At 68.1% G+C, this 84,442-nt stretch carries 61 protein-coding genes, 1 other RNA gene and 1 pseudogene (1 of these 63 running past the window's edge); 47 read left to right on the forward strand and 16 right to left on the reverse strand.

Going from position 1 to position 84,442, the window contains the following annotated elements; translation table 11 throughout:
• Nucleotides 1-1,071: the 5' portion of a CdaR family transcriptional regulator gene (locus tag D2E22_RS06290; RefSeq protein ID WP_164518438.1), read on the reverse strand. The gene continues 69 nt to the left of window position 1, outside the view; 1,071 of the gene's 1,140 nt are visible here — the first part of the coding sequence; its start codon is at nucleotides 1,069-1,071; its stop codon lies beyond the left edge, outside the window.
• A gap of 244 nt (nucleotides 1,072-1,315) precedes the next feature.
• Between D2E22_RS06290 and D2E22_RS06295 the strand changes: the two genes are divergently transcribed.
• Together D2E22_RS06295 and D2E22_RS06300 are read left to right on the forward strand one after the other, a co-directional pair.
• Nucleotides 1,316-2,614 carry a GntP family permease gene (locus D2E22_RS06295; protein ID WP_126032242.1) on the forward strand — a complete coding sequence of 433 codons (1,299 nt, stop codon included), beginning with the start codon at nucleotides 1,316-1,318 and terminating at the stop codon, nucleotides 2,612-2,614.
• 47 nt (nucleotides 2,615-2,661) lie between these two features.
• Entirely contained in the window at nucleotides 2,662-3,828 is a 1,167-nt protein-coding gene (locus D2E22_RS06300) for a glycerate kinase (RefSeq protein ID WP_126032243.1), read from the forward strand.
• A gap of 93 nt (nucleotides 3,829-3,921) precedes the next feature.
• Here the strand turns inward: D2E22_RS06300 and D2E22_RS06305 are convergent, their stop codons facing one another.
• Together D2E22_RS06305 and D2E22_RS06310 are read right to left on the reverse strand one after the other, a co-directional pair.
• Complete coding sequence (locus D2E22_RS06305) at nucleotides 3,922-6,756, reverse strand: ABC transporter permease (RefSeq protein ID WP_126032244.1); 2,835 nt, start codon at nucleotides 6,754-6,756, stop codon at nucleotides 3,922-3,924.
• Nucleotides 6,757-6,763: 7 nt separating this feature from the next.
• Complete coding sequence (locus D2E22_RS06310) at nucleotides 6,764-7,576, reverse strand: ABC transporter ATP-binding protein (protein WP_241218251.1); 813 nt, start codon at nucleotides 7,574-7,576, stop codon at nucleotides 6,764-6,766.
• Between the two features lie 586 nt (nucleotides 7,577-8,162).
• On the opposite strand from D2E22_RS06310, the gene D2E22_RS06315 reads away from it, so the two are divergent.
• The 5 genes from D2E22_RS06315 to D2E22_RS06335 all read left to right on the forward strand — a co-directional run bounded on the left by D2E22_RS06315 (nucleotide 8,163) and on the right by D2E22_RS06335 (nucleotide 15,517).
• Entirely contained in the window at nucleotides 8,163-9,083 is a 921-nt protein-coding gene (locus D2E22_RS06315; protein ID WP_126032245.1) for a tyrosine recombinase XerC, read from the forward strand.
• Between the two features lie 363 nt (nucleotides 9,084-9,446).
• A complete protein-coding gene (locus tag D2E22_RS06320; protein WP_126032246.1) occupies nucleotides 9,447-11,072 on the forward strand; it encodes a peptide ABC transporter substrate-binding protein in 1,626 nt (541 codons plus the stop codon).
• Between the two features lie 516 nt (nucleotides 11,073-11,588).
• Entirely contained in the window at nucleotides 11,589-12,515 is a 927-nt protein-coding gene (locus D2E22_RS06325) for an ABC transporter permease (RefSeq protein WP_026645127.1), read from the forward strand.
• A gap of 11 nt (nucleotides 12,516-12,526) precedes the next feature.
• Complete coding sequence (locus D2E22_RS06330; RefSeq protein ID WP_126032247.1) at nucleotides 12,527-13,480, forward strand: ABC transporter permease; 954 nt, start codon at nucleotides 12,527-12,529, stop codon at nucleotides 13,478-13,480.
• Nucleotides 13,481-13,501: 21 nt separating this feature from the next.
• Nucleotides 13,502-15,517: a dipeptide ABC transporter ATP-binding protein gene (locus tag D2E22_RS06335; protein WP_126032248.1), complete on the forward strand. Its 2,016-nt coding sequence runs from the start codon at nucleotides 13,502-13,504 to the stop codon at nucleotides 15,515-15,517.
• 97 nt (nucleotides 15,518-15,614) lie between these two features.
• On the opposite strand, the gene D2E22_RS06340 is transcribed toward D2E22_RS06335, so the two are convergent.
• The gene (locus D2E22_RS06340; RefSeq protein WP_241218252.1) at nucleotides 15,615-16,274 is read right to left on the reverse strand and encodes a hypothetical protein; all 660 of its coding nucleotides are present in this window, start codon (nucleotides 16,272-16,274) and stop codon (nucleotides 15,615-15,617) included.
• Nucleotides 16,275-16,443: 169 nt separating this feature from the next.
• Between D2E22_RS06340 and D2E22_RS06345 the strand changes: the two genes are divergently transcribed.
• The 8 genes from D2E22_RS06345 to acnA all read left to right on the forward strand — a co-directional run bounded on the left by D2E22_RS06345 (nucleotide 16,444) and on the right by acnA (nucleotide 27,758).
• Nucleotides 16,444-17,304, forward strand: a complete 861-nt coding sequence (locus tag D2E22_RS06345) for an exodeoxyribonuclease III (RefSeq protein WP_126032249.1) — start codon at nucleotides 16,444-16,446, stop codon at nucleotides 17,302-17,304.
• Between the two features lie 183 nt (nucleotides 17,305-17,487).
• Nucleotides 17,488-18,474: a DUF3710 domain-containing protein gene (locus tag D2E22_RS06350; RefSeq protein ID WP_126032250.1), complete on the forward strand. Its 987-nt coding sequence runs from the start codon at nucleotides 17,488-17,490 to the stop codon at nucleotides 18,472-18,474.
• Between the two features lie 4 nt (nucleotides 18,475-18,478).
• Nucleotides 18,479-19,255 carry a DUF3159 domain-containing protein gene (locus D2E22_RS06355; protein ID WP_126032251.1) on the forward strand — a complete coding sequence of 259 codons (777 nt, stop codon included), beginning with the start codon at nucleotides 18,479-18,481 and terminating at the stop codon, nucleotides 19,253-19,255.
• Between the two features lie 14 nt (nucleotides 19,256-19,269).
• Nucleotides 19,270-19,845 (forward strand): type 1 periplasmic-binding domain-containing protein, encoded by a 576-nt coding sequence (locus D2E22_RS10525; protein WP_164518439.1) that lies wholly within the window; start codon nucleotides 19,270-19,272, stop codon nucleotides 19,843-19,845.
• Between the two features lie 83 nt (nucleotides 19,846-19,928).
• Entirely contained in the window at nucleotides 19,929-21,239 is a 1,311-nt protein-coding gene (locus tag D2E22_RS06365) for a class I SAM-dependent RNA methyltransferase (protein ID WP_126032252.1), read from the forward strand.
• Nucleotides 21,240-21,249: 10 nt separating this feature from the next.
• Nucleotides 21,250-22,044 carry an aminoglycoside 3'-phosphotransferase gene (locus D2E22_RS06370; protein WP_126032253.1) on the forward strand — a complete coding sequence of 265 codons (795 nt, stop codon included), beginning with the start codon at nucleotides 21,250-21,252 and terminating at the stop codon, nucleotides 22,042-22,044.
• A gap of 366 nt (nucleotides 22,045-22,410) precedes the next feature.
• Entirely contained in the window at nucleotides 22,411-24,936 is a 2,526-nt protein-coding gene (locus D2E22_RS06375) for an HAD-IC family P-type ATPase (RefSeq protein WP_126032254.1), read from the forward strand.
• A gap of 119 nt (nucleotides 24,937-25,055) precedes the next feature.
• A complete protein-coding gene (gene acnA / locus D2E22_RS06380) occupies nucleotides 25,056-27,758 on the forward strand; it encodes an aconitate hydratase AcnA (RefSeq protein ID WP_126032255.1) in 2,703 nt (900 codons plus the stop codon).
• A 129-nt stretch (nucleotides 27,759-27,887) separates the two neighbouring features.
• On the opposite strand, the gene D2E22_RS06385 is transcribed toward acnA, so the two are convergent.
• The gene (locus tag D2E22_RS06385) at nucleotides 27,888-28,151 is read right to left on the reverse strand and encodes a DUF6019 family protein (RefSeq protein ID WP_126032256.1); all 264 of its coding nucleotides are present in this window, start codon (nucleotides 28,149-28,151) and stop codon (nucleotides 27,888-27,890) included.
• Between the two features lie 138 nt (nucleotides 28,152-28,289).
• On the opposite strand from D2E22_RS06385, the gene D2E22_RS06390 reads away from it, so the two are divergent.
• The 3 genes from D2E22_RS06390 to D2E22_RS06400 all read left to right on the forward strand — a co-directional run bounded on the left by D2E22_RS06390 (nucleotide 28,290) and on the right by D2E22_RS06400 (nucleotide 31,706).
• Nucleotides 28,290-28,943 carry a sugar O-acetyltransferase gene (locus tag D2E22_RS06390; RefSeq protein WP_241218256.1) on the forward strand — a complete coding sequence of 218 codons (654 nt, stop codon included), beginning with the start codon at nucleotides 28,290-28,292 and terminating at the stop codon, nucleotides 28,941-28,943.
• A gap of 62 nt (nucleotides 28,944-29,005) precedes the next feature.
• Nucleotides 29,006-29,641, forward strand: a complete 636-nt coding sequence (locus D2E22_RS06395) for an isochorismatase family protein (RefSeq protein ID WP_420897244.1) — start codon at nucleotides 29,006-29,008, stop codon at nucleotides 29,639-29,641.
• A complete protein-coding gene (locus tag D2E22_RS06400; RefSeq protein WP_126032257.1) occupies nucleotides 29,631-31,706 on the forward strand; it encodes a GmrSD restriction endonuclease domain-containing protein in 2,076 nt (691 codons plus the stop codon). The genes D2E22_RS06395 and D2E22_RS06400 overlap by 11 nt, the downstream gene beginning before the upstream one ends.
• 142 nt (nucleotides 31,707-31,848) lie before the next feature.
• On the opposite strand, the gene D2E22_RS06405 is transcribed toward D2E22_RS06400, so the two are convergent.
• The 3 genes from D2E22_RS06405 to D2E22_RS06415 are packed head-to-tail and all read right to left on the reverse strand — an operon-like array spanning nucleotide 31,849 to nucleotide 35,476.
• Nucleotides 31,849-33,150, reverse strand: coding sequence for an ABC transporter permease (locus tag D2E22_RS06405; RefSeq protein ID WP_241218258.1), 1,302 nt, complete (start codon nucleotides 33,148-33,150; stop codon nucleotides 31,849-31,851).
• Nucleotides 33,137-34,414 carry an ABC transporter permease gene (locus tag D2E22_RS06410; protein ID WP_126032258.1) on the reverse strand — a complete coding sequence of 426 codons (1,278 nt, stop codon included), beginning with the start codon at nucleotides 34,412-34,414 and terminating at the stop codon, nucleotides 33,137-33,139. The genes D2E22_RS06405 and D2E22_RS06410 overlap by 14 nt, the downstream gene beginning before the upstream one ends.
• Before the next feature lie 36 nt (nucleotides 34,415-34,450).
• Nucleotides 34,451-35,476 carry an ABC transporter ATP-binding protein gene (locus D2E22_RS06415; RefSeq protein ID WP_126032259.1) on the reverse strand — a complete coding sequence of 342 codons (1,026 nt, stop codon included), beginning with the start codon at nucleotides 35,474-35,476 and terminating at the stop codon, nucleotides 34,451-34,453.
• Between the two features lie 182 nt (nucleotides 35,477-35,658).
• On the opposite strand from D2E22_RS06415, the gene D2E22_RS06420 reads away from it, so the two are divergent.
• The 4 genes from D2E22_RS06420 to D2E22_RS06435 all read left to right on the forward strand — a co-directional run bounded on the left by D2E22_RS06420 (nucleotide 35,659) and on the right by D2E22_RS06435 (nucleotide 38,954).
• Nucleotides 35,659-36,894 carry a sensor histidine kinase gene (locus D2E22_RS06420; protein WP_126032260.1) on the forward strand — a complete coding sequence of 412 codons (1,236 nt, stop codon included), beginning with the start codon at nucleotides 35,659-35,661 and terminating at the stop codon, nucleotides 36,892-36,894.
• A gap of 5 nt (nucleotides 36,895-36,899) precedes the next feature.
• A complete protein-coding gene (locus tag D2E22_RS06425) occupies nucleotides 36,900-37,541 on the forward strand; it encodes a response regulator transcription factor (RefSeq protein ID WP_126032310.1) in 642 nt (213 codons plus the stop codon).
• 103 nt (nucleotides 37,542-37,644) lie between these two features.
• Nucleotides 37,645-38,283 carry a BUD32 family EKC/KEOPS complex subunit gene (locus D2E22_RS06430; RefSeq protein WP_206431383.1) on the forward strand — a complete coding sequence of 213 codons (639 nt, stop codon included), beginning with the start codon at nucleotides 37,645-37,647 and terminating at the stop codon, nucleotides 38,281-38,283.
• On the forward strand, nucleotides 38,280-38,954 hold the full coding sequence (locus tag D2E22_RS06435) for a DUF4037 domain-containing protein (RefSeq protein ID WP_126032261.1): 675 nt from the start codon (nucleotides 38,280-38,282) through the stop codon (nucleotides 38,952-38,954). Before D2E22_RS06430 ends, D2E22_RS06435 begins: the two co-directional genes overlap by 4 nt.
• On the opposite strand, the gene D2E22_RS06440 is transcribed toward D2E22_RS06435, so the two are convergent.
• Nucleotides 38,927-39,952: an NAD(P)H-dependent amine dehydrogenase family protein gene (locus D2E22_RS06440; RefSeq protein ID WP_126032262.1), complete on the reverse strand. Its 1,026-nt coding sequence runs from the start codon at nucleotides 39,950-39,952 to the stop codon at nucleotides 38,927-38,929. The genes D2E22_RS06435 and D2E22_RS06440 overlap by 28 nt on opposite strands.
• 275 nt (nucleotides 39,953-40,227) lie before the next feature.
• On the opposite strand from D2E22_RS06440, the gene D2E22_RS06445 reads away from it, so the two are divergent.
• Nucleotides 40,228-41,061, forward strand: coding sequence for a Bax inhibitor-1/YccA family protein (locus D2E22_RS06445; RefSeq protein WP_126032263.1), 834 nt, complete (start codon nucleotides 40,228-40,230; stop codon nucleotides 41,059-41,061).
• A gap of 100 nt (nucleotides 41,062-41,161) precedes the next feature.
• On the opposite strand, the gene D2E22_RS06450 is transcribed toward D2E22_RS06445, so the two are convergent.
• Entirely contained in the window at nucleotides 41,162-41,938 is a 777-nt protein-coding gene (locus D2E22_RS06450) for a GTP pyrophosphokinase (protein WP_126032264.1), read from the reverse strand.
• 140 nt (nucleotides 41,939-42,078) lie between these two features.
• On the opposite strand from D2E22_RS06450, the gene miaB reads away from it, so the two are divergent.
• The 9 genes and pseudogenes from miaB (at nucleotide 42,079) to D2E22_RS06495 (ending at nucleotide 52,305) form a co-directional block, all read left to right on the forward strand.
• On the forward strand, nucleotides 42,079-43,524 hold the full coding sequence (gene miaB / locus D2E22_RS06455; protein WP_126032265.1) for a tRNA (N6-isopentenyl adenosine(37)-C2)-methylthiotransferase MiaB: 1,446 nt from the start codon (nucleotides 42,079-42,081) through the stop codon (nucleotides 43,522-43,524).
• Between the two features lie 97 nt (nucleotides 43,525-43,621).
• Nucleotides 43,622-44,653, forward strand: coding sequence for a tRNA (adenosine(37)-N6)-dimethylallyltransferase MiaA (gene miaA, locus D2E22_RS06460; RefSeq protein ID WP_126032311.1), 1,032 nt, complete (start codon nucleotides 43,622-43,624; stop codon nucleotides 44,651-44,653).
• Nucleotides 44,654-44,720: 67 nt separating this feature from the next.
• Nucleotides 44,721-47,561, forward strand: coding sequence for a DNA translocase FtsK (locus tag D2E22_RS06465; RefSeq protein ID WP_126032266.1), 2,841 nt, complete (start codon nucleotides 44,721-44,723; stop codon nucleotides 47,559-47,561).
• Nucleotides 47,562-47,605: 44 nt separating this feature from the next.
• Nucleotides 47,606-48,244: pseudogene (pgsA, locus tag D2E22_RS06470) on the forward strand (CDP-diacylglycerol--glycerol-3-phosphate 3-phosphatidyltransferase); the annotation flags it as partial.
• A 207-nt stretch (nucleotides 48,245-48,451) separates the two neighbouring features.
• Nucleotides 48,452-49,042 (forward strand): CinA family protein, encoded by a 591-nt coding sequence (locus tag D2E22_RS06475; protein WP_241218263.1) that lies wholly within the window; start codon nucleotides 48,452-48,454, stop codon nucleotides 49,040-49,042.
• Nucleotides 49,043-49,105: 63 nt separating this feature from the next.
• Entirely contained in the window at nucleotides 49,106-49,621 is a 516-nt protein-coding gene (locus D2E22_RS06480) for a helix-turn-helix domain-containing protein (protein WP_126032313.1), read from the forward strand.
• Between the two features lie 154 nt (nucleotides 49,622-49,775).
• Complete coding sequence (locus D2E22_RS06485; protein WP_126032268.1) at nucleotides 49,776-50,015, forward strand: DUF3046 domain-containing protein; 240 nt, start codon at nucleotides 49,776-49,778, stop codon at nucleotides 50,013-50,015.
• A gap of 281 nt (nucleotides 50,016-50,296) precedes the next feature.
• Complete coding sequence (gene recA / locus D2E22_RS06490; protein WP_126032314.1) at nucleotides 50,297-51,412, forward strand: recombinase RecA; 1,116 nt, start codon at nucleotides 50,297-50,299, stop codon at nucleotides 51,410-51,412.
• On the forward strand, nucleotides 51,412-52,305 hold the full coding sequence (locus D2E22_RS06495; protein ID WP_241218264.1) for a regulatory protein RecX: 894 nt from the start codon (nucleotides 51,412-51,414) through the stop codon (nucleotides 52,303-52,305). Before recA ends, D2E22_RS06495 begins: the two co-directional genes overlap by 1 nt.
• A 12-nt stretch (nucleotides 52,306-52,317) precedes the next feature.
• Here D2E22_RS06495 and rnpB read toward each other — a convergent pair.
• Nucleotides 52,318-52,702: RNase P RNA component class A (gene rnpB, locus D2E22_RS06500), an RNA gene on the reverse strand.
• 19 nt (nucleotides 52,703-52,721) lie between these two features.
• On the opposite strand from rnpB, the gene D2E22_RS10530 reads away from it, so the two are divergent.
• The 4 genes from D2E22_RS10530 (at nucleotide 52,722) to trpD (ending at nucleotide 58,100) form a co-directional block, all read left to right on the forward strand.
• Entirely contained in the window at nucleotides 52,722-52,859 is a 138-nt protein-coding gene (locus D2E22_RS10530) for a hypothetical protein (protein WP_164518440.1), read from the forward strand.
• A gap of 34 nt (nucleotides 52,860-52,893) precedes the next feature.
• The gene (gene hpf / locus D2E22_RS06505; protein WP_126032269.1) at nucleotides 52,894-53,580 is read left to right on the forward strand and encodes a ribosome hibernation-promoting factor, HPF/YfiA family; all 687 of its coding nucleotides are present in this window, start codon (nucleotides 52,894-52,896) and stop codon (nucleotides 53,578-53,580) included.
• Between the two features lie 252 nt (nucleotides 53,581-53,832).
• Nucleotides 53,833-56,757 carry a preprotein translocase subunit SecA gene (gene secA / locus D2E22_RS06510; RefSeq protein WP_126032270.1) on the forward strand — a complete coding sequence of 975 codons (2,925 nt, stop codon included), beginning with the start codon at nucleotides 53,833-53,835 and terminating at the stop codon, nucleotides 56,755-56,757.
• Between the two features lie 293 nt (nucleotides 56,758-57,050).
• Complete coding sequence (trpD, locus tag D2E22_RS06515; RefSeq protein ID WP_126032271.1) at nucleotides 57,051-58,100, forward strand: anthranilate phosphoribosyltransferase; 1,050 nt, start codon at nucleotides 57,051-57,053, stop codon at nucleotides 58,098-58,100.
• A 30-nt stretch (nucleotides 58,101-58,130) separates the two neighbouring features.
• Here trpD and D2E22_RS06520 read toward each other — a convergent pair whose 3' ends face one another.
• Nucleotides 58,131-58,661 (reverse strand): hypothetical protein, encoded by a 531-nt coding sequence (locus D2E22_RS06520; protein WP_126032272.1) that lies wholly within the window; start codon nucleotides 58,659-58,661, stop codon nucleotides 58,131-58,133.
• Between the two features lie 48 nt (nucleotides 58,662-58,709).
• Here D2E22_RS06520 and D2E22_RS06525 point away from each other — a divergent pair, with 48 nt between their 5' ends.
• A complete protein-coding gene (locus D2E22_RS06525; protein WP_126032273.1) occupies nucleotides 58,710-59,426 on the forward strand; it encodes a lysophospholipid acyltransferase family protein in 717 nt (238 codons plus the stop codon).
• Nucleotides 59,427-59,540: 114 nt separating this feature from the next.
• Here D2E22_RS06525 and D2E22_RS06530 read toward each other — a convergent pair whose 3' ends face one another.
• Nucleotides 59,541-61,622, reverse strand: coding sequence for a Stk1 family PASTA domain-containing Ser/Thr kinase (locus D2E22_RS06530; protein ID WP_126032274.1), 2,082 nt, complete (start codon nucleotides 61,620-61,622; stop codon nucleotides 59,541-59,543).
• Nucleotides 61,623-61,707: 85 nt separating this feature from the next.
• A complete protein-coding gene (locus D2E22_RS06535; RefSeq protein WP_126032316.1) occupies nucleotides 61,708-62,796 on the reverse strand; it encodes a polyprenyl synthetase family protein in 1,089 nt (362 codons plus the stop codon).
• A 260-nt stretch (nucleotides 62,797-63,056) separates the two neighbouring features.
• Here D2E22_RS06535 and D2E22_RS06540 point away from each other — a divergent pair, with 260 nt between their 5' ends.
• From D2E22_RS06540 to D2E22_RS06550, 3 genes are all read left to right on the forward strand, one after another.
• A complete protein-coding gene (locus tag D2E22_RS06540; protein WP_126032275.1) occupies nucleotides 63,057-63,815 on the forward strand; it encodes a hypothetical protein in 759 nt (252 codons plus the stop codon).
• Nucleotides 63,816-63,966: 151 nt separating this feature from the next.
• Nucleotides 63,967-65,421: an RNA polymerase sigma factor gene (locus D2E22_RS06545; protein WP_126032276.1), complete on the forward strand. Its 1,455-nt coding sequence runs from the start codon at nucleotides 63,967-63,969 to the stop codon at nucleotides 65,419-65,421.
• Between the two features lie 157 nt (nucleotides 65,422-65,578).
• Complete coding sequence (locus D2E22_RS06550) at nucleotides 65,579-67,912, forward strand: DNA gyrase/topoisomerase IV subunit B (RefSeq protein ID WP_126032277.1); 2,334 nt, start codon at nucleotides 65,579-65,581, stop codon at nucleotides 67,910-67,912.
• Nucleotides 67,913-67,945: 33 nt separating this feature from the next.
• On the opposite strand, the gene D2E22_RS06555 is transcribed toward D2E22_RS06550, so the two are convergent.
• Entirely contained in the window at nucleotides 67,946-69,088 is a 1,143-nt protein-coding gene (locus tag D2E22_RS06555; protein WP_126032278.1) for a glycosyltransferase family 4 protein, read from the reverse strand.
• 145 nt (nucleotides 69,089-69,233) lie between these two features.
• Here D2E22_RS06555 and D2E22_RS06560 point away from each other — a divergent pair, with 145 nt between their 5' ends.
• From D2E22_RS06560 to D2E22_RS06570, 3 genes are all read left to right on the forward strand, one after another.
• Nucleotides 69,234-70,466: an MFS transporter gene (locus D2E22_RS06560; RefSeq protein ID WP_126032279.1), complete on the forward strand. Its 1,233-nt coding sequence runs from the start codon at nucleotides 69,234-69,236 to the stop codon at nucleotides 70,464-70,466.
• A 54-nt stretch (nucleotides 70,467-70,520) separates the two neighbouring features.
• Nucleotides 70,521-75,239, forward strand: a complete 4,719-nt coding sequence (locus tag D2E22_RS06565) for a DEAD/DEAH box helicase (protein WP_126032280.1) — start codon at nucleotides 70,521-70,523, stop codon at nucleotides 75,237-75,239.
• A gap of 211 nt (nucleotides 75,240-75,450) precedes the next feature.
• The gene (locus D2E22_RS06570) at nucleotides 75,451-76,410 is read left to right on the forward strand and encodes a GRP family sugar transporter (protein WP_126032281.1); all 960 of its coding nucleotides are present in this window, start codon (nucleotides 75,451-75,453) and stop codon (nucleotides 76,408-76,410) included.
• A 112-nt stretch (nucleotides 76,411-76,522) separates the two neighbouring features.
• Here the strand turns inward: D2E22_RS06570 and D2E22_RS06575 are convergent, their stop codons facing one another.
• Nucleotides 76,523-79,192, reverse strand: coding sequence for a DNA gyrase/topoisomerase IV subunit A (locus tag D2E22_RS06575; RefSeq protein ID WP_126032282.1), 2,670 nt, complete (start codon nucleotides 79,190-79,192; stop codon nucleotides 76,523-76,525).
• A gap of 172 nt (nucleotides 79,193-79,364) precedes the next feature.
• Between D2E22_RS06575 and D2E22_RS06585 the strand changes: the two genes are divergently transcribed.
• From D2E22_RS06585 to D2E22_RS06595, 4 genes are all read left to right on the forward strand, one after another.
• Nucleotides 79,365-81,332 carry an ATP-binding cassette domain-containing protein gene (locus tag D2E22_RS06585; protein WP_164518441.1) on the forward strand — a complete coding sequence of 656 codons (1,968 nt, stop codon included), beginning with the start codon at nucleotides 79,365-79,367 and terminating at the stop codon, nucleotides 81,330-81,332.
• A gap of 63 nt (nucleotides 81,333-81,395) precedes the next feature.
• The gene (locus tag D2E22_RS06590; protein WP_126032285.1) at nucleotides 81,396-82,541 is read left to right on the forward strand and encodes an ABC transporter permease; all 1,146 of its coding nucleotides are present in this window, start codon (nucleotides 81,396-81,398) and stop codon (nucleotides 82,539-82,541) included.
• A 46-nt stretch (nucleotides 82,542-82,587) separates the two neighbouring features.
• Nucleotides 82,588-82,770, forward strand: coding sequence for a hypothetical protein (locus tag D2E22_RS10535; RefSeq protein WP_164518442.1), 183 nt, complete (start codon nucleotides 82,588-82,590; stop codon nucleotides 82,768-82,770).
• Between the two features lie 201 nt (nucleotides 82,771-82,971).
• Nucleotides 82,972-84,240: an alkaline phosphatase family protein gene (locus tag D2E22_RS06595; protein ID WP_126032286.1), complete on the forward strand. Its 1,269-nt coding sequence runs from the start codon at nucleotides 82,972-82,974 to the stop codon at nucleotides 84,238-84,240.
• Nucleotides 84,241-84,442: the final 202 nt, after the last annotated feature.

An 84,442-nucleotide genomic window follows, 5' to 3' on the forward strand; every position in this document is an offset into this window, starting at 1 on the left:
CACGCGGAACGCCATGTCGAGCACCGCGTAATCATGCAATGTACGTGGATTGTAGCCGGTGTCCTTCGCGATGGCGTTGAGGTGGTTCTGCATCGTGTTCTTATGGATGAACAGCGACTGGGCGGCATGGGTGATGCTGCCGTTGAACCGCGTATATGCCTCGAAGGTGCCGCGGTGCCGCTCGATAGCGGCCTCGTCGAGGCCGCAGAACACACGCTCGACGAACTGCACCATGCGGTCGGGCCGCATCGACGGCAGCAGCAGGCCGTAGTCGAGCCGGTCGGCGTGGACGATGCGTTCGCCGCCGGCGAACCGTTGCCAATCGAGCGCGAGCCGCGCATGGCGGTAGCAGTGGGGCAGACGGGGAAGGTCGTCGGTGGGCTCGCCGACGCCGAAGACGATATGCGCGCCGTCGTCGGCGAAGCGTTCGGCAAGCGCGCGCAGCGTGTCCTCGACGTTGTGCGACGGGCCGAGCATCAGACAGCATTCGTCGGCGTCCGCCGTGTAGATGGCGTCGTCGATCCGTTGCAGATGCCGCTGCGGCAACAGCACCACGTCACCGTCCTCATGCACAAGTCTGCCGATCGCGACGCAATGGCGTGCGCGCATGTCCCATTCCAACGCCGCGCTGAGGTAACGGATGAGCTCGGTGTCCTGATGCGCGCCGATCAGCTGGTTGATCAGGTTGGTCTCGAGGATGCGCCGGTTGTAGCGCGCCGTCTGCTCGATGTTCTCATGCAGCAGGATCTCGGTCATCTTGACGATCACATCGCCGAACGATTCGACGCTTTCCCGCTCGCCGGTCACGCCGATGACGGCGGCGACGCTGCCGTCGATCAGCACCGGCGAATTGACGCCGTTCCTCGCGCCCCGGTAGGGGTGGTCGTCGTCCACGACGACGCTGCGCCGGGACGCCGCCGCGATGGCGGCCGCCTCATGGTAGTGCCCGATACGCGACGCGTCGGTGCTCGCGATGACGGTCCCATGGGTGTCGAACAGGTTGATCTCGTGCCGCAGCACTCCCTTGATGTTGGCCACGATCGTCGCGGCGATGGTCTCGTCGATCTCCATGGTTTCCGATGGTAAATGGTAATTGGTACGCATACCAATTCGCGGAGCGGATCCTCCGGGGTTTCCTGTAATGCGGAACAGCACCGGCACGATGCGTCATGCCAATAATGGGAACTGTTCGTAAAACCGGACGCGGCCGCGGCGGTCAGCGATGACGCTGCCGCAACGCGCACGGTCGGCTATTCCATGGAATATCGTCCATCGACGTCGATGAGACGATGTCCCTCGGTAGAAAGGTGTGCTCATGGACGGGACATTGCACTGGTGGGCCGCGCTCATAGGTCTGGCGCTCGCGATCGTGCTGATTCTGCGTAAGCTCAACGCGACGTATGCGTTGCTGCTCGGCGCGCTTGTCGGCTGCCTGCTCGGTGGCGCCTCCTTCGCGGACACGGTGAACATCGTCGTCTCGGGCTCCCAGAGCGTGATGGGAACGGTGCTGCGCGTGCTCGCGGCGGGCGTGCTCGCCGGCGTCATGATGGAATCGGGCGCGGCCGAACGCATCTCCCGCGCCATCGTCGGCACGATGGGGGACAAGCTGGCGATCTTCGCACTCGCGTTCGCCACGATGATCATCTGCGCGATCGGCGTGTTCATCCCGGTGGCCGTGCTGATCGTCGCGCCGATCGCGATCGAGGTGGGCTCGAAGCTGCACATCTCGAAGCTCGCCCTGCTGGTCGCGCTGTCGGGCGGCGGCAAGGCCGGCAACATCATCTCGCCGAATCCGAACGCGATCGCCGCGGCGTCGGGATTCCACGTCGAACTCGCCGATGTGATGGTGGGCAGCTTCGTGCCCGCGCTGTGCGGCCTGGCGATGGCGGTGCTGCTCGCGTCAATCATGCAGCACAGGAGCACGCCGGTGTCCCTGAGAGACCTGGACGCCCAAGAGAAGGCCGAGCTCGCCGAATCCGACCTGCCGAGCCTGCACAGCGCGCTGGTGGCGCCGGTGACGGCCGTCGTGCTGCTGATGCTCGGCCCCATCGGCTCGATGACGCATGTCGCATGGCTCGAACATCTGCAGATCGATGCGCTGTACATCCTGCCCTTCGCCGCGATCGTCGGGCTGCTCGCGATGCGCAAGGGCCCCCATGTGCTCGAGTACACGAAGTCCGGCATCGGGCGCATGGTCAACGTCGTGATGATCCTGATCGGCGCCGGCACGATCGGCGGCCTGATCTCCGCCTCCGACCTGCCGCAGCGGATCGTCGACCTGATCAACATGATGGGCGTGCCCGGATCGCTGCTGGCGCCGATCTCCGGCATCCTGATGGCCGCGGCCACGGCGTCCACCTCGACCGGCGTCATCCTCGCCGCCGGTTCGTTCGGAGACACGATCCTGAGCTTCGGCACGGCGCCGGCCGCGGCGGCGATCACGATGCAGGCGGGCGCGACCGTCATCGACGCGCTGCCGCAGGGCAACTACTTCCACGTCACCGCGAAGTCGATGAACATGACCATCGGCGAGCGCATGAAGGTCGTCCCCTTCGAAGCGGCCGTCGGCCTGACGATGACGGTCGCGGCCACGCTGCTCACGATCGTCTGGTGAACGAATCGCATGATCCGATAGACGCGACTTAATAGAGAGGACCCATCATGAAAATCATCATCGCTCCCGATTCCTTCAAAGGATGCATGAGCGCCCGGCAGGCGTGCGAGGCGATCGAACGCGGCGTACGCGGCGTGCTGCCCGACGCCGAATGCCTGCTCGTGCCGATGGCCGATGGCGGCGAGGGCACCGTGCGGTCGCTCGTGGACGCCACCGGCGGCACGATGCTCGAGGCGACGGTGACCGGGCCGCTGGGCGCACCGGTACGCGCGCAGTACGGCATGCTCGGCGACTGCCGCACGGCGATCATCGAGATGGCGGCCGCCAGCGGCATCGGCTATGTGGACGAGACGACCCGCGACCCGCGCGTCACGACCACCTACGGCGTGGGCGAGCTCATCCGCGACGCGCTCGACCGTGGCGTCACGACGTTCATCATCGGCCTTGGCGGCTCGGCCACGAACGACGGGGGTGCGGGCATGGCGCAGGCGCTCGGCGCGCATCTGCTTGACGCCGGCGGCGAGGAGCTGCCCTTCGGCGGCGCGGCGCTCGCCGGCCTTGACTCGATCGACGTCTCCGATCTGGATCCACGGATCGCGACGGCCGACATCCGTCTGGCCTCCGACGTGACGAATCCGTTGACCGGCCCGCAGGGCGCGTCGGCGGTCTTCGGACCCCAGAAGGGCGCCGACGCCGCGACGGTGGCCGAACTCGACGCGGCGTTGCGCCATTACGCGTCCATCGCGGCGCGCGATCTTGGGCGTGACGTGCGCAGCGTGCCCGGGGCCGGGGCCGCCGGAGGCCTTGGCGCTGGCTTCCTGGCGTTCACCGGCGCGCAGATGCAATCGGGCGTCTCCCTCGTGGTGGAGGCGACCGGTCTCAAGGAACTGGCGGTCGGCGCGGATTGGTGCTTCACCGGCGAAGGCGGCATCGACGGCCAGACGCGGTACGGCAAGACGCCGATCGGCGTGGTCCATGCCGTCAAAGAGGCCGCGCCGCACTGCACGGTCGTGGCGCTCGCCGGGAATGTGGGAGACGGCATCGGAGAGCTGTACGGCGAGGGCATCGACGCCGTGTTCGGCATCGTTCCCGGCGCGCAGAGCCTGGAGCAGGCGCTCGCCTCCGGGGAGGCGAACCTCGAGCGCTGCGCCTCGAACGTGGCCCGCCTGATCGCCTGCGCGACTGGTGCGGATCGGCGGATCGGACGCCGCTAGGAGACGCAATCACCAGGGGACGCAATGGGGAGGGCGCGTCCATCATCATGATGGACGCGCCCTCCCCATTGCGTTGCTGCGGGCCGGTCGTCGCTATTCGCTGGCGACGGCGTCAAGCACCGGCTGCTTGAGCGCACGGCGCGCCGGCGAGATGCTGGCGACAAGGCCGACGAGGATCGCGGCGACGAGGAACAGCACGAGCTGGTCCCACGGGATCGTCAACGTCGTCATGCCCTGCGACTCGTAGGCTATGCGGATCACGACGCCGGCCGCCACGCCGACGACGATGCCGGCGAGCGTGCCGAACACCGAGAGGATGACCGCCTCGATCGCGAGCATGCCGCGCACCTGGCCGTTCGACGTGCCGATCGCGCGCAGCAGGCCGATCTCCTTCGTGCGTTCGGACACGTTGAGCGCGAGGGTGTTGACGATGCCGAAGACCGCGATGATGATCGACAGTGCGAGCAGTGCGTAGATGATCGCGAGCATCGAGTTGATCATCGAGCTCATCGACGACTTGAATTCGTCGCGATTAAGGACCGAGACCGTGTAGAACGGCTTCACGGTCTTCTTCAGTTCCTCGCCGAGCTTCGCGACGTCCGCGCCGGGCTTCGCCTGCACGTACATCTGCGTGACCATCATCATGTCCTTGCCGGTGATCTTCTCGGCCGTCGGCAATGATATGAAGATGCTGTTCGAGTACAGGGAATCGTCAATGATCGCGCCGATCCTGACCTGCTCCTTCCTCGTTTCGGTCTTCGTCTTGACGAACTGCTTCGGATCGACGCCCTGCGCCTGCTTGACGACGTCCTCGGCCTCCTTCGCCTTGGCTTGGGCGCCGGAGACGTCACCGGAGGCGGCCAGTCGCTGCGCTTCGGCCTGCAGCGCCGTCGCCTGCTCCTCGATCTGCTTCTGGTACGCCTCGGAGGCCTGCTTCGTGGCCTCTTCGTCGACGATTGTGTTCTCCGATTCGAGGTCGATCATATCGCCGACCTTCCAGTGTTCGTCATCGGCGACGGTACGGCCGATCGCGGCGTCGCCGTCATCGATCGCCTTGGCCGCGTCGCCTTCCTGGCTTTCGATCGGGGCGAGCTTCGTGAGCAGATCGGTTTTGATCGCGGCCGTCATGACGTCCTTGCCGGCATTCGTCGCCTCCACGGTCGGCAGCATGTATACGGCCGATGAAGCGCCGACGCCGTCGGTGTCCTCGATCGCGTCGACGGCCTTCGTGGAGATCGGCTGCGTCATGCTCGCCGTCATCGCCACATAGTCGGCGTTCACGTTGTTGTCGACGAGGTTGTTCACCGATGTCTTCATCGAGGAGGCGACGACGCCGAGGCAGCTGACGATCGCGACGCCGATGAACAGCGCGGCCGCCGTGTTCGCGGTGCGTCGCTTCGCACGGCCGATGTTGCGCGTCGCGAGCTTGCCGGTGACCGGGAACGTCTTCGACGGGAGCCAGCCGAGGACCTTCGCGGCGGGCGCGACGAAGGCCGGTGCGCAGACGATCGCGCCGATGACGACGAATCCGGCGCCGAGGCCGAGCGTCCAGCCGGAGCCCATGTCCTTGAGCCACTGCCAATCCACGCGCTTCGCGGCGTCGAGGTAGCACAGCGTCCACCACGCGGCGCCGACGGCGACCATGACGATGCCGATCCATCCGCGGGTCCTGACCGGCTTCTCGGGATTGACCGTCTCGTTCATCGCCTGGATCGGGGGAGCGGTCGCGGCCGTCTTGGCCGGCAGCGTCGCGCCGATGATCGTCACGACGACGCCGACGATGACGCCGACGACCACATCGGTCGCCGACGGCGCTGGCGAGCCGGACAGCGGCATGCCGCCGCTCGTCATGCCCTTCGCGATCGCCTCGAGCAGGCCCCAGCCGAGCAGAACGCCGATGCCGGAGCCGACGATGCCGAGGATGACGGCCTGGACGAGCACGCTCGCGAACACCTGCAGCGGCGAGGCGCCGACCGAGCGCAGCAACGCGTAGCCGCGCATCGATTCGCGCACGATCATCGTGAACGTGTTCGCGATGATGAACGCGCCGACGAACAACGCGATCGCCGCGAAGATGAGGATCAGCGGCTGGATGAAGCCGAGCTGGTCCTGGATGCTCTTCGTCGCGTCGTCGCGCACCGAGTCGCCGGTCACGGCGTGCGCGTCGGCGCTCTCCGGCAGCTCCTTGTTGATGCGGTCGGCGAGTCGCTGCTGCGCCTGCTCGTCGAGCGGCGTCGTCTTGTCACCGTAGACGCCGATGAACTGGACGCTCGACGTGTCCTCGCCTTCCTGCTGCAGCGTATGCTCGACGAAGCTCGGACGCGCGAGGATAAGGATCGCGCCGAGCTCGGAGGATGCGGTCGTGAAGACGCCTGAGACCGTCATCTCATGCACCTCGCCGTCGATGACGAGCTTCGCCGTGTCGCCGGTCTTGAGTCCAGCCTTGTCCGCGGTGTCCTTAAGCAGCGCGATCTCGTCGTCCGTCTGCGGGTATTCGCCGGAGACGAAATGCGCCGAGCGCCACGGATCGTCCGTGTCGAAGCCGATGACGAGCGTCGGCGCGCCGATCGTCGTCATCGCGTCGCCGTTGTGGTCGAGCAGTACGGCGTTGCCCAGCTGACGCGTCGCATCGGCGCTGACGACGCCGTCGACCTTCTCGATGTCGGCGATGACGTCGGTGCTGATCTCGTTGTAGCTGCTGTTGTAGGAGCCGAGGCTGTCCTCTCCGTCTTTCTTCTGTTCGGTCGCGCCGCGCACGTAGACGTCGGCGTCCGAGTTCGAGCCCATCATCTGCGCGACCTGGTCGTTGAGCATCTCGCGGAAGCAGAACGATCCGACGACGAACGCGACGCCGAGCGCGATCGCGATGATCGACATGATGAAACGGCGGAAATGCGCCTTGGTATCCCTTAATCCGATACGCAACATCGTCGGCTCAGCCCTCCTTGACGCCGGCGGCCTCGACGTCGACCGGGCCGTTGTCCGGGTCGTCGTGCTCGGCGAAGACGGCGAGGATGTCGTCGTAGCTCGGGTGGTCCATATCCTGTGTGATCGAGCCGTCGGAGAGCACGAGCACGCGGTCGGCGAAGCTCGCGGCGCGCGGGTCGTGCGTCACCATGACGATCGACTGGCCGTAGTCGCGCACGCATTGGCGCAGGAACTCGAGCACCTCGCGGCTCGAACGCGAATCGAGGTTGCCGGTCGGCTCGTCGGCGAAGATGACGCTCGGGCGCTCCATCATCGCGCGGGCGCAGGCGACGCGCTGCTGCTGGCCGCCCGACAGCTGGCTGGGACGGTGATCGAGGCGGTTCTCAAGGCCGACGACGTTCACGACCTTCCTGAACCATGCGCGGTCGATCGGACGGTGCGCGATCTGCAGCGGCAGCAGGATGTTCTCCTCGGCCGTCAGCGTCGGCACGAGGTTGAACGACTGGAAGATGAAGCCGATCTCCTTGCGCCGCAGCTGCGTGAGCTGCTTCTGGTTCATCGACGAGACCTCGAGGTCCTCGACGAGGACCCGGCCGCTCGTCGGCACGTCGAGGCCCGCCATGCAGTGCATGAGCGTCGATTTGCCCGAACCGGACGGCCCCATGATCGCCGTGAGCTCGCCGCGCCGGAAATCGACGCTGACATGGTCGAGCGCCGTCACCTGACTGTCTGTGTCGCCGTAGGTCTTGAACAGATCGACCGCCTTCGCGACGATCGGGTCGGTTTTCGGCATGGTGCCGCCTGTTGATTTCCTGCTCATATGTACCTTTCACGTAGGTGTGTCGAGGATGCGCGCATGGATGCGCCGTTCGCGCGGGGCCATGCGCCCGATGTCGTTACCCTGTACCCAATTATCCGCTGCCGCGCATGCGCGGGGCCGTGACCGCCGTCACGATATGCGACGCCGGTCGGCATCGCATATGACATCGGTCACGGTCCGGCCGGACGCATCGCGCCGGGACGCGGATCTCCACGACCGAAGCGTAGCGTGTCATGCGGCATCGGGCGGCGATATGTCCATTTCCATGGGCCGTTCGTCCGCCGGCGCGGCCACGCCGCGGCCGCTTGGCCCCACTATCGTCCACATCGCGCCCGCTGTCCGCCAGCTTGTGGTTGCGTCCCGCGCCGGCGCCGGCAACCATTGGTTGCATCGGCGTCGTTCCAACGATCGCATGGGGTCGGCGTCTTCCCGAGGTGACGTCCGTCCGTCTCGCGATGCGAGACCCACGTCGATCGCGGGGGCGCCGCGCAACCGTTGCGCGGGGCCGCGGCGATAGGGGGCCGGCGGTACAGTGGTCGCACGCCGTATCGGGCACGTGCCCGCGGCGCGACGGACGAAGGAGCGGATGATGGCGGATGCGCGGTGCATGGTCGAGGAATACGTCGGATACCTGCGCGGCGCCAAGGGGCTGAGCGAACACACGATCGCCGCCTACCGCTGCGACCTGCTCGCCTGCATCGGCGTCCTCGAATCCTTCGGCAGGACGGATCTTGGCGACGTGACGCTCGACGACCTGCGCATGTGGATGGCGCACGACTCGAAGCGGATCGCGAAGAGCAGCCTCGCACGTCGGACGATCGCCGTGCGCGGCTTCTTCGCATGGGCCCGACGGCACGGGCGCACCGCGCACGACCCTGCGGCCTCGCTGAGCACGCCGAAACTGCCCGGGACGCTTCCCGCCGTGCTCAACGAGGCGCAGGCCGAGACGCTGATGGACACGGCCGACGCACAGCCGGCCGACGACGAGAATCCGCATCGCAGGGCGCTCGCGCTGCGCGACTGCGCGATGCTCGAGCTGCTGTACGCGACCGGCATCCGCGTCGCCGAACTCGTCGCGATGGATCTGAACAGCGTGCGCTACGGCAACCGCACGATCACCGTCATCGGCAAGGGGAACAAGCAGCGCGTCGTGCCGTTCGGACTGCCGGCGCAGCGCGCGCTCGAACGGTGGACGGGGCAGGGCAGGCCGCGGCTGGCGACGGCCCGCTCCGGCGATGCGTTGTTCCTGGGCGCGCGCGGCGGCCGCATCGACCAACGGGTCGTGCGCGACGTCGTGCACCGCGAGGCGGCCCGTGCGGGCGTGCCCGACATCTCGCCGCATGCACTGCGTCACAGCGCCGCGACGCACATGCTCGACGGTGGCGCCGACCTGCGCGAGGTGCAGGAGATGCTCGGGCATTCGTCGCTGCAGACGACGCAGCGCTACACGCACGTCTCGATCGAGCAGCTCAAGGCGCGCTACGCGCAGGCCTTCCCGCGCGCGTGAGCCGCACTTGTTTCACGCAGTGAGAACACGCGGCGGAAAACGTCGGGACGGCGGCGGCCTGTCGTCTGCAAACGCTCGCATCGTCATGGCGGCGACGGCGGGCGGGCGCCATGTGCCGCCGTGCGCGCTGCGGTGAAGCCGTTTCGCGGCGTGGCCGACGGACCGTTGGCGCCGCGGCGCATGGCGGCGTGGCCGTGAATAGGGACGCCGTCGATGACAGCGTTATCGTCTTCGGCGGTTGCATGGCTGTGGCACAATGAGAAGTTAATCGGCGATGGGGTCGGAACTCGAACGGTTTCGGCCCCGTTGTTTTCGGCGGGGGACGACCCCGTCGTCCGACCCCAAGGAAAAAGGAGTGATCCCATGAAGAAGAAGGCAATCGCCGTCGTCGCAGGTGCCTGCGCGCTCGGCATGCTGCTCGGTGGCTGCGGCGGATCGGGTGACGCATCCAACGCCGACGGCAACGTCATCACCGCGTTCAACTCGGAACCGCAGAACGCGCTGATCCCGGGCGACACGAACGAGACCGGCGGCGGCAAGGTCGGCCAGCTGCTCTTCGCGAACCTTGTGCGCTACGACTCGAAGGGCGACACGCAGATGGAGGTGGCCGAGTCGATCGAACCGAACGACGACGCGACCCAGTACACCGTCAAGCTCAAGGACGGCTGGAAGTTCACCGACGGCACGCCGGTGACGGCCGAGTCCTTCACGAAATCGTGGAGCTACACGGCCAACGCGAAGAACGCGCAGAAGTGCTCGTCGTTCTTCAGCATGATCAAGGGCTATGACGACCTGCAGAAGGACGGCCTCAAGGGCGACGAGCAGCTTTCCGGCCTCAAGGTCGTCGACGACAAGACCTTCACCGTGGACCTGACGCAGCCGGATTCGGTCTTCCCGATCAAGGTCGGCTATCTGGCCTTCGCGCCGCTGCCGGAGTCCTTCTACAAGGACCCGAAGGCCTTCGGCGAGAAGCCGGTCGGCAACGGCATGTACAAGCTCGACAAGTGGGACCACAACTCGCAGATCGTGCTGACGAAGAACGCCGACTACAAGGGCGAGGAGAAGCCGAAGAACGACGGCGTCACCTTCAAGATCTACACGTCCCCCGATTCCGCCTACGCCGATGTGCAGGCCGGCAACCTCGACGTGATGGACACCGTCCCGGCCTCCGACACGAAGACCTTCGAGCAGGATTCGTCCGTCGAGGCCTACAACAAGGCCGGTTCGGTCATCCAGACCTTCACGATTCCGGCGGACATGAAGCATTGGGAGACCAACACGGAGGAAGGCCAGCTGCGCCGTCAGGCGCTGTCGATGGCGATCGACCGCGAGCAGATCGTCAGCAAGGTGCTCAACGGCGTCGGCACGCCGGCGACCGATTTCACGGCGCCGGTCATCCCGGGCTATTCGAAGGACCTCAAGAACGCCAAGTACCTCAAGGCCGATCCCGCCGAGGCCAAGAAGCTGTGGGCCCAGGCCGAGGCCATCTCCAAGTGGGACGGCACGCTCACCTTCTCGTTCAACGCCGACGGCGGCGCGCAGCCGATCTTTGACGCGATCGTCAATCAGGTGAAGAACAACCTCGGCATCGACGCCGCGACGAACCCGATGCCGACCTTCCAGGAGTTCCGCAACGCGGTCTCCGAGCGCAAGATCGAGGGTGCGTTCCGCACCGGCTGGCAGCCCGACTACCCGTCTGCCGAGAACTACCTGTACCAGCTCTACGATTCGGCCGCGGCCGACGGCCACGGCTCGAATGACGGCGACTACAAGAACGCCGAGGTCGACGAGCTGCTGAGCAAGGCGGCTTCCGCGACGAGCAGCGACGAGCAGATCGACCTCTACCATCAGGTCGAGGAGATCCTGCTCGAGCAGCTTCCGGCCATCCCGCTGTACTACTCGAACGCGAACGGCGTGGCCGCCAAGGGCGTCAAGGGCTTCGAGATGGACTGGCAGAACCAGCCGATCTACGAGAACATGACGAAGTGAACCGGCGCATGACGCCGTCCGGGGCATGACCGGGCGACGGCACGGGAAGGGGCTCCGGAACCATCGAGGTTCCGGAGCCCCTTCCTCTATGCGTGCCCGTCGCCGCGGCGGCGGCGGGTTCCAGTGCTCCGCTCAGTCCCGTCGCGTCTCCGCGGCGGTCTCGGGCTCGTCGTCGAAGAGCTCGATGCGGACGGTCACGGTCTGTTGCTCATGCATCACGTCCCCTTTTCCGGTCATTTTCGGTGTAAATGCATAATTTAACCATATGGTGGCGACGTCGCGCCTGTCGCTCGCACCCGCAGCCTGCGGCGGCCTGCGGCGGCCCGGACGGCTCCCGGCCCACGCACCGGCGCGCCGTTCACCCAGAACGTGAACGAACGGTGCAGGCTTCGGGTGATCGCAGGGGGACCGGGCCGCGGAAGTCAAGTCATGCGGTAGACTTGCTGGATACCGCGACCGCGTGCGGCATGCTGCGTCATGCCCTGATGCGGTCTGTACGACAACAAGGAGCAACCAATGGGCAAATATCTTCTGCGCCGTATCCTGCAGATGATCCCCGTGGTTCTCGGTACGACACTGTTGGTGTATGCGCTCGTCTTCGCACTTCCGGGTGACCCGGTCAAGGCGATGTTCGGAGACAAGCCCGTCAATGAAGCCGTCGCTGCCCAGATCCGCGCCGAATACAATCTGGACAAACCGTTCTTTGTGCAGTATTTCCTGTTCCTGAAGAACGCGTTGAGCCTCAACTTCGGTGAGACCTTCGCCGGTCAGCCCGTCATCGCGGAGATCGGACGCGCGTTCCCGGTCACGATCAAGCTCGCGCTCATGGCGTTCTGCTTCGAGGCGATCTTCGGATGTGTGTTCGGCGTCATCTCCGGCCTCAAGAAGGGCAAGTGGTACGACTCGGTCATCCTGATCGTCTCGCTGCTGCTGATTTCGGTGCCGACCTTCGTCACCGGCTTCCTCGGCCAGTACTTCCTCGGCGTCAAATGGCGCATCCTGCCGGTGACCGCCGGTTCGAACCCCGGCTTCCTCGATCTGCTGATGCCGGCGATGGTGCTCGGCTCGGTCTCGATGGCCTACATCATCCGCCTTGCGCGTTCCGAGGTCTCGTCGAACATCGCGCTGGACTACGTGCGCACCGCCCGCGCGAAGGGCATGAGCAACACCTCGGTCACCTTCCGCCACATCCTGCGCAACTCGATGATCCCGGTCGTCACCTATCTGGGCCAGGACCTCGGCGCGCTGATGGGCGGCGCGATGATCACCGAACAGATCTTCAACATCCACGGCATCGGCTTCCTCACCTACCAGAGCATCCTCAAGGGTGAGGCGAACATGGTCGTCTCGGTCGTCACGCTGCTCACGCTCGTGTTCGTCATCTGCAACCTGTTGGTCGACATGCTGTACGCGGCGCTTGATCCGCGCATCCGTTACGCGTGAGGGAGGGCACAATGACAGACATCACGAAACCGTTGCCGGGACAGGAGCGCTACGTCGCCCCGCTTGACGAGACGCCGCTGCAGACCGTGGACACCGTCGACGAATCGGCGCCCGCGACGAGCATGTGGGCCGACGCGTGGCGCATGCTGCGCAAGAACCCGCTGTTCATCATCTCGGGCATCCTCATCGTCTTCATCGTCTTCGTCGCGCTCTTCCCGGGCGTCTTCACGAAGAACGACCCGAACTACTGCAACCTCGACAATTCGCTGGAGCCGGCCGGCGCCGGCCATCCGTTCGGATACGACCTGCAGGGCTGCGACGTCTACTCGCGAGTCATCTACGGCACGCGCACGTCGCTGAGCGTCGGCATCCTGACGACGATCATCGTCGTGGCCGTCGGCACGCTCGTCGGCGCGATCGCCGGCTTCTTCGGCGGCTGGGTCGATGCGGTCCTCAGCCGCATCGTCGACATCTTCATGGCGATCCCGATGCTGCTGGGCGCGATCGTCGTGCTGCAGATGTTCCGCACGGTCACGTCGATCTGGAAGGTCGTCCTCGTGCTCGCGCTCTTCGGCTGGGTCTCCACCGCCCGCATCGCGCGCGGCGCCGTGCTCTCGTCGAAGAACCTCGAGTTCAACACGGCGTCGACCGCGCTCGGCTCGACGCCGACGCGCAACCTGTTCCGCCACATCCTGCCGAACTCGGTCTCGCCGATCATCGTCATCGCGACGACGTCGCTCGGTTCGTACATCGTCTCCGAGGCGACGCTGAGCTTCCTCGGCATCGGCCTGCCGACGACGACCGTCAGCTGGGGCGGCGACATCTCGAAGGCGCAGTCGATCCTGCGCACCGACCCGATGGTGTTGTTCTACCCGTCCGTCGCGCTCGCGATCACCGTGCTGGCGTTCATCATGATGGGCGACGCCGTCAAGGACGCGCTCGACCCCAAGAGCCGCACGGCCTGAGATTTTCCGTAGGAGTAAGCAATGACAGAAGACACGAAGATCGAGGAGAAACTCGAGGATCTGCAACGTCAGGAGGGTCCGCTCCTCGAAGTCAAGGACCTGCAGGTCGACTTCACGACCGACGAGGGACGCGCCGTGCACGCGGTGCGCGACTCGTCGTTCAGCGTCTACCCGGGGCAGTGGGTCGCGATCGTCGGCGAATCCGGCTCCGGCAAGTCGACGTCGGCGATGGCGTGCCTCGGCCTGCTGTCGGGCACCGGCAAGGTCGTCGGCGGTTCGATCAGGCTCAACGGCACCGAGATCTCGCACTACACGCAGAAGCAGTTCGCCGCCGTGCGCGGTTCGAAGATGGGCCTCGTGCCGCAGGACCCGATGAGCAACCTCAACCCGGTGTGGCGCATCGGCACGCAGGTCAAGGAGGCGCTCGTCGCGAACAACATGGACGTCTCGCACGAGAAGCGCTCCGATCTGGCGAAGGCGCTCGCCGAGGCGGACATCGAGATCAAGAGCGAAGGCGACGAGACCTTCCTCGGCTCGAAGGAGCTGCCCGAGCTGATCGAGGCGGCCGAGCAGGCCCTCGTCAGGATCGGCGTGACCGGCGACGCCCTCGAGAGGAAGATGGCGTACTTGCGCTCCGAATGGGTCCCGGGCTCCGAGACGCGCTGGCGCGTCGCCGACGACCTGATTAAGGCGGGCGTCAAGGACGACGACGCATGGTACATCGCGAAGAAGTACGTCACCGGCTCCTCGATGGAGGACCGCATCGCCGGCCTGCTCGACGAGGCCGGCCTGCCGGACGCGGCCGTGCGCGCGCGCCAGTACCCGCACGAGTTCTCCGGCGGCATGCGCCAGCGCGCGCTCATCGCGATCGGTCTGGCGTGCCGCCCCGAGCTGCTCATCGCCGACGAACCGACCTCGGCGCTCGACGTGACCGTGCAGAAGAGGATCCTCGACCATCTGCAGGGGCTCACCGACTCGCTCGGCACGGCGGTGCTGTTCATCACGCACGACCTCGGCCTCGCCGCCGAACGCGCGCAGCACATCGTCGTCATGTACAAGGGGCGCGTCGTCGAATCCGGCCCGTCGCTCGAGGTGCTCCAGCACCCGCAGCATCCATACACGAAGCGCCTCGTCGCCGCCGCGCCGTCGCTCGCCTCGCAGCGCATCGTCTCCGTCGAGGAGCGCGGCGCGGATGCGAGCGCGCTGATGGAGCACAGGGTCAACGAGGATTCGCTCGAGCACGCCGACACGATCATCGACGTCGAGCATCTGACGAAGGAGTTCAAGCTCCCGCGCCGCAAGGAGATGTTCAAGGCCGTCGACGACGTCAGCTTCAAGGTCAAGCGCGGCACGACGCTCGCGATCGTCGGCGAATCCGGTTCCGGCAAGTCGACGGTGGCGAACATGGTGCTCAAGCTGCTCGAGCCGACGAGCGGCACCGTCACCTACAACGGGCAGGACATCGCCCAGTTCAAGGGCAAGTCGCTGCTCGACTTCCGCAGGCACGTGCAGCCGGTGTTCCAGAACCCCTACGGCTCGCTCGATCCGATGTATTCGATCTTCCGTTCGATCGAGGAGCCGCTGCGCATCCACGGCATCGGCGACAAGAAGAGCCGCGCGGCGCGTGTGCGCGAGCTGCTCGACATGGTCGAGCTGCCCGAATCGGTCATGCAGCGCTATCCGAACGAGCTGTCCGGCGGCCAGCGCCAGCGCATCGCGATCGCGCGCGCGATGGCGCTCAACCCGGACGTCATCGTCTGCGACGAGGCCGTATCCGCGCTCGACGTGCTCGTGCAGGACCAGGTGCTCCATCTGCTCAACGACCTGCAGGCGAAGAACGGGCTGAGCTACCTGTTCATCACGCACGACCTGGCCGTCGTGAGACAGATCGCCGACGACGTCGTCGTCATGCAGCACGGCAGGCTCGTCGAGCACGGCACGACCGACGAGGTCTTCCTGCACCCCCGGCAGCAGTACACGAAGGACCTGCTCGACGCGATCCCGGGAGGCAAGCTCGAGCTCGGCCTCGACCTGTGACCGCCTTCGCGGCCGTAGACGCGACAGCGGCGCGGCTCCCATGGTCGGGAGCCGCGCCGCTGTCGCATATGCAAGGCCGCATTGCAGCGTATGCCGGTCATTCCTCGACCGGATTGCGCTCCTCCTCGTCCCCGTCATCGGCGACGACGGAGCCGTCCTCCTTCGCGAAGGTGTAGGCGGCCATGTGGTGCGCCTTGCCGATCCTGTGGATCGAATCCAGCAGATCGAAGGCCTGGGCGAAGATGATCAGCGAGAAGATCTCGTGCGTGACCTCCTTCGTGAGCAGATCGCCGCCGGGAAGATGGCCGAGCAGCACGAACGCGAAGAACATCGTCGGGTAGATGAGCTGGCGCTGGTAGCTGTAGAAGAACGTGCGGTTGCTCAGATGGTAGATGCAGATCGGCACGAGGTTGATCGCCGAGAAGATGAGCTGGATGAGGACGAGCACGCCGACGCCCTGGTTGAAGTTGTCGTAGAAGACCTTCCCGAAGATCGACAGGAAGATGATGACGTAGACGTTCGCGCCGATGAGATACCACAGCTGCAGACGTCTGGAGTTCGTGAAGAAGCCGGCGATGAATACGATGAACACTGAGACCTCGATGAAGACGTCGCTGTAGAACTCGCTGTCGTCGCGCAACGAGACGACGGCGCAGACGAGCGCGACGGCGACGAGCGCCATGCACGCGAGGAACATCCTGGGGACATGCGGGCGCGGGGCGCCGGTGGGCAGGGAACGCTGTGGTGTGGACATCATTGCTCGATTCGTTGACGGGACCTGTTCATCCGATGACGGTTCCCACGGTAGTGCGCCTTCGATGACGCCGCAGAAGTACGCCGAGGCCGAACGCGGTCGGCGCCGGCGCGCTCCCGCGCGTTGCGAAGCCGGCGGCGTTCGGACATGCGCACGGGTAGTCTCGTGACCTATGACGATGACGATCACGACTTCAAACCTCAACGGCATCCGCGCCGCGAAACGCAAAGGCATGGACCAATGGCTCCTCGGACACACGCCGGACGTGTGGTGCATGCAGGAGACCCGCGCCCCGCAGGAGATCCTCGACGAGATCTTCCGGCAGATCGGCGACGACTACGTGCAGGCGGGGAAGGTGCAGGACCCGGCCGACGTCCATGTAATCGACGACGTGTGCAGGATCAAGGGCCGCGCCGGCGTCGGGCTCGTCAGCGTGCTGCCGGTCGAGGACGCGCGCATCGGGCTGCCCGGGCTCGACGAGGACGTGGACACCGGACGCTGGGTGGAGACCGACGTCAGGACCGAACAGGGGTACACGCTGACCGTCGCCTGCGTGTACGTGCATGCGGGCGGCGACGGCGACGACATCAAGGAGGTGCAGAAGTACCGCTTCCTCGACGCGATGACGGCCCGCATGGAGCAGATGCGCCGGGAGGCGGCGTCCGGCGGCAGGCAGGCCGTCATCTGCGGCGACTTCAACATCGCGCACAAGCCGATCGACCTGAAGAACGCGAAGGCGAACCTGAAGACGCACGGCTTCCTGCCCGCCGAACGCGCCTACATCGACAAATGGCTCGACGAGATGGAATACGTCGACGTCATGCGCGACCTCGCCGGCGACATCCAAGGGCCGTACACGTGGTGGAGCCAGCGCGGACGCGCCTTCGACAACGACGCCGGATGGCGCATCGACTACCAGTTCGCGACGCCCGAGCTCGCGCAGACGGCGCGCGGCTTCATCGTCGACCGCGCCGAGGGATGGGACAAGCGGTGGTCGGACCATGCGCCGCTGAGCATCACCTACGACGTGTGAGCGGACCCGACGGACCCCCTCGGGACATGCTGTGGAAAGGTGGTGACGGAACACGGCCGGCCGCGGACGCGGGCCGTGCGCTCGTGCTAGGCTAGTGGCGGTAAATCATGGGCATGGGCGCGCTCTGGGCGACGACGTCGACGGCATGGGCGCGCGCATCAGCAGACAGGAGACGAGGCACTGATGGGACTGTTCGGATTCGGCAGGAAGAAGAAGGAGAAGGAGACGACGGCGAAGGAGCGCGAGGAACGCCTCGCGCAGGCCGTCGCCTCGCAGACCGAGGACGTCGCGCGGGAGGATGCCGAAGACATCGACGTCACAGACGCCGGGCGGCCCGGGCATGGCCGGGACGTCTCGAAGGAGGAGCGCGCCGCCGAGGCGAAGGCCGTGCGCGACGACGAATCCGAGGGGCTGCCGGAAGCCGCCGACGCCGAAGGCGGCGAGGATCTGGCCGTGCCGACCGAGGCGGTCATGGACTACGCCGGCCGCGGAGAACAGTTCGGCCCGTGGGACATCAGCGAGGACAACGGCCCCGACTATGACGAATACCTGTCGCTCGGCTCCTTCTACATACCGTTCGTGCAGGGCATCCAGCTGCGTCTCAAGGCGAGCAAGGCGGACAACACGCTGCTCGGCGCCACGGTGACGATTGGCCGCTCGAGCCTCGAGCTCGAGGCCTTCGCGGCGCCCAAGACGATGGGCCTGTGGGACGACGTGCGCGACGACCTCGTCGCGGCGAACCCGGCCGCCACGGTGGAGCCCGGCATCTTCGGCGCCGAGGTGCGCCTGCCGATCCAGCTGCCGAACGGCAAGAAGCACATCACGCGCATCGTCGGCGTCGACGGCCCGCGCTGGATGCTGCGCGGCATCTTCTCCGGACCGGCCGCCGACGATTCCGACAGTCCGGAGGCGAAGGTGCTCGACCGCTTCTTCTCGTACATCGTCGTCGACCGCGGCGAGGAGCCGCTCGCGCCGCGCGACCTCATCCCGATGGCGCAGCCGCTGACGCCGGGCGAACGCCGCGCGATGGCGCAGGCCGCGACGGCCGAGGACGGCGACGAAGCCCCTGCGACGATCGACGGCAAGCCGACCGGTCCGATGAACTCCGACCACGAGGTCGAGCAGAAGACGACGCTGTCGCGCGGGCCGATGTTCTCCGAACTGCGCTGACGGCATGGACCGCACACGCACACGCACCGGACTCGGCGCGCTCGCAGCCGGCGGCGACGACTTCTCGGTCATCCAGGCGATAGGCGGCCCGCGGGGCGTCGTCGAATCGATGCTGCCCGGCGTCGTCTTCGTCGTCATGTTCATCGTCACGAGCGACCTGAGGCTCACCGTCATCGTCTCCGCGGCGCTCGCGGTCGCGCAGGTCGTCGTGCGGCTGTGCCAGCGGCAGTCGGTCATGGGCGCGCTCTCGGGGCTGGCGGCCGTCGCGATCTGCCTGGTATGGGCGTGGAAGAGCGGCGAGGCGCGCAACTACTACATGTACGGCTTCATCACGAACGCCGTATACATCGTCGTGCTGCTCGTCTCGCTGCTCGTCAAGGTCCCCGGGCTCGGCTTCATGATCGAGTTCATCCGCTCGCTGCCGACCGAACGCTTCCGCGCATGGCTCGACGGCTGGCGCTCCGACCGTGCGCTGATGCGCGCCTACGCCACGATCACCTGGCTGTGGATCGGCGTGTTCGCGCTGCGCCTGGCCGTGCAGGTGCCGCTGTACCTGACGAACCACGTCGGATGGCTCGGCACGGCGCGGCTGCTGATGGGCATCCCGTTCTGGGCGCTCGCGATCTGGGTGTCCTACCTGATCGTGGCCGATCCGATGCACCGCCACAGGCAGCTCGAGCTCAGGCGCACCGAGGAGGAGAGCGAGCAGGAGGCCGAGGAGGCCAACGAATGCGAAGCCGCCGATGAGGACGCGCGCCCGCGCGCCGACGGACGATCATGAGACGGGAGCCTGGCATGGGCAATGGCATCATCTTCAAGGTGGCTGTGGGCGTGTGCTGCGCGCTCGCCGTCTGCGCGCTGGCCTCATGCGCGCCGAAGGGCGCCGCGGTCGGCGACACCGGCGCGTCGCGCCCGGACGACCCGGCGCATGTCGATTCGCCGGGCGAGACGCGGACCGTCGCGGTCGTCGGCTCCGCGAACGGCGCGGACGGACTCGTCGAGGAGGCCCTGGACGCCGACGGCTACAAGGTCGTCCTCACGCCGGTGGACGCCGCCGACGATGCGGGGGACGCGCGGATCCAGGCGGTGCGCGACGCCGTCGGGCGCAACGTGAGCCTGATCGTCATCGCGGGGACGGACATGTCGCGGCAGCCGGACCGGTGGCGCGACGCGCTGCGGCTCGCACGCGACGCAGGCATCCCCGTCGTGCTGCTCGACCCCGTCTCGCAGCCGGACGACGACGAGCTGTTCGCCGCCTCGTTCAGGGTCAACGACCGCATGATGGACGCGGTCCCGGTCGGCGAGGCGGTGCGCCGGGTCATCGAGGACGAGCCGCACGGACGCGACGTCATCGTCACGACGCTGCATTGATTGCATCGGCATCCCCAAAAAACCCATACACAACAGCAACGCATGCCGCGCACGAGACGGCACGGGACAGGACAGGAGAGCGCATGGAAGCCACGGTGGACATCGAACGGTACGCGGACCAGGGCAGGTGCGTCGCGCACATCGACGGGCGCGTCGTCTTCGTGCGCTTCGCGCTGCCCGGCGAACGCGTGAGGATCGTGCTCGACGAACCGGCGGACCGCAAGGACCGCTTCTGGACGGGCGAGGTCGTCGAGGTGCTCGAGGCGAGCCCGGACCGCGTCGAGCCGGCGTGGCCGTTTGCCGGACCGCTCGCGATGGGAGGCGGCGTCGGCGGCGCCGACCTCATCCACGTCTCGCTCGAAGGCCAGGAACGTTGGAAGGCGGCCGCCGTCCGCGACGTCATGGCCCGGCTCGGGCACGTCGAACTCGACGACGTGCCCGTCTACGCGATGCCCGGCGACGAGGAGGCGCGGGGCCTTCATTGGCGCACGCGCATCGAGATGATCACCGACGACGAGGGCCGGCCGTCGATGCACCGCCGCGGCAGCCATCTGCGCGTGCCGATCGAGACGATGCCGCTCGCGACGCGCGCCGTGCTCGAGGCGGCCGCGATGAACGACATCTGGGACGGCGCGCTGCCGGCGAACGCGCAGCTGCGCGTCGCGGTGCCCGAGCCGCGCGCCGAAGCCGCCGAAACCGCGACGCCCGGGGCGCTGCGCCGGGCGATAGGGGACAACTACGCGGTCATCGTCGACGGCAAGGTGCGCCACGGCAGCCGCAACCTCACCGAGCGGATCTCCGTCGACGGCCGCGAATTCACGTACACGGTCGACGCCGCCGGCTTCTGGCAGATGCACCGCGAGGCGCCGCAGGCGCTGCCGCAGTATGTCGTCGACCAGGTCCGCGAGGCGCTCGCCGGCCGCGCGCCGCGCAACGGCCGCAACCTCGTCATCTGGGATCTGTACTCCGGCTCGGGGCTGTTCACGCTGCCGCTCGCGACGTTGGTCGACGACCACGCGAAGCTCGTCAGCATCGAAGGCTCGAAGACGGCCGTCGCCAACGGCCGCCGCAACCTCAAGGCCGCCGGCGTCCACACCGTGCAGGCGTTGTGCGGGGACGTGCTTAGGACGCTCGAAAAGGACGTCGACCCGCAGCGCGCGCATCCGGACGTCGTCGTCCTCGACCCGCCGCGCGCCGGCGCGAAGGCGAAGGTGTGCGCGAAGATCGCCGACTCCGGCGCGCCGGTCGTCGTCTACATCGCCTGCGACCCGGCGTCGCTCGCGCGCGACACGGCGACGCTGACGCGGCTCGGATACGCGCTGCGCTCGATCGCCGCCTTCGACATCTATCCGATGACGCACCATGTGGAGACGGTCGCCGTCTTCACGAGATGAACGATCCGCGATGAAGCATACGCCGCTCGACGACCCCTCCGCGCTGCTCGACGCCTGTCCCGCCACGATGCGGGCCCTGATCGAAGGGGCGCCGATCCACGACAGCTCGAGTTCGCCGCAGGCCCGCGTGTACTACGCCGACGCCGCAGGAGGCCTGTACCTCAAGCGCGCGGCCGCAGGCGCGCTCGCGCGTGAGGCGACGATGACGGGGTATTTCCATGGCCTCGGCATCGGCGCGCGGCTGCTCGGCTACGTCGGCGCCGAGGAGGACTGGATGCTGACGGCGGCGCTCGGAGGCGACGACTGCACGGCGGCGCGGTACCTCGAAGGGCCTGAACGCCTTGCCGAGACGATCGGCACGCTGCTGCGCCGGCTGCACGAGACGGATGCGTCCGATTGCCCGATGCGCGACTGCATGGACCGCTGCCGGGCCGACGTCGAGGCGAACGTCGAGGAGAGGCTGCGCCATCCTCCCCAGGAATCGCAGATGTTCGGCCACGCCTCGGTCGAAGAGGCGTACCGCGTCGCATCCGAAGGCCTTGGCGGGCTGACCGGGCGGGTGCTGCTGCACGGCGATTACTGCCTGCCGAACATCATGCTGGAAGACTGGCGGCTGAGCGGCTACATCGACGTGGGCGGGGCGGGCGTCGGCGACCGGCACGTCGACGTGTTCTGGGGTGCGTGGACGCTCATGTTCAACCTGCATACGGACCGGTACCGGGACCGTTTCCTCGACGCCTACGGCCGTGACGTCATCGACGAAGAGGCGCTCGCGGTGGTCGGCGCCGCCGCCGTGTTCGGCTGAATGCCGTCGCCGACGTCGCGACGAGGCCATGGTCTTCGACCCCAAGAAGGGGGCAGCGAGTGCTATCTGCCTGCGGAGCAGCCGCGGATCGTCGACGTCCCGCCGATGGACTGCATCGCCGTGGCGGGGTCCGCAGATCCGAGCGAACCGGACGGCCCCTGCAGGCAGGCGCTCGCGATGCCGTACACCGAATCAGGATGAGCAAGAAGGGCGGATCGGACGGATCGACGGCCATCTCGGCTTCCGTCTACCGCCCCAGGAGGGCTTCCGGCGGCAGGGCGACGGAGGGACGGTCGACTTTGCGGTCCCTGTTCCCCGATGGCGCGGGGATGGCCGCCATGCATACGGTCGGGTAGACTGGCGCGCATGAGCGAAACGACGAACATGGCAACGCACCGCGACGTCCCGGGGGTGCCGGACGCGGACGAACGGGGGTTGACGCAGGCCCAGGTCGCCGAGCGCGTCGAACGCGGGCAGACGAACGCCGTCAAGTCGTCGACGTCGCGTTCGCTGGCGGACATCGTGCGCGCGAACGTGTTCACGCTGTTCAACGGCATCATCCTGACGGCTATGGTCATGGTGCTCGTCGCCGGCTCATGGAAGGACGCCGTCTTCGGCTTCGTCATCATCATCAACACCGGCATCGGCATCGTCACCGAGCTGCGCGCCAAGCGCACGCTCGACCGGCTGTCGATCCTCGTGGCCTCCGACTACCTCGTGCGCCGCGACGGCAGGGACGTCGACGTCCCCCACAACGGCATCGTCCTGGGCGATCTCCTGTGGCTGCGTTCGGGCGAGCAGGTGCCTGCGGACGCGACGATCGTCGAGACATGGGGGCTCGAGCTCGACGAATCGATGATCACCGGCGAATCGCGCACCGTGCGCAAGCAGGACGGCGACACCGTCTATTCGGGATCGACGGCCGTCTCCGGCATGGCCCTGGTGCACGTGACCGCCGTCGGCGCGCACAGCTACGCGGCGACGCTGACCGCGCAGGCGAAGGTGTACAAGAAGAACGTCTCCGACCTCAACAAGGGCATCAACACGATCCTCAAGTTCATGACCCTCCTCGTCGTGCCGCTGTGCGTGCTGCTCATCGTCACGCAGATGAACACGGTGGGCGGCTGGTCGGCGGCGCTCGCGAGCGGCGCATGGCGCCAGGCCGTCGTCTCGTCGGTCGCCGGCGTCGTCGGCATGGTTCCCGAGGGGCTCGTGCTGCTCACATCGCTCAACTTCGCGCTCGCGGCGATCAGGCTCGCACGCAAGGACACGCTCGTCCAGGACCTCGATTCGGTCGAGACGCTCGCACGCGTCGACTGCCTCAACCTCGACAAGACCGGCACGATCACCGACGGCGGCATCGTCTACGACGACTTCATCGCGCTGCCCGCCTGCACCGACAAGCGCCAGGCGATGCAGGCGCTCTACGACCTGGCCAACGAGCAGAGCCCGAACGGCACCGGCCGCGCCGTGCTCGCCGGCCTGGGCGCGCAGGGCCTCACCGGCACCGCGGACCTGGAGCGCGTGCCGTTCTCGAGCGCGCGCAAATGGAGCGCCGTCGCGTTCCACGACGCCCCCGAGGCCGGCCCCGGCGGCGTATGGTACATGGGCGCCCCCGAAGTGCTGCTCTCCGCGCTTTCGACACCGTATCCGGACGTCCTCGAACAGGTCGACGGCTATGCGAACGACGGCATGCGTGTGCTGCTCGTCGCCCACGCGGTCGGCCCCGTCCCGGCCGATTTCGAGACCGACCCGAAGCTCGAGGCGGACGCGAGGCCGGTCGCGATCGTGCTGTGCTCCGAGCACATCCGTGCCGACGCCGAGCCGACGCTCGCCTGGTTCCGCGAGCAGGGCGTGCGCTGCCGCATCATCTCCGGCGACAACCCGGTGACCGTCGGCGCGATCGCCGGCAAGGTCAGGCTCACCGGCGACCGCAAGCCGGTCGCGATGGACGCGCGCAAGCTGCCGCAGGACGTCGACGAGCTCGCGCGCGTCCTCGAAGGCGTCGACGTGCTCGGCCGCGTGCTGCCCGAACAGAAGAAGGCGATCGTGCAGGCGCTGCACACGCAGCGGCACGTCGTCGCGATGACCGGCGACGGCGTCAACGACGCGCTCGCGATCAAGGAGGCCGACCTCGGCATCGCGATGGGCAACGCGGCGCCTGCGACGAAGGCCGTCGCCGAGGTCGTGCTCGTCGACTCGAAGTTCTCGCATCTGCCCGACGTCGTCGCGCGCGGACGCCAGGTCATGGCGAACATGGAGCGCGTCGCGAGCCTGTTCCTGACGAAGACCGTCTATTCGGCGCTCATCTCCTTCGGCGTCGTGCTCAGCATGATCCCGTTCCCGTACCTGCCGCGGCACATCAGCTACATCGGCGCGCTGACGATCGGAGCGCCGGCGTTCCTGCTCGCGCTCGCGCCGAACACACGCCGCTACATCCCCGGCTTCCTGCGCCGCGTCTTCGCGTTCTCGCTGCCATGCGGCATCGCGACGGCGCTCGCCGTGCTGCTGTCCGCGTGGTTCATCCCGAGGATGATGGGCTGGGACGTGGCGTCCTGCGCGGCCGAGCTGACCTCATGGCGTTCGATGTGCGCGACGGTGCTGTTCGTCATGGGCGTCTACGTGCTCGCGCGCGTCGCGACGCCGCTCAACTCGTGGCGCGGCTGGCTCGTCGCGGCCTTCGCGGCGGCGGGCGTCGTCGGCATGTGCATCCCCTTCATCGCGCGCTTCTTCGCGTTCCAGCTTCCCGGAGGCAAGGCCCTGCTCGCGCTCGGCGTGCAGATCGTCATCGCGACGCTGCTCTTCGCGCTGAGCGTATGGCTGTTCCCGAAGTTCCTGCCGAAGGCGACGCGCACGGTCATCTCACAATACAAGCGCGTCTCCGGGCGTTGAAACATCGCCGCGGTATCCTCGTGCACGACGGCCGCGCTCGCGCACGACGCTGCGCGCGGCGAAGACAACGCAATCATGTGGGACAATCACAAGTTCGACACTGAAGTTCGGAGGAACCTATGTCCATGCGCGACGATCAGCTGGACGTCCTCAACGTCGGGGGAGAGTCGTACGACTACTACCGCATCGGCGATCTTGAGGGCATCGACCACCTTCCCTATTCGCTCAAGGTGCTCGTGGAGAACCTCGTGCGCAATATCGACGGCGCCAACATCACCGACGCGCAGGTGCGCGAGCTGCTCGCGTGGGACCCGGCCGCGGATCCGAGCCATGAGATCCAGTTCACGCCGTCCCGCGTCGTCATGCAGGACTTCACCGGTGTGCCGTGCGTCGTCGACCTCGCCACGATGCGCGACGCCGTCAAGGCGCTCGGCGGCGACCCGGAGGTGATCAACCCGCAGGTGCAGTCCGACATGATCATCGACCATTCGGTGCAGATCGACGCCTACGGCGTGGACGACGCCGTGCAGATCAACATGGACATCGAATACGAGCGCAACGGCGAACGCTACCAGTTCCTGCGCTGGGGCCAGCAGGCCTTCGAGAACTTCCGTGTGGTGCCGCCGGGAACCGGCATCATTCATCAGGTCAACATCGAATACCTCGCCCAGGTCGTCATGACGAAGGCGATGCAGGCCGGCAGGCCCCTCGCGTATCTCGACTCGTGCGTCGGCACCGACTCGCACACGACGACCGTCAACGGCCTCGGCGTGCTCGGCTGGGGCGTCGGCGGCATCGAGGCCGAGGCGGCGATGCTCGGCCAGCCGATCTCGATGCTCGTGCCGCGCGTCGTCGGCTTCAAGCTCAAGGGCTCGATCCCGGAGGGCGTCACCGCGACCGACGTGGTGCTCACGATCACCGACATGCTGCGCAAGCACGGCGTCGTCGGCAAGTTCGTCGAGTTCTACGGCGAGGGCATCGCGTCCGTCCCGCTCGCCAACCGCGCGACAATCGGCAACATGAGCCCGGAGTTCGGCTCGACCTGCGGCATCTTCCCGATCGACGAGGTCACGCTCGACTATCTGCGCCTGACCGGCCGCTCCGACGAGCAGGTCGCGCTCGTCAAGGCGTACGCGAAGGCGAACAAGCTGTGGCACGACGTCAACGACCCGCAGTATGTGGAACCGCAGTACTCCGAATACCTCGAGCTGGACCTGTCGACCGTCGTCCCGTCGATCGCCGGTCCGAAGCGCCCGCAGGACCGCATCGAGCTCAACCGAGCGAAGACGACCTTCGAAGAGACGCTGCCCGGCTATGTGACCGAGAAGACGAACGGCAACCCCGTGCACGTCTCGACCGATTTCCGCGGCGATTTCGACATCCAGAACGGTGACGTGGCGATCGCCTCGATCACCTCGTGCACCAACACGTCGAACCCGTCCGTCATGATCGCCGCCGGCCTCATCGCGCGCAACGCCGTCGCCAAGGGCCTGAGCCCCAAGCCGTGGGTGAAGACCTCGCTCGCGCCCGGTTCGCAGGTCGTCGCCGACTATCTCAAGCAGGCGGGCCTGCAGGACGACCTCGACCGTCTGGGCTACCAGCTCGTCGGCTTCGGATGCGCGACCTGCATCGGCAACTCCGGCCCGCTGCTGCCGGAGATCTCCGAGGCGATCAACGAGAACGACCTGACGGTGACGGCCGTGCTGTCCGGCAACCGCAACTTCGAGGGCCGCATCAGCCCGGACGTCAAGATGAACTACCTCGCCTCGCCGCCGCTCGTCATCGCCTACGCGCTCGCCGGCACGATGGACTTCGACTTCGAGACGGAGCCGCTCGGCACCGACCCGCAGGGCCGTGAGGTCTTCCTCAAGGACATCTGGCCGACGAACGAGGAGGTCGAGCGGGTCGTCGCCGGCAACGTCAGCCGCGAGATGTTCCTCAACGACTACGCCTCCGTCTTCGAGGGCGACGCGCGCTGGAAGGGCCTCGAGGTCCCGGAGGGCGAGCTGTTCGCCTGGGACCCGGATTCGACCTATGTGCGCAAGCAGACCTTCTTCGACGGCATGAGCGCGACTCCGGCCCCGGTCGAGGACATCCGCGACGCGCGCGTCCTCGCGTTCCTCGGCGACTCGGTCACGACCGACCACATCTCGCCGGCCGGCGCGTTCAAGGCGACGAGCCCGGCGGGCGAGTACCTGACCGCGCACGGCGTCGAGCCGAAGAACTTCAACTCCTACGGTTCGCGCCGCGGCAACCATGAGGTCATGGTGCGCGGCACCTTCGGCAACATCCGCCTGCGCAACATGCTGCTCGCCTCGGTGGGCGAGGAGGTCAAGCCGGGCGGCTACACCTACGACTTCCTCGCGATGAAGCCGACGACGATCTACGAGGCCTCGCGCGACTACATCGCGGCCGGCGTCCCGCTCGTCGTCATCGGCGGCAAGGAGTACGGCACCGGCTCGTCGCGCGACTGGGCGGCGAAGGGCACGGCGATGCTCGGCGTCAAGGCCGTCATCGTCGAAAGCTTCGAGCGCATCCACCGTTCGAACCTGATCGGCATGGGCGTGCTGCCGCTGCAGTTCCCGGAGGGCGAATCGGCGCAGTCGCTCGGGCTCGACGGCACCGAGACCTACTCGATCGACGGCATCCGGGCGCTCAACGACGGCGTGACGCCGAAGAGCGTGCACGTCGAGGCGACGCACAAGGACGGCACGAAGACCGAGTTTGAGGCGGTCGTACGCATCGACACGCCCGGCGAGGCCGACTACTACCGCAACGGCGGCATCCTGCAGTATGTGCTGCGCAATCTGATGGCCGAATAGACCGTCCACGCCGCTTGCCGCGCATGATGAGGGGGCGTCCACGGAAGATCTTCCGTGGACGCCCCCTCATCATGCGTCCGCCAAGGCGCAGCGGGCCGGGCCGCGTTCAGGGCCGCCCGGCCCATCGTCTTACTTGTCCGACTTGCCGGCGGCCTTCGCCGCCTGCTTCCTGTGCTCGTCGGCGACGATCGCGCGCACGCGCTCCTCCTGAAGCGCCTCGCGCTCCTGCTGCAGCCTGTCGTCCTTGGTGACGGGCGTGCGCACCTTGCCCATCTGCTGATAGGCGTCGATGATCCCGGCGCGCACGGCGGCGCGGATCACGTAGTACAGCGCCCAGATGCTCAAAGCGGCCATGATGATCATGAACAGAATCGTGTAGATGCTACCGGCCATGGTCGATGCTCCTTTCGATGTCCTCTTTCCTCGGGTGATGCCATCGTTGGCAAACACTGGCGTCATTATAGGCACCATCCGCGCGGCCGGCCGTTCTCTCGCCGCCGAGCACAAGGGCATCCGCTAGTATCCTGTGCTATGACGAACAACGACGCCATGGACGAAGCGCCCGACACGCGCGAATACGACCGCATGCTCTCCGGCGAGCTCTACATCGCCGACGACCCGTACCTGCACGCGCTCGGCGCCAGGCGGCGCCGCCTGCAGCAGCTGATCAACACCTCCGACTGGGACGCCTTCGCCGAGCGAGACCGGCTATTCCATGAACTGCTCGGCGCGTTCGGCGAAGGCTCGTACATCGAGCCGCCGTTCCGCTGCGACTACGGGTGCAACATCGCCATCGGCCGCGACTTCTACGCGAACACCGACTGCATCATCCTCGACGTCGCTCCGGTCACGATCGGCGACAACGTGTTCTTCGGCCCGCGCGTCGCCCTGTACACGCCGTACCATCCGATCGACGCGGCCACGCGCGACGAGCAGCTCGAGGGCGGCCTGCCGATCCGTATAGGCTCCGATGTCTGGTTCGGCGGCGGCGTGACCGTCTGCCCGGGTGTGACGATCGGCGACGACGTCGTCGTCGGCGCCGGATCCGTCGTCACGAAGGACGTCCCCGCGCATTCCGTGGCCGTCGGCAACCCGGCGCATGCCGTGCGCACGATCGGCGAGGAGGACCGCATCCGCTGGCGTGCACGTGCCGACGAATACCGCGCGTGGAAGGGCATGCGCTAGCGCGGTCCATGCACGGCGCGCGGCGGGGCGCATGCGAAGGCATGTGCATTAGAATGGCGAACGTGTGCACGAAGAGGACAGCATTGATCATCGTCGACGTTCAGCCGACGTTCACCGAGGGCGGCGAACTCGCCGTCGAGGGCGGCGACGCCGTCGCCCGGACCATCCATGACTTCGTCGGGCGCTACGGGGACCGCTACGCGCTCATCGCCACGACGCAGGACTGGCATATCGACCCGGGCGACCACTGGTCGGACGAGCCGGACTATGTGGACACATGGCCGCGGCACGGCGTCGCCGGATCGGCGAACGCGCGGCTGCACCCGGCGATCGGCTCGCTCGACGTGCCGCACCACATCAGGAAGGGCCAGTACGCGGCCGCCTACTCCGGCTTCGACGGCATCGAGGACAACGGCGAACGCGTCCCGACACGCGAAGAGGTCGAGGCGGCGCTCGCCGAAGGGCGCACGCTCGACGGCCTGCTGCGCGCACATGGCGTCGAGCGTGTCGACATCGTCGGCATCGCGCTGTCGCACTGCGTGCGCGACACGGCACTCGACGCGGCCTTGCGCGGTTACGAGACGCGTGTCTACGAGGACCTGACCGTGCCCGTGAGCGCCGAACTCGGCGCGCGGGCCGTCGAGGCGATGCGCGCCGCCGGCGTCACGATCATCGAGGGGGAACGATATGTCGATTAGCGCGAGCGAGAAACCGTTGTCGAGGGTGTTCACCTCCGACTACCGTTTCGCGATTCCCGCGTTCCAGCGCGCGTACAGCTGGCACGACGCGCAGATGAGGCAGCTCATCGAGGACGTGGCCGACGCGTGCGCCGTCGACGACGGCCCGTATTTCCTCGGTTCGCTGATCCTCGTGCGCGACGAGCGCGGCATGCACCAGGTCATCGACGGCCAGCAGCGCCTCGTGTCGCTGTCAATCGTCTTCTCGGTGCTGCTCACGCTGGAGGACGACCCGCAGCTGGCCGAGAGCCTGCGGGGCCTGCTCACCGAGACCGGCGACAAGCTGCGCGGCATCGTCGCCGAGCCGAGGCTGAGCCTGCGCGAGCAGGACGAGGGCTTCTTCCGCGAATACGTGCAGCGCGGCGACCTCGAGGCGCTTTTCGACCTGCGCGAGGCCGACATCGCGACGCAGGCGCAGCGCAACATTCAGACGAACGCGAAATGCGCGTACGACATGCTCGCCCCGCTCAGGGACGACGAACGCCGCCGCTTCGCCTCCTACCTCGTCAACGACGTCATGTTCGTCATCGTGACGACCGACGACATCTCCGGCGCCTACCGCATCTTCGACGTCATGAACATGCGCGGCATGCCGCTGACGCCGTCCGACGTCTTCAAGGCGAAGGTCGTCTCCGGCATCTCGAGCGCCGCGCGCGACGTCTACGCGCGCTACTGGGACGACATCATGGAGCCGATGGGCGACGACAACGCGCGCATCGAGCGATTCTTCGCCGACCTCGACCTCATCTTCACGCGCACGCCGATGTGCCAGTCGCTGCTCGCCGACTTCAGCGACCATGTGATCGCGAAATACATCGGCGACGGGCAGTGCATCGAATTCATCGACGATGTGTTGCGGCCGTACGCTATCTGCGACGAGATCCTGCACAAGCCGGGCGAGAGCCTGCTGCCGACGAAGGTGCGCGACCTGCTCGCCGGCCTCGCCGACTATCCGTACGACGACTGGAAACCGGTGGCGCTGTGGGCGCTCGTGCATTCGCTCAAGCATCTCGACGACCCCGATACCGTCGTCTTCGAAAGCTCCGGCAGGGTCGGGCCGCACGTCTCGATGCACGACGGCGAACGGCTCGTGCAGATCCTCACGCTGCTCGACCGCGTCACCGGCATCGACTGCCTCAACGGCAAATCCGAGCTCGAACGGCGCACCCGTTCGGCGACGATCGTGCGCGACCTGAGGAAGGGGACGCCGCTGCAGCGCGTCGCCGGCTTCCACGTCAGCGGGGACGAGCAGCGGCTCGCGATGCTGCATCTGCGCGGCGAGCTGTCAATCGATGCCGGCATGAGGCGGCTGCTGCTCATCCGCGCGAACGAACAGCTCGCCGGCGAACGCATCACGCGGCCGCGCAGCCTCAACGCCGTGCCGATCATCCCCGAGCACGTCCCGGCGAGGTCGCCGTTCGCGTCGTGGCCGGCCGGCACCTGCGACTACTGGGCGGAGCGCATCGGCAACTTCGTGCTCACGCAGACGATGCCGCGTTCGCTCGAGGACGTCGACGATTTCGCGACGCGGCGCAACTTCATCCTGCGTTCCGCCAGCTCGCAGCGTTTCCCGCTCACGCGCGCGCTGCTCGACCTCGAGACGCTCACGCCGCAGTTCCTCGAGCTGCGCCAGAGGCAGATCATCGACCTCATCGCGCAGGCGTGGCACATCAGCTACGAGGACGTCGTCGTCGCCGAACAGGAGGAGCGGCGCCGTGAACGCACCGGCGTCGGCACGCATCGTCCGAAGCGTACGTCGAAGCGCGTGACGGTCGCCGAGGTCGTGCGCGCCGGTCTGCTCAGGCCCGGCGACCGCTTCGTGTGGGTGCGTCCGCGCAAGCACGAGACATGGGTCATCACCGTCGTCGAGGACGGTTTCCGTGGCGAGGACGGCACCGAATACGCGACGCCGACGGCCGCGGCGCGCGCTGTCGGCGGCGCGAGCGTGAGCCTCAACGTCTGGAAGCGCGAGTCGGACGGCCGTGCGTTGAGCGACATCTGGAAGGCGTACCGCGCCGCGATGTGATCCGCTGGTCCGCTGATCCGCGAATGTCGCGGGTGCGGTTCGCGCGCGGGGGTATCGCGAAGCGGCCCCGCCGCGATCGGAACAGGTGCGGATTGCATCCATTCCGATCGCGGCGGGGCCTCCTCATGCCCGGTGCGGGCCGTCAGACCTCGGCGAGCTGCGTGGCACCCGGCGCGGACAGATCGGGGCGGTTGCGGCGCAGTTTCGAGAAGGCCAAGCCGAGGCAGATGAACGCGACGCCGAAGAGCAGGACGAGGCCGCTGCAGGAGAGCCACGCGCCGGCGTCGATGCGGCCGTCGACGCCGTTGACCGCGTCGACCGATTGGCAGAACCACCAGCCCGGCAGCAGCTTGCCGATCGCGATCATCGCCTTCGGCATCATGTCGATCGGGAAGGCCATGCCGGACGTGAACATGACGAGCAGGCCGAACACGTTCGCGACCGCGTTGACGGCGACGGCGTTGGCCGACAGCATGCTGATCATGAATCCGGCGGCCACCGCGACAAGCGCGTAGATCGCGAGCGAGAGGCCGCAGTACATGATCGTCGCCGGCGGGATGCCGTCGACCGGCAGTCCGGCGAGCATGGGCAGCGCGAGCGACGCGGCCCAGTACAGCAGGCTGACGACGACGCCGAAGAGCGCGCAGCCGGCGAACTGCTGGATGACCATCGCGCCGGTGCGCTGCGGCGACGCGTACAGGCGGCGGCGCACGTTCGACTCGGCGAAGGAGTTCATCGTCAGCGCCGTGCACACGAGCATCGCGGCGAGCAGCGGGTAGACGCCCATCCTGACGGTCGTCACATAGGCGACGCGCGCCGACTCCTGCCTGTCGGTCGCCGCCTGCGGGTCGTCGGCGACGTGGATCGCCGGGTAGGCATCCGGGTCGTCGGCGAGCGCGTCGACGACGTTCGTCGCGGCCTCGCCGAGCGTCGCCGGCGTCGTCGACGCGCCGGTCGCGCTCTGACGGGCGAGCGCCTCGAGGCGCGTCAGACGCAGGAAGTCGTCGACCTCGAGCTTGGCGAGCGAGCCGTAGGCGCCGGTGAAGCTGACGACGACGTCGAGCCGCGGCTCGTCGCCGCCGTCGGCGAGCGCGTCGGCGAAACGCTGCGTGTAGCCGTCGGGGATGATGACGATCAGATCGGCGTAGTTGGACGCGGCCGCCGTCTGCAGCTGCTCGCCGGTCGTGCCGACGTCGACGAGGTCGCAGTCCTTGGTGAGGAAGCCGCGCAGCGCCTCGTCGAGCGCCTCGCCGTGCGCGTCGCGGTTGACGACGGCGACTTCGGGGCGCGTCGCCTCGAAGGTGACCGAGTTGTCCGTCTTGGACAGGTCGGTGACCATCGACCAGCTCAGGCCGAACATCATCAGGCACAGCCATACGACGTAGATGAGGATCATCAGACGTTGCGCCAGCAGGATCTTCAACGTGGTTTTAAAGGTGTGCATAGCGCTGCCTCCTGAGGAACACGGTCGCGAGGGCGAGGGCGAGGACCGCCATCGTCAGCAGGATGCCGACGGTGCGGAAGAACGGGGCGTAGGAGTCGTAGTAGAGGATGTCGTAGAACAGGTTCGTCACCTGCTGCGTGGGGTTGACGGCGGCCACGAACGGTGCATGGCGCTGGATCCAGTCGCTCAGCGCCATCGCGCCCGAGCCGTACAGGCCGCTGAGCAGTGAGAGCGCGCAGGAGAACGCCGTCGTCAGGCCGACCTTCGCGCCGGCGCTCAGCTTCGGCAGCGAGCCGAGCAATGTGCCGAGCGCGTTCGCCGTGAACGAGGCGACGACGATCGCGAGCAGCGTGGCGCCCCAGCGTCCGCCGAAGGAGATGCGGCAGACGAAGCGGATGTAGAGCAGCGCGACGAGCAGCGAGCAGAAGGTGCACAGCCAGCTGGCGAGGAATCCGCCCATCAGCTGCCTGAAGCGCGTGAGCGGCGCGAGCGAGCGGCGCGTGCCGAGCGCGGAGAGGTTGGCCTGCGTCGAGCACACCGTCGTCACGGCGAAGGTCATCGCCATCAGCGCCGTCATCGCGAGCAGCGCGTAGTAGTAGCGGGCGCTTTCGTCGGGCCTGAAGTTCGTCAGGCGCACCTGACGTGTGAACTCGGGTGTGTCCCCGGCGGCCGTCTGGAAGACGGGGTCGGCGAGCGCGGTCGGGTCGGTGCGCATGATCTGCCCGACCGTCAGCGTCTGCCGGTTGAACAGGCCGAAGGCGCCGTTGAGGATGCTCAGCGACACCGTCAGGCCGGTCGATCCCATCGCGTCGTTCGCGTTCGATACGGTCGCGCGGCTGATCGTCATGTGCGGCAGGCCCGCGTCGTCGGCGGCGATGAAGCCGCGCACGTCGTCGTCGGCGTTGATCAGCGCCGTCGCCGCGGCCGCGTCGTCGACGGCGGTCAGCTCGAGCAGGTCGCGCAGGTCGACGCCGCCGGATGACGCCGTGTCGGCCGCGGGCGCTTCCGCGTCGGCGGCGCATGCGGTTGCGCGAAGCGGCGTGCGCTGCATCGCGTCGAGCAGCCGCCGCGCCCCGTCCGCCCTGCAGTAGGCGTCGTCGGTCACGACGGCGAAGCGCATCGTCGTGACCTCATAGGTGGCCGCCAGGTTGCCGAACATGCCGAGGAACATCGTCGACAGCAGGATCGGGAAGCAGAACAGCCAGAACAAGGAGGACTTCTCGCGCAGGTTGATGCGCAAGGTCGTCAGGAATGTGCTCCACATCGTCGCTCTCCCTTCGTTGGATTGGTCGGCGCGGCCTCAGTCGCGCAGGTCGGTGCCGGTGAGCGCGAGGAACACGTCGTTGAGCGTCGGCGTGCGCGAGCTGACATGGCCCGCCGGCACGTCGAGGCGGTGCAGCTCCTGGAGCACGTCGATCAGGTTGTGCGCGCCGGGCACGCACGAGACGGTGAGCACGTCGTCCTCGTAGGCCGCGTCGCGCACGGCGCCGAGCGCGCGCAGCGCATCGAGCGTGCGTTCGCGCATCGCGTCGTCGCCGGCGAGCGTCGGCGCCTCGACGCTGATGCGCTCGCCGACGTCGATCATGCGCTTGAGCTCGTCGGCGGTGCCGAGCGCGATCTGGCGTCCGTGGTCGATGATCTGGATGCGGTCGCAGATCTGCTCGACCTCCTCCATGTAGTGGCTCGTGTACACGATCGTCGAGCCTTCGGCGTTGAGCTTCTCGATGCCTTCGAGGATCGAGTTGCGGCTCTGCGGGTCGACGGCGACGGTCGGCTCGTCGAAGAAGACGAGCTCGGGCTTGTGCACGACGCCGCACGCGATGTTGAGGCGGCGCAGCAGGCCGCCCGAGAGCTTGCGCGGACGGAACCTGCGGTAGTCGTCGAGGCCGACGAACGCGATCGCCTCATCGACGAGGCCCCGGCGGCGCGCGCGGTCGGCGACGTACAGCGAGCAGAAATAGGAGACGTTCTCCTCGACCGTCAGCTCGTTGAACACGGCGATGTCCTGCGGGACGATGCCGATGCGGCGCTTGAGCTCGTAGCTCGTCGGCCCCATCGGCTCGCCGAAGATGCGGATCTCGCCCGAATCGTAGGTGAGCAGGCCGAGGATGCAGTTGATCGCCGTCGTCTTGCCGGAGCCGTTCGGGCCGAGCAGCCCGTATATCTCGCCTCGACGCACCTGCAGGTCGAGGTAGTCGAGGGCGAGCTTGTCGCCGTAGTGCTTGACGAGCTCCTTGACGGCGATGGCGGGGGAGGGGTGCGCGACGCGCTGCGCGGGTCGTGGTGCCGTGCGCGTCCTGGAATCGGCATGGGTCGTATCGTTCATGCTCACCATGATGCGCGCGCCGGCGTCGGCGACATGGTGCCCCGAATACCGGCATTTCGTGAACGGATGGTGACTTTTGTCACGGCGCGCGTGACGGCGGCCATGCTGTACTCGATAATGGAATCCGCGGCGCCCGCGCCCGGGCGCCGCGCAAGGACGTACACGGAAAAAGGAGGACGCGGATGGCGGACATGGTCGTGCACGCGCTCCTCGTCGCCGTGTGCGTGCCGCTCGCCGTCATCGCGCACGGCGACGTCACCGCCGTCCTGATCGTCGGGGTCCTCGTCGTCGTCTCGCTCGCCGCGCTCACCGTGCTCGTCGGCGAACGCCGATGGGCCGCGATGGCCGCCCTGTACTGCGCCGCGGCGATCGCGCTGCCCGCATGGTCGGCGCTGCTGCCGGTCGTCGGCTGCGATGTCGCCGGACGGGTCGCGGCGGCCCCATGGCCGCGCGGCCGCCGCGCGCGCTTCTCGCTCGCCGGCATGCCGTGCGCCGCCGCCGCGGCGGCCGCCGTCTGCGCGTTCATGCGCTCCACGGCCGGCTGGCCGCAGGCCCCGGCGACGCTCGTCGCGCTGCTGCTCGTGCCGCTGACGGCGGCGACGAGCGCCGCCGGGTGGATGCGCGCCGACGGCAGGCGTGTGCAGCGGCGGTACCGCGCGCTCGCGGACATGCGCCGCGAGCGGCTGCGCCTGACGCATGCGCGCATCAACGACGTCGAGGCCTCGCGCGCCTCCGACATGCGACGCGCCCGGCTCAACGAACGCACGCGGATCGCGCGCGAGATCCACGACAACGTCGGCCATACGCTCACGCGTGCGATCATGATGGCGCAGGCCGACCAGGTCGTCGCGACGACGCTCGGCGACGCCGGGCACGCCGCGCAGTTCGCCAGGATCGGCGCGACGCTCGACGAGGCGATGACGATGATCCGCAGGTCGGTGCACGACCTCAAGGACGAAGGCACCGACTTCCAGGGGATGATGGAGGACGCCGCCGCCGTTTCGGAAGGCTCGGCGCTGCGGGTGCGGCTCGTCGACGGCATCCGGCAGGCGCCGTCGGCCCTCGCGCACTGCTTCGCCGCGATCATCCGCGAGGCGCTGACGAACACGGTGCGCCATGGCACGGCTCGCGAGGCGACGGTGCGGCTCATCGACCTGCCAGGGCTGTGGCAGCTCGTCGTGCAGGACGACGGCGGCAAGCCCGAACGCCCGGCGTCGCCCGGCGGCGGCATCGGGCTTGCCGATATCGAGGAACGCGCGCGTATGCTCGGCGGCACCGCAACCTGCGGACCGTACGCGCAAGGCTGGCGCGTCTTCGTCTCCGTGCCCAAGACGGGCGGCGGTGTGGAGGAACCGGCGTCGCCGACGCCGGCGGCTGCGGGGACGGCGGCACGCGCGACGGAAAGGGCGGAGGAATGACGACGATCTCGGCGGCCATCGTGGACGACGACCCGATCGTGTGCTCGTCGATCGGCACGATCCTGACGGCGACCGGCACCGCGACGGTGCTGTGGACGGCGCACGACGGCGCGTCCGCGGTGCGCGAATACGGGGCGCACCCGCCGGACGTGCTGCTCATCGACGTGCAGATGCCGGGCATGGACGGACTCGACGCGGCCGAACGGATCCTGCAAGGCCATCCGGGCGCGCGGATCCTGATACTGACGACCTTCGCCGACCCCGACTACATCCGGCGCGCCGTGCAGCTGCACACGAAGGGGTATCTGATCAAGCAGGACGTCGCGTCGGTCATCCCGGCCGTGCAGGCCGTCATGGCGGGTCAGGTCGTGCTCGGAGCCGAGGTGCTCGGGCAGATCGCGGCCGGCGGCGACGGTCGTGATGCGCGCCAGGAGACGCGGATCGTCGAGGACGAACGCTTCACACGGCTCACCGGGCGCGAGCGCGACGTGGCCGCGCTCGTCGCCGAAGGCTACGACAACCGGCAGATCGCCGCCGAGCTCCACCTGAGCGAAGGCACGGTGCGCAACCGCATCAGCGACATCCTCGCGAAGGCGAACATCGCGAACCGCACGAAGCTCGCCGTCGAATGGCTCAGCTGCCACTGACGGACGACGCTCGGCACTGCAGTCATTGCAAATGTTGTCATACTGATACGCAATATGAGTACGCGGGTTTTGTTTTCAAATCTGCATAGGTTATCATCATCTCATGGAGACAAAGGAGACAACGGTGGAGCAGGCCGGGGCGACGATGGACGTCAACGGCGCCCCCTACGAGGTCGCGCGCCTGCTCGGCAAGGGCAAAGGCGGCTATTCGTATCTCGTGCGGGATGCGGACGGCGTGCTGCGCGTGCTCAAGCAGATCCACCACGAGCCCTGCGCCTACTACCAGTTCGGGGACAAGCTCGCCTCGGAGCTCGCCGACTACCGGACGCTCACGCGGATCGGCGTCGCCATGCCGCGGATGCTAGACGTGGACGAGGGCGCCGAACGCATCCTCAAGGAGTACGTCGACGGCCCCACCGTCTACGAGCTCGTCCTCGCGGGCGACGTGCGCCCCGCCCATGTCGAGCGGATGCGCGCGATATGCCGCGGGCTGTACGCGGCGGACGTGAACATCGACTACTTCCCGACGAACTTCGTCGTGCAGGGGGACGAGCTGCTCTACGTCGACTACGAATGCAACGCCTACATGCAGGAGTGGGACTTCGAGCATTGGGGGATTCGCTACTGGGACCGCACGCCGGAGCTGCTCGCCTACGCCGCCGAACACGGCGACGAGGTGCGCGGGCGCGGCGCGCAGGACGCCGACGAAGGGCCGGCCGCGAACAAGGAGGAGACATCATGACACCGTTCGAATCGCTGTGGCGCGCCTTCGCGCAGCTGCCCGAGGTGACCGCGATCGCGCTGGGCGGCTCGCGTGCCGGCGGCGTGCACGACGCGACGAGCGACTACGACCTGTACATCTACTGCGACGCGCTGCCCGACGAGGCCGAACGCCGCGCGATCATCACCGAACGCTGCGGCTACGCCGAGATCGGCAACGCGTTCTGGGAGCTCGAGGACGACTGCACGCTCAACGACGGCGTCGACATCGACATCCTCTACCGCAGCCTCAACGACTTCGCGCGCTCGATCTCGGCGGTCGTCGACGAGGGGAGGGCCGCCACCGGATACACGACGTGCATGTGGCACAACCTGCTGCGCTGCCGCGTCCTGTTCGACCGCGACGGACGTCTCGAGGCGCTGCGCCGGCGGTACGCGGTCGACTATCCGAACGAGCTGCGCGCGAACATCATCGGCAAGAACATGCGCCTGCTCGCCGCGAACCTGCCGTCCTACGACCATCAGATCGCGAAGGCGGCCGCCCGCGGCGACCTCGTCAGCGTCAACCATCGCACGGCCGCGTATCTGGAATCGTACTTCGACGTGCTGTTCGCGCTCAACCGGATCACGCATCCGTGCGCGACGGGCGGCCACCGCGCCGCCGGTCAGGCGACGTACAGCGCGGCCGGGTAGGCGAGATAGCGGATCTCGTCGAGCTGGTCGACGGTGACGTAGCCGGCCGGCGCGTTGATCACGTCGGGGATGCGGTTGACGACCGTCGCGCAGGTGTGTTCGACGGTGGCCGGCTTGACGACGTGGAACTCGGTGCCGGGCTCGCCTTCGATCCTCCAGTCGCACATGTCGCCGTCGTCCGGGCCGTAGACCTTGCCGATGCAGGCGGTCTCGAGCACCGGCCCCTGCATCGTCTCCGTCGTGACGACCGCCGACATGCCGACGCACCTGCCGGCCGGGATCGTCTCGCCCATCGTCTGCGAGTACACGTCGACGTCGTTGAAGTACGGCACGGCCTTCTGCGTCTGCGACCTGACCGTCAGGCCGAGCCTCTGGGCGAGCGCCTCGTTCGAGTTCCACACGTACGACGGCACGATCTCCTCCGGCTGCGCGAGCCGCGCCTCGAACTCCTCGGCCGTCAGGCCCACGCCGTGCGCCTTCGCGAGCGCCAGGCCGTAGTCCTCGACGTTGTAGCTGACGGCGCCGGTGATCCTGTCGACGCGCTCGCAGCCGCCGGCGACCTGCGCGACCATGTTGATCCAGAAGATATCCTGCATGCCCGTGCCGACGATCGTCGCGCCGTGTTCCTTGGCGATGCGGTCGAGGCGGTTCGTGACGGCCGGGTTCGTCGTCCACGGGTAGATCGCCTCCTCGCAGGTCGTGACGACGCTGACGCCGTGCTCGAGGCACAGCGTGCACATCGGTGCGATGTCGTCCATGAAGCTGAACAGCGTGACGACGGCGATGTCGGCGTCGCACGCGTCGAGCACCGCCTCGGCGTCGTCGCTCACCTTGACGTTGAGCGGGCCGATGCCGGCGAACTCGCCGATGTCCATGCCGACGACGTCCGGGTTGACGTCGATCGCGCCGACGATCCGGATGCCCTTGTCATGCATGTAGCGCACCGTGTACTTCGCCATCTTGCCGCAGCCGTACTGAATCGCCCGTATCGGTTCCATCGTCGCTCCTTTGTTCCGGATGGTTCGTTCGTGCCCCCGGTCCGTCGTCGTCGACGCCCGGGCGTGCCATCCACTATAACCCGTCGCGCCGGGCGCGGCGCACCGGGCGGTCCCGTCCGCACCCCGCCGAGGACGGGAATACCGGCCCTCCGGCGTCTGTTGTGAAGATACTGCGAAATTTGCGGACCCACATGGTTTTCCCAGCGGGCTTTCAGCCAGGCGACGCGGAGGGCCGGTAGGATGGGGACGAACGAAGCAACATCAAGGAGCAACGAATGACTTACGGTCAGCAGCCGGGCGCGCGGCGCCCGGACGGCGCCCAGCCGTACGGCGCGGCGCCGCAGTACGGCATGTATGGCGATCCGAACCAGGGGGCCGGGACGATGCGCCCCGGCGCCGACGGCGTCTACACGATCCAGCCCACCGCCGTCACCGAGCGCGCCGAGCACGCCTCGATGACGCGCGCCTACGGCGAGATGACGATCGCGCTCGTGCTCACGGGCCTCGTCGCGATCGTCACGAACATGACGCATCTGTATGAGAACTTCCTCGCCGCGACCGGCGCCATCGGCGTATGGCTGCCGATGATAGTCGAGGTCGGCATCGCCATCTACCTGGGCATGCGCGTCATGAACATGAAGTCGTCGACGGCGCGCGTGTGGTTCTACGTCTACGCGGCGCTCATGGGCTTCTCGCTGAGCGTCATCTTCAGCTTCTACGAAATCGCTACGATCGGCTACGCGTTCCTGATCAGCGCCGTCTTCTACTTCGCGCTGACGATGTTCGGTCTGACGACGAAGGCGAACATGCTCAAGGCCGGCCCGGTGCTGCTCATCGGCCTCGTCGTGCTCATCGTCACGCAGGTCGTGCTGATGTTCGTCGCGCCGACGAACACGATGCTCAAGGTCGTCGCCGCGATCGGCGTCGTGCTGTTCGCCGGCATGACGATCTACGACGCGCAGTTCACAAAGCGCATCTTCGCGCAGTACGCGTCGCAGGGGCCGGAGATGATCAAGCGCGTCTCGATCCTGTGCGCGCTCAACCTCTACCTGGACTTCGTCAACATGTTCCTCTACATCCTGCAGCTGCTGGGACTGAGCAGGGACTGACGTCCGCGCGACGACGCGGCGCATATCAAGGGCGGCCGGTGCATCCTCGGATGCGCCGGCCGCCCTTGCCGTCCACGGTGTTCCGCCGCTCGTCGCGCCCTCAGCTCAGATGCCGCGGCGAGCCGTCGGTCACCGGCGCCTGCAGCCCCTGCGGCGCGCCGTTGATGTCCCGATGGATCGTCTGCATCTGCGTCTCGACGTTCTGCAGCGATCGCGCGCAGTCGAGCAGCGTCTGCGAATGCTCGCTGAGCTTGGCGTCGGGAAGGTCGGTCTTGTAGCGCAGCGCATGTTCGAGGCTCGCCCAGTAGTCCATCGCGATCGTGCGGAACTGCACCTCGACGGGCGTGTAGTGCGCGCCCGACGACAGGAACACCGGCACCGCGTAGATGACATGCAGCGAACGGTAGCCGTTCTGCTTGGGGTTGAGGATGTAGTCCTTGACGCGCAGCACCTGGATGTCCGACTGCGCGGACAGGTAGTTGGCCACCGAGTACACGTCGTCGCGGTAGTTGCAGATGACGCGGATGCCGGCGACGTCGAAGAGGTTGTCGCGCACCGACCTGACGGTGAGCGGCAGATGCTTGCGGCGCATCTTCTCGATGATCGAATCGATCGATTTGAGGCGGCGCTCCATGTGGTGGATCGGGTCGTGCGAGAAATGCACCTGGAACTCCGAATCGAGGATCTCGAGCTTCGTGCTGATCTCGTACATCGCGCCCTCGTACACCTGCATCTGGTCGATGAATTCGGTCACGGCGTCCACCTGGGACGTCTCGATCGGCGACGCGCCGTCGCGTTGCGCGAGTTCGTCGGCGATCACGCTCAAGCGGGCGCGCAGTTCGTTGGTGTTCACACGGGTCTGACGGTCAAGTATCACGATGGACCATTGTAGCGGGCTCACCTGCCGGGATGCCGGGAACGCGCGGCGGCGCGCATATGGCGCACGGTCGCGCCGCCGTCGCGGCGATGCGCCGCGGGGCGCGCGCACTGTGCCCGCCCTCGGTTAGCATGTGCGGTATGAACGAAGAGATGATGACCGAAGCGGAGCGCGCGCCCGAGGGCACCCCCGCGGCCGCCGCGGGGCGCGGCAGGGGCGTGTTCGCCGTGCGCACGCTCGGATGCCAGATGAACGTGCACGACTCCGAACGCATCGCCGGCGTCCTCGAGGCGGCCGGCTACGTGCGTGCGAGCCATGAGCAGGAGGAGGCGCGCGACCTCGACCTCATCGTCATGAACACCTGCGCGGTGCGCGAGAACGCCACCGAGCGCATGTACGGGACAATCGGCCTGTGGGCGGGGATGAAGCGCGAGCGCCCGCACATGCAGATCGCGGTCGGCGGCTGCATGGCGCAGCTCGACCGCGAACGGATCGCGCAGCGCACGCCGTGGGTCGACGCCGTCTTCGGCACACGCAACATCGAGGACCTGCCGGCGCTGCTCGAACAGGCGAAGTCCACCGGCCGACCGCAGACGAAGGTCAACGAGCGCCTCGAGGTCTTCCCGAGCGAGCTGCCGGCGCATCGGGCGTCGAAGACGTCGGCGTGGGTGGCGATTTCGGTCGGCTGCAACAACACCTGTACGTTCTGCATCGTGCCGACGACGCGCGGCAAGGAGCGTGACCGCCGTCCCGGCGACGTGCTCGACGAGATCCGCGCCGTCGTCGCCGACGGCGCGAAGGAAGTCACGCTGCTGGGGCAGAACGTGAACTCCTACGGCTACGGCATCGGAGACCGCTACGCGTTCTCGAAGCTGCTGCGCGCGTGCGGGGACATCGACGGCCTCGAGCGTGTGCGTTTCACGTCGCCGCATCCGGCCGCCTTCACCGACGACGTCATCGCAGCGATGGCCGAGACGCCGAACGTCATGCATCAGCTGCACTTCCCGCTGCAGTCGGGTTCCGACCGCATCCTGCGCGCGATGCGCCGCTCATACCGCTCGGGGCGTTTCCTCGCGATCCTGGAGAGGATCCGCGCGGCGATGCCGGACGCGCAGATCTCCACCGACGTCATCGTCGGCTTCCCCGGCGAGACCGAGGAGGATTTCCAGGACACGCTGCGCGTCGTCGAGCAGGCGCGCTTCTCGTCGGCGTTCACGTTCATCTATTCGCCGCGTCCGGGCACACCGGCCGCCGCGATGGAGCAGGTGCCGCACGAGGTGGCCCGCGAGCGCCTCGAACGGCTGCTCGCGTTGCAGGAGCGCATCACCGCCGAGAACCTGAGCGGATTCGAGGGGCGCGACGTCGAGGTCATGGTGACCGGCCACTCCGGCAAGAAGGACGGCGAGACGCACCGCGTCACCGGCCGCGAGCGCACCGGCGTGCTCGTGCACGTCGGCGTGCCGGAGGGCGAGCCGACGCCCGGGGTCGGCGACTTCGTGACGGCGACCGTCACGCACGCCGGCGTGCACAACCTCATCGCCGACCCGGACGTCGCGGCCGGGCAGACCTACATGGTGCGGCGTTGAGGCGGCCGCGCGAGCGGGGCGACGATCGATGGACGGGCCGACGGGCATGAGAACGGACGATGGAGGAGCGGGTGTGCGGATGGACGGCGCGGACGACATGGACGGCGCGCGGGAACCGGCGGTGACGGCGCACGACGGGGCGAGGCCGTCGACGCGGGTCGTGTCGATCGTCGGGCCGACGGCGTCGGGCAAGACCGGCCTCGGCATAGCGATCGCGCGGCGTCTGGCCGAACGCGGCGAACGGGCCGAGATCGTCAATGCGGACGCTTACCAGATGTACAGGGGCATGGACGTCGGCACCGCGAAGGCGAGCGCCGACGAACGAGCCGCCGTGCCGCACCATCTGCTCGACGTCATCGAGCCGGACGACGCGATGTCGGTCGCGCGCTTCCAGCGGATGGCGCGCGACTGCATCGCCGACCTGCAGGCGCGGGGGATCCGCCCGATCCTCGTCGGCGGCTCGGGGCTCTACGCGCGTGCGGCGATCGACGACATCACGTTCCCCGGCACCGATCCGGCCGTGCGCGCGCGGCTCGAGGAACGCGCCGAACGCGAAGGCCCGGGCGTCCTGTTCGCCGAGCTCGAGCGGCTCGACCCCGAGGCGGCGGCGCGCATGGACCCGCGCAACCCGCGGCGCACCGTGCGCGCGCTCGAGGTGATCGAGGTCACCGGACGGCCGTATTCGGCGTCGCTGCCGCGCTACCGCTACGTCATCCCGTCGGTCCAGATCGGCCTCGACCTGCCTCGCGCCGAGCTCGACCGGCGCATCGACCTGCGCACGCGGACGATGTTCGACGACGGCTTCGTCGACGAGGTGCGCAGGCTGCGGCCGCATCTGGGCGCGACCGCGTCGCGCGCGCTCGGCTACCAACAGGTCATCGACCATCTCGACGGCCTGGCCGACCTTGATGAGACGCGCCTCCTCGTCGCGCAGAGGACGAAGCGCCTCGCGCGCAAGCAGATGGGCTGGTTCGGCCGCGACCCGCGCATCCACTGGCTGCAGGCCCTCAACCCGCGGCTCGTGGATCTGGCGATGGGGATCATCGACGTGGCCGACGGCGGCGGCTACGACGCCGTCGACATGCATGCGGACGAGTACGTCCGCCATCGTCTCGGCGACCTGGAGTGATACCGGCGGCATCGTCCGCGCGCGGCGCTCCGGCGGGCGCGGCCTCGCGGTAGAATCAAGGACTGTTATGGCACGATCCACATCCTCGAACGCAAGCAAACGACCGCGCAAGGCGAGCTCGAACGGCTCGTCGGCGCCGGCGGCGAAGGGACGCCGCGCGTCGCAGGACGCCGACGAACCCTCGTGGAAGCGTGCGCTGCTCGCCGTGCCGCGCGCCTTCGGCGCCGCCGTGCGCAAGGTGAGCGTCGGCGACTACGATCCGGCGTACCGCCGCGACGGCCTGTGCTTCGCGCTCATCGTCCTCGCCGTCTTCTTCGTCGGCTCCGAATGGTTCCGAGTCAGCGGCCCGCTCGGACAGGGTCTGCACGCCTTCGCCTCGGGCCTGTTCGGCGTCATGAGCATCGTCGTGCCGGTGCTGCTCGTGCTCGTCTCGATCCGCCTGATCCGCAACTCCGGCAGGGGGTCGGGCAATCCGAGCGTGCTCGTCGGCTGGACGATGCTGCTGTGGTCGGTGTGCTCGATCATCGACGTCGTCATGGCCGCCGACACGAAGGAGTTCTCCTGGGCCAACCTGCAGCAGGCGGGAGGCCTGTTCGGCTTCCTGATCGGCTCGCCGCTCGCGTGGGGGCTCTCGCAGAGTTTCGCGATCATCGTGTTCGTCGTATCCGCGCTGTTCTCGATCCTGCTCATCACACGCACCCACGTCACCGAGGTCCCCGCCAAGCTGCGCGCATGGTTCGGCGGCGCCCCGCATGAGGATGCGGCCGACGCCGACCGTTTCCCCAACGAGGTGCGCGTCGGCGACGACGACACGCTGCGCTTCGCCGAGGGCGTGCCGACGCATGAAGGCGACGACGGGGACAATGCGGCGCCGGCGCGGCGCGAAGGCCTGTTCAGCCGTCTGTTCCGCCGTCGCAGGCGGCGCGGCGACTCCGGCGAGCTCGACAGCTACGCCGGCGACGAGGCCTTCGTCAACGCGGCGAGCCGGCACGGCGAGACCGCCGAGACGCGCGTCGTCGGCGCGCCGCGCACGGTGAGCAGCGGCGGCGCCTACAACGACGACGCGACGCGCGCCATCGACTCGAACACCTGGTCGGCGCAGCAGCCGGAGGTCCACACGACGCCGATGCCGTCGGGGTCGATCCCGGCGACGACGGCATCGACGGGCGACCCGTGGGGCGCGCTCGACGACGGCATGTCGTCGCTGCTCGTCTCGCCGCGCACCGGCGAGGTCGTCGACATGCGCGCCGCAGCCGCGGCGGCGGCGCCGATCCCCCGGCCGTCCGGTGTCCCCGCCGCGGGCGGCGTCGAGGACGCGGCCGTCGCCGAAGCGGGGGAAGCGGGCGGTCCCGATGCGGGCGCCGAGGATGCGCCGTACCGGCTCCCCGAACTGAACCTGCTGATGAAGGGGCAGCCGCATGCGGCGCACACGCAGGCGAACGACAACGTCATCCGCGCGCTCAACACCACGTTCCAGCAGTTCAAGGTCGACGCGAAGGTCGTCGGCTTCCTGCGCGGACCGTCGGTCACGCAGTACGAGGTCGAGGTCGCCCCGGGCGTCAAGGTCGAGAAGGTGACGAACCTCGACAAGAACATCGCCTACGCCGTCGCGAGCTCCGACGTGCGCATCCTCTCGCCGATCCCCGGCAAGTCGGCGATCGGCATCGAGATCCCGAACACCGACCGCGAGATCGTCCATCTGGGCGACGTGCTGCGTTCGGACAAGGCGATGAACGACCCCAACCCGATGCTCGCCGGCGTCGGCAAGGACGTCGAGGGCCACTTCGTGACCGCCGACCTGACGAAGATGCCGCATCTGCTCGTCGCCGGCGCCACCGGCTCGGGCAAGTCGAGCTTCATCAACTCGATGCTCACGTCGATCATCATGCGCGCCACGCCCGATCAGGTGCGCATGATCATGGTCGACCCCAAGCGCGTCGAGCTGTCCGCGTACGCAGGCATCCCGCATCTGCTTACGCCGATCATCACCGATCCGAAGAAGGCCGCGCAGGCGCTCGAATGGGTCGTCAAGGAGATGGACGCGCGCTACAGCGACCTCGAGTTCTTCGGGTTCCGCCACGTCAAGGACTTCAACGAGGCGGTGCGCGCCGGCAAGGTGCACGCGCCGGCCGGATCGAAGCGCAAGGTGGCGCCCTACCCGTACCTGCTCGTCGTCGTCGACGAGATGGCCGATCTGATGATGGTCGCGAAGAACGACGTGGAAAGCTCGATCCAGCGCATCACGCAGCTCGCGCGCGCCGCCGGCGTCCACCTCGTGCTCGCCACGCAGCGCCCTTCGGTAGACGTCGTCACCGGCCTGATCAAGGCGAACATCCCCTCGAGGCTCGCCTTCGCGACGTCGTCGGCGACCGATTCGCGCGTCATTCTCGACGCGACCGGCGCCGAGACGCTCATCGGGCAGGGCGACGCGCTGTTCATGCCGATGGGCATGGCCAAGCCGATCCGCGTGCAGGGCGCGTGGGTCAACGAGTCGGAGATCCGCAAGGCCGTCGACTTCGTGCGCCAGCAGCGCAAGCCGCATTACCGGCAGGACATCGAGCAGATGGCGAACGAGGCGGAGAAGTCGAAGCTCGACCCGACCGAGGACATCGGCGGCGACATGGACGAGCTGCTGCAGGCCGCCGAACTCGTCGTCAGCTCGCAGTTCGGCTCGACGTCGATGCTGCAGCGCAAGCTGCGCGTCGGCTTCGCGAAGGCAGGGCGCCTGATGGACCTGCTCGAATCGCGCGGCGTCGTCGGACCGTCGGAGGGCTCGAAGGCGCGCGAAGTGCTCGTGCAGCCGGCCGACCTGCCGCAGGTGCTCGCGTTCATCAAGGGTGAGACGACGTCGCTGACCACCGGCCCGTCCGAGGCCGCGGAGGCGCCGGCGCCGCCGTCCGGGGACTGAGCCCCGCCGGACTGTGTCATACGGCGTGGGGTAGTCTGAACGGCATGGAACAGCGAAGCAAACGTGCATCATGGTGGGAGGGGTGGAACACCCCGGCGAATCTCGTCACCTTCTCCCGCATCGTCCTCGTCGTCGTCTTTCTCGGCCTGTACATCGGCGCGGGGCAGTGGGGTTCGCGCAACATGGGCATGCGCTGGGCGGCCGCGATCGTTTTCATCGTCGCGGCGTCGACGGACAAGATCGACGGCTGGATGGCTCGCAAATACAATCAGGTGACCGAACTGGGCAAGCTGTTGGACCCGATCGCGGACAAGCTGCTCACGCTCGGCACGCTCATCGTGGCCGCGAGCCTCAACGAGTTCGGCATCGCGTGGCTCGGCTGGCTCGTCACCGCGTTGTTCTTCGTGCGCGAGGTCGGTATCACGGTGATGCGGTTCTTCGTCATCGACCACGGCGGCGCCGTCATCGCCGCCTCCCAGCTCGGCAAATACAAGACCCTCACGCAGTGCCTCGGCCTGGGGCTGTTGCTCATCCCGGTGTGGTCCCTCGTGCCGGCCGGCTCGCATCCGGCGTGGCTGACCGTCTACTTCGTGGTCGCCTACACGCTGATCTACTTCTCGCTGATCCTGTGCCTGTATTCGGGATGGGAGTATGTCCGCGGCGTGCTCAAGGCCTCGAAGGCCTCCGGCGCGCACGTCAAGGCGGCCCACGGCGATCCGGGCGACGCGGCGGTCACGTCGGACGATGCGGGCGCGGACGCCGGACGCTGATCTTCGCAAACGCCACCGGACGACGCCCGGCATGCCGTCCGGCGGACCCGCATGCGCGCCCCACGGCGGGGCGCGCACGTTCATATGGGCGCGTATGCGCATGAGGATGGGAGGTGAACGATGACACGGTTCGAGGTCGAGGGCGCCGATCCGCGCCTGATCGACGACATGGGGCTCCTGCGCCGCTACTGCGACGAGCAGGCTTCGGCGATCCTCGCATGGTGCGGGGCGCGCGGCGTGAGGATCGCATGCGCCGAATCGCTCACCGGCGGCCTGCTCGCCGACGCCTTCGTCAGGATCCCCGGCGCCTCGCGCGTCTTCCTCGGTTCGGCGGTGACCTACGACATCCACGCGAAGGAGGCGGTGCTCGGCGTCGATGGCGACCTGTTGCGCGCACACGGCGCCGTCGACCCGCAGGTGGCGCGCGAGATGGCGGCCGGCACGGCCCGGCTGTTCAGCCGACCGGAATATCGCTCCGGGATTATCGGCCTGTCGACGACCGGCGTCGCGGGGCCCGGACCTGATGAGGACAAACCGGCCGGATTAGTGTACTTCGGCGTGTCGCTACCACAAAACGAGTATTTTTTCACGAGTCCTTCACACTATGCAGTAGAGTTGGATTTGCAAGGTTCCAGAGAGGTTATTAGACAGCGGGCCGTGGGTTGTGTTCTGGGAAACCTGAGACAATTCACAGGTTCTTCACAGGAATGAGTCCCGATACTGGAACCGAAGAACACTGTCGATAAGGAAAGGAGCGTGATCGCCATGAATGATATGGACATGATGACTTTCACCGAAGGACAGACCGAGGTCAAGAAGGTTGAGGTTTCCACTCCGTCTCGCAATGGAACGGCGCGCATGCGCGAACTGACGCCGGCCCAGCGCCGCGCGGTCATGTTCGCTCAGCAGCAGGTGCTTCGCGCGCGTGCCGCCAAGAAGGCCAAGGACGAGCGTCAGGCGGCGCTTGTGCGCATGTGGCAGGAGGAGGACGTCGAGACGACCAAGCCCCGCACCGTCATCCGCAAGCGCGAGACGATGGGCGAAGTCAAGGAGGTGTCGCTGCGCGAGGCCATCGGCCATGTACTGCGCGATTTGCGCACGCATGACCACAAGACGCTGCGCGAGGTCAGCGAGAAGGCCGGGGTCTCCCTCGGCTACCTCTCCGAAGTCGAACGCGGACAGAAGGAGGCCAGCTCCGAACTGCTCGCGTCGATCTCCGAGTCGCTCGGCCTGAGCACGTCGCAGATGCTGCGCATGGTCGCCGACTACCTCGACTCCGTGGAAGCCTGAAACGACTCCGACACGGCGCGGGCCGCGCATGACGGCCGGCTGATGCGCCTGAGCATGGATGGGGACGCCCCTCGGGGCGTCCCCATTCCCGTTTGCGCGGCCCTGTGTCCGCGGGGCTTTCGCGCGGGGCGCGGGAGGTGTACAGTGGCGCGGTATGCGTGAACGAGAATTCTGGGAACTGCTCGAGGAAGTGTTCGGCAGGAGCTACGGGCGTGCGCTCGCCCGGGACCAGCGTCTGACGAAGCTCGGCGGCAGGACCGTCGTCGAGGCGCTCGGCGACGGCGAGGAGCCTCGCATCGTGTGGAACGTGCTGTGCGACCAGATGGACGTGCCCGATGCGCGGCGCTGGGGCAAGGACCATGCGGCGCCGCCGCTGCCGGTCGACTTCCTCTGACGCCGCCGCGACACGCCGCCGACATTCGAACAAATGTTCGTATCTTCGGGTATGATGGTGCCCCGGCACAGCCGACGCGGTTGTGCGGCGCTCGGCGAAATGTGGATGACGGCACCGTCCGTACACATGGTCCGTCCTTCTGGACGGGCGCGGCGCGTCGCGTGTACCGTGGATGGCGCCTGTGCGGCACCGGCCGTGCGCGCGCCCGTGGCATCGTAAGACAAAGGAGGGCTGCAATGGCAGCGGCGAAGGCGGAGAAAGCCAAGGAGTCCGACAAGGGCATGAGCTTCGGGCAGAATGTGGACCCGCGGCGTCAGGAGGCGCTCAGGAACGCGCTCAAGCAGGTGGAGAAGAGCTTCGGCAAGGGCTCGGCGATGCGTCTGGGCGACAAGCCCGAACAGGACGTCGAGGTCATCCCGACCGGATCCCTCGCGCTCGACATGGCGCTCGGCATCGGCGGTCTGCCACGCGGCCGCGTCGTCGAGATCTACGGGCCGGAATCGTCCGGCAAGACGACGCTCGCGCTCCACGTCGTCGCGAACGCGCAGAAGAACGGCGGCGTCGCGGCGTTCATCGACGCCGAGCACGCGCTCGACCCGGTCTATGCGCGCAATCTGGGCGTCGACACCGATTCGCTCATCGTCTCGCAGCCGGACAACGGCGAGCAGGCGCTTGAGATCGCGGACATGCTCATCCGTTCCGGCGCGCTCGACGTCATCGTCATCGACTCGGTCGCGGCCCTCGTGCCGAAGGCGGAGATCGAGGGCGACATGGGCGACAGCCACGTCGGCCTGCAGGCGCGCCTGATGAGCCAGGCGCTGCGCAAGATGACCGGCGCGCTCGCGCAGGCGAACACGACCGCGATCTTCATCAACCAGCTGCGCGAGAAGATCGGCGTCTTCTTCGGCAGCCCGGAGACGACGACCGGCGGCAAGGCGCTCAAGTTCTACGCGTCGGTGCGTATGGACATCCGCCGCATCCAGACGCTCAAAAGCGGCGACGACGCGGTCGGCAACCGCACGAAGGTCAAGGTCGTCAAGAACAAGATGGCGCCGCCCTTCAAGTCGGCCGAGTTCGACGTGCTCTACGGCGAGGGCATCTCGCGCGAGGGCTCGGTGCTCGACATGGCGTTGCAGACCGACATCGTCAAGAAGTCCGGTTCGTGGTTCACCTACGAGGGCGAGCAGCTCGGCCAGGGGCGCGAGAACGTGCGCCGCTTCCTCAAGGACAATCCGCAGATCGTCGACGAGATCGAGAACAAGGTCAAGATCGCCTACGGTCTCATCGACGCGCCCGAGGACACCTTCGCGCAGGGCGAGGAGGTCGAGTCCACGATCGAGTCCGAGGACATCGCCGCGACCGCGGCCGGCGACGAGACGGCGAGGAAGGACGGCTGATGATCTCGGTCGAGGAGTTCCTCGCGGCGCATCCGGTGCCGGCGCCCCAGGACGGCGGCCCCGTGCGGGTCCCGGCCGGCTCCGGCCATGATGTCGGCGCTCCGGCCTCGGCGGCGGACGGCCCCGATGCGACGTACGTCCGCCGCGCCGGCCATGCCGCCGTGCAGGCGACCGCCGACGGCGGCACGGCCATGGACGCCGACGCCGATGCGGACGGCTGTGTGGACGGGGACGCGTCGGCGGATATGGACGCGCCCCTGCCCGCGGCGCACTTCGGCGGCGTCTTCGGCGCCTCGGGGGACGACGACGTCCGTCGCGCTCGTGGCGCGCGGCACGCCGGCGGCGTGCGCGGCCGCGACGGGCGACGCCGTTCGGCGGCTGGCTTCGCCTATACACCGACGGACGATCCCCACGACGAGGAGCGATGCAAGGAGGCGGCGCTGCGGCTGCTCGACGCCGCTGCGCGTTCGACCGGGACGCTGCGCGCCAAGCTCGCCGAACGCGGCTACGCCGACGACGTCGTCGCGAAGGTCGTCGACCGCCTGACCGAACTGCGGCTGCTCGACGACGAGGACTATGCGCGCTCGGTCGTGCGCTCCTGCGCGAAGCGGATGATGGGGATGCGCGGCGCCGTCATGGAGATGACTCGCAAGGGCGTCGACCGCGCGCTGGCGATGCGCGTCGCTGCCGAGGCCGCCGACGACGGCGTCTTCGTCGACGCGGCGTGGGCGCTTGGCCGCGCCGTCGCCGCGCGCACCCGCGGCAATGATGCGCAGGTCGCGCGCCGTCGCTTCTGGGGTGCCGGGGGTCGCAAGGGGCATGACCCGCAGACGCTGCGCGAGGTCGGCGATGCGCTGTTCCGCACCCAGGGCGATGACGGGGCGGGGGAATGACAGGCAGGATGAGGGGTGAGACCTCTTATACCCCGGGTTCTGTCGTGGTGCGGCGTCCTGAAACGCCGCACCACGGATGGCCATCCATCTCGACCTGACGTCGCCGTCAGGCTCTAGCAGCCTACCCGAAGACATTGGGCGAGCAGCCCTCAAGCGTCTTCTGCTTGGCCTTGCTCCCGATGAGGCTTGCCATGCGGCCGGCTGTTACCAGCGGCCCGGTGGTCTCTTACACCGCCGTTTCACCCTTACCCGTCCTTTAACGACTTAAAGGGCGGGCGGTCTGTTCTCTGCTGCGCTATCTCTCAGGTCACCCTGGGCGGACGTTATCCGCCATCGTGCTCTGCGGAGCCCGGAAGTTCCTCAACCATGTTCTGGTCGCGGCCATCAAGAGGTCTCAAAGGCAGTATTGTAGCACCATGCGCGACATCGGCGCCAATATGGTCGCGGCCGTATCGAAAAAGTTAAACCAGCAGCTTTACCGCATTTTCCCGCATGTCGTCGGTTACAATGAGTGGTATCCGGACGGCGGCATCGTCGTCTCGGTCCGCATATAGCGGCATGACGCCGCTTGAGTCTAGGGAGGTCCACATGGATATCGTGATTACCGGCCGTCACATTCAGATCAAGCAGAAGTTCCGTGACGTCGTCGAAAGCAAGATGAATCGTGTGACCGCAATCGCCCCTGATGCGCAGCGCGTCCAGATCGTGCTGTCGCATGAGGGCAATCCGCGTATGCATGACACGGCGATGCGCGTCGAGCTCACCGTCATCGCCGGCGCCACCGTCGTCCGCGCCGAGGCCTCGAGCCTCGACGAGATCAGCGCGCTCGATCTGGCGCTCGACAAGCTGACGCTGCGTCTGCGCCGCGCGCGCGACCGCCGCAAGGATCACCGCAAGAACTACACGCCGGTCCCGGTCGACGCGGGCGAGTTCGTCCCGCCGTCCGAGGAGGAAGAGGACATCATGGGCGCCGCCGCCGACGCCAACAGCCCGGCGGCCGCAGTCGCGTCCGATCTCGGCCCCGGCGAGTCCATCGAGGTGCATGTCGGCGATACGCCGATCGTCATCCGCCGCAAGCTCCACGTCGCCGAGCCGATGAGCATCGACGAGGCACTCTACGAGATGGAGCTCATCGGCCATGACTTCTTCCTGTTCGTCAACAAGGACACGATGCGCCCGTCGGTCGTTTACCACCGCCATGGCTGGAGCTACGGCGTCTTCGAGATTGACACCCCGGAGAACATCAAGAAGGCCGAGGAGGCCAAAAAGGCCTGATCCCGGGCCATCGCCGCGATCCGAAGGGTCGCGGCGCAGATGAACGGTCGGTGCCGGCGCCCGAGGAGGGAAGCCGGCGCCGACCGTTTTCCGTGTTCGCATGAAGGGGATGCACGGGGGCGGCCTGTCGTTTGTGGATGTCTTGTGACGGAACGTGAGAAATTTGCGTAAACAGGTCGAAAAACGAAGGGGAAAATCCGCCGGTCCGGTATGGTGGATGATGTTAACGACCATCTCACAAAGGGAGTGACATTGGTAGACATCGTAGACAAGGCCCTGCGCATGGGCGAAGGCCGTCAGATCAAGCGCCTGGAGAACGTGGCTAAGGAGGTCAACGCGCTCGAGGACCAGATCTCGGCGCTGAGCGACGAGGAGCTCAAGGGGCAGACCGCCAAGTTCAAGGAGAGGCTCGCCAACGGCGCGACGCTCGACGACATCATGGCCGAGGCCTTCGCCACCGTGCGCGAGGTCTCGAAACGCACGCTCGGACAGCGCCACTTCGACGTCCAGCTCATGGGCGGCGCGGCGCTGCACTGGGGCAACATCGCCGAGATGAAGACCGGTGAAGGCAAGACGCTCGTCGCGACGCTGCCGAGCTACCTCAACGCGCTCGAGGGCAAGGGCGTGCACGTCATCACCGTCAACGACTACCTCGCCAGCTACCAGAGCGAGCTCATGGGCCGCATCTACCGATTCCTCGGCATGAGCGTTGGCTGCATCGTCACCGGCCAGAAGCCGCCGGAGCGCCGCAAGCAGTACAACGCGGACATCACCTACGGCACGAACAACGAATTCGGCTTCGACTACCTGCGCGACAACATGGCGTGGGAGAGGAACGAGCTCGTGCAGCGCGGCCACCACTACGCGATCGTCGACGAGGTCGACTCGATCCTCATCGACGAGGCGCGCACGCCGCTGATCATCTCCGGTCCGGCCGAGGGCGACGTGACGCGCTGGTACCGCCAGTTCGCCAAGCTCGTGCCCAAGCTCGTGCGCGACGAGGACTACGAGGTCGACGAGAAGAAGAAGACCGTCGGTATCCTCGATCCGGGCATCACGAAGATTGAGGACTACCTCGGCATCGACAACCTGTACGAGCCGGGCAACACGGCGCTCATCGGCTACCTCAACAACGCGATCAAGGCCAAGGAGCTGTTCCTGCGCGACCGCGACTACGTCGTCACCGGCGGCGAGGTGCTCATCGTCGACGAGCACACCGGCCGCATCCTGCCGGGCCGCCGCTACAACGAGGGCCTGCACCAGGCGATCGAGGCGAAGGAGAACGTCGAGGTCAAGGCCGAGAACCAGACCTTCGCGACGATCACGCTGCAGAACTACTTCCGCATGTACGACAAACTCGCCGGCATGACCGGCACCGCCGAAACCGAGGCCGCCGAGTTCATGGGCACCTACAAGCTCGGCGTGCTGCCGATTCCGACGAATCGCCCGATGATCCGCCAGGACAAGGACGACCTCATCTTCCGCACGAAGAAGGAGAAGCTCCAGGCGATCGTCAAGGACGTCGCGGAACGCCACAAGAAGGGCCAGCCGGTCCTGCTGGGCACCGCGTCCGTCGAGGCCTCGGAGGTCGTTTCCTCGCTGCTCGACGTCGTCGAGATCCCGCACAAGGTCCTCAACGCGAAGCAGCACGAGAAGGAGGCGGCCGTCGTCGCCGTCGCCGGCCGCAAGGGCGCCGTGACCGTCGCGACGAACATGGCCGGCCGAGGCACCGACATCATGCTCGGCGGCAACGTCGAGTTCCTCGCCGACGCCAAGCTCAAGGAGGAGGGCTACTCGCCGGAGGACACGCCGGAGGAGTACGAGAAGCTGTGGCCCGAGACGCTCAAGCAGATCAAGGAGCAGGTCAAGGACGAGCATGAGGAGGTCGTCGAGCTCGGCGGCCTGTACGTGCTCGGCACCGAGCGCCACGAGTCGCGCCGCATCGACAACCAGCTGCGCGGCCGTTCCGGCCGTCAGGGCGATCCGGGCGAATCGCGCTTCTACCTGAGCCTCGAGGACGACCTGATGCGCCTGTTCAACACGCAGCTCGTCGCGCGCGTCATGGCCAAGGGCATGCCGGATGGCGAGCCGATCGAGTCGAAGGCCGTCTCCAAGGGCGTGCGCAACGCGCAGAAGGCCGTCGAATCGCGCAACTTCGAGATCCGCAAGAACGTCCTCAAGTACGACGACGTGATGAACAAGCAGCGCACCGTCATCTATTCCGAGCGCCAGGCGGTGCTCAAGGGCGAGGACATCCACGAGGACATCGAGCGCTTCATCACGGACACCGTCACGAGCTACGTGACCGGCGCCAAGCACGGCTCCGACAAGCCGAAGGACTGGGACTGGGACGGCATGCTCAAGGCCATGCGCGGGCTCTTCCCGACGGGCGTGGGCGAGGATGAGGCCAAGGAGGCCGCCGAGGGCCTCAAGGGCGAGAAGGCCGTCGACGCCGTCGTCGCGCTCTTCGTCAAGGACGCGCAGGAGCAGTACGCGCAGTTCGAGGACAAGCTCGGCGAAGAGGGCCTGCGCACGCTCGAGCGCCGCGTCGTGCTCGCCGTGCTCGACCGCAAGTGGCGCGAGCACCTCTACGAGATGGACTACCTCAAGGACGGCATCGGCCTGCGCGGCATGGGCCAGCGCGATCCGCTCGTCGAATACCAGCGCGAAGGCTACCAGATGTACAACTCGATGATCGAGGCGATCAAGGAGGAGTCCATCCAGCTGCTGTTCCATGTGGACGTCGATTCGGTCGCGCAGACGCAGGACCATGAGGACATGGCCCAGGACGTCACCGACGACCAGGTCGTCGACGAGGCCGAGGTCGCGCTCGGCGAAGGCGTCGGCGTCGATGAGCTCGACTCGGACGAGGTGCGCATCGTCGAACCGGAGGAGCCGTCGAAGTACGACGACACGGCCGACGAAACGGCCGTCGCGCTCGGCGACGCGGTCAAGGAGGAGGTCGAGGACGTCGACGACGAGGCTCATGGCATCGTCGGACCGGCGCCGATCTCGCACGCCGAGGGCAAGGTCCCGACGAACAAGCGCCCGAAGAACGAGGAACTCAAGACGCCGTGGGCGGACGGCCGCACGTTCCCGGGCACGCCGAAGAACGCGCAGTGCCCGTGCGGTTCGGGACGCAAGTACAAGCTGTGCCACGGCCGGAACGAGCAGTGAGCTGACCGTCCTGCGTCAATCGGGACATGACGGGGCGAGGGGTGCCGCAGCCGTAACGGCTGCGGCACCCCTCGCCGTTTCCGTTGCCGGATGATGCCCATGCGGACGTCATCGAGGGCGGAGGGCGACGATTGCGGGCGCACGGGCGCCCATCGTCGTTGCGGCGGCCCGATCGCGGTGGGACATGGGCCGTTCGCCCAGGCACATGACCATGATGCGGGAATCGAAACGGCTTCGTTGCATGTCCTTCATAGACTGGTCGGTGCATTGCACGATACCGATGAGGAGAGGTCATGGCCGACATCACCTGGAAAACGATCCTGACGAAGCTCGTGAAGGGCGAGCATCTGAGCGCCGAGGAATCCGCATGGTTCGTCGACGATCTCATGCAGGGCAACGCGCAGCCGGCGGCCGTCGGCGCCGTGCTTGCGACGCAGCAGCAGCTGGGTCTGACGGCCGACGAGGTCTCCGGCGCGGCGAAGGCGATGGTGTCGCACGCCGTGCCGCTCGACGTGGACCGTGAATGCACCGACATCGTCGGCACCGGCGGCGACGGCGCGCACACCGTCAACCTGTCGACGATGGGCGCTGTCATCGCGGCCGCCGCCGGCGTCATGATCGTCAAGCACGGCAACCGCGCGGCGAGCTCGAAATGCGGCGCCGCCGACTGCCTCGAGGCGCTCGGCCTGCCGCTCGACCTCAAGCCGCAGGCCGTCGCCGAGATCGCCGACGAGGTGGGCATCACCTTCGCGTTCGCGAAGACCTTCCATCCGGCGATGCGCTTCGTCGGGCCGGTGCGCGCCGCTCTCGGCGTGCCGTGCGTCTTCAACGTGCTCGGGCCGTTGACGAACCCGGCGGCCCCGAAGCACATGGCGATCGGCTGCGCGAACCGGGCGATGAGCCCGGTCATGGCCGCCGTCTACGCGGCGAACGGCCAAAGCGGCATGGTGTACACGTCGAACGAGGGACTCGACGAGATGGCGCCGACCGGACCGATCTCGGTGTGGGAGTTCAAGGACGGTGAGGTCGCCGAGACGGTCTTCGACCCGATCGAGGAACTGGGGCTCGCGAAGGTCACGATCGACGACCTGCGCGGCGGTGAGCCGGACTACAACGCGCAGGCCGCGCGCGACCTGTTCGCCGGCAAGGACGTGCCGTTCCGCACGACGGCGCTGCTCAACGCCGCGTCGGCGATCGTCGCAGACGGTTCGCTCATCGACGCCGACGCGCCGCTTGCCGAACGCTTCCGCAGCGCCTACGCGATCGCCGAACGCGCCGTCGACGACGGCGGGGCGCAGGAGCTGCTCGACAAGTGGATCGCCGTCGCGAAGAGCAAGGCCTGAGCCGATGCGGCGCCCGCGCGGCCAGGGAGGTCAGACGCGGGCGCCGTTGTCCGAATCGTCGTCGTGGATGACGTCGCGGCCCTCATGCTGCGCGATGAGGCCGCCCGCCCCGATGAGGATGCACAGCGCGGATGCGAGGCCGACGATGCCGACGACGTGCGGCAGGCAGGCGGCGACGATGACGCCGATGACGCCGACCGCGAGGATCGCCGCGCATACGAGCTTCGAGACGCGGATGCCCCTGAGCGACGGGTTCGGCGCCGAGAATCCCATGCCGTCACGGTCGAGGACGTCGTCGGTGTCGAGCCAGCTGCTCGTGTAGTCGCGCGGTCCGCGTCCCGCGCCGGTGAACGCCTCGTCGGACAGGTCGTCGACGGTGAGCATCGCCTTCTTCTCCTCGCGCTTGACGTGGCGGTCGAACCTCTTCGCCGTGCGCGAGCGCTCGACATCCTCGAGCTCGCCTGCGTGGTCGTTGAGGAAGGTCTCCCAGTCGTCGCGTCCGGACGCATCGTCCCGTCGACGCGCGCCGCCGTCGTTGCTGCTATTGTTGAGGTCGGTCATGACCACTACTGTAGCAAGCGGAATGTGAAGCGCGTAAGGAGACTTCGGATGCTGTACTGGTTTTTCGTCAAGACGCTCGGGCCGATTGCGCGGCGGCGCTTCAATCCGACGGCCGAGGGCCTGGAACACATCCCGCATGAGGGGGGCGCGATCATCGCCGCGAACCATCTGGCGGTCATCGACGACGCGCTGCTGCCGATGACCTGCCCGCGCATGATCCACTTCATGGGCAAGGCCGAGTACTTCGAAGGCAAGGGCCTCAAGGGACGCTTCAAGAAATGGTGGTTCACGTCGGTCGGCGTCTTCCCGGTCGACCGCTCCGGAGGATCCAAGTCGCTCGGCGCGCTCGAGCACGCGCGTGAGATCATCGAGAACGGCGAGCTGTTCGGCATCCACATCGAGGGCACGCGCAGCCCCGACGGCCGCCTGTACAAGGGGCACACCGGCGCCGCGCGCCTCGCGCTCGAGACAGGCTGCCCGATCGTGCCGGCCGCGATCATCGGTTCGCGCGAACTGCAGCGACCCGGTCAGGTCATCCCCGGCAAGGGCAGCAGCAAGGTCGTTTACGGCGAGCCGATCGCCGTGGAGAAGACGCCGGCCGACGAGGTCACGCACGAGCAGCTGCGCGGACTGACCGACGAGGTCACGCGCCGCATCGAGGCGATGAGCGGACAGGAGTACGTGCCCGAATACGCGCAGGTCGTCAAGAAGCAGATGCAGCAGGAGCAGGCAGCGATCGACGAGGCGGCGCAACCTGCGCGCTAGGCCGCGCACCGTGCGTTGACGGGGCGCGAGAAGGGGCGGCGACGATGCCATCATCGTCGCCGCCCCTTCCATCGTATGGCCACGGCGTATCCGGGATGTGCGGATGTCCGCGCGTCACACGACGCGGATCGTCACCGTCGTCGGATCGCCGTCCTTCGTGCGCTTCGGCACATCGGAGCCCGCCTCCGGATCCTGACCCTGCACGCGGTGCAGCACGTCCACGCCGAGCGGCTTGTCGATCTTGACGTTGAGTCCGAGCGCCTCGAGCTCCTTCTGCGCGTCCTGCGTCGACTTGCCGACGACGTTCGGCATCTTCACGGTCTCCGGACCCTTCGAGACCGTCACCGTAACTGCGTCGCCCCAATGCAGCGTCGAGCCCGCGTCCTGGGATGTGTAGAGGACATGGCCCGCGGCGACGCTGTCGCTGTACTCCTCGTTGAACGTGACCTCGAGCTTGTCGTCCTCGAGCGTCTTCTGCGCGTAGTCCTTCGTCTGGCCGATCAGATCGGGCATCTGCACCGGCATCGGGCCCTTCGACAGCACGACGTCGACGGTCTCGTTGTGCGCGATCGTCGTGCCCGGACCCGGCGTGATGCTGATGACCATGCCCTGCGGCACGTCGAGCGACCATTCGTCGGTGTCGTCCGAATGCTCGATGTGTTCGATGCCCGCCTGCTTGAGCGCGGTGAGCGGGTCGTCGGACGATTCGATGTCCTTGGGAATCGTCACCTGCTGGATGCCGAGCGAGACGACGACCTTGACCGTCTGCTCGTGGCGCTTGCTCACATGCGCGTCGACATAGGCCGGATCGGTGGAGATGACGTCGCCCTCCGGCACGTCGTCGCTGTGGGCGCGGCTCACCTCGTAGTGGATGTCTGAGACCTTGAGTGCGCTTTCGTAGCTCTTCCAGTCGACGCCGGTGATCTTGCACGGCGCGTTCTGCTCGCATTTGAGCCCCTCCGGCATCGGCATCGTGTTGTAGCTGCCGGGACCCGCGTAGTACCACCATGCCCAGGTGCCGCCGGCGGCGAGCACGGCGACGATCGCGACGATGATGCCGACGATGAGTCCGACATGGCGTTTACGTCGCGGCTGCATCGCCGTCGGGTTGTCATCGCCGCCGAAGGGGGGCTCCGCAGTGGGGGAGCCGGACGCCGATGCGGGAGACGGCATCGCGATCGTGCCCGTCGGATCGTCGTTGCCGCGCGGCGCGGTGCCGCTGTGCATGCGCGCCATCGGCTGCGCGGCCGACTGCGGCTGAGCGGCCGCGGCGTTCGCGGCGAGCGTCGACATCGCCGTCGTCGGCTGCGCCTCAGGATCGTAGCGGTAACGCAGCGCGTCGGGAGGCAGCGTGCGCATGAGCTCCTGAAGGCGGTCGAGCGCGACCGACGCGTCCGCCGGACGGTCGGCGACGTCTCGGTTCGTCAGGCTTGAGACGAAGCGCGCGACGCGCGGATCGATGCCGGCGCACACGGTCGCGACCGAAGGCACGTTCTCGTTGACGTGCTTGAAGACCATCGTCACCGGGTTGTCGGTCTGGAAGGGCACGCGGCCGGCGAGCATCTCCCAGGCCATGATGCCGACCGAGTAGCAGTCGCCCTGCGGCAGCGCCTCGTTGTCGCTGATCATCTCGGGCGCGAGGTACGCGGCCGTGCCCAACAGCATGCCGGTCGACGAGAGCGTGGCCTGCGAGATCGCCTTCGCGAGGCCGAAGTCGGTGATCTGGACGCGGCCGCGGCTGTTGATCAGGATGTTCTCTGGCTTGATGTCACGATGCACGACGCGCGCCGCATGCGCGGCCGCCAGGCCGCCGAGCGTCTCGGCGACGACGCGCAGCGTCTCGCGCACGCTGAACGTGCGCTTGCGTTGCATCTCGGCGCGCAGGTTGACGCCTTTGACGTATTCCATGACGAGGTAATCGAGGCCGTCGTTCTCGCCTGTGTCGTAGACCTGCACGATGTTGGGGCTCGCGATCGAGGCGGCCGCGTTCGCCTCGCGGTGGAACCTCGCGATGAACTGCTCGCGGTACGGCCCCTGCGCGAGCTGCTGGTGCATGATCTTGAGCGCGACGTCGCGCCCGAGCCTGACGTCCACCGCCTGGTAGACGGTGGCCATGCCGCCGTCCGCGATCTTGCGCACGATGCGGTAGCGGCCGTCGACGAGCCTGTCCTTGGGCATATCCTGCGCTTCACTCATGCTTGATCCGTCGTATCCCTTACCCGAAGATGGTGTGCGGCCATGACGGCCGATGACGTGGTCATTCTACATGGTGGTGTGCTGCTCATGCGCGCGCCGACTGAGGGATGAACCGCGCGCAGATCGCGGTCAGGCGCGCGTTCGCCTGGCCGTCGAGGCCCATCGCGTCGATCGCGGCGCACGTGCGCTCCCACATTTCGCCGATGCGCGCGTAGGAGCGCTCGATCGCGCCGGTCGAGCGCATCAGCGCCGTGACGCGTTCGACGTCCGACGCCCCGCGCCGGCGCTTCGCGTAGATGCGCGTGAGTTCGCGCGCCTCCTTCGGCGATGCGGCGCGCAACGCGTCCGACAGCAGCACCGTGCGCTTGCCTTCGCGGATGTCGCCGCCGACGGGCTTGCCGGTCTGCCTCGACGAGCCGATGACGTCGATGAGGTCGTCGGCGAGCTGGAAGGCGACCCCGAGAGGCCAGCCGATCGCCATCGCGTGGCGCGTCGCATCCTCATGGTCCATGCCGGCGGCGAGGAACGCGAGCTCGAGCGGCGCGATCGTCGTATAGCTCGCCGTCTTCCATCGGAACACCTCGTAGGAGGCCTTGCCGAGCCTGTCCGGATCGTTCAGTGGCATCCTCTCGATCGCCAGGTCGAGCACCTGTCCGATCTCCACCTCATGGTGCATCGTGGTGAACGCGCGGCGCAGCTCCCTCGATTGCGGGATGTCGAGCCGCTGGCTCGCGTCGTCCATGATCGCCGTGCAGGCTGTGGCGAGCAGATCGCCGAGCATGACTCCCAGACCCCGGCCGATCGCCTCGCTGTGCGTCGCTTGTTCGAGCGCGCGGTGCGCCGACGGCTTGCCTCGTCGCAGGTCGGCGTCGTCGATGATGTCGTCGTGCACGAGCGCCGCCGTCTGGAACACCTCGATCGCGCAGGCGATGTCGAGCATCGCGGCGCGGCGATCCCCGCCCGCGTCCGGCGCGAGCAGATCATAGGTCTCGAGCGCGAGCAGCGCGCGCAGTCTTTTGCCCCCCTCGCTCGAGACGACGGCCTGGTCGATCGTGCGCTCGAGCGTGTCGTCGAGCTCCGGCGGGATGTCGGCCTGTCTGGCCAACCCCGCGTATTCGCGCACGAGCGCGCCGATTCGCGATTCGATCTGCTGCAAGTCAGTGGAGGGGCTCATAGCTGCCATTCACCCACAGCGTTGCGACAATCGCCGGCGTCCCGCGGCGCACGCCCGGCCGTCTTCGACGACGCATGGCGCGGTGGATTCCTCCGGACGCGAATTGTGGACAAGCGCACCGTCCGTACACATGCCCCGGCCCGGCTGGACACGGCCCGGCCCACGCGGCGAGAGTGGAGAGGCGGACGGGCTCGCGGGTCCGGCCGCGGCCGGCCGGTGCGGCCGGCGCAACAGGACCGACGGGACGAACGGAGGAGACGATGGACGAGAACATCGAGACGAACGAAGGCATCGAGGCGAGTGGCGCGACGGCGGACGGCGAGACGCGACGCGGCCCGGGGGAGGCGGCCGGGTCCGCGGGCGTGATGTTCGTCCCCCTCGAAGGATTCGAGCCCGACGAGGAACGGCTCGTCGACGAACGCGACGCCGCGTGCTGCGAGGCGCTGCACGAGCGCTACCGCGAGCGCTGCCGCGACCGCGGTCCCGGCGAGGCGACCGGCGAACGGTTCGCCGAGGTGTGCGCCGACTGGCTCGCATGGCTCGACGCCGACGGATTCGACCCCTTCGACTGCGAAGCGGACAAGCTGTGCGCGCTCGCCGTGCTGATGACCGATTCGCTCGCCTCGCGCGACGCGCTCATCATGACGCTTGTGGGATCCCCCGACGTGCATGACGCAGCGGATTTCGTCGGCTTCGCCGTGCATCCGCACGCGCCCGGCAACGCCGCGCGGATGGAGCGCGAACTCAATGCGGCGTTCGCAAAGCCGGAGCCCCCCGACGTCGAACGCATCCTGCGCGGCGTCGAGATCTGCGAGCGCGCCGCGCAGATCGTGCCCGACGGCTTCGCCGCGCATCCGCTCGCCGTCGCCTCCTACGGGATGTGGTGGATCGGCGACGCCCGCGCGCTCGGGACGGCGGCGCATGCGATCATGCTCGACGAGGGGATGCGCCTGGCCGGCATCATCCTGGCGGCGCTGCTGCGCGGCGTCGTGCCGCAGTGGCTGGGGCGTCGGCCGTGAGGCGGCCGGTGGCGTGCGCCCGGACGTGGAATAATCGTCCCCGCGACATGGTTAACTCACTTAGTGCGCGACTTGCCCTTGCCGTAACTATGCCCTCACGGAGGGGCGCGGCCCGGGCGTCGCATGATCATGAGCGAGCAGGAGGAACAGTTTGGCCACGAAGCGAACGGCGAACACCACGGACAAGTCGGAAGACAAGGACACCTCCACCGTCGAGGGCGCCTCCGCCGCGCAGGGGACGTCGGCCAAGCCGGCGAAGCGCACGCGCAAGAGCCCGTCCGCCAAATCGGGCGCGGGCAAGGCAACGGCGAAGAAGAAGGCCTCGTCGGCCCAGGACGAGGCCACGAAGCAGCCGCGCAGGAGCACGGCGAAGAAGAGCTCCAAGAAGGAGACGGCCAAGCGCTCCGCCCAGCCCGAGGACGACGAGGACGTGATGCTCGACGAGGACGACGAGCAGATCGACGAGGACAACCTCGACCTCGACGAGGACCTCGACGCCGTCGACGGCCAGGATGCGGACGACGACGAGGAAGGCGAGGAATCGGAACCGGAGCCCGAAGAGGACGAGGAGGACGAGAAGAAGCGCGAGGAGCCCAAGGAGAAGGGCGCTTTCGTCGTGCGCGACGACGATGACGACGAGACGCTCGCCCCGACCGGCGCGAACCCGCGCCGCCGCGTCGTCACGACCGGCGCGACGGCCGACCCGGTCAAGGACTACCTCAAGCAGATCGGCCGCGTCTCGCTGCTCAACGCCGAACAGGAGGTCGACCTGTCCGAACGCATCGAGGCGGGCCTGTACGCGCAGCATCTGCTCGACACCGAAGGCGACGAGCTCGACTTCAAGCGCAGGCGCGAGCTCAAATGGGCGGCCGCCGACGGCAAGAAGGCCAAGGACCACCTGCTCGAGGCGAACCTCAGGCTCGTCGTCTCGCTCGCCAAGCGCTACACGGGACGCGGCATGCTCTTCCTCGACCTCATCCAGGAAGGCAACCTCGGCCTGATCCGCGCCGTCGAGAAGTTCGACTGGAAGAAGGGCTTCAAGTTCTCCACCTACGCGACCTGGTGGATCCGTCAGGCGATCACGCGCGCGATGGCCGATCAGGCGCGCACGATCCGAGTGCCGGTGCACATGGTCGAGGTGATCAACAAGCTGTCGCGCGTCCAGCGCCAGATGCTGCAGGACCTCGGCCGCGAGCCCACGCCCGACGAGCTTGCGCGCGAGCTCGACATGCCGGTCGAGAAGGTGCAGGAGGTGCAGAAGTACGGCCGCGAGCCGATATCGCTGCACACGCCGCTCGGCGAGGACGGCGATTCGGAGTTCGGCGACCTCATCGAGGACACCGACGCGATCGCGCCGTCGGATGCCGTCGCCTTCTCGCTGCTGCAGGAGCAGTTCCGTCAGGTGCTCGAGACGCTCTCGCCGCGGGAGGCGGGCGTCATCAAGATGCGCTACGGTCTCGAGGACGGCCAGCCGAAGACGCTCGACGACATCGGCCGCGTCTACGGCGTGACGCGTGAGCGCATCCGCCAGATCGAGTCGAAGACGATGTCGAAGCTGCGCCATCCGTCACGTTCGCAGACGCTGCGCGACTTCCTCGACCAGTGACGCCGTCCGGCGGACGGACGACGGCGCTGCGGCCCGCCCGGTACGGGCCGCAGCGGCACAGAAGCGCGGGCCATGCGGCTGCGCGCTTTTTTGCATGACAGCCCTTTGTCATGACAGACGGGCGGCCGGACGGCCGCCGCAACCAGGAAGGCGGAAGATGGCGAAGAAAGACTACGGCGCCGACTCGCTGACGGTCCTCGAAGGCCTCGACGCGGTGCGCAAGCGCCCCGGCATGTACATCGGCACGACCGACACCCAGGGCCTCATGCACTGCCTGTGGGAGATCATCGACAACGCCGTCGACGAGGCGCTCGCCGGCGCGTGCACGCACATCGTCGTCACGTTGCACAAGGACGGATCGGTCGAGGTCGCCGACAACGGCCGCGGCATCCCGGTCGACGTCGAGCCGAAGACGAAGCTCACCGGCGTCGAGGTCGTGCTCACGAAGCTGCATGCCGGCGCGAAGTTCGGCAACGCCTCGTACAACGCGGCCGGAGGCCTGCACGGCGTCGGTTCGTCGGTCGTCAACGCGCTGAGCTCGAGGCTCGACGTCGAGGTCGACCGCAACGGCAACACGTACCATATGGCCTTCCATCAGGGGCATCCGGGCGTCTACTCCGACGCCGACCCGGCGCACCCGTCGCCGGACGCGCCGTTCAAGAAGACGCGCAAGAACCGGCCGACCGAGCTCGAGATCATCGGCCGCGTCACGCCGAAGACGACCGGCACGCGCATCCGCTACTGGGCCGATCCGGAGATCTTCAACGACACGGCGCGCTTCGACTACGAGCAGCTCATCGACCGTGTGCGCCAGACGAGCTTCCTCGTGCCCGGACTCAAGATCGACGTCATCGACGAACGCATCGAGGAAACCGGCGACGAGCGGATCGACGAGCTCATCGAGGACGACATCGACGTCGCGCGGGCCGCGGCCGCGGAGACTGCCGACGACGAGGACGACGCGATCGAACGCGCCTCGGCCGGCGACGACGCGATCGCGCGCACCGAGGCCGAGAACGCGCAGCAGAGGGCCGAGGCCGGCGTCGCGACGACGCTCGAGCCCGAGGTCGCGCCGACGCGGTCCGCGGCGCCGACGCCCGGACACCGCAGGGTCGAGGAGTTCCGCCACACCGGCGGCGTCGTCGACTTCGTCGACTTCCTCTCGCATGGCGAGCCCGTCTCGAACATCTGGAGGATCACCGGGCAGGGCACCTACCACGAGGAGACGCAGGCCGTCGACGAGCACGGCGACCTGCACGCGCAGGACGTCACGCGCACATGCGACGTCGACATCGCGCTGCGCTGGGTCAACGGCTACGACACGACGATCCGCAGTTTCGTCAACGTCGTGGCGACGCCCGGCGGCGGCATGCATGTCGACGGCTTCCTCAACGCCGTCACCAGGCAGGTGCGCAAGGCCGTCGAGGACAACGCGCGCAAGCTCAAGGTGAACCTCAAGGACCCGAAGATGAAGGTCGAGCGCGACGACATCCTCGCCGGCCTCGTCGCCGTCGTCACCGTGCGCATCGCCGAGCCGCAGTTCCAGGGGCAGACGAAGGACGTGCTCGGCACCGCGCAGGTCAAGCCGGTCGTCACGCGCATCGTCGACAGGCAGTTCGCCGAGATGATCACCGGCTCCAGGCGCGGCTACAAGGAGCAGTCGTCGCGTGTGCTCGAGAAGATCGTCGGCGAGATGCACGCGCGCATCCAGGCGCGCAAGACGAAGGAAGTCGCGCGCCGCAAGACCGCGCTCGAATCGGCGAGCATGCCGCCCAAGCTCTCCGACTGCCAGCCGGGCAACGACGACGTCGCCGAACTGTTCATCGTCGAGGGCGATTCGGCGCTCGGCACGGCGAAGGCGGCGCGCAACTCGGCGTTCCAGGCGCTGCTGCCGATCCGCGGCAAGATCCTCAACGTGCAGAAGGCGTCGCTCGCGCAGATGCTGTCCAACAAGGAGTGCGCGGCGATCATCCAGGTCGTCGGCGCCGGCTCGGGCGCCTCCTTCGATCTTGAGCAGGCGCGCTACAACAAGGTCATCATGATGACCGACGCCGACGTCGACGGCGCGCACATCCGCACGCTGCTGCTCACGCTGTTCTACCGCTACATGCGTCCGCTCATCGAGGCCGGCCACGTGTACGCGGCCGTGCCGCCGCTGCACCGCATCGCGCTGACGGGGCCGCGCAAGGGCGAATACATCTACACGTACTCCGACGACGAGCTCGCCGGCAGGCTCGAACAGCTCGAACGCGACCACATCGCCTACGCCGACGACATCCAGCGCTACAAGGGCCTGGGTGAGATGGACGCGAACCAGCTCGCCGACACGACGATGGATCCGCGCACGCGCCTGCTGCGCCGCATCCGCATGGAGGACGCCGAGCGCGCCAACGCCATCTTCAGCCTGCTCATGGGCGACGAGGTGCCGCCTCGCAGGCAGTTCATCGTCGACAACGCCGACGACTTCGACCGTTCGAAGATCGACACCTGATCCGCCGCCGGACGCGCTCGCCGGACGGCGCCGTCAGCGGCGGCGTCCGGCGAGCGCGCGGCGGTAGACCTCCTCGACCTGGTCGGCGACCGTCGCCACGTCGTAGCGGGCGAGCAGGCCCAGTTCGCGCTCATGCAGCGCCTGCGCCCAGTCCGGGTCGGTCAGCGCGCGGCGGATGCGTTCGGCGAGCACGCGCGCATGGTCGGCGCCGACGTCGAAGAGCGCGTCCCGGTCGTCGAGCAACGTCGAACGGTAGCCGGGATTGTCCCCGGCAAGTGTGACGCCCGCTCCCGACGCAATCGCCTCGAGCAGCACGATGCCGAAGGATTCGCCGCCGGTGGCGGGGAAGACGGCGACGTCGGCGTCCGCAAGCAGCGCCGGCTTGTCCTCCTCCTCGACGAAGCCGAGGAACTCGACCGGCGTGCGCAACGTCGCGGCGCGCCGGCGGCATTCGTCGAGCAGCGGCCCCTTGCCGGCGAATCTGACATGGAAGCCTTCGGGGAACAGGTCGTGTGCCTCGCCGTAGGCGATCGCGTCGAGCAGCAGCTCGGCGCCTTTGCGCGGCACGAAGCGTCCGAGGAACACCGCGAGCGGGTCGCCGGACTTCGAGGGGCGCGTCGGCATGGATGCGGCGGCGTATTTCCCTGTATCGACCGGGTTCGGGATGACGACGCCGCGCACATGCGCGGTCGTCTCGGCGTAGCGCGCGGCGACCTGCGAGACGGCTACGACCTCGTCGACGCGCCGGTGCGTCGACGCGTCGATCAGACCGAGCAGGCGGCCGCCGACGCGCGACGCCAGGTCGGCGGAGGCGATGTGGTAGGTCGCGACGACGCCGGTGGCCGGCGCGGCGAGCGAAAGCACGCGCCCGGCCATGAACGGGCTGTACGGGGCCTGCACATGCAGGATGTCGAAGTCGTGGTCGGCGAGTGCGCGCCGGATGCGCGCGCGGCTCGCCGGCAGCGGGATGCGCATGCGGTTGCCGTTGAAGCGCACCATGACGTTCCTGGAGAGCGGGTGGGTGTCCGGCACGGGGGAGTTGTGCGTCTCGCCGACGAGATAATGCACGTCATGGCCCCGGCGCCGCAGCTCCTCGCCGAGCGTGACGATATGCTGCTGCACGCCGTCGAGCACGTCGAGCGTGTCGTCGAAGACGAATCCGATGGTCAAAGGCATAGGCGCCAGTCTATGCCCGTGAAACGACGGGCGAGGCGCGCGGCGCATCCGGCGCGCATATGACGATTTTCTTGTCGAGGGAATATAATTTGTCCGTCGACCCCGCGTTCCGCACGTTCCCGTACGACCCCCACAAGGAGGCGGCATGGCCAATCTGCTGCTGGCGATCATCTATCTCGCGTTCATCTCGCTTGGCCTGCCCGACGGCCTGCTCGGCGCCGCCTGGCCGACGATGAGTGGCCAGCTCGGAGCGCCGCTGTCCTGGGCCGGCGGCATCTCGATGGTCATCAGCGCCGGCACGATCGTCTCCGCGCTGCTGAGCGACCGGCTGACGCTGCGCTTCGGCGCGGGGCGCGTGACGGCCACGTCGGTCGGGCTGACGGCGCTCGCGCTGTTCGGCTTCTCGGTCGCGCCGAACTACTGGACGCTGCTGCTGATGGCCGTCCCGTACGGTCTGGGCGCCGGGGGCGTCGACGCCGCCCTGAACAACTATGTGGCCGTCCACTACACGAGTCGGCATATGAGCTGGCTGCATTGCATGTGGGGCGTCGGCGCGCTGCTCGGCCCGTACATGATGGGCTTCGCGCTTTCGCGCCAATACGGCTGGCAGTGGGGATACCGTTCGGTCGGCGTGCTTCAGGTCGTGCTGACGGTCGTCCTCGTATGCAGCCTGCCGTTGTGGCGCAGGCGCGCGGCCTCGCCGACGCAGGCCGCCCGGGCGCTCGACGCGGGCGACGATCCCGGCCGGACGGTGGCGGCCGGGGAGGGGACGCGCAGGCCGCTCGGCCTGGCCGGCGTGCTGCGCATCCGCGGCGCCGCGCAGATCCTCATCATGTTCTTCTGCTACTGCTCGATCGAGCAGACGGCGATCCTGTGGGCGAGCAGCTACATGGCCGGCGTCGACCATGTGGATCCGCAGGCGGCCGCGAACTACGCGAGCCTCGTGTTCATCGGCATCACCGTCGGCAGGTTCGTCAGCGGATTCCTGACGATGAGGCTCAGCGATGCGCGGATGATCGGGCTCGGCGCAGCGATAGTCGTCGTCGGCATCGTGGTGATGGTGCTGCCGGTGGCGGGCGTGTGGAACTCGGTCGCGGGCCTCGTCGTCATCGGCCTTGGCTGCGCGCCGGTCTATCCGTGCATCATCCATTCGACGCCCTCGTATTTCGGCGCCGACAAGTCGCAGGCGATCGTCGGCGTGCAGATGGCGAGCGCCTACATCGGCACGATGCTGATGCCGCCGCTGTTCGGCCTGATCGCGCAGCATACGGCGCTCAGGCTGCTGCCGTGGTATCTGCTCGCGTTCACCGCCGGGCTGATCGCCATGCACGAATGGCTGCGCGCGCTGCGCCGCGACTCGATGCACCCGCTCGGCTGAGCGGCGCCGACGCCGACTTGCGCCGGCGCCGCTCGCGGGACGATAATCGAACATATGGTCGAATGCATGGCATCCTTCAGCGAACCGACGCGGCGCTGGTTCACCCGCGTCTTCGGCGCGCCCACGGAGGCGCAGACGCTCGCATGGCCGGCGATCGCCGCGGGAGGCGACGTGCTCGTCATCGCGCCGACCGGCTCGGGCAAGACGCTCGCGGCGTCCCTCGCGGCGATCGACCGCGTCATCGCCGGCCTGGCGGCGCCGGCCGCCGACGCGGATGCGGCCACGGCCGCGGCGCCCGCAAAACGCCGGGGGAGGGCGAAGCGGGGCGTGCGCATCCTGTACGTCTCGCCGCTCAAGGCGCTCGGCGCGGACGTGGCGAAGAACCTCGAGGCGCCGCTCGACGGCATCCGAGACGAATACCGGGGCATGGGACTGGCCGTGCCGCAGGTCTCGGTCGCGATGCGCAGCGGCGACACGACGGCCAGGGAGCGCCGTGAGATCGTCGCGCATCCGCCGGACATCCTCGTGACGACGCCGGAATCGCTGTATCTGATGCTCACATCGAAGGCACGCACGATCCTCGAGACGGTCGACACCGTCATACTCGACGAGGTGCACGCGCTCGCCGGCACGAAACGCGGCGCGCATCTGGCGCTGAGCCTCGAGCGCCTCGACGCGCGGCTCGCACGTCCCGCGCAGCGCATCGGGCTTTCGGCGACCGTCAACCCGGTCGAACAGGCGGCGCGCTTCCTCGGCGGCGCGCACGACGTGACGGTCGCGCAGGCCCGGAGCCGTCCACGCCTCGACATCAGGATCGCCGACCCGGGCGCCGCCCTCGGCGTGGCACGCGGATCGGGGACGGGCGGCGGCGCTGCGGAGGCGGTCGGCGCCACGCCCGGTCCATCGACGCGCATCACCGGCGTGACTCCGGCGATGGAACGCGCGGCCCGCAGACGGGGCGCCCCCGCCCGTCCGGCGCCGCGCGCGGACGGCGCGGGACGGGCGGCGTTCGGCTCCGGCGAGCCGAACGCCTCTGTCTGGCCGTACATCGAATCCAGCGTGCTCGACGAGGTCCTCGCGCATCGCACGACGCTCGTCTTCGTCAATTCGCGTGGACTCGCCGAACGCCTCACCGCCCGTCTCAACGACCTGTACGCGGCGCGCCGGGGCAAAACGCGCGACGATACGCGCGAACCGGCGCACTACGGTTCGCTCATCGGCCCGACGACGAAGCTCGTCGGCGCCGTCGACCCCGACGACGCGATCGCGATGGCGCACCACGGCTCGGTCTCGAAGGACCGCCGCAAGCAGATTGAGACGCAGCTCAAGCAGGGGCGTCTGCGCTGCGTCGTCGCGACGAGCAGCCTCGAACTGGGCATCGACATGGGCTCGGTCGACCTCGTCATCCAGATCGCGCCGCCGCTGTCGATCTCCTCGGGGCTGCAGCGCGTCGGCCGCGCCGACCACCACGTCGGCGGCGTCTCCCACGCGATCATCTACCCGTGTACGCGCCAGCAGATCGTCGCGGCCGCCGCGAGCGCCGAACACATGCTCGCCGGCGCGATCGAGCCGCTGCACGTGCCGCAGTGTCCGCTCGACGTGCTCGCGCAGCAGACGGTGGCGGCCGCGAGCCTCGAGGCGCTCGACGCGGACCGTTGGTTCGAAGTGGTGCGCCGCGCCGCGCCGTGGCGCACGCTCGAACGCGACGTCTACGACGCCGTCGTCGGCATGCTCTCGGGCGCCTACGACGGCGAGGAGTTCTCGGCGTTCCGCCCGGCGCTGACCTACGACGCGCGGACGCATATGCTCGCCGCGCGCCCCGGCGCGCAGCGCCTCGCCGTGACGAGCGGCGGCACGATCCCCGACCGCGGCATGTACACGGTCGTGCTGCCCGAGGCCGAGGCCGGCCGCGGGCCAAGACGCGTCGGCGAGCTCGACGAGGAGATGGTCTACGAGTCGCGCGTCGGCGACGTCATCACGCTGGGCACGACGTCATGGCAGATCCAGCAGATCACGAACGACCGCGTCGTCGTGCTGCCGGCGCCGGGACGCAGCGCGCGCCTGCCGTTCTGGCACGGCGAGGGCGACGGCAGGGACTACGGCTTCGGACTGGCGATCGGACGGTGGGTGCGCGAGGTGGGCGCGGGACTCGTCGAGGCCGCGCATGCGGAGGCGCACGGCGCCGGCGCCGCCGAGGCCGTCGCGAAGCCGCGCTTCACCCCCGAGGTGCGCGCCAGGCTCGCCGACGACGGCCTCGACGACGACGCCATCGACGCGGCCGCCGCCTTCCTCGCCGAGCAGCGGGCCGCGACCGGCGTCATCCCCGACGCCACGCACATCGTCATCGAACGCTGCCGCGACGAGGAGGGCGACTGGCGCATCCTCGTGCATGCGCCCTTCGGACGCAGGGTGCATGAGCCGTGGGCGCTCGCTGTCAATGCGCGGCTGCTGCGGCGCTACGGCATCGACGGACAGATCTACGCGGCCGACGATGGCCTCGTCATCCGTCTGACCGACGGCGACGGCTCGATCGACGTCGCCTCGCTCCTCGCCTTCGACGCCGACGATGTCGCGCGCCTCGTCGAGACGCAGGTCACCGGCAGCGTGCTGTTCGCGGCGCGGTTCCGCGAATGCGCGGCGCGCGCGCTGTTCATGCCGCGCGCCGACCCGTCCAGACGCGTGCCGCTGTGGCAGCAGCGGTTGCGCGCCGCGCAGCTGCTCACGGCCGCGCGCACGCACAGGAACTTCCCGCTGCTGCTCGAAACGGCCCGCGAATGCCTGCAGGACGTCTACGACGTGCCGGCGCTGCGCGAGGTGCTCACGGGGCTGTCCGAAGGACGCATCAGCATGCACGAGACCGTCACGTCCACGCCGTCGCCGATGGCCGAGCAGCTGCTGTTCGGCTTCGTCGGCTCGGTCATGTACCAGTACGACATGCCGCAGGCGGAGCGCGACGCGCGGCTGCTGTCGATGGATCCGGAGGTGCTCGAACGGCTGCTCGGCTCCGACGACCTCGCCCCGGTGCTCGACGACGCCGTCATCGACGAGGTCGCCGCCGCGCTCGCGAGACGGACATTCTGGAACGCGCTCGCCGACGGCGACGTGCGCGGCCGCGTGCGCCGCTATCTGTCGACGCACGGGCCGTTCACGGCCGACATGATGATCACCGACCTGCGGCTGCCGGCCGAGGCCTGCGTCGACGGGCTCAACGCGCTGCAGGCCGCCGGCGAGGCGCTCACCGGCCGCTTCGACGACCGTCTGCCCGCCGACGTGCCGCAATGGGTGGCTCGCGACGTGCTCAAACGCATCCGCTCACGCTCGCTCGCCAAGGCGCGCAAGGCCGTCAAGCCGGTCGCCGCCGCCGATTTCCAGCGCTTCGTGCTCGAGCGGCAGGGCGTCGGCTCGGCCGGCGGCCAGCGTTTCGACGGCGTCGACGGCGTCATGAGGGTCATCGAGCAGCTCGAGGGCGTCGCGCTGCCGATCGACGTGTGGGAGCGGGCCGTGTTCCCGGCGCGCGTGCGCGACTACGCGCCGTCGATGCTCGACGAGCTCGTCGCCGCCGGCGAGGTCGTCTGGGTCGGCGCATCGTCCTCGTCCGCCTCAGCCCCGGCGGACGGACTCGGGGCGGTCATGCTGTTCCCCTTCGATTCGGCGCAGCTTGAGGGACGATGCGCATCCGACGCCGCGCAGGCCGGCCGTTCGGCGTCGGCGGACGGCGACATGGGGCCGTTCGGCGTCGGCGACGCGATCGTCGCCGCGCTCGGGGACGGCGGCGCCTACGGGCCGCTGCCGCTCGAGGAACGCGCCCGCGCATGCTGGGAGCGCGCGTCGGCGGCCCGCGGCCTCGAGCCGTCCGTCGACGAGACGACCGGCGAGGTCCTCGCCGCGGCGTGGAGCCATCAGGGCTTCGAGGACGCATTGTGGGCGCTCGCCCGGCGCGGCCGCGTCACGAACTCGTCCCTCCCGGTGGCGCGCGCGGCGGTGACGCGGGGCGCGGCGCACGCGCCCGCACGCCCCGTGCGCCGGCGGCGCATGCGCGCGCACATGGCGCGGCCGGCCATGAACGGCGGCCTGTGGTCGCTTGTGCGCGCGGCCGGCGAACCGTGCACGCCGGAGGAACGCGTCATCGACCTGATCGACGTGCTGCTCGACCGCTACGGCGTGATCACGCAGCCGGTCGTCGACCATGAGGGCGTCCCCGGCGGCTTCTCGGGCCTGTACCCGGTGCTGCGGCGCATGGAGGAGCAGGGCGCGCTGATGCGCGGCATGTTCGTCGACGGCTTCGGTGCGGCGCAGTTCGCGCGGCGCGAGACCGTCGACATGATGCGCGACCTGATCGGGCGGTCGCCGGCCACGGTCGCTCTCGACGCGGCCGATCCGGCCGTCCTCTACGGCACGGCGATCCGCTGGCCCGGGCCGATGCGGATGGCCGGGACGCAGAACGAGGACGGTGCCGACGACGCGGACGACGCGGCGCGTACAGGCGGCGTCAAGCCGACGCGTCGCGCCGGGTCGCTCGTCGTGCTGCGTGGCGGCGACGCGCTGCTGTACGCGGCGCCGCGCTCGGGACGCCTCGTCATGTTCGACGAACCGATGAGCCTCGCCGAACGCGCATGCACGGCGCTCGCCGACATGCTGCGGCGCCTGCCGGGAGGGTCGGTCACGTTCCGCGACTGCAACGGCGTGCCGCTCACGGCGCGCCTGCCGGTCACACCGGCGTTGCGTGCCGCCGGATTCGCGCCGTCCCCGCAGGGCATGAAGCTCTACCGGTGAGCGCGCTGCGGACGAGTGCGTCGGAGCGATGCGCGACGCTATGAGCAAAAGACGGCCACGTCCTGCCGCATGACGGGCATAGAATGACTGACGTCGTGCCGCCGTTCGTCCCGATATACGGCGGACGGCGCCCCCGCGCGCCGCCGTGGCGTTCGTGGATTCGCGACAACGGACACTCGCACACGGAGAGGCAAGGGAAGGCGTCTTTCGCATGGACATGCTCATCGCGCTACTGCCGGCGCTGTTCCTCGGATCGAACAGCGTCATCACAGCGAAAATCGACGGCAAGCCGAGTCAGGGGACATTGGGCACGACGATCGGCGCCGTCATATTCGCGGTGCTCGTCTCGGTGTTCTACACGGTGCCGAACGCCGGACTGGGCTTCGTGTTCAACCCCAGGATCTGGCTCGTGGGCCTGTGCTCGGGCGTCTTCTGGACGATCGGCTCCTTCGGCCAGTTCTCCGCGCTCAAGCCGTTGGGCGTCTCGATGGCGATGCCGATCTCGACGGCCGGACAGGTCGTCGGCAACGCGCTGCTCGCCGCGATCGTGCTCGGCCAGTGGCGCACGCTCAACGTCTGGGTCATCGGCGTCATCGCGATCATCCTCGTCACGTCCGGCGCCGTGCTGTGCTCGGCGAAGGACTCGGCCGCCGACGCGCGCCGGATCAGCGCGAAGGACATGCGCTTCGGTCTGGGCGCGCTGCTGTTCTCGACGATCGGCTTCATGCTGTACTTCATCTTCCCGAACCTGCTGCACCATACCGGGTTCATCTCCGACGCCATCTACAATGCGCCGAGCGGCAACGGGCTCTATTACATGACCGCCGTCGTCCTGCCGCAGTCGATCGGGCAGATCGTCACGGCGCTCGCGATCGTCAACTTCGTCGAACGCGACCGCACGCTCATCCTGCACCGCAAGACGGCGCTCAACATCATCACCGGCCTGCTGTGGGCGGTCGGCAACATGCTCATCTTCGTGTCCGCGGCGAACCCGCACGTCGGACAGGCGATCGCCACGACGTTCTCCCAGCTCGGCGTCATCGTCTCCACCTACGGCGGCATCGTCGTGCTGCATGAGCACAAGACGAAACGCCAGATGGTCGGGATCCTGTTCGGCACGCTGCTCATCGTCGCCGGCGCCGTATTGATGGGGCTGTACACGACGACCTGAGGCCGCCCGTTCGCCGACGCGCGTCGCGAGGGAGACTGCGGGCGACAACGGAGCGCGCATTCGGCACCCGGGATGTTCGCGACGACGATCGTTTGCGAACATCCCGGGTGTCCTATGCGACGTAACCGATCGCGGAGGACAGTTCGCTGCCGGAGCCGTCACGGCGCATGTCCGGGGCCGGCAGCGCGACCATATGCCCCGACTCGGTGCATGCGACGAGCGGCCAGGCGCCCACATACGCGCGGATCAACGTGTTCTGCCCCTTGAGGAAACGCTGCGAGCGCACGCCGCCGGTGCCGCGTCCCTTCGTCGGATACAGCGCGAGCGGCGAGACCTTCGCCGATCCGGTGTCGGTGCCCAGCAGCGACGCGCCGTCGCCGGCCACCGTGAGCACGACCGCGCCGTGCGCGGGCGACGTCGAGCCGTCCTCCCGCTCCTCGGCGTCCGTCCACGCCAGCTCGTCCTCGTGCACGACGGCGAAGGCGAGCGCCTCGCAGCCGTCGGCGAGACGGATGCCCGCCATGCCGGCCGCCGTGCGCCCCTGCGGCCGCACCTGCTTCGCGTCGAAGGTGAGCAGCGACGAATCGGTCGAGACGAATACGAGACGGCTGCCGTCGGGCGCCTCGCGCGCCGCGAGCAGCTCATCGCCGTCCTTGAGGTCGATGACGCCCCACGAATCCATCGTCGTCGGCGATTCCCGGTTCCACCGTTTGACGACGCCGCCGCGCGTGCCGAGCGCGAGCGGCGCGGCCTTCTCATCCTTGTCCTTCGGCAGCGCGACGACTGCGACGACGCGCTCGCCGTCGACCGGCTCGGTGCTCTGCGTCGACGACACGAGCTCGCGGGCGTCGATGCCCGCGGACAGGTCGAGCGGCGCGGTCGCGGCGACATGGGGCAGTTCGACGGCGTGCGCGAGCACGAAACGTCCCGCCGACGTGACGATGCCGTAGTCGGCGCGCGTGCTCGTCTCGATCATCGATGTGATGCAGCCGTCGCCGCCCGCCGTCCCGTCAGGTGTGCGCGCCGCCCAGACGCCGGCGGCCGACGGGTCGAGGCGCGCGATGCGGCCGGTCGCGCTCAGCGCGACGACGCACGGCTCGTCCTCGATCTGCAGTGCGCTCGCCGCGTCGGCGCTCGCGGCGCCCTTGCGCGCGGCCGCCACGTCCGCCGCGGCCTCGGAGACCTGCTCGACATGGCGCGCCGCATTGAGCGCGAACTCGTTGAGCGTGCCGTCGGCGTCGCGCGCCGTGACCGGAGTGAGCCTGCCGTCGGCGTCCACGTCGAGCAGCACGGTGCGCCGCGGCGTGCCGTAGGCGGCGACGGTCTCATCCATCTCCTTTTCTACGACCGCGTCGAGCGTCTCGTCGGACGCGAGGATCGCGTCGAGCGCGTCGATCCTGGCGCGCAGCTCGTCGCGTTCCGCCTCGAGCTCGATGCGGCTCATCTTCGTGAGCCTGCGCAGGCGCAGTTCGAGGATGTACTGCGCCTGCACGTCGTCGAGGTCGAAGACGGCGATGAGCTTCGTCTTCGCCGCGTCCGCGTCCTCGGATGAGCGGATTACCTGGATGACCTCGTCGATGTCGACGAGCGCGAGCAGCAGGCCATCGACGAGGTGCAGCCGCTCGAGCGCCTTGCGGCGCCGGTATTCGCTGCGCCGGCGGATGACGCCGCGCCGGTGCCCGATCCACACGTCGAGCATCTCGCGCAGCCCCATCGTGTGCGGCCGGCCGTCGACGAGCGCGACGTTGTTGATCGTGAAGTTCTCCTGCAGCGGCGTGTGCTTGAACAGCTGGGAGAGCACGGCGTCCGGGTCGAAGCCGGTCTTGAGCTCGATGACGATGCGCGTGCCGTTGTGCCGGTCCGTCAGGTCGATCGCGTTCGAGATGCCTTCGAGCTTGTGGTTCTTGACGCCTTCCGAGATGCGCTCGAGCACGCGCTCGGGGCCGACCATGTACGGCAGCTCGGTGACGACGATCGCCTTCTTGCGCGCCGTGACGTTCTCGATGTGCGTCGCCGAACGCGTCGTCAGCGAGCCGCGTCCGCTTTCGTACGCCTCGCGGATGCCGTCGCGTCCGATGACGATGCCTCCGCCCGGCCAGTCCGGCCCGGGCAGGTAGTCCATCAGCTCGTCGAGCGTGGCCTCGGGGTGGCGCATGACGTGCTTGGCGGCGGCGACGACCTCGCCGAGGTTGTGCGTCGCCATGTTCGTCGCCATGCCGACGGCGATGCCGGAGGCGCCGTTGACGAGCAGGTTCGGGATCGCCGCGGGCAGCACCTCGGGTTCCTTGAGCTTGTTGTCGTAGTTCGGCGTGAAGTCGACGGTGTCCTCGTCGAGCCCGGCGTTCATGCCGAGCGCGGCCGGCGCCAGGCGCGCCTCGGTGTATCGGGAGGCCGCCGGGCCGTCGTCGAGCGAGCCGAAGTTGCCATGGCCGTCGACGAGCGGCAGCCGCATCGCGAAAGGCTGCGCAAGGCGCACCATCGCCTCGTAGATCGCCGAGTCGCCGTGCGGGTGCAGCTTGCCCATGACCTCGCCGACGACGCGCGCCGACTTCATGTACGGGCGCGTCGGCAGCAGGTTCATCTCGCCCATCTGGTAGACGATGCGCCGCTGCACCGGCTTGAGGCCGTCGCGCGCGTCGGGCAGCGCGCGGGCGTAGATGACCGAATAGGCGTATTCGAGGAAGGATTTGCTCATCTCCTCGCCGAGCGGCGTCTCGACGATGTGTTCCTTGACCGTGCGCGGATCATAGGCCGCTGCTGGCGGCTTGCGACGCGAAACCATGCTGACTTCCCTCCATATGACTCGAGAACCGTACCATTCTAGCAAGCGGGCGGATGCGCCGGCGGGCGCCGGCATCGGCGGCTGCCGCTACACTGGGCGGGGCGGGCGTGCGCCATGCATGAGCGTGCAGCGAAGGGACGCGTCCGTGCAGGGAGCAGAAGGAACACCGAAGATGTCAGGTACCGCCATGCCGCCGCAGCGGCCGACGCCGCCGAACCCCGCGCAGCCGCAACGTCCGCAGTCCGGCATGAACCATCCGGCCCCGGTGCCGCGCCAGCCGCAGGGGCTCCGGGCGCGTGCGCCGCAGGCGCGCCCGCCGGCGCCGCGCCCGCAATATCCGACGCCGCAGCAGCCGGCGCGCGCCGCCGTGCCGCGTCCGGGCGCCGACCAGACGCGCACCTTCCTCGGCGGCCTCCACTTCGGTCCCGAGACCGTCGTCGTCATCGAGGACGGCAACGCGAGCGTCTACCCGCTCGCCGGCCATGAGGTCTGGGCGCTCGGCCGCGTGATGAGCCGGGAGCCGGGGGTGCCGACGCTGCGTGTGCATTCGAGCATCGTCAGCGCGAACCACGGCGCCTTCGTGTTCAACGACGGCCGTTGGCACTACCAGTCGCGCCAGACGACGAACCCGACCTACATCAACGGCCGCCGACTGCAGCCGGACGCGCGCTATCCGCTCGCCGACGGAGACCTCATCCGCATCGACGGCGACCTGGGCAACCCCGACGTGCAGGGCGTCATCATCATCTTCACCGTCGACCAGAACCTCGGCCTGTGGCGCTCGTACCCGCTGCCGCGCCAGGAGGGGCGTACGACGTACATCGGCCGCGCCGCCGCGCCGGACACGATCGTGCAGAACGTCCCCTACGTCTCGCGCAGGCACGCGCGCATCGACTTCGTGCGCGGGCAATACGTGATCCGCGACATCAAAAGCCGCATCGGCACCTACATCGACGGCCGTCCGTTGCGCGGCGCGCATGTGCTGCAGGAGAAGGACGTCATCGCGATCGGCGACTGCCGCTTCTACTTCACGAAGGGCGCGATCGTCTACGACCAGCGCGTCGGCGCCGGCGTGCGCGCGGCCGCGCGGCCGACGCCCGCGCCGCCGATCGCCGTGCCCGCGCCGGCCGCCGCGACGGGACCTTTGGCGATTCCCGCGCCGATCACGACGGCGCTCGGCAAGCGTCCGGCATCGCCGGCGCCGAGCACGGCCGTGCGGCCGGCGGCCGCGCAGATCGCGCAGCCCGTCATGCTCGACGTGCAGATCGACGACAAGACGGTCGGCGGACGGCATCCGAAGACGCTGCTCAAGGACATCCATTTCCAGATCCCGCAGCACAGCCTCGTCGCGATCATCGGCACATCGGGCGCCGGCAAGACGCTGCTGCTCAACTGCCTGTCCGGCAAGGACTCGCTGTACAACGGGCACACGCGCTACAAGAACCAGGAGGACCTGCGCGCCCACTACAAGAACCTCGGGCCGATGATCGGCTACGTGCAGCAGAGCAACGTGTTCCTGCAGGAGCTCACCGTCTTCGAGGAGATCTACTCGTCGGCGAAGCTGCGCATGGCCGAGGATTCGTCGCGCGCCGAGATCAAGGAGCAGGTCGACTCGGTATTGCGCAAGCTCGACATCTACGCGCTGAAGGATTCGCCGATCAAGAAGCTCTCCGGCGGCCAGAAGCGCCGCGTGAGCGTCGCGCGCGAACTCGTCGGCTACAAGCCGGTGCTGTGCCTCGACGAACCCGACGCCGGCCTGAGCTACATCGACAAGGACAAGCTGTTCACGAAGCTGCGCGACATCGTCCACCCGCCGCGCGATATGCAGCGCACAGCCGGCGAGGACGGTTCGGAACGCGTGCTCTCGATCATCATGGTCATCCACGAGATCGACATGCTCGACATGTTCGACGAGGTCATCGTCGTCGCCGCGCCGCGCGCGAAGGACCCGGGGAAGCGCAACCCCGGACGCCTCGCGTTCGCCGGCACGCCGGCCGACGCCCTGCGGCACTTCGGCGGCGCGAAGGACTTCCGCGAGATGTTCAAGAACCTCAACGACCAGATCAGCGACCCCGACCACATCACCTTCAGGCCGTACGAGGTGCCGGGGCTCGCGCCGCAGCCGCCGCTCGGCAAGTGACGCGCGCGGCGTGAGCGTACGCGCGCGAGAACGCGAGAGAACGAAAGCAAGGGGAGTGCAACGATGAAGATGGTGCTCAGGCAGTTCGCGAACTGTTTGGACGTCGCGTTCAAACTATTGTTCCGAGGAGGCAAAAGCCTCGTCATCATGATGATGTTCCCGATCGCGGGCGTCGCGATCGTCATCGCCGTCGCCGGCGACAACGTGTTCCAGCTGCAGACGGCCACGAAATCGGTCGCGTTCCTGCTGATGTGCACCTGCATCTGGGGCGGCCTGTTCAACTCGGTGCAGGTCGTCGTCAAACAGCGCACCGTGCTGCAGGCCGACCTCGCCGCCGGACTCTACCCGGTCGCGTTCACGCTCGCCAACGCGATCGTGCAGTTTTTGCTGTGCGCGTTCCAAAGCGCCGTGCTGTGCCTGTGCTTCCCCGGCATCGCGCTCGTCTACGACGCGCGGCCGCCGTCGGGCGGCGCGCTGATCGGCGGCACGGGAGGAGTCTACTGGGAGTACTACATCACGTTCCTGCTGCTGTTCTACGCCTCCGACGCGCTCGGCATGGTCGTCTCCACGCTGATGAAAAACGCCGAGACGGCTACGTCGGTCACGCCGTACATCCTCATCGTCGAACTCGTGTTCTGCGGCATGCTCTTCGAACTCAAGGGCGTGCTCAACAAGATCTCCTACGGCATGATCAGCCGCTGGGGGATGGAGGCGCTCGGTACGACGAGCGACCTCAACTGCCTGCCGCTCAAGGACCCGTCCGAACAGGACGGGACCTCGTCGTCAGAAGGTGCGGGCGGTACTGATGCGACCGTTTCTCCCTCCCCGTCCGCGTCCGATGACACCACGATGCCCGCCGACGACCCGTCCGCATCGGCGACCGGGGGAGCGGACGGCGCCGACTCGTCCGCGCTGGGCGACGCCGCAGGCGCGTCCGGCACTGCCAATCCCGACGCCGCGGCGTCGGCCGACCCGTCGGCGCTCGCGGCTGCGAAGCCGAAGCTTCCCGACGACCTGTCCTACTGCCCGGCCGGCATGAAGGACGAGATGCTCGGCGGCGGCTTCAAATACAGCGACGACTACCTCTACAACGACTGGCACATCGCGAAGGCGTGGACCATCCTCGGCTGCTCGGCGCTCGCGCTGTTCGTCATCGCCGACCTGCTCGTGCACCGCTTCAAGAACACGAACAACCTCGGCAGGGAGTGAGGGATGGGGGCCGGTGCCGTGTCGGCATGCGGAAGGAAACGCCGTCATGTTCGGTTGGATGAAACAGCCGGTAGGAGGGATGGATGCGATCCATGCCGGTGTCCGCCAGACGTCCGATTTTGACGGCGCCGTGCGCCGTCAAATCCAATGCGCGCATTTGCTCCACCTGAACATATCCGTCCACATGTCCGCTCGAATCATCCGTAATGATCGGTGCAAGGCAATGTGATGACCAAGTGCATCGGGAGCGCTTCGGGTGCCCAATGGCGTTGCTGCATATGTTTTGCCAGGTTCTGCTGAACGGCAGGTGACGCGGGGGGTATTGGACTCCCACGCCATCTCGGAATGGCGCGGCTGCTAGGGGCGAACGGGACGCGCGGCCGCCGCACCATGGCCGCCCGCGTCCGGCAACCGCGGTTGAATGGAGGCCATGAGCATTGACGTTCCGGATATGGCGACCCTGCTGCGATTCGTGCCCACCGCGCAGTACGGGGACACGATCGACACGACACGACGCTGCGACGTGCCCGCGCCGTTCACACCGGCCGACACTGCGCCGCGCGGGGGAGCGCTGCACCTGTCGTCGGTGCTGCCCGCGCTGAGCGCGGCGATCGGCGCGCCGACGGCGACGGCCGTGCACGAGCGCCCCGCGGAGCTCGCCGCCGCGCTCGGCATCCCCGCGGCGCGCAGCGCGATCGTCGTGCTCGTCGACGGCCTGGGGTTCTGGAACCTCAAGATGAGCCTCGGCCACACGCCGTACCTGCGCGCGCTGCTGCACGACGCGGCGAACGACCGGCCGATCTCCACCTGCTCGCCGAGCACGACGACGGCGGCGATGGCGACCTTCGGCACCGGCACCTGCCCGGGGCGGACGTCGATGACCGGATACACGCAGCGCAACCCGCTGACCGACGAGATCTGCCAGCTCATCCAGTTCCGCGGCGCGCCGCATCCCGAGGAGCTGCAGCACGTCGAGACCGTCTTCGAGAAGCTCGCGGCGCAAGGCGTGCGTGTCACGAGCGTCGGCCTGACGCGGTTCATGGCATCGCCGCTGACTCGCGCGGCGCTGCGCGGTGCGCACTACATCGGCAAGGACGATCCGCTCGCCCGCATTCGCGCGGCCGCCGACAGCGCGAAGGATCCGGGGCTGACCTACCTGTACCTGCGCGACGTCGACAAGATCGGGCACGCCGAAGGATGGCTCTCCGAACAGTGGACGACGACGCTCGAGAGGATCGACGGCCAGCTGGAGACATTGCGCCGGTTCGCGCCGCGCGGCACAGCGATCGTCGTCATCGCCGACCACGGCATGGTCGCCGTCGATCCGGAGCGTCAGATCGACGTCGCGGCGGAGCCGCAGCTGCTCGACGCAGTGAGGATGATCGGCGGCGAACCGCGCTCGGTCATGGTGTACGCGGACGACGGCGCCGACGTGGACATGCTCGCGGCGCGCTGGCGTACACGGCTCGACGGCATTGCCTGGGTGCGCACGAAGGACGAGGCGATCGACGCGGGGTTCTATGGTCCGGTCAGCGAGGAGACGCGGCAGGTGCTCGGCGACCTCATCGTCGAGGCGGCCGACGACGTGACGATCGTCGATTCGCGTACACAGACCGAACTCGCGATGGGTATGCCGGGCGTGCACGGCTCGCAGACGATGCTCGAGATGGACATCCCGTGCATCGTCGACATGGTCTGAAAACAAGAGCCGCGGTTCGGCTACGCCTTCAGCTTGCCGGCAGCGTTGCCCGGTTCGGCTACGCCTTCGGCTTGCCGGCAGCGTTGCCCGGTTCGGCTACGCCTTCGGCTTGCCGAACATGATCTCATCCCAGCTGGGGACCGGGGGACGGTGGCGGTCGGTGCGCCGGCCGGGTTTGGATTCGTCGGCGTGGGGTTTGGGG

Source organism: Bifidobacterium castoris, from assembly GCF_003952025.1.
Classification (GTDB): Bacteria; Actinomycetota; Actinomycetes; order Actinomycetales; family Bifidobacteriaceae; genus Bifidobacterium; species Bifidobacterium castoris.

Coding starts and splice junctions, on each gene's coding strand:
- D2E22_RS06485 (WP_126032268.1), top strand. CDS start 49,776: ATGCGTGAACGAGAATTCTGGGAACTGCTCGAGGAAGTGTTCGGCAGG.
- D2E22_RS06295 (WP_126032242.1), top strand. CDS start 1,316: ATGGACGGGACATTGCACTGGTGGGCCGCGCTCATAGGTCTGGCGCTC.
- D2E22_RS06465 (WP_126032266.1), top strand. CDS start 44,721: ATGGCACGATCCACATCCTCGAACGCAAGCAAACGACCGCGCAAGGCG.
- D2E22_RS06570 (WP_126032281.1), top strand. CDS start 75,451: ATGGACATGCTCATCGCGCTACTGCCGGCGCTGTTCCTCGGATCGAAC.
- D2E22_RS06575 (WP_126032282.1), bottom strand. CDS start 79,192: ATGGTTTCGCGTCGCAAGCCGCCAGCAGCGGCCTATGATCCGCGCACG.
- trpD (WP_126032271.1), top strand. CDS start 57,051: ATGGCCGACATCACCTGGAAAACGATCCTGACGAAGCTCGTGAAGGGC.
- D2E22_RS06410 (WP_126032258.1), bottom strand. CDS start 34,414: ATGTGGAGCACATTCCTGACGACCTTGCGCATCAACCTGCGCGAGAAG.
- D2E22_RS06430 (WP_206431383.1), top strand. CDS start 37,645: ATGGAGACAAAGGAGACAACGGTGGAGCAGGCCGGGGCGACGATGGAC.
- recA (WP_126032314.1), top strand. CDS start 50,297: ATGAGCTTCGGGCAGAATGTGGACCCGCGGCGTCAGGAGGCGCTCAGG.
- D2E22_RS06440 (WP_126032262.1), bottom strand. CDS start 39,952: ATGGAACCGATACGGGCGATTCAGTACGGCTGCGGCAAGATGGCGAAG.
- D2E22_RS06585 (WP_164518441.1), top strand. CDS start 79,365: ATGTCAGGTACCGCCATGCCGCCGCAGCGGCCGACGCCGCCGAACCCC.
- D2E22_RS06325 (WP_026645127.1), top strand. CDS start 11,589: ATGGGCAAATATCTTCTGCGCCGTATCCTGCAGATGATCCCCGTGGTT.
- D2E22_RS06340 (WP_241218252.1), bottom strand. CDS start 16,274: ATGATGTCCACACCACAGCGTTCCCTGCCCACCGGCGCCCCGCGCCCG.
- D2E22_RS06370 (WP_126032253.1), top strand. CDS start 21,250: ATGAAGCATACGCCGCTCGACGACCCCTCCGCGCTGCTCGACGCCTGT.
- D2E22_RS06435 (WP_126032261.1), top strand. CDS start 38,280: ATGACACCGTTCGAATCGCTGTGGCGCGCCTTCGCGCAGCTGCCCGAG.
- D2E22_RS06385 (WP_126032256.1), bottom strand. CDS start 28,151: ATGGCCGGTAGCATCTACACGATTCTGTTCATGATCATCATGGCCGCT.
- D2E22_RS06495 (WP_241218264.1), top strand. CDS start 51,412: ATGATCTCGGTCGAGGAGTTCCTCGCGGCGCATCCGGTGCCGGCGCCC.
- D2E22_RS06365 (WP_126032252.1), top strand. CDS start 19,929: ATGGAAGCCACGGTGGACATCGAACGGTACGCGGACCAGGGCAGGTGC.
- D2E22_RS06595 (WP_126032286.1), top strand. CDS start 82,972: ATGAGCATTGACGTTCCGGATATGGCGACCCTGCTGCGATTCGTGCCC.
- miaA (WP_126032311.1), top strand. CDS start 43,622: ATGGACGGCGCGCGGGAACCGGCGGTGACGGCGCACGACGGGGCGAGG.
- D2E22_RS06335 (WP_126032248.1), top strand. CDS start 13,502: ATGACAGAAGACACGAAGATCGAGGAGAAACTCGAGGATCTGCAACGT.
- D2E22_RS06350 (WP_126032250.1), top strand. CDS start 17,488: ATGGGACTGTTCGGATTCGGCAGGAAGAAGAAGGAGAAGGAGACGACG.
- D2E22_RS06405 (WP_241218258.1), bottom strand. CDS start 33,150: ATGCACACCTTTAAAACCACGTTGAAGATCCTGCTGGCGCAACGTCTG.
- D2E22_RS06540 (WP_126032275.1), top strand. CDS start 63,057: ATGGACGAGAACATCGAGACGAACGAAGGCATCGAGGCGAGTGGCGCG.
- D2E22_RS10525 (WP_164518439.1), top strand. CDS start 19,270: ATGGGCAATGGCATCATCTTCAAGGTGGCTGTGGGCGTGTGCTGCGCG.
- D2E22_RS06415 (WP_126032259.1), bottom strand. CDS start 35,476: ATGAACGATACGACCCATGCCGATTCCAGGACGCGCACGGCACCACGA.
- D2E22_RS06560 (WP_126032279.1), top strand. CDS start 69,234: ATGGCCAATCTGCTGCTGGCGATCATCTATCTCGCGTTCATCTCGCTT.
- D2E22_RS06590 (WP_126032285.1), top strand. CDS start 81,396: ATGAAGATGGTGCTCAGGCAGTTCGCGAACTGTTTGGACGTCGCGTTC.
- D2E22_RS06315 (WP_126032245.1), top strand. CDS start 8,163: ATGATGGCGGATGCGCGGTGCATGGTCGAGGAATACGTCGGATACCTG.
- D2E22_RS06320 (WP_126032246.1), top strand. CDS start 9,447: ATGAAGAAGAAGGCAATCGCCGTCGTCGCAGGTGCCTGCGCGCTCGGC.
- D2E22_RS10530 (WP_164518440.1), top strand. CDS start 52,722: ATGCGCGACATCGGCGCCAATATGGTCGCGGCCGTATCGAAAAAGTTA.
- miaB (WP_126032265.1), top strand. CDS start 42,079: ATGAACGAAGAGATGATGACCGAAGCGGAGCGCGCGCCCGAGGGCACC.
- D2E22_RS06520 (WP_126032272.1), bottom strand. CDS start 58,661: ATGACCGACCTCAACAATAGCAGCAACGACGGCGGCGCGCGTCGACGG.
- D2E22_RS06535 (WP_126032316.1), bottom strand. CDS start 62,796: ATGAGCCCCTCCACTGACTTGCAGCAGATCGAATCGCGAATCGGCGCG.
- D2E22_RS06375 (WP_126032254.1), top strand. CDS start 22,411: ATGAGCGAAACGACGAACATGGCAACGCACCGCGACGTCCCGGGGGTG.
- D2E22_RS06530 (WP_126032274.1), bottom strand. CDS start 61,622: ATGAGTGAAGCGCAGGATATGCCCAAGGACAGGCTCGTCGACGGCCGC.
- D2E22_RS06555 (WP_126032278.1), bottom strand. CDS start 69,088: ATGCCTTTGACCATCGGATTCGTCTTCGACGACACGCTCGACGTGCTC.
- D2E22_RS06300 (WP_126032243.1), top strand. CDS start 2,662: ATGAAAATCATCATCGCTCCCGATTCCTTCAAAGGATGCATGAGCGCC.
- D2E22_RS06480 (WP_126032313.1), top strand. CDS start 49,106: ATGGACATGATGACTTTCACCGAAGGACAGACCGAGGTCAAGAAGGTT.
- D2E22_RS06445 (WP_126032263.1), top strand. CDS start 40,228: ATGACTTACGGTCAGCAGCCGGGCGCGCGGCGCCCGGACGGCGCCCAG.
- D2E22_RS06400 (WP_126032257.1), top strand. CDS start 29,631: ATGTCGATTAGCGCGAGCGAGAAACCGTTGTCGAGGGTGTTCACCTCC.
- D2E22_RS06390 (WP_241218256.1), top strand. CDS start 28,290: ATGACGAACAACGACGCCATGGACGAAGCGCCCGACACGCGCGAATAC.
- D2E22_RS06305 (WP_126032244.1), bottom strand. CDS start 6,756: ATGTTGCGTATCGGATTAAGGGATACCAAGGCGCATTTCCGCCGTTTC.
- D2E22_RS10535 (WP_164518442.1), top strand. CDS start 82,588: ATGTTCGGTTGGATGAAACAGCCGGTAGGAGGGATGGATGCGATCCAT.
- D2E22_RS06475 (WP_241218263.1), top strand. CDS start 48,452: ATGACACGGTTCGAGGTCGAGGGCGCCGATCCGCGCCTGATCGACGAC.
- D2E22_RS06330 (WP_126032247.1), top strand. CDS start 12,527: ATGACAGACATCACGAAACCGTTGCCGGGACAGGAGCGCTACGTCGCC.
- D2E22_RS06355 (WP_126032251.1), top strand. CDS start 18,479: ATGGACCGCACACGCACACGCACCGGACTCGGCGCGCTCGCAGCCGGC.
- D2E22_RS06550 (WP_126032277.1), top strand. CDS start 65,579: ATGGCGAAGAAAGACTACGGCGCCGACTCGCTGACGGTCCTCGAAGGC.
- D2E22_RS06345 (WP_126032249.1), top strand. CDS start 16,444: ATGACGATGACGATCACGACTTCAAACCTCAACGGCATCCGCGCCGCG.
- acnA (WP_126032255.1), top strand. CDS start 25,056: ATGTCCATGCGCGACGATCAGCTGGACGTCCTCAACGTCGGGGGAGAG.
- D2E22_RS06420 (WP_126032260.1), top strand. CDS start 35,659: ATGGCGGACATGGTCGTGCACGCGCTCCTCGTCGCCGTGTGCGTGCCG.
- D2E22_RS06310 (WP_241218251.1), bottom strand. CDS start 7,576: ATGAGCAGGAAATCAACAGGCGGCACCATGCCGAAAACCGACCCGATC.
- hpf (WP_126032269.1), top strand. CDS start 52,894: ATGGATATCGTGATTACCGGCCGTCACATTCAGATCAAGCAGAAGTTC.
- D2E22_RS06525 (WP_126032273.1), top strand. CDS start 58,710: ATGCTGTACTGGTTTTTCGTCAAGACGCTCGGGCCGATTGCGCGGCGG.
- D2E22_RS06565 (WP_126032280.1), top strand. CDS start 70,521: ATGGTCGAATGCATGGCATCCTTCAGCGAACCGACGCGGCGCTGGTTC.